The 115,343-nt window shown below is 43.2% G+C and carries 89 protein-coding genes and 3 pseudogenes (2 of these 92 cut by a window edge); 53 read left to right on the forward strand and 39 right to left on the reverse strand.

Going from position 1 to position 115,343, the window contains the following annotated elements:
• Positions 1-761 carry the 3' portion of a TolC family protein gene (locus DXD68_RS00510; RefSeq protein ID WP_122359815.1) on the forward strand. It extends 535 nt beyond the left edge of the window, so 761 of the gene's 1,296 nt are visible here — the last part of the coding sequence; its start codon lies off the left edge, out of view; it ends in the stop codon at positions 759-761.
• A 78-nt stretch (positions 762-839) separates the two neighbouring features.
• Here the strand turns inward: DXD68_RS00510 and DXD68_RS00515 are convergent, their stop codons facing one another.
• Both DXD68_RS00515 and DXD68_RS00520 read right to left on the reverse strand, forming a co-directional pair.
• Positions 840-1,952, reverse strand: a complete 1,113-nt coding sequence (locus DXD68_RS00515; protein ID WP_122359816.1) for a hybrid sensor histidine kinase/response regulator — start codon at positions 1,950-1,952, stop codon at positions 840-842.
• 107 nt (positions 1,953-2,059) lie between these two features.
• Positions 2,060-3,244: a glycosyltransferase family 2 protein gene (locus tag DXD68_RS00520; RefSeq protein ID WP_122359817.1), complete on the reverse strand. Its 1,185-nt coding sequence runs from the start codon at positions 3,242-3,244 to the stop codon at positions 2,060-2,062.
• A 206-nt stretch (positions 3,245-3,450) separates the two neighbouring features.
• Between DXD68_RS00520 and DXD68_RS00525 the strand changes: the two genes are divergently transcribed.
• From DXD68_RS00525 to DXD68_RS00535, 3 genes are read left to right on the forward strand one after another with little or no spacing between them, the layout of a single operon-like run.
• The gene (locus DXD68_RS00525) at positions 3,451-4,500 is read left to right on the forward strand and encodes a glycosyltransferase (RefSeq protein ID WP_122360477.1); all 1,050 of its coding nucleotides are present in this window, start codon (positions 3,451-3,453) and stop codon (positions 4,498-4,500) included.
• A gap of 4 nt (positions 4,501-4,504) precedes the next feature.
• Positions 4,505-5,401, forward strand: a complete 897-nt coding sequence (locus DXD68_RS00530; RefSeq protein ID WP_199715334.1) for a glycosyltransferase family A protein — start codon at positions 4,505-4,507, stop codon at positions 5,399-5,401.
• Positions 5,388-6,932, forward strand: coding sequence for a lipopolysaccharide biosynthesis protein (locus DXD68_RS00535; protein ID WP_122359818.1), 1,545 nt, complete (start codon positions 5,388-5,390; stop codon positions 6,930-6,932). Before DXD68_RS00530 ends, DXD68_RS00535 begins: the two co-directional genes overlap by 14 nt.
• A 115-nt stretch (positions 6,933-7,047) precedes the next feature.
• Here the strand turns inward: DXD68_RS00535 and DXD68_RS00540 are convergent, their stop codons facing one another.
• From DXD68_RS00540 to DXD68_RS00590, 11 genes are read right to left on the reverse strand one after another with little or no spacing between them, the layout of a single operon-like run.
• Positions 7,048-7,977: a glycosyltransferase family 2 protein gene (locus tag DXD68_RS00540; protein ID WP_122359819.1), complete on the reverse strand. Its 930-nt coding sequence runs from the start codon at positions 7,975-7,977 to the stop codon at positions 7,048-7,050.
• Positions 7,970-9,130, reverse strand: coding sequence for a glycosyltransferase (locus DXD68_RS00545; RefSeq protein ID WP_122359820.1), 1,161 nt, complete (start codon positions 9,128-9,130; stop codon positions 7,970-7,972). Before DXD68_RS00545 ends, DXD68_RS00540 begins: the two co-directional genes overlap by 8 nt.
• 7 nt (positions 9,131-9,137) lie before the next feature.
• Positions 9,138-10,274, reverse strand: a complete 1,137-nt coding sequence (locus tag DXD68_RS00550; RefSeq protein WP_122359821.1) for a glycosyltransferase family 1 protein — start codon at positions 10,272-10,274, stop codon at positions 9,138-9,140.
• A 3-nt stretch (positions 10,275-10,277) separates the two neighbouring features.
• Positions 10,278-11,261: a glycosyltransferase family 2 protein gene (locus tag DXD68_RS00555; protein WP_122359822.1), complete on the reverse strand. Its 984-nt coding sequence runs from the start codon at positions 11,259-11,261 to the stop codon at positions 10,278-10,280.
• A 38-nt stretch (positions 11,262-11,299) separates the two neighbouring features.
• Positions 11,300-12,415 carry a glycosyltransferase family 4 protein gene (locus tag DXD68_RS00560; protein WP_122359823.1) on the reverse strand — a complete coding sequence of 372 codons (1,116 nt, stop codon included), beginning with the start codon at positions 12,413-12,415 and terminating at the stop codon, positions 11,300-11,302.
• Positions 12,416-12,435: 20 nt separating this feature from the next.
• On the reverse strand, positions 12,436-13,620 hold the full coding sequence (locus DXD68_RS00565) for a glycosyltransferase (RefSeq protein ID WP_410510707.1): 1,185 nt from the start codon (positions 13,618-13,620) through the stop codon (positions 12,436-12,438).
• Positions 13,621-13,628: 8 nt separating this feature from the next.
• Positions 13,629-15,086 carry an O-antigen ligase family protein gene (locus DXD68_RS00570; RefSeq protein ID WP_122359825.1) on the reverse strand — a complete coding sequence of 486 codons (1,458 nt, stop codon included), beginning with the start codon at positions 15,084-15,086 and terminating at the stop codon, positions 13,629-13,631.
• 11 nt (positions 15,087-15,097) lie between these two features.
• Positions 15,098-17,251 (reverse strand): GumC family protein, encoded by a 2,154-nt coding sequence (locus DXD68_RS00575; protein WP_122359826.1) that lies wholly within the window; start codon positions 17,249-17,251, stop codon positions 15,098-15,100.
• Position 17,252: 1 nt separating this feature from the next.
• Positions 17,253-18,041, reverse strand: a complete 789-nt coding sequence (locus DXD68_RS00580) for a TolC family protein (protein ID WP_122359827.1) — start codon at positions 18,039-18,041, stop codon at positions 17,253-17,255.
• Between the two features lie 12 nt (positions 18,042-18,053).
• Positions 18,054-19,226, reverse strand: a complete 1,173-nt coding sequence (locus DXD68_RS00585; protein WP_122359828.1) for a sugar transferase — start codon at positions 19,224-19,226, stop codon at positions 18,054-18,056.
• 35 nt (positions 19,227-19,261) lie between these two features.
• Positions 19,262-19,627 carry a PleD family two-component system response regulator gene (locus tag DXD68_RS00590; protein ID WP_122352696.1) on the reverse strand — a complete coding sequence of 122 codons (366 nt, stop codon included), beginning with the start codon at positions 19,625-19,627 and terminating at the stop codon, positions 19,262-19,264.
• Between the two features lie 192 nt (positions 19,628-19,819).
• Between DXD68_RS00590 and DXD68_RS00595 the strand changes: the two genes are divergently transcribed.
• Positions 19,820-22,288: an alpha-L-arabinofuranosidase C-terminal domain-containing protein gene (locus DXD68_RS00595; RefSeq protein ID WP_122359829.1), complete on the forward strand. Its 2,469-nt coding sequence runs from the start codon at positions 19,820-19,822 to the stop codon at positions 22,286-22,288.
• A gap of 66 nt (positions 22,289-22,354) precedes the next feature.
• Here DXD68_RS00595 and DXD68_RS00600 read toward each other — a convergent pair whose 3' ends face one another.
• Both DXD68_RS00600 and glyA read right to left on the reverse strand, forming a co-directional pair.
• A complete protein-coding gene (locus DXD68_RS00600) occupies positions 22,355-24,703 on the reverse strand; it encodes a family 20 glycosylhydrolase (RefSeq protein WP_122359830.1) in 2,349 nt (782 codons plus the stop codon).
• Between the two features lie 71 nt (positions 24,704-24,774).
• The gene (glyA, locus tag DXD68_RS00605) at positions 24,775-26,055 is read right to left on the reverse strand and encodes a serine hydroxymethyltransferase (RefSeq protein ID WP_122359831.1); all 1,281 of its coding nucleotides are present in this window, start codon (positions 26,053-26,055) and stop codon (positions 24,775-24,777) included.
• A 241-nt stretch (positions 26,056-26,296) separates the two neighbouring features.
• Here glyA and DXD68_RS00610 point away from each other — a divergent pair, with 241 nt between their 5' ends.
• Positions 26,297-27,031 carry a class I SAM-dependent methyltransferase gene (locus DXD68_RS00610; RefSeq protein WP_122359832.1) on the forward strand — a complete coding sequence of 245 codons (735 nt, stop codon included), beginning with the start codon at positions 26,297-26,299 and terminating at the stop codon, positions 27,029-27,031.
• Positions 27,032-27,131: 100 nt separating this feature from the next.
• Here DXD68_RS00610 and DXD68_RS00615 read toward each other — a convergent pair whose 3' ends face one another.
• Together DXD68_RS00615 and DXD68_RS00620 are read right to left on the reverse strand one after the other, a co-directional pair.
• Positions 27,132-28,193, reverse strand: coding sequence for a Gfo/Idh/MocA family oxidoreductase (locus DXD68_RS00615; RefSeq protein ID WP_122360479.1), 1,062 nt, complete (start codon positions 28,191-28,193; stop codon positions 27,132-27,134).
• 35 nt (positions 28,194-28,228) lie between these two features.
• A complete protein-coding gene (locus tag DXD68_RS00620; RefSeq protein WP_122359833.1) occupies positions 28,229-29,425 on the reverse strand; it encodes a DUF4272 domain-containing protein in 1,197 nt (398 codons plus the stop codon).
• 586 nt (positions 29,426-30,011) lie between these two features.
• Between DXD68_RS00620 and DXD68_RS00625 the strand changes: the two are divergent.
• The 11 genes and pseudogenes from DXD68_RS00625 to dapA form a co-directional block, all read left to right on the forward strand.
• Positions 30,012-30,182, forward strand: a pseudogene (locus tag DXD68_RS00625) (ferredoxin); the annotation flags it as partial.
• A 106-nt stretch (positions 30,183-30,288) separates the two neighbouring features.
• The gene (gene cysQ, locus DXD68_RS00630; RefSeq protein WP_122359834.1) at positions 30,289-31,113 is read left to right on the forward strand and encodes a 3'(2'),5'-bisphosphate nucleotidase CysQ; all 825 of its coding nucleotides are present in this window, start codon (positions 30,289-30,291) and stop codon (positions 31,111-31,113) included.
• A gap of 105 nt (positions 31,114-31,218) precedes the next feature.
• Positions 31,219-32,772 carry an SLC13 family permease gene (locus DXD68_RS00635; RefSeq protein WP_122359835.1) on the forward strand — a complete coding sequence of 518 codons (1,554 nt, stop codon included), beginning with the start codon at positions 31,219-31,221 and terminating at the stop codon, positions 32,770-32,772.
• 50 nt (positions 32,773-32,822) lie between these two features.
• Complete coding sequence (cysC, locus tag DXD68_RS00640) at positions 32,823-33,428, forward strand: adenylyl-sulfate kinase (protein ID WP_122359836.1); 606 nt, start codon at positions 32,823-32,825, stop codon at positions 33,426-33,428.
• A 15-nt stretch (positions 33,429-33,443) separates the two neighbouring features.
• On the forward strand, positions 33,444-34,355 hold the full coding sequence (cysD, locus tag DXD68_RS00645; RefSeq protein WP_199715384.1) for a sulfate adenylyltransferase subunit CysD: 912 nt from the start codon (positions 33,444-33,446) through the stop codon (positions 34,353-34,355).
• Between the two features lie 9 nt (positions 34,356-34,364).
• Complete coding sequence (gene cysN / locus DXD68_RS00650; RefSeq protein WP_122359837.1) at positions 34,365-35,828, forward strand: sulfate adenylyltransferase subunit CysN; 1,464 nt, start codon at positions 34,365-34,367, stop codon at positions 35,826-35,828.
• A gap of 3 nt (positions 35,829-35,831) precedes the next feature.
• The gene (locus DXD68_RS00655) at positions 35,832-36,935 is read left to right on the forward strand and encodes a sulfotransferase family protein (RefSeq protein ID WP_122359838.1); all 1,104 of its coding nucleotides are present in this window, start codon (positions 35,832-35,834) and stop codon (positions 36,933-36,935) included.
• A gap of 47 nt (positions 36,936-36,982) precedes the next feature.
• The gene (locus DXD68_RS00660) at positions 36,983-37,942 is read left to right on the forward strand and encodes a PCMD domain-containing protein (RefSeq protein WP_122359839.1); all 960 of its coding nucleotides are present in this window, start codon (positions 36,983-36,985) and stop codon (positions 37,940-37,942) included.
• Positions 37,943-38,031: 89 nt separating this feature from the next.
• Positions 38,032-40,026, forward strand: coding sequence for an NAD-dependent DNA ligase LigA (ligA, locus tag DXD68_RS00665; protein ID WP_122359840.1), 1,995 nt, complete (start codon positions 38,032-38,034; stop codon positions 40,024-40,026).
• The gene (locus tag DXD68_RS00670) at positions 40,023-40,544 is read left to right on the forward strand and encodes a DUF6913 domain-containing protein (protein ID WP_122359841.1); all 522 of its coding nucleotides are present in this window, start codon (positions 40,023-40,025) and stop codon (positions 40,542-40,544) included. The genes ligA and DXD68_RS00670 overlap by 4 nt, the downstream gene beginning before the upstream one ends.
• A 53-nt stretch (positions 40,545-40,597) precedes the next feature.
• Entirely contained in the window at positions 40,598-41,491 is an 894-nt protein-coding gene (gene dapA, locus DXD68_RS00675) for a 4-hydroxy-tetrahydrodipicolinate synthase (RefSeq protein WP_122359842.1), read from the forward strand.
• Positions 41,492-41,570: 79 nt separating this feature from the next.
• On the opposite strand, the gene DXD68_RS00680 is transcribed toward dapA, so the two are convergent.
• Positions 41,571-43,235, reverse strand: a complete 1,665-nt coding sequence (locus DXD68_RS00680; RefSeq protein WP_122360480.1) for an AMP-binding protein — start codon at positions 43,233-43,235, stop codon at positions 41,571-41,573.
• Positions 43,236-43,500: 265 nt separating this feature from the next.
• On the opposite strand from DXD68_RS00680, the gene hypD reads away from it, so the two are divergent.
• Positions 43,501-45,939, forward strand: coding sequence for a trans-4-hydroxy-L-proline dehydratase (gene hypD, locus DXD68_RS00685; RefSeq protein ID WP_122359843.1), 2,439 nt, complete (start codon positions 43,501-43,503; stop codon positions 45,937-45,939).
• A gap of 84 nt (positions 45,940-46,023) precedes the next feature.
• Positions 46,024-46,932: a glycyl-radical enzyme activating protein gene (locus tag DXD68_RS00690; protein ID WP_122359844.1), complete on the forward strand. Its 909-nt coding sequence runs from the start codon at positions 46,024-46,026 to the stop codon at positions 46,930-46,932.
• A gap of 21 nt (positions 46,933-46,953) precedes the next feature.
• Here the strand turns inward: DXD68_RS00690 and DXD68_RS00695 are convergent, their stop codons facing one another.
• Positions 46,954-47,838, reverse strand: coding sequence for a helix-turn-helix domain-containing protein (locus DXD68_RS00695; RefSeq protein ID WP_122359845.1), 885 nt, complete (start codon positions 47,836-47,838; stop codon positions 46,954-46,956).
• Between the two features lie 158 nt (positions 47,839-47,996).
• On the opposite strand from DXD68_RS00695, the gene DXD68_RS00700 reads away from it, so the two are divergent.
• Together DXD68_RS00700 and DXD68_RS00705 are read left to right on the forward strand one after the other, a co-directional pair.
• Positions 47,997-48,353 carry an Hpt domain-containing protein gene (locus tag DXD68_RS00700; RefSeq protein WP_122359846.1) on the forward strand — a complete coding sequence of 119 codons (357 nt, stop codon included), beginning with the start codon at positions 47,997-47,999 and terminating at the stop codon, positions 48,351-48,353.
• A 22-nt stretch (positions 48,354-48,375) separates the two neighbouring features.
• Positions 48,376-50,757 (forward strand): PAS domain-containing hybrid sensor histidine kinase/response regulator, encoded by a 2,382-nt coding sequence (locus tag DXD68_RS00705; RefSeq protein ID WP_122359847.1) that lies wholly within the window; start codon positions 48,376-48,378, stop codon positions 50,755-50,757.
• 89 nt (positions 50,758-50,846) lie between these two features.
• Here the strand turns inward: DXD68_RS00705 and DXD68_RS00710 are convergent, their stop codons facing one another.
• Entirely contained in the window at positions 50,847-51,299 is a 453-nt protein-coding gene (locus tag DXD68_RS00710; protein ID WP_122359848.1) for a YhcH/YjgK/YiaL family protein, read from the reverse strand.
• Between the two features lie 208 nt (positions 51,300-51,507).
• Between DXD68_RS00710 and DXD68_RS00715 the strand changes: the two genes are divergently transcribed.
• The 9 genes from DXD68_RS00715 (at position 51,508) to DXD68_RS00755 (ending at position 60,633) form a co-directional block, all read left to right on the forward strand.
• Positions 51,508-53,718 carry a heavy metal translocating P-type ATPase gene (locus tag DXD68_RS00715; protein WP_122359849.1) on the forward strand — a complete coding sequence of 737 codons (2,211 nt, stop codon included), beginning with the start codon at positions 51,508-51,510 and terminating at the stop codon, positions 53,716-53,718.
• A 20-nt stretch (positions 53,719-53,738) separates the two neighbouring features.
• Complete coding sequence (locus tag DXD68_RS00720; protein WP_122359850.1) at positions 53,739-53,945, forward strand: heavy-metal-associated domain-containing protein; 207 nt, start codon at positions 53,739-53,741, stop codon at positions 53,943-53,945.
• 10 nt (positions 53,946-53,955) lie between these two features.
• The gene (trhA, locus tag DXD68_RS00725) at positions 53,956-54,615 is read left to right on the forward strand and encodes a PAQR family membrane homeostasis protein TrhA (protein ID WP_122359851.1); all 660 of its coding nucleotides are present in this window, start codon (positions 53,956-53,958) and stop codon (positions 54,613-54,615) included.
• Between the two features lie 145 nt (positions 54,616-54,760).
• Positions 54,761-55,837: an AAA family ATPase gene (locus tag DXD68_RS00730; protein ID WP_122359852.1), complete on the forward strand. Its 1,077-nt coding sequence runs from the start codon at positions 54,761-54,763 to the stop codon at positions 55,835-55,837.
• Positions 55,834-56,445, forward strand: a complete 612-nt coding sequence (locus tag DXD68_RS00735) for a DUF3226 domain-containing protein (RefSeq protein ID WP_122359853.1) — start codon at positions 55,834-55,836, stop codon at positions 56,443-56,445. The genes DXD68_RS00730 and DXD68_RS00735 overlap by 4 nt, the downstream gene beginning before the upstream one ends.
• 105 nt (positions 56,446-56,550) lie before the next feature.
• Positions 56,551-56,787, forward strand: a complete 237-nt coding sequence (locus DXD68_RS00740; RefSeq protein ID WP_147382967.1) for a hypothetical protein — start codon at positions 56,551-56,553, stop codon at positions 56,785-56,787.
• 541 nt (positions 56,788-57,328) lie between these two features.
• Complete coding sequence (locus DXD68_RS00745; protein ID WP_122359855.1) at positions 57,329-57,694, forward strand: BlaI/MecI/CopY family transcriptional regulator; 366 nt, start codon at positions 57,329-57,331, stop codon at positions 57,692-57,694.
• Positions 57,695-57,698: 4 nt separating this feature from the next.
• On the forward strand, positions 57,699-59,366 hold the full coding sequence (locus DXD68_RS00750) for a M56 family metallopeptidase (RefSeq protein WP_122359856.1): 1,668 nt from the start codon (positions 57,699-57,701) through the stop codon (positions 59,364-59,366).
• A 1-nt stretch (position 59,367) separates the two neighbouring features.
• Complete coding sequence (locus DXD68_RS00755; RefSeq protein ID WP_122359857.1) at positions 59,368-60,633, forward strand: DUF4934 domain-containing protein; 1,266 nt, start codon at positions 59,368-59,370, stop codon at positions 60,631-60,633.
• 54 nt (positions 60,634-60,687) lie between these two features.
• Here DXD68_RS00755 and DXD68_RS00760 read toward each other — a convergent pair whose 3' ends face one another.
• From DXD68_RS00760 to DXD68_RS00815, 13 genes and pseudogenes are all read right to left on the reverse strand, one after another.
• Positions 60,688-63,204, reverse strand: coding sequence for a beta-N-acetylglucosaminidase domain-containing protein (locus tag DXD68_RS00760; RefSeq protein WP_122359858.1), 2,517 nt, complete (start codon positions 63,202-63,204; stop codon positions 60,688-60,690).
• Between the two features lie 120 nt (positions 63,205-63,324).
• The gene (locus DXD68_RS00765; RefSeq protein ID WP_122359859.1) at positions 63,325-65,034 is read right to left on the reverse strand and encodes a DUF3857 domain-containing protein; all 1,710 of its coding nucleotides are present in this window, start codon (positions 65,032-65,034) and stop codon (positions 63,325-63,327) included.
• A gap of 6 nt (positions 65,035-65,040) precedes the next feature.
• Complete coding sequence (locus tag DXD68_RS00770) at positions 65,041-67,005, reverse strand: DUF3857 domain-containing protein (protein ID WP_122359860.1); 1,965 nt, start codon at positions 67,003-67,005, stop codon at positions 65,041-65,043.
• Positions 67,002-67,670 carry an HNH endonuclease gene (locus DXD68_RS00775; protein WP_122359861.1) on the reverse strand — a complete coding sequence of 223 codons (669 nt, stop codon included), beginning with the start codon at positions 67,668-67,670 and terminating at the stop codon, positions 67,002-67,004. Before DXD68_RS00775 ends, DXD68_RS00770 begins: the two co-directional genes overlap by 4 nt.
• Positions 67,671-67,679: 9 nt before the next feature.
• The gene (locus tag DXD68_RS00780; protein ID WP_122359862.1) at positions 67,680-68,906 is read right to left on the reverse strand and encodes an AAA family ATPase; all 1,227 of its coding nucleotides are present in this window, start codon (positions 68,904-68,906) and stop codon (positions 67,680-67,682) included.
• Positions 68,907-68,964: 58 nt separating this feature from the next.
• Positions 68,965-70,029, reverse strand: a complete 1,065-nt coding sequence (locus tag DXD68_RS24375) for an AMP-binding protein (RefSeq protein ID WP_233576995.1) — start codon at positions 70,027-70,029, stop codon at positions 68,965-68,967.
• 42 nt (positions 70,030-70,071) lie between these two features.
• Positions 70,072-71,085: pseudogene (locus tag DXD68_RS24380) on the reverse strand (o-succinylbenzoate synthase); the annotation flags it as partial.
• 86 nt (positions 71,086-71,171) lie between these two features.
• On the reverse strand, positions 71,172-71,996 hold the full coding sequence (gene menB, locus DXD68_RS00790; protein WP_122359864.1) for a 1,4-dihydroxy-2-naphthoyl-CoA synthase: 825 nt from the start codon (positions 71,994-71,996) through the stop codon (positions 71,172-71,174).
• A 1-nt stretch (position 71,997) separates the two neighbouring features.
• A complete protein-coding gene (menD, locus tag DXD68_RS00795; RefSeq protein ID WP_122359865.1) occupies positions 71,998-73,665 on the reverse strand; it encodes a 2-succinyl-5-enolpyruvyl-6-hydroxy-3-cyclohexene-1-carboxylic-acid synthase in 1,668 nt (555 codons plus the stop codon).
• A 42-nt stretch (positions 73,666-73,707) separates the two neighbouring features.
• The gene (locus DXD68_RS00800) at positions 73,708-74,802 is read right to left on the reverse strand and encodes an isochorismate synthase (RefSeq protein WP_199715336.1); all 1,095 of its coding nucleotides are present in this window, start codon (positions 74,800-74,802) and stop codon (positions 73,708-73,710) included.
• Positions 74,799-76,031, reverse strand: coding sequence for a Cof-type HAD-IIB family hydrolase (locus DXD68_RS00805; protein WP_122359866.1), 1,233 nt, complete (start codon positions 76,029-76,031; stop codon positions 74,799-74,801). The genes DXD68_RS00800 and DXD68_RS00805 overlap by 4 nt, the downstream gene beginning before the upstream one ends.
• A 47-nt stretch (positions 76,032-76,078) precedes the next feature.
• Positions 76,079-76,891 (reverse strand): Cof-type HAD-IIB family hydrolase, encoded by an 813-nt coding sequence (locus tag DXD68_RS00810; protein WP_075557583.1) that lies wholly within the window; start codon positions 76,889-76,891, stop codon positions 76,079-76,081.
• Positions 76,888-78,804, reverse strand: coding sequence for an AAA domain-containing protein (locus DXD68_RS00815; RefSeq protein WP_122359867.1), 1,917 nt, complete (start codon positions 78,802-78,804; stop codon positions 76,888-76,890). The genes DXD68_RS00810 and DXD68_RS00815 overlap by 4 nt, the downstream gene beginning before the upstream one ends.
• Positions 78,805-79,117: 313 nt before the next feature.
• Here DXD68_RS00815 and DXD68_RS00820 point away from each other — a divergent pair, with 313 nt between their 5' ends.
• The 7 genes from DXD68_RS00820 (at position 79,118) to DXD68_RS00850 (ending at position 88,070) form a co-directional block, all read left to right on the forward strand.
• The gene (locus tag DXD68_RS00820) at positions 79,118-79,774 is read left to right on the forward strand and encodes a glycine zipper family protein (protein ID WP_122359868.1); all 657 of its coding nucleotides are present in this window, start codon (positions 79,118-79,120) and stop codon (positions 79,772-79,774) included.
• Positions 79,775-79,863: 89 nt separating this feature from the next.
• Complete coding sequence (locus DXD68_RS00825) at positions 79,864-81,153, forward strand: serine dehydratase subunit alpha family protein (protein ID WP_122359869.1); 1,290 nt, start codon at positions 79,864-79,866, stop codon at positions 81,151-81,153.
• A gap of 294 nt (positions 81,154-81,447) precedes the next feature.
• Positions 81,448-82,992: an acyl-CoA carboxylase subunit beta gene (locus DXD68_RS00830; protein WP_122359870.1), complete on the forward strand. Its 1,545-nt coding sequence runs from the start codon at positions 81,448-81,450 to the stop codon at positions 82,990-82,992.
• A 13-nt stretch (positions 82,993-83,005) separates the two neighbouring features.
• Positions 83,006-84,517 (forward strand): acetyl-CoA carboxylase biotin carboxylase subunit, encoded by a 1,512-nt coding sequence (gene accC / locus DXD68_RS00835; protein ID WP_122359871.1) that lies wholly within the window; start codon positions 83,006-83,008, stop codon positions 84,515-84,517.
• Between the two features lie 15 nt (positions 84,518-84,532).
• The gene (locus tag DXD68_RS00840) at positions 84,533-85,057 is read left to right on the forward strand and encodes an acetyl-CoA carboxylase biotin carboxyl carrier protein subunit (protein ID WP_122359872.1); all 525 of its coding nucleotides are present in this window, start codon (positions 84,533-84,535) and stop codon (positions 85,055-85,057) included.
• Positions 85,058-85,253: 196 nt separating this feature from the next.
• Entirely contained in the window at positions 85,254-86,351 is a 1,098-nt protein-coding gene (locus tag DXD68_RS00845) for a DUF4925 domain-containing protein (RefSeq protein ID WP_122359873.1), read from the forward strand.
• Positions 86,352-86,600: 249 nt separating this feature from the next.
• On the forward strand, positions 86,601-88,070 hold the full coding sequence (locus tag DXD68_RS00850) for a PCMD domain-containing protein (protein WP_122359874.1): 1,470 nt from the start codon (positions 86,601-86,603) through the stop codon (positions 88,068-88,070).
• Positions 88,071-88,260: 190 nt separating this feature from the next.
• On the opposite strand, the gene DXD68_RS00855 is transcribed toward DXD68_RS00850, so the two are convergent.
• From DXD68_RS00855 to DXD68_RS00870, 4 genes are read right to left on the reverse strand one after another with little or no spacing between them, the layout of a single operon-like run.
• Entirely contained in the window at positions 88,261-89,346 is a 1,086-nt protein-coding gene (locus DXD68_RS00855) for an LptF/LptG family permease (protein ID WP_122359875.1), read from the reverse strand.
• Entirely contained in the window at positions 89,346-90,476 is a 1,131-nt protein-coding gene (gene tgt, locus DXD68_RS00860; RefSeq protein WP_122359876.1) for a tRNA guanosine(34) transglycosylase Tgt, read from the reverse strand. The genes DXD68_RS00855 and tgt overlap by 1 nt, the downstream gene beginning before the upstream one ends.
• Before the next feature lie 40 nt (positions 90,477-90,516).
• Positions 90,517-92,124 (reverse strand): 4Fe-4S binding protein, encoded by a 1,608-nt coding sequence (locus DXD68_RS00865; protein WP_122359877.1) that lies wholly within the window; start codon positions 92,122-92,124, stop codon positions 90,517-90,519.
• Complete coding sequence (locus tag DXD68_RS00870) at positions 92,125-93,075, reverse strand: DUF362 domain-containing protein (protein WP_255419264.1); 951 nt, start codon at positions 93,073-93,075, stop codon at positions 92,125-92,127.
• A gap of 79 nt (positions 93,076-93,154) precedes the next feature.
• Between DXD68_RS00870 and DXD68_RS00875 the strand changes: the two genes are divergently transcribed.
• The 15 genes and pseudogenes from DXD68_RS00875 to DXD68_RS00945 all read left to right on the forward strand — a co-directional run bounded on the left by DXD68_RS00875 (position 93,155) and on the right by DXD68_RS00945 (position 113,276).
• Positions 93,155-93,952: a hypothetical protein gene (locus DXD68_RS00875; protein ID WP_122359879.1), complete on the forward strand. Its 798-nt coding sequence runs from the start codon at positions 93,155-93,157 to the stop codon at positions 93,950-93,952.
• A 595-nt stretch (positions 93,953-94,547) separates the two neighbouring features.
• A complete protein-coding gene (locus tag DXD68_RS00880) occupies positions 94,548-95,531 on the forward strand; it encodes a tyrosine-type recombinase/integrase (protein ID WP_122359880.1) in 984 nt (327 codons plus the stop codon).
• Between the two features lie 448 nt (positions 95,532-95,979).
• The gene (locus DXD68_RS00885; RefSeq protein WP_122359881.1) at positions 95,980-96,273 is read left to right on the forward strand and encodes an HU family DNA-binding protein; all 294 of its coding nucleotides are present in this window, start codon (positions 95,980-95,982) and stop codon (positions 96,271-96,273) included.
• Positions 96,274-96,302: 29 nt separating this feature from the next.
• Positions 96,303-96,893, forward strand: coding sequence for a DUF3575 domain-containing protein (locus DXD68_RS00890; protein WP_122359882.1), 591 nt, complete (start codon positions 96,303-96,305; stop codon positions 96,891-96,893).
• Positions 96,894-96,906: 13 nt separating this feature from the next.
• On the forward strand, positions 96,907-98,340 hold the full coding sequence (locus DXD68_RS00895; protein ID WP_122359883.1) for a DUF3868 domain-containing protein: 1,434 nt from the start codon (positions 96,907-96,909) through the stop codon (positions 98,338-98,340).
• A 60-nt stretch (positions 98,341-98,400) separates the two neighbouring features.
• Positions 98,401-100,305, forward strand: coding sequence for an Mfa1 family fimbria major subunit (locus DXD68_RS00900; RefSeq protein WP_122359884.1), 1,905 nt, complete (start codon positions 98,401-98,403; stop codon positions 100,303-100,305).
• A gap of 32 nt (positions 100,306-100,337) precedes the next feature.
• On the forward strand, positions 100,338-101,357 hold the full coding sequence (locus DXD68_RS00905) for a FimB/Mfa2 family fimbrial subunit (protein ID WP_233576954.1): 1,020 nt from the start codon (positions 100,338-100,340) through the stop codon (positions 101,355-101,357).
• Between the two features lie 3 nt (positions 101,358-101,360).
• On the forward strand, positions 101,361-102,677 hold the full coding sequence (locus DXD68_RS00910; protein ID WP_122359885.1) for a hypothetical protein: 1,317 nt from the start codon (positions 101,361-101,363) through the stop codon (positions 102,675-102,677).
• A gap of 4 nt (positions 102,678-102,681) precedes the next feature.
• Complete coding sequence (locus tag DXD68_RS00915; protein ID WP_122359886.1) at positions 102,682-108,636, forward strand: T9SS type A sorting domain-containing protein; 5,955 nt, start codon at positions 102,682-102,684, stop codon at positions 108,634-108,636.
• A gap of 193 nt (positions 108,637-108,829) precedes the next feature.
• Positions 108,830-109,360, forward strand: a complete 531-nt coding sequence (locus DXD68_RS00920; protein WP_122359887.1) for a hypothetical protein — start codon at positions 108,830-108,832, stop codon at positions 109,358-109,360.
• A 111-nt stretch (positions 109,361-109,471) separates the two neighbouring features.
• Entirely contained in the window at positions 109,472-110,026 is a 555-nt protein-coding gene (locus DXD68_RS00925) for an HU family DNA-binding protein (RefSeq protein ID WP_233576955.1), read from the forward strand.
• A 45-nt stretch (positions 110,027-110,071) separates the two neighbouring features.
• A complete protein-coding gene (locus tag DXD68_RS00930) occupies positions 110,072-110,275 on the forward strand; it encodes a hypothetical protein (protein ID WP_122359889.1) in 204 nt (67 codons plus the stop codon).
• Positions 110,268-110,690, forward strand: a pseudogene (locus tag DXD68_RS24775) (D-Ala-D-Ala carboxypeptidase family metallohydrolase); the annotation flags it as partial. The gene DXD68_RS00930 and the pseudogene DXD68_RS24775, both read left to right, overlap by 8 nt.
• Positions 110,691-111,255: 565 nt before the next feature.
• A complete protein-coding gene (locus DXD68_RS00940) occupies positions 111,256-112,122 on the forward strand; it encodes a DUF3737 family protein (protein WP_122359891.1) in 867 nt (288 codons plus the stop codon).
• Positions 112,119-113,276: a MalY/PatB family protein gene (locus DXD68_RS00945; protein ID WP_122359892.1), complete on the forward strand. Its 1,158-nt coding sequence runs from the start codon at positions 112,119-112,121 to the stop codon at positions 113,274-113,276. Before DXD68_RS00940 ends, DXD68_RS00945 begins: the two co-directional genes overlap by 4 nt.
• On the opposite strand, the gene bla is transcribed toward DXD68_RS00945, so the two are convergent.
• Positions 113,273-114,175 (reverse strand): class A beta-lactamase, subclass A2, encoded by a 903-nt coding sequence (gene bla, locus DXD68_RS00950; RefSeq protein WP_122359893.1) that lies wholly within the window; start codon positions 114,173-114,175, stop codon positions 113,273-113,275. The two genes, DXD68_RS00945 and bla, sit on opposite strands and share 4 nt — an antisense overlap.
• A 20-nt stretch (positions 114,176-114,195) precedes the next feature.
• Positions 114,196-115,113, reverse strand: a complete 918-nt coding sequence (locus tag DXD68_RS00955; protein ID WP_122359894.1) for a helix-turn-helix domain-containing protein — start codon at positions 115,111-115,113, stop codon at positions 114,196-114,198.
• A 95-nt stretch (positions 115,114-115,208) separates the two neighbouring features.
• On the opposite strand from DXD68_RS00955, the gene DXD68_RS00960 reads away from it, so the two are divergent.
• A protein-coding gene (locus DXD68_RS00960) for an ATP-dependent helicase (protein ID WP_122359895.1) crosses the window boundary here: on the forward strand, positions 115,209-115,343 show its 5' portion. It continues 2,202 nt past the right edge of the window; 135 of the gene's 2,337 nt are visible here — the first part of the coding sequence; it begins with the start codon at positions 115,209-115,211; the stop codon falls past the right edge of the window.

Raw genomic sequence — 115,343 nt, forward strand, 5'->3', positions numbered from 1 at the left:
GACAAATCAGTAAAACGGACCTGTTACAGGTCCAGGCACGTTTGAAAGAAGCCGAACTGAATAAAAGTTCGGCTTATAAGGATTACCAGATCGCACTGCAGAACCTGAATGTCCTGATGGGTGTTCCCCCTATGGAGCCGATCACGATTGCCGATTCTATTACAATGGTTCTGCCGTTGCCCATACAGGTTGGTGAATCTGCAGCTTTGGAAAATCGTCCTGATTATCTGATCTCTAAACTGAATATCGAATATCAGAAAAGGCAGATCAATCTTTCAAAGGCTAAATATAATCCGACTTTGTCGGTCGGTTTTCAGGGATCATGGGGAACTTCCATGCTGAATGTGAAAGGTTCCGATAATTTGTGGACACCGGCTGTCTTTGCTTCTTTGAAAATTCCATTGTTCCGTTGGGGAGCACGTTTTAAGGAAGTAAATTCACAGAAGGCTATTCTCCGGAGCAAAGAGTATGCAATGGATAATACGCGCGACCAGATTACACAGGAGGTTGCCAACGCCTGGACGAGCCTGACGGAAAATACCAAACAGATCAACGTAGCCGAAGAGGCTTGTAAGATCGCTGAAGAGAATCTCGATTTGAATACTTTCAGTTATAACGAAGGTAAGCTTCCGATTGTCGACGTGCTTTCCGCCCAGCTTTCCTGGATACAATCTTATAGCAGTCTGATACAGACTTGGTATCAACAAAAAGCCTCCCTGGCACAATACAATAAAGCTATTGGCATTCGCCGCATGCAATGATGTAACTGCTATGTAAATAAAAACGGCTATCGGAATCAAAAAATCCGATAGCCGTTTTTATTTATTAGATATTTATTCTTAACTCAGGGCTTTCAGCGAAACGAAGAATGTGGACCCCTTACCTTCTTCCGATTCGAACCAAAGGTCTCCGTCATGCTGTTCGACAAAGTCTTTACAAAGCATCAATCCCAGTCCGGAACCTTTTTCATTATTTGTTCCGTAGGAGGTGAAGTGGGTATTTTGCTTTAACAGCTTATCCTGGTCTTCTTTCTTTATACCCTTACCTGAATCTTTCACGCTGATAACGACAAAATCACCTTCTATCTTGGAAGCGATCGAGATCGTTCCACCTTCAAAACTAAACTTGATAGCGTTTGAAATAAGATTTCTGATGACTGTTTTAATCATGTCTATATCGACAAAACCGGATAATTCTTTATCCATATTTTGTAACTGGATAGTCAACCCCTTTTGGGTTGCCATAGGGATATATATTTCAGCGGTACTTGAAACCAAACTGTTGATATCGGTTTCCTGTTTGTATACGTTCTGCTTCTTTAAACGGTTTTTTGCCCATTTAAGTAAGTTATCCAGCAACAGGAATATCTCTTCTGATGTTTTATTCATCATCTGAAGCATTTCAAAAACTTCGGGGCTAACCTGGTCTTTATCCACCATCATAAGAATGGCGTTGTTCATCATTTTTAAAGAGCCAAGAGGCGAGCGTAAATCATGGGCAATAACAGAATACAGGGTGTCTCTCGATTCGATTGTGTTTTCCAGTTCCTGCTTGATTTGTTTAATGCTGAATAATTCGAAACGGTGTGCTACACGTTTGACCAATTCCTCTCTTTGGAAAGGTTTCGTGACATATTCCGTCGCTCCCAGTTGGTAACCTTTTACTATACTCTGCATATCACTTAAAGCAGACATGATAATAACAGGTATATCGTTCGTGTCCGGATTACTTTTCAGATGTTGTAAAACTTCGTATCCATCCATCTCCGGCATCATTATATCTAATAGTATGAGATTAGGGTGCTTGTCATGTGCCAGGCGGAGAGCCTTGGTACCGCTGTCACAAGTGAGTAACCTGTAACCTTCTTTTTTTAATATAGCTTGTACTAACATGACGTTGGTTGGAACATCGTCAACGATCAATACTGTATATCCTGCTGCTAAATTATCCATATCAAATATAAACTTTTCTTGATATTCAATCACTATGCGTATACAAAAATATTAATAAAGTTTGAATATATCGGGGTTTTCATTGTTACATTTTCTAATTATTTTTTCTACTGGCTTCTTTTTGCTTTTGCCCAGGCCCCATTCCCTTTATTTCCAGCTAAATAGAAAAATCCTCTGATCACATTAATGTTCATGAAGGAAAAGTAATAGGGGATAAAAAACAACTTGTTTCGTACATTTTTCTGTTCTATTATATAACCGGCGTAGGCCATCATATAAAAGGCGACTTGTAAAAGTAGCAATAATATATATGTAAATTCTCCCTTACACGCTAAAAATATATTTAATGGTATTAATAAGAATAATATTATAGGTGTAATCGTCCATCGCAGAACACGGTGGCTCACGAACTGAAAGCTAAGTATTCCGTAGCGGAATATATTAAACAGACTACGCAGGCGCCAAACGGACTGTAAACCTCCGGCGGCAATGCGTATCTTGCGTTTTTCTTCTTCTTTCATATTAAGGGAGGCTGTTTCGGTTGCGTAAGCTTCTTTGCAGTAGGCTATCTTATATCCTTTCTGTGCGATACGGAGCGATAAGATGAAATCGTCGAGGAGGGTATCGGAAGGCATTTGTTCAAATAGTTCAGTCCGTACGGCAAATAATTCACCAGCTGCTCCTACAGCTGAATATAATCGGAAATCCAATGCTTTTAAAGCAGATTCGTATTTCCAGTAAATGCCTTCCCCGGCAGTTGCTCCTTGTGCTGTTTTTGTTTCTACTCTTTTTTCACCGGCCACACATCCTACTTTCGGGTTGGAGAATTGGCGGACAATTTCATGTATAGCTTCCTTATTAAGCATCGTATTCGCATCAGTGAAAATAACATAGGGTGTCGTTATATATTGTATGCCCCGGTTCAGAGCTGCCGTTTTTCCTTTGCGTTCCGGCTGGAAAAGTACGGTAACATCCGGATATTGCTCCAAAAGTTCATTAGTCCGGTCATTCGAACCGTCTGTAACCCAAACAATTTTCAGTTTGTCTTTGGGATACGCGAGGACATGACAATTATCCATCTTGGACGCAACAATATCTTCTTCATTATATGCTGCGATGAAGAGGGTTACATCAGGGAGCGGATCCGGTAATAGAGGATGGGCAGGTTTAGAAAATAATTCTTTTATTCGTACCATTATATATAATAGTATTCCATATCCAAGATATGTATAGAAAATGAGGAATAGGCCTATCCAGAATAAGTATTTTACCGTAATATATGTGTAGTCCATTTTTTATAAATGTAAAAAAATTTTATTAGACGCAAATGTAATAAAGTTTTATAACATTCTTGGAAAACTGGCAGTTCTTTTAAAACATTATGAAAAATAAGTGTTATTTGAATGGTGTCCTAATGTTTTTATTATTTTTGTATTCATATTTTGTCTAAAAATATGGTATTCCTACTGGGATGCTTTTTAATTTAATGGAATCGGTTATGAGAGAAAATCCGGAGATATCTGTTATCGTTCCTGTTTATAAGGCTGAGTTGTATTTGTCTAAATGCATCGATAGTATATTAGCACAGACCTTTACGAATTTTGAATTGTTATTGATTAACGATGGTAGTCCTGATCGTTCGGGTGATATTTGTGAGGAATACGCTTTACAAGATAAGCGGATACGGATATTTCATCAAAAAAATGCAGGAGTTAGTGTAGCACGAAATGTTGGTTTGGTTTCTATGAGAGGAAGATATATGGCCTTTGTTGATCCTGATGATTATATTTATCCTGATTATTTGAAATGCTTGTATGACGCTTTACGTCCTGAAGATGGAACCGGTCTTATTATTCAAGGACTTCTTTGTTTTGATGTTGATGGAAACCCATTGCCTGATAAGCGATTGCCCGATCGGTTTTATAAGGAACAAGACTTTGGACAAGCCATTTGCGAATGTCGTTTGTGCGAGTGGGGTTATTCTGCTTCTAAGCTTTATCAGACAGAGACTATCCGGAAAAATAATCTTTGGTTTGATACTCGTATCCGTAATTTGGAGGATTTATATTTTATGTATCAATATCTGCTTAATTGCGATTATTTAGTGTTGGGAAGTCCGCAGGAGTATGCCTATATCCGATATATTAATTCTATATCTACAACGATTCATCCGTTTGATGCTGTGTATGCCGGATTTCAACTGTATCAATCTTTATTGAAGCAGATGATGAATCGTTGGCGGTTCCCTATGGAGAACAGAGATGTGATTTATCGTTCTATGATGTTGGGTTTTGACTGGTCCCTTAAAACAGATTACCAATCAGATAGAAATGTCTCCCGAGCGGAAAGACTTCTTCATTTAAAATGTCTTATAAAGAATAATTATGCTGTTATGTGTGAGCATTATTACCCTGTATATAAATTAGATAAAATAGGGAAAATCTTTTTGAGATGGGGCTGTTTCGGTTTATACGATGCGTATATATCCATGTTTATACGATTTAATATACATTCTTTTCTTTATGCACCTGTCCGTAATTTAAAATAGTAAAATGAATTTGGAAGTACTTTATACTATCATCATACCACATAAGAATATTCCTTTCTTGTTGCAACGGTGTATCGATTCTATTCCTACGAGGAAAGATGTGCAAATTATTATAGTGGATGATAACAGTTCGCCAGAAATAGTAGATTTTTCCGATTTTCCAGGATACCGGCGTGAAGACGTGGAAGTTATTTATACAAAGGAAGGGAGAGGTGCGGGCTACGCTCGTAATGTAGGGTTGAAATACATGAAAGGAAAGTGGTTGCTGTTTGCTGATGCGGACGATTTCTTCTTACCCGGTTTTTGGGAAATATTGGATCGATATAGCCAAACAGATTATGACCTGATCACTTTCCGTGCGGAGAGTGCCGATTCGGATACGCTTGATCCGGTACCTTCCCGGCAAAAACATTATGCTGAGATTTATGAGGATATGGATCTGGAAATATTGAAGTATTCGAATGATGTGCCGTGGGGTAAAATGATTTCTTCCCGTCTGATTGGGGAGTTTCAGCTTCATTTTGACGAAACGCCGGCAGCCAATGATGCGATGTTTTCTGCTAAGGTGGATTATTGTGCTCGGCGAGTGGCAGCATGTTCTGCAGCTATTTATTGCGCTACAATAAGGAGCAGTTCTTTGTGCTATGGGGTAGTTCTTGAGAATTTATTGGCCCGGGTGTCGGTGAGTTGCCGGTATAACCATTTTTTACGTGGGATAGGGCGGAAAGATAAGACTATCTATAGTTATGGCAGAGTGAAAGAATGTCGGGAAAATTTTGGCAGACGAGGATATTATAAGGCATTATGGATTTATTTATCTACGGAATGTGCAGGTAACATATACATCACATACAGAGATTTATTAAAAAACAAATGTAGAAAGAGAAATGGAAGATTGTAAGAATATGTCCGAATCTCGTTTGAAAAAAAGTTATCTTAATGCCAAGGTGAATGTTTTCTTTTATTTGGTAACCTTGTTTATCTCCTTTTTCTCCCGTAAGATATTTCTGGAGAAATTGGGAGATGACTTTGTCGGTTTGACTGGCACGTTACAAAATTTATTGGGTTTTCTCAATTTAGCGGAATTGGGTATAGGAGCATCTATCGGTTATGTGCTTTATAAGCCTTTATTCAATAAGGATGAACAAAAGATTAATGAGATTATCTCTGTTTTCGGATATTTGTATCGGAATGTCGGGCTGGTTATTTTGTGCGGAGGCATTATACTATCTTGTTTTCTTCCGGTGATTTTTGAAAAAACGATTTTCGAATTAGGAATTATCTATTTTGCTTTTTATAGCTTCCTGGCTTCTTCTCTTATTGGATATTTTATTAACTATCGCCAGACTCTGCTTGGAGCAGATCAGAAAAATTATCTGGTGACTGCTTATTTTCAATCTGCAGGAATTGTTAAGATCTTAATTCAAATGCTGTTGGCTTATTATACCGGAAATTATTATCTATGGGTAATAATCGAATTGGTATTTGGGGTTATTTATTCGGTTATTTTGAATTGGAAGATCAATAAGGTATATCCCTGGTTGAAAAGCTCTGCCAAGGAAGGTAAAATACAATATCCGAATAATAAGATTATTATACAAAAGGCCAAACAAATGTTTGTGCATGTGTTGGCACAGGCAGGGCGATCACAGTTATTACCTTTTTTGGTTTATGCTTTTGCTTCTTTGAAAGTTGTGGCGTATTATGGAAACTATATGATTGTCATAACTAAGCTAAATTTGTTATTAAATAATTTTTTAGGTAGTACAAGTGCCGGGATTGGTAATCTGATTGCAGAAGGAGATAAATCAAAAATAGAAAGAGTTTTCTGGGAGTTAACATCTCTTCGTTTCTGGGTTGCAGGTGTATTGACATTCTCATTATATTATCTGATTGATCCTTTTATTGTTAACTGGTTGGGTGGAGAATATGTTTTAGGACAATCTGTATTGATTATAATTTTGTGTAATTTCTTCATTAGTCAGTTTCGCGGAACAAATGATCAGTTTATTCATGGCTATGGACTTTTTCATGATACATGGGCTCCTATAGCCACTTTAATTATAACAGTTGTTGTTGCATTAGTGGGTGGAAGTCTTTGGGGGTTGCCGGGTGTTTTATTAGGAGATATGGCAAGCTCAATAACCATTATCAGCATTTGGAAACCTTATCTTTTATATAAAGAAGGATTTCAGAGATCGGTTCGTATCTATTGGAAATATATTTTACGAGATATGTTATTGTTTATTCTGTCTTGGACAATCGTTTCATTATGGCTTAACCAAGTTCCGCTATTTAATCCTGCTACCAGCTATGTAAAATGGATTGCTTACGCAATTTATTCAACAACAATTTTTGTAGCTGTTTTTACACCGTTGATGTATTTCTTTTCTCCTGGGATAAAAGACTTACTAAAGCGGTTTCGCCGTTGAAAGAGGTACTTGATTTTATAAAAGTCCCTATTCATACTTGGTGGAGCCCTCGGAAAGCTCAAAAAACCATTTTTTTAGGGTATCAAAGGCCTCTTTTTCCGGAACGAAAGATTGGCTAATGAGATTTCCTATTTTTAGAGGAATAGACCGTATATACTTTATTTTGATATGAATCATTCATGTCAAAATAAGCGCTAATCAATGGTTTGAGTAAATTGAACTTCCTTTTCAGTAAGAATTCAACCAACCGTTTAGGTACTGCGATTAACTGTAAATAAAGAAGAGCTGCCAATCTCTCCCACGGTTTATCAATCGTCTCCCGTGCGAATATGTATCGATTGCGTGTATGATAATAAACTTGCAATGGACTCTGATACCCAACGCTTACGCTTTCTTTATGCCCCACCGTAGCCCGCGGTTCGTACCAAATACTGAATCCGGCTTTTTGCATTCGGACACACCAATCCAACTCTTCATAATATAAAAAGTAAAATTCACGCATCAGACCAAACTTTTCGATATCGGCAGTACGAATTACCATGGCGGCCCCATTTGCAAATGCTGTTATTTGTGGAAGATTGAATTTTTCACAATCCAATTCTTTATACCCGATAAATTTATTTCGCAATGTAATATGACTCATCGGAGTTGCCCCGGCATACTGAAGAATATTTGTATCCGGATAGAAAGTTGTTTTAGGAGATACGCATCCTATTTGAGGATTATTCTGTAAAGGAGCGATCAACGTTTTTAATATAGGTTGGTTGACTATTGTGTCATTATTAATAAAAAACAAATAGTTTCCGGTAGCCTCTTTTACACCCAGGTTATTGCCGCCTGCAAATCCTAAATTTATATCACTTCGTATGATTTTTGCGAATGGTAATTTTTCTTTTAAAAGAAGATCTTCCCGTTCAGTAGATGCATTGTCTATAATAATCAGTTCATAGGGGAAATCTTCATGTTTTTCTAAAGATTCTGCCATTTCGCATGTGTCTTTAAAACCATTGTAGTTAACGGTTATAATAGAAACTTTATTATTCATCCTTTTTAATTATTTCATGTGGGGTATTGTCAAATTGCGTAATCTTATTTTTCAATCTCTTTAAGGATGATACAAAACTTTGTAACATAATCCAAAAAATATTAGGCAGGTTTGCAAATAAATTTTTATTCAACATTTCTTGCGGAATAGCGATGAAATATGACCAAAATTTTATGCCAATCAATATATACCATTTAATAGCGAGTGGAAAGAAAAACAGACTGTTTATCACTGTGAATAATGTGATAATTGTAAACCTGATTGCTTTCGGAAGAGGTAACCACTGGAATATTTTGTCAATATAGTTCCAACTGATATTTTTGAAACTGAAATGTTTTATGATGAGGCTGAATGCCATAAATTGCGCATGTAACCAACGAGATCTTTGGCGAATCAATACATCTTCGCGGGTCGTTTTTTCGTCGTATACATAAATATCATCAGCATAATCGACCGGGATATTATTTTGGGCCAATAAGATTTCCAACTCTTTATCCTCTGCAAAAGTAGAGCAATGTCGGATGTTTTCTTTCAACCAATTAAAATCAAATACCATACCGGATCCTATAAGTGCAGCAGATAATCCTAATGCTACATGCCCACGGCGATAAATAGTGTTGTTTATTGCTTCTGAAATGCCATCCCAGACGGCAACTTTCGTATTTACATTTTTATAAGTTCTATGCGCTTGAAGAACAACGCCGTTTTGTGTTTGAATATTCACCTGACTTAAAAAATTAATCTCTACAAGATTATCGGCATCCATAATAATGACCCGATCGTATCCATTCAGATTATTTAGCGCATACTGAATGGATTTATATTTCATACTTTCTTTAAACTTCGGGAGGAATAGTTTTATAGGAAATGATGCTAATTTGTCGTTTGTTCCTTCCTTCATATTGTCGGATACGACTATTACATCATACTTCTCCTTTGGATAATCTTGTTTCAAAAAAATTTCAACAGAATGACAAATAACATTATCTTCTTTGTAAGCTGGAAATATTACAGCAAATTTTTGAATATCCTGTGGCTTGTTTTCCCTCTTTTTTTTACGAAGGAAAGCAGCAGTAATAAATATGCAGTTATATCCGATAAATATGGACATAATTGCAAATATAATATGGTCGATGAGTGTAAATAGTGCCATGTTTATTTTAGTATTGTGTTACTGTTGTTTTTATTGGCAGGCAATCTAAGACCTTTTGCATTTGAGTATCCCAGGACAGATTACAGATCGAGTTTCTGATTTCGATCGGTTCTAATTTCATTTTTTGATGGAAATTAATAATTTGATCGATATCGACAGGACTTTCATCGGCCGGAACTTTTAAGATATAGGGCTTTCCTTCAAAATCGCTGTCAATTTCAGAATAAACGAAAGAAAGTCCTCGTGCCGCATACTCTCTGTTTTTAAGAGTTTTGATATGAGTAATGCCGCTACGGTGGCGTCCAAGACTTCCTATTCCCATGTCTGCTTTCTCAAATAATTGATCTAACCGCTCTCCATGCTGCGCTCCGTATAGAATAACATATTTTTCTAAATTGTTATTTCGGATGAGAGGTAAGATCTCGTTTTTTTCCCTTTCGCTAAAGAAGTCTCCAACCAGGTGAAAATATACTTTTTGTGTCGGGGTACCTTTGTAATAATTCACTAATCCTCTGATTAACCGATCAAAACCATGCCAGAAATGAATTTCGGCAACTCCAATCAGGTGAATATCCGATACACTTCTTGATCGTGCAGATATTAGTTTAATATGACTGAAATCTATACCATTTGATATCCGGATAGTAGGTTTGTCAAAGATTATCGGGTAATCAGAGAATGTGACAATACGGTCTATATAGTTGGCAAATGATCTTCGGAAACATTTGTCCAGAAACAGTTCAATCTTTTCTCTAAAACTTTTGTATTCATGGTCGTATGGGTAGGTCGGAATTTCCATGATTATAGGAATACCGGCTTGATGCATCTTACGAACCATTTGTATTGTAAACGGATTAGCATTGTGTGCGGAACGCAAATAAATAAAGTCTATATTTTCTTTAATAGCGTAATTAGCTATTGAAGTAAATTCAATTCGTTTAAGAATTTTTCCTTTCATTCCATCTCCATAATCGCGGATAATCTGATCCTCAATCAGACGTTGTTTTCTGCCTGTTGTTTCATCCATATAACAGAGTTGTGTATGTACGCCACAGGTTCGTAATGCTTCAACTTGATAACGAATTTTCTTACTAATTCCATTCGCTTCATTAAATCCGTGAAATACAATAAATAATGCTTTCATGTTCTACTTTTTTAGATATGATTTAAAGATAAGCACAAATAAATTGCGGGTTGAAACATATTTCCTATATTGTCTCAGACATTTCCCGGTTATAAAAAGACGCTCTTTTAAAGGCAGTTTATAAGAAAGCCAGACAACGGCATCTAACATTTGAAAGAGATACTTGTCAACAGTTTTTTTTGCAGCTGCAGAATCGACTTTATAACAGGAAAGTTGATCTGCTATGATAAAATAGCTCTCAACATTTCTCATGGAGAAATTATTTGTCATGATAGAGTTTTCACGAAGCCTTCTTTTAAAAAACTTCTGATGGAGACACATAATCCGATTCGTTTCCATATAAAGAATTGCAGTAAATAACTGGTCCTCATGAATGATTTTTGGAAAGAAAGATAAATCGATTCTTTTCAAATAACTTCTATTGATAAAACTGAGACATGCTGAAGGGGTGTAGCATTTGTTATCCAGTAAAATATTTAATAGATCAATACCTTTATATATTTTATTTTCATCTGTATATTCTTTTCGGGTATATTGCAAGTGAACCTGATTAAAGTTTTCTTTATTAAGTATGTCTGCATCGAAACAAATTAAATCTAAAGATTTTTCTTCACATCTTTTGTAGCAATAATTTAATGCGTCAGATTCCAGAAAATCATCACTATCCATAAAGTAGACGTATTTACCTATAGCTAATGACAATCCACGATTACGTGTAATGGATAATCCTTCATTTTGTTGCTTATATATGGAGATTCGATTATCTTCTGTTGCTAACTTATCAAGGATTGTTTGGCTGTTATCCGTAGAACCATCATTGATAATGATAATTTCTATCTCCTGCAATGTTTGGTTCATTACGGATCTGACGGCATCTTCTACAAACTCTTCAGTATTGTATACAGGTATAATGACGCTAACCTTAAACAAGTCAGTTGTCTTTGTTATGTTGTCGGATATATGTATTGCCTCTTCTGTTTTTGTCATGTTCTTTATAAATATCAATGCTCATCATGTAAAACTTTTCAATGTATATTTTTATAGATTGAAAGCAAATCTTTAGCTGTTTTTTCCCAGGAAAATAGACGGGCGCGTTCTAATCCATAAGAAATCTGTTGTTTGTACAGATTGGAATTTTCTTCTAACAACAAAAGCTTTTGAGCTATATCGTTAGGTTGTGTCGGATCGGAAAGGAGAGCCTCTTTTCCTCCAACTTCAGGCATAGATGATGTGTTTGAGGTAACAACAGGTGTGCCACAGGCCATTGCCTCCAATAAAGGAATACCAAAACTTTCTCTTAATGAAGTATATAGAAAGGCAAAAGCTCCACTATACAAATATGGAAGATCTACATTTGGAATATATCCCGGACATGTAATATAGGAATATACGTGTTCTATCTTTTTCTCTTTCAGTATGGCTTTCAGAATATCCTTTTTAATATCAGCAATCAGCAGAGGCAGCGGATTTTTTGAATATTTCCGATAGATACTGTAGGCTTCCAGTGTGCCGGGTACATTTTTTTTAGGATCTGTATTTCCCAGAAAGAACAGAAAGTTTTTAGCTTGTATATATTTTTGAGTAATTGAAGATGTGTCTTTCCGGGGATAAAAATATTGATTATATCCGTTATAAACAGCCTCAATCTGATCTTGCGGTAATTGTAATGCTTCTTGTATCCTGTTTCTTTCAAAGTGGGATACAGTAATAATTTTTTTACACCGAGGCAGTATTTGTGGTACGACCAACCGACGGTAATACCAGCCCATATTCTGATATAATGATTTGTTGCTGTTTTGCCGTGCTTCTAAAAAGATTATATCATGTAATGTTAATACCAATGGTGCCGGACAATAAATCGGAGCAGTATTACTTGTGCAATGAAGTAAATCCGGTTTTATCTTTTTTATTGCGCGGGGTAAAGCTATTTGCTCCCATAACGGATAGCAGGGACAACGAAGTTCTATGATGTGTACATTGCCTGATTCTTCCAGACAATGATCTTCTCCAGGACTAACGAATACAAAATATTCATTTTCATGGTCTATTTTTTGTAATTCCCGTATGGTTTCTAAAGCGACGAAATCCATGCCATGTTTGTTCGTACGAAATATACGTTGTGCTTCGATTGCTATTTTCATCTCATTGTGAGTTATTTGTATTATTTCTTGCTTCCTTTTAACCTGGAAAAATTGAATAGCATCAATATAAAAAGAATGGGAAGAATCAGCAATGCTTTTCTGAATTTTTTATCGACCAAATAATCGGGAACAGCTATGCTGAAAGCTATACATAATAGAAGTAGTAATCCCCACCATTTAATGGATAGTATCCAGTTTGCATAAGTAAAAATACATGCAAAAAGAAAAATAAACCCAAACAGAATAATGCGGGGAGGCATCATCCATTGGAATAATTTATCACAGTAATCCCAATTCCCCTTTAAAATGGCAGGCAACAAGTGAGATATGCCTGAAAATAAATTGGAGAATTGACTCGCCAACCATCTTCTTCGTTGGTTATAAAAACCGATTTTTCCTTTCACTTTTTCATCATATACGTATACATATTCAAGATATTCGATATATATATTCTGTTTTAACAAAGATTTTTCGAATTGTTTGTCTAGGTCACTATATTTTGCTTGGCTTATTAAATCCTCAAACAGATCATATTCAATAGCCATACCCGATCCGGTCAATGCCGCGGAAAATCCTAACTGCGTATGTCCTTTGCGGAAAATAGAGTTGTTTATTTCTTCGCTGACAGCATCAAGCAGTTCAATACTCGTATCTTTGTTTTGAGCGATGCGGTGGGTCTGAACTACAGAACATCCGGAGTAGAAGGCATCATTGATTTTCTCAAGAAAGTCGATGTCTACCAGATTGTTCGCATCTAATACAACGACAATATCATACATTAATTCATTTTGCTTGATATAGTTGACTGCTGTTTGGAGTGCTTTCGTTTTAGAGCTGTTGGATTCATTTACTTTTATTACATAAGCCGACTTTTCGATAAGATTTGAATTTGTTTCTTCACTCATTTGATCAGAGGTGACAATTATGTCATATTTATCTCTTGGATAATTTTGCATAAGAAAAGAACAAACTGTATTAATTATAGTATCATCAGCCTTGTATGCCGATATTAATATAGCGAAACGATACTTTTTTTTAGCCGTAGGATAGGTGGCTTTTCGTTTTTTTAATGAAGATACAGCAAATATAGTAATATAGAGAACCCCAAGAAGAAAGATCAAGAAAAGAATAGCATCTCCTAACAAATAGATTTGCTCGCTATTATTAGCCCAATTGGTTCCAAAATAAATAAATTGATCCATAATTGTTATTATTAGATATTGTTTATTGGTGTTATTTGTTTGGATTCACTAATTTCCCTGTCAAAGTGTTCTGCCTTTAAGACTAATGTAAGGCCTGTAAATGCGATGATTACTGTGGGATATTGAGTCCAGAAAGCATTTCCATAGGCACTCAGAAGCATACCGAATATACCACAGAGAATGCCGGTGAGTCGCCCTCTTAACTCTGCATCCTTTATCTTAAACATTAGTATCCATGCACCTTTTCCGATCGTAAGGAATAATAAGCCTAAATACAGTACAGCTCCGACAATTCCTGTTTCAACCCATATTTTTACATAAGTTGAGTCATTCGGCGTGACAGTTGTCAGACGAACGGAGTACTTTCGGTTTTCTACGCCGGATAGCCCGATTCCTTCACCGAATGGCTTATTTTTAAGATGTTCTGCCAGTTTTTTTTGATTATTTTTTCTAACTAAATAGGACGCATCTTCTGATGGTTTGAAAGCTGTTCTCATTCTTTTGATTTGAGCGTTTCCTTCTCCGATAGACGTGAAAGCGAAAAAAATATATAGACCGATTAAAAGAATACCTCCGGTTAAGCAGGCCTTGATATTTTTGGAGATAATTGTATAGAGCAGTAAACCTCCTAATGGGACGATCATGGCTCCTCTTGTTCCTGATAAAAACATAGCATAAATACCTCCAATGGATATAATGGCATAATAAATTTTGGAAGGTATGCTCTTAACATATAATGCAGTTATACCGAAAAGTATTCCGGCACATCCCATGTTTGAACCAAAATTACCGGCGTCTGTAAAAAAAGAGAAATATCGTGTGCCACTTGATAGTAAATGAGTCTTATACGCTTCGGAACTTTGCAGCCAATATTGTTCAGCACTATCAAATCCTATATATTTTTGCATGAGAGCTTTTATTATGGCTGTTAATGTGAAAATGGATAATAAGAAAATCAGTCTTTTTACCATTTTGTATTTTTCACAGAGTAGGGCAGTTGCTAAAGAAACGATAAATCCATTGATCATTAGTCCTCTGGACATGAGCCAGGGTTCAAACATTCCAGAAGGATTGATAACTTCGGCCAGACAGTAAAGAAGCCAGACAAAAGATCCGACTGTCAGTAAATTATAGGCTGCCTTCCATCTGATATTATCGTGAAGAGCACTATGGATGAATATCAATACAAATAGTATTACCATTAATATATCCATAATTACACTTACACCTCCAATTATTACATATCGGTTCATCCCTAAAAGGTAATAATTAAGAGTATAAATAAGTAAAAAAAAGATGATAGGGTATCGTAAAGATTCTATTGTTACAACAAAAAGTAAGGGTAAAAGAATAATACAAACCATTAACAGCCAATTAATGGATATCAATGAAAAAGTAATACCTCCTAATCCCAATAATAGAATTAAAGGTAACAGCCTAACATGTATTATATCTCTTCCGTTTTCCATTCATCTATTCTTTATTTTACCGCTGAGTTATCGGCTGTAATACCTAAGTAAATAATTCGATCTGTGAAACTACGTATTGAAGATTTTGGAGGGAGTAACCCGGTGAAATCTTCAACAACTTCACGTTGGGCATTGTTCAGGACCATTATGACAGGAGTGGTTCCTAATATACTTTTCAGATATTTTAAAATCTCATTATCACTGTTTTTCCAAACTCTTTTTGCGTTGGTAACAAGTAAATTGACATCGGCCTTCTTCAATAATGTAGAAGATATATTATTCTTCTGAATAGATAAATGTTCTATCAGTAGTATATTAGGCCGTTCTTCTTTAAGTAAATAATCGAAATTATCGGCTAAAAGATAACTGGTATCAATAGGAAAATCCTTTTCAGCAATGACTCTTTTAACAGATATTCCTTGTTCTTCCCAATATTCCATAAGAAATTTAGCTATAAAGCTTTTACCTTCACCGTCCTCTATGCTTAATAGATTGATGCAGATGGGATGATCGTTATTCAAGATGCTATTCAGGCGATTACAGGTATATGCCGCAGCAATTCGATTACAGGCTTTTATGTATCCCCGATATTTTAACTGGTTATTACCAGCAAAGGCGCTTAATATGGGTATTCCTGTTAGCCGCTTAGCTCGTTCGGAATCGCGTAGAGTCCTGTCCAGAAGTTCCACGACGAGATTTAATCCCAGGATGAATATCATGCTACCTATACATGCTGCAACAATGAGTAGCATACGTTTGCTTTTGTCACTCATAAGCGGAAAAGTGGGCGCAGATATGGTATTAAGCGTTGCAGAAGTAAGAAGTATGTTCTTTTGTTTTAATTTGGCCATATTTAAGGCGTGTAATACCTGAAGATATGACTCTTCCACAATTTTTATTTCTCTGGTTTGCCTGTTGATTACTGTCCCTATAGGAGAGAAAATTTTATATTGTTCCTGAAAACTTTCTTTTCTTTTGTCTAATATATTTAGTTCGGCTTTCGCTTTTACATTAATAATGGTTTGTCGCAGCCATTCCTGCACTAATCCATCGATAGATATGCCTTCTTTGCTTTCTTTATAGTTGTTTATCTTATCAGTCAGCAACCCTATTCTCTTTTCTGCGTTTATCAGATCTTCTTTATATTTAAGTAGTTCTGTATCTTCAACTTGTTTCTCTTCACTGGTGAAGGTTTCTATTTCCGTTATTTTGCCGTTAATGGTGGTAATGTCTGCCAATGCTTTGATAAATTCATCATTTGTTGTTATCAGGTCGGTACGGGTTTTCATGTATTTATCTAATTCTTCGAGTAGCTTTAAAGATGTTTCATAACTTCTCATTGTCTCTTCATAGCGGTTTTCAAAGTTTGCGTATGAACCTGCAATAGACTTGGTTTGCTCTACATAATTAATAATGTTATTCTCAATATTATAATGCGTCAGATCATTCTCCATATTATTGAGTTGGGAACGCAGTTTTCCCAGCTCGTTCTCGTAATATGAAATGATATCATTGGTCGTTTTATAGCGTAAACTTTCATAAGAAAGCCTTAGCTCTTCACTGACTAGTTTGACTGTATTCAGTGTGATGCCTGGGTCAGCAGATTGATAGGATATATCAATAAGGTCGCTTTTCCCTAAACGTTTAATTTCAATTTTGGATAGGGCATCATGGCTATAATATGCAGCATACCCATTAAATAATTCATACAAGTAACCCCGGGGAAGATTCTCTTTATAAACAATAAGGTTATTGATTGTTTTATCTAATGAATCTCTGACTATAAGCTCCTTTATCTCATTCGGGATTTTGGCAAATAGCGCTTGATAGTTTTTGGCTGTTATATATGTATTGTCTTCTTGCGAATTACCAAATGCCAGATCCTGGGCAAATAATTTTAAAGAGACTTTTTCCAGTGTCCCTTTTGACTTGGTCAAATTTACGATATTGTCAAATGTGTTGTTTATAGACTGCCAGTCTTGTCTTTCGGAGTCTTCCAGACCACTGCTCGATGTGATGCCGGTGTAAATACTTGTGTTAACAGTGTACGTTTTGGTTATAAACTGGGTAAAATAGGCAACCAAAGCCGTAACAATGAATGTTCCTACTATTAATTGATAGCGAATGCGATAGAGAAAGCGTGATATGTATAATGTTATATCCATTTTATCTATTTATAATTTTGACATTCGTCAACATCTCTAACAGGGTAACAGCATTGTGTAATGTTGTTCGCCCTTCCTGATAAGATATGATAGCATTGGAACGTCTGCTCCTTTCCATCGATAGAGATATAATATCAATTTTCCCATTAATAAAATCCTGTTCAGATATTTTCATCTGTGCATTGTATAATGCGGCGGCGTCAGATTTAGCTTTTAGTGTTGCTAATGCTTGTAGTACTTTGTTGTAGGCTTCTAGAATTTTTAATTTTCGTTCTTCTATAGAAATATCGTATTGATAGTCTAATTGTCTGAAATGGGCTTTTTTTGCTCTCATTTTTTGTTTTTGGCTGAAGAGATTGCCAAAAGGAATGGATAGGGAGAGACCAATATTATACGAATTTTGATTATTCCCCATGTTGCTGGTTATGTATTGTGGATCATCACTGGTTGATGTAGTAGATAAAGCTGTAATCATACCGTATTGATACTGTCCGCTCACCCGGAAGTAATTTAACCACTCCATGCGGCTGATTTTTAATTCAGCTACAGCCTCTTCACGTTTTGCTTCAAAGATTTGAATGGAAGGATGATCATAAACAGATTGTAAAAAAACAGAAAGAGGAGGTAATTGAACGCGTTCATAATCATCCAGCATAGCTTGTATAGAGTCTGCATTGGCTTTAGACATTACTTCTACTGTCGTTGCCTTGTCGAAGTAATTACTTTTTTTCTTCTGGCAAAAACAATAAAATGTATTTATTAGAAATAGTATAATGAATATCTTTTTCATCGAACAGGATTTTTATACATTCTCTTTCTGAATGAAAGCGGTAAATGTTTTGAAAATGATCTTTATATCCATACGAAAAGAGAATTCTTTTGCGTACTTGATATCCAGTTGTTTTCGTTCTTCTGCTGACATTTTTCCGGCATCGCCGCGCTTTTCGACTTGCCATAATCCGGTTAATCCGGCAGGGGCCATGAAACGTTGGACATATTCATCACTTGTAAGTAATTCTGCTTCATAGAGTGGGAGAGGACGGTTGCCTACAACTGACATGTCACCTTTCAGAATGTTGAAAAGTTGCGGTAGTTCATCAATACTATATTTCCGTATGAAGTGGCCGACACGTGTAATGCGGGGATCGTTCTCCAGTTTGAAAAATGCATTGGAGCGTTCTGTACGTTTTGTTTTCAGATAGTCATTTTCAGATGTACTCAGGTTATCAGAAAACAGAAGAATATCCTGAGTACCGTTAGTTGCGATAATCGTTTTCTGAGGAACCTCAGAAACGGAAGAAGAGTTTACAGACTCTTCTTCCGTTGTTTCTTTCGTATATTGGTTTAGCTTCTTATATTCTGACAGTCGCTTATCAGCATCCGAATACATGGAACGAAACTTATAAAAATCGAAAATCCTGTAATTGCTGCCTACACGTTTCGATTTATATACAATTTTTCCATTACTCTCAGCCCGGATGGCTAAAGCTGTTATGAGCAATAAAGGAGATAAGCAAAGGATCGCTGTTCCTGAAGCTAGAATGTCAAATGTCCGTTTCCATAAAGGTAATTTGAATTCAGCCAAAGATGCTATTGGATTCTCTTTTTCTAATTTTTCCTTCTCTTTGTAATCAATGACAACAGTCAGTAATTTTTGCAAATCCTCTTTTGATGTCTTTTGAGAAATCATGCAGTCAACACCGGACCTTAGGTAAGGTATTTTTTCTTCTTTGCTTAATCTCTCGCTTATTAATATAATGTATAGGCCAGGGTACTGTTTGTGAAGCTGGGCTATTGTAGGTATATCGGTTTCTATATTGTTCCTTTCTAAGAATATGCAAAAATCAATATCCTTAATGTGAGATAGTTTGGATATTATCTGCTGAAAGGTGATACATTCGGAGACTTTACATTGCAAAGTCTCTCGTAGATGAGCTGCTAAAGGAATATTATTCCCCCAAAAGATATATTCCATACAAATTGTTGTTATTTACCCTAGCGTTTAATTACTTATCTCAAAAGTCTTTTAACCCTTACTCTCAGTTCTTCAGGATTAAAAGGTTTCAGAATAAAGTCTTCTGCTCCCTCTTCAAAAAGACGGATTCTGTTTGCACTGCTTTCAACGCTTGACAGGATCAGTACCGGAATGTGATTGAAAAGCTCGTTGGCCTTCAAATAACACAAAAATTCTTCTCCGCTCATCTCCGGCATATTCAGGTCGGAGATAACTCCGTCAGGGATATTGCCTTCATTAAGCCATGCAATAGCTTTTATCGGATTTTCTTTATATGTGACTTCATACAACGAAGACAAATATAGCATTATGATTTTCGCTATCTCCGGCTTATCATCAACCAATAGAATTGACTGTTTCATGTTTTTTATTATACTAGTGCTGTTTTGTATGCTTTAATGCACAAAATTAAAATAATTATTTAATAAAGAGTATAAAAATCAAAGGTTTTTAATGGAGAATAGTCTTTTTCTCAAAGAATGATATATATGGAAATTATTCTTTAAGTTTGCAAAGCGAAATTTAGTCGTTATATTGAATTGATAAACAAAGAAATGAATATACCATTTAAGATATTGAATATAAGTGCTATACTTGTTTTGTTGTTCTCCGGATGCCAACCGGAAATGCCTGTTACATCTTCAATTACCATTGATTTGGAAGGCTTTTCTGTCCCGGTTAATCAAAAGTTGTACGGAGTGACAATAGAAGAGATAAATCATGCTATCGATGGCGGACTCTATGCGGAAATGATACAAAACCGCAGTTTTGAGGAAGGAGTGCCTCCTTTAAACTGTCCGTACGACGCAAAACGGAATGTTTTAAGTACTCCAAACGGATGGACGATCCCCTTTATTCGTCCCGATTCAGTGCCCGGATGGCGAAAAATCTCATCAAACACAAGTATTTGGCCTGACGGGCAGGAGTTGATCAATGATAAAAACAAGCGTTCCTTACTGGTTTCTGTCTCGGCCTCTTCAGAGACAGGAAGAGGAGGTGTTGCTGCTACCGGTTATAACGGACTCTCCATACGCAAAGGAGAAAAATATGAACTGTCTTTATTTCTGAAAGGTGGTTCGATGATTCCTAAAACAGTAAGTATATTTATCGGAGATTCTGTGGCAGGAGAACCGTTGAGTGATATTTTTAAAGTATCTCCGATCTATGAATGGAGAAAATATAAATACACCTTCACTGCTTCGGAGAGTACGGATAATGCCGTTTTGGCAATTACTGCCGATACATCTATTGTCTTTTGGACGGATATGGTTTCTTTATTTCCTCTAAAAACATGGAAGGAAAGACCCAATGGTTTACGTTCGGATCTGATGGAGATGATTTCTGCACTGAATCCTCAGTTCGTTCGCTTTCCGGGAGGCAGTTTTGTTGAAGGATATACAGCAGGGACTTATCCGATTTGGCATGAGACTATAGGCGATAACTCCACACGCAAGAATTTTTGGAATGTTTGGGGATACGGTTCAACGAATGGTATGGGATATCATGAATACCTGCAGATGTGTGAGGATCTGAAAGCCGAACCGCTCTATGTGATAAACAGTGGGGTAACCAGTCAAAGCAGGCGACCGCGTTATGAGGATATTACTGCGATGAATAAATTGGTACAGGATGCATTGGAAGCCATAGCCTATGCAAACCAGCCTGCCGATTCGACATTCGGTGCCATGCGTGCAAAGAACGGGCATCCGGAACCATTCAATCTGAAATATATAGAGATCGGCAGTGAAAACTACGGGCAGGAATATTCCAAACGTTTTGACCTGTTTAAAAAAGCGATCAATGAAACTTATCCGGAAATCACGGTGATCAAAAGCTCTTTTATTGCAGGGAAGAACCGGACTGAATGGACCGATTATCATTTCTACTCCGGTGAAGATTTTCTGATCGCCAACCATGACAGGTATGAGACCGGGCAATATCTAAGAAGATTTCCGGCAGTTTTTATCGGTGAGTTCAGTATGGGAGATGCTTCTTTGCAGGGTACATTGCGGGCGGCTATAGGAGAGGCTTGTTTTCTCCTGGGAGTGGAAAACAGTCCGGAGGTCGTTAAGCATCTGGCTTATGCACCTGTGCTGGGAAATGTGAATTACGATTTCCAGCGATATCCCGCCATTTCCTTTAATAATAACAGTGCCATAGGATCGCCGTCTTATTATATGTTGAAGTTGCTGGCAGATAACCGGGGGGATGACTTGTTGAAAACAGAAATTGAGACGTACAGCAAACCTCAGGTGACGTTCGGATATGCCGGCATCGATTTGTTTGATAATAGTTATGACTTCGATGATGTACGAATCGACGGCCGGCCGGTGACGGAAGCGATGGTCAGGACCGGAGGTTGGAAAGTCAACAACGGGACTTTGACACCTGATGCCAATCGTTGGAATAATGTTCTGATGGGAGATTCTGCTGCACATGATTATACGTTTTCTGTGAAACTAAGGAGAAGCAAAGGAAGCGGGCCGGTTCAGCTGCGTGTTCGTGATAATGGAAAAGAGGGTGAAGCGAATGACCATATTGCCGTTTCCATAACTCCGGGAGCCTGTGAGTTCTATCGTTCTTCAGGCGCAGTTAAAGACACGCTGCGTTCTCCAAAAGCCTATTCCTTTGAGAGCAACCGCTGGTATGATGTGAAGATCGTTTGCAAGGATGAGACAGTGAGTTGTTTTGTGGATGATGTTCTGCTGCACGAAGTCGTTTTGCCTCCGTTGCCTTCGCTTGTATCCGTAGCGACATTGGATAAAGAAGCAGAAACGATCATACTGAAGGTTGTCAATACGACGCAGCATGAAGAGAAGACAGAATTGAATATAAAAGGTGGTAGTGTAAAGAATGATGCAGAGATTCTTCAGTTAAGCGGCGATCCTTCGGATCGTAATACATTTGAAGCTCCGAACCGAATTATCCCGGTCTCTAAAAATGTCTCTTTCTCATTGGGAGGACCGGTGGTCTATTCCTTTCCACCTAATTCAATCACGATAATGAAGTTGAAAATAGATTGATAAGCCACCTAATAAAAAGCCCCGGACCGCAATGGACCGGGGCTTTTTTATCATGTCATAAATGGTTTAATGAACCAGCATTTCCGGAGTGATGCGAGTGAATTTCTCAGCATCGGCTTTGCGTAATTTTACGCTGCCGTCGTTCCAGATAGAAGGCCATCCGCCGATGATGTGGCTGAGGAATACTACCTTGATTTCGTGCAAGCCGGCTGCCAGGGCTACAGAGGTGTCGTGACGTGAGAAACGTTTTACTTCACCGCCATTGTTGACCAACAGTTTACCGTCGATCCATACTTCTTCGTTGTCGGAAGAGAGATAATATACGCCGTCTTCCGGAATGTTTACATAACCGGTAGCAACAGCGGCATAGTGCTTAACACCTCTCATCGATTCGCTGCTTTCCACAACGCTTCTGATTTCGCGCAAGTCTTTGATGGTTGATTTCTTCCAATCCTTTACTTCTGCCAGTTTGGATGATTCGAGATACATACCGTCGGTTACCTGCATTTCCAGACCCGGAGTAGTCTTGGCGACTTCCTTAGCCGGAGCCAAAGCCTGCTTTTCTACAGTGATAGTACGTGTCTTGCTCATTTTGTTGGATGGCAATACGGAGCGGATTTTCAATACGCCTGATTCGGTAAATTCGATAGGGGCAGAGTAGACTGTTGATTCCGGAGTCGGTTCTGTTCCGTCGATGGTGTAAACCACCTTGACAGGGCGGCTGGTTGTAAATTCGAGAGAAGCCTTATCGGTGAATGCCACGAAGTTGACAGAACCTTTTGGCTGTTCCGGCTGCGGGATGTGATAGTTGATGTTGTGTTCGTCCAGGCGAACCAGTGCATTGTCCAGTCTGCGTTCGAAATCTTTATAGTCTTTGCGGTTGAGCGGGCTCCATCCGATTTCAGATAAAGCAAGCATACGAGGATACATGCGGTATTCCATCAAATCCGTATTATACATGTACTCAGACCAGTTGTTGCATTGAACGCCTTTGATATGCTGAGCTTTGCCTGTTTTTACCAATGTATCGGGAACCGGATTATAATTATATACTTTTTCGATTGTAGCATATCCGCCGATGGTTACCGGTTCGATCTTGGCATCGCCTTGGTATTGGTCGAGATACATACCTGCACTTCCCGGAGTCATGATCACATCATGTCCCATGTTAGCTGCAGCAATACCTCCGGCTTCACCACGCCATGACATGACAGTTGCCGAAGGGGCAAGGCCGCCTTCCAGGATTTCATCCCAGCCGATGATCTTTTTACCATGTTTTTCTGCCAGGTATTTTTCCATCCGTTGTACGAAGTAGCTCTGCAGACGTTCTTCTGCACTATGTTCTTTCGTTGCTTTCAGACCTTCCGCCTGGATACGTTTTTGACAAGTCGGGCAGGCTTTCCAGCTGATTTTCGGACATTCGTCGCCTCCGATATGGAAGTATTCGCTGGGGAACATCGGAGCCAGTTCGTCGATCACGTCTTCCAGGAACTTGAATGGTTCTTCTTTTCCGGCACACATCACGATGTCTTCAACACCCCAAATGATACGCGGAGTACCTTGTTCTCCTTTGCAGGACAATTCGGGATAAGCTGCGATAGCGGCCATTTCATGTCCCGGGAGTTCCAGTTCCGGAATAACGGTAATGAAACGGTCAGCCGCGTATTTCACAACATCCTTGATCTCATCCTGTGTATAGAAGCCGCTATATTCAGTACCTTCGCCTTCGATACGTTTTGCACCGATCTCAGTCAGCTTCGGATATTTTTTGATTTCGACACGCCAGCCCTGGTCGTCAGTCAGATGCCAGTGCATAGTGTTGACTTTGAACAAAGACAACACGTCGATCTGTTTCTTTACGTTTTCAACCGGTATGAAATGACGGCAAGGATCCAGCATGAAGCCGCGATAAGCAAAACGCGGTTCATCTTTTACCGTAACACACGGAGTGGTCCATGCGATACCGTTTACGACAGCCGGACTTTCGATCTCTGCAGGTAATAACTGCATGAAAGTCTGCATACCGTAGAATAACCCCTGTGGAGTTTTGGCTTTTACAGTTACGCCGTCAGTGGTGACATCCAGTGTATAGCCTTCGTTATTCACGTCTAACGCATCGTCGAGAACGAGCGAGATTCCGTTGGAAACAGCCTGGTCGCCAACAGTCGTCTTGTAGCCTGTTGCCTGGTTGATCTTCGATGCAAAATACTCGGCAATAACTTTAGCCTCCGGAGTGGAAGCCTGGAATGCCATATTTTTACCGACTTTAAAGACCCCTTCATTTTGGGTCAGACTTACAGGTGTCGGAATAACGTTGATACCTTGGTTGTAAGGCATCTGTTTGGTTGGCCCTTCACTGCATGACGCAAGTATACAAAGTGCTGCGCCGGCACACATTGAAATGAGCTTCTTCATGTTCAAGAATAAGTTTATATATAATATAATGTATAGGAGTGCGAGTGAACGCAACTCCTATACATTGTGTTTTACCATGCGAAGATAGGATATTCTTTCATGATGCTGTTTACTTTTTCGCGAACAGCAGTGATTGTTTTATCACACTCCGGTGCAGAAAGAACTGTGTCGATCAATTCTACAATTTCAGTCATTAACGGCTCCTTGGCACCACGAGTCGTGATAGCTGGAGTACCAACGCGGATACCTGAAGTCTGGAAAGCAGAACGGCTGTCAAACGGAACCATGTTCTTGTTTACAGTGATATCTGCAGCAACCAATGCTTTTTCTGCTACTTTACCTGTCAGTTCAGGGAACTTCTTGCGCAGGTCGATCAGCATGCTGTGGTTGTCGGTACCATCTGAAATAATCTTATATCCCTTGTCGATGAATGCCTTTGCCATTGCAGCAGCGTTGGCTTTTACCTGAGCCTGATAAGTTTTGTATTCCGGCTCCAGTGCTTCACCGAAAGCAACGGCTTTAGCAGCAATCACATGTTCCAGCGGACCTCCCTGGATACCCGGGAATACCGCGGAATCCAATAGTTGAGACATTTTCTTGATCTCGCCTTTGGGAGTTTTCTTTCCCCATGGGTTTTCGAAATCTTTACCCAGAAGAATGATACCGCCACGCGGACCACGCAATGTCTTATGTGTCGTAGAGGTTACGATGTGAGCATATTCCAACGGGTTGTTCAGCAAGCCGGCAGCGATCAAACCGGCCGGGTGAGCCATGTCGATCATCAGCAAAGCGCCTGCTTTATCAGCGATTTCGCGCATACGTTTGTAATCCCATTCACGTGAATAAGCAGAACCGCCACCGACGATCAGTTTCGGTTTTTCGCGAAGTGCCACTTCTTCCATCTGGTCGTAGTCGACACGCCCTGTTTCTTCTTTTACGTTATATTCTGTTGCTCTATATAAGATACCTGAACTATTTACTGGAGAACCATGGGAAAGGTGGCCGCCGTGAGCCAGATTTAAGCCGAGGAATGTGTCCCCAGGATTAAGAACTGCCAGGAATACAGCAGCATTAGCCTGTGCTCCTGAATGAGGTTGAACGTTTGCCCATTCGGCATTGAAGATTTGTTTCAACCGTTCGATAGCAATCGTCTCGCTTTGGTCTACTACCTCACAACCTCCATAATAGCGCTTGCCGGGATAACCTTCGGCGTATTTGTTGGTCAGACAGCTACCCATGGCTTGCATCACCTGGTCGCTCACAAAGTTTTCAGAAGCAATCAGCTCGATTCCTTTCAATTGGCGCTGATGTTCTTTCTCAATGATGTCGAAAATGATCTTGTCTTGTTTCATTACATGTAAAATTGGTTATTGCAATGAGCTCTCTACTTGCTATTTTAGAGAGAATCGTTGCAAATTTACGATAAATATCTGTATATATAGCTAAATTGTTATCAAAATATAATTATAATCTAGAAATAATGAGCAAGTTATATTTATGGGATTGAGGATCGTTTTCCAGATAATTTCTCTATTTTTGACCGTTCCCTTACAGGGGATTATTTGTTTTGTATATGATAATACATTTTAAGTTATGAAAGAGAATAAGTATGATAATGAGAAGTTCTTTAGTCAATACAGTCAGATGTCGCGCTCTGTAAGTGGGTTGAAGGGGGCAGGAGAGTGGCATGTGCTGAAGAAGATGCTGCCGGACTTTCAGGGTAAACGGGTGCTCGATCTGGGATGCGGATTCGGTTGGCATTGTCTTTATGCGGTGGAACATGGAGCTATTTCGGTTATAGGTATTGATATTTCGGAAAAGATGCTGGAAGAAGCACGGAAAAGGAATGCTTCTCCTTTAATCGAATATAAATGCATGGCAGTGGAAGATTTTGATTATGATCCTGATACGTTTGATGTGGTTATCAGTTCGTTGACATTTCATTATCTGGAATCATTTGATACGATTTGTCGCGATGTTCACAGGTGTTTATCACAAGGAGGTTCGTTTGTTTTTTCTGTCGAGCATCCTGTTTTTACAGCGTACGGCACACAGGATTGGCAGTATGATCAGGAGGGTAAAATCCTTCATTGGCCCGTAGATCGTTATTTTACAGAAGGAAAGCGGAATGCTGTCTTTTTGGGTGAAGATGTCGTGAAATACCATAAGACATTGACAACCTATGTAAATGGTTTAATAAAGGCCGGCTTTGAGATTACCGGATTAATTGAGCCGGAGCCGGATGCGGATCTGTTGAATACAATTCCAGGGATGCGTGACGAGTTGCGCAGACCGATGATGTTGTTGGTGTCGGCGGTAAAGAAGTAGCATAGAAAATATCATTCGGATGGTGTAACTATATATAACGGATAGTACTGTTGTGCCATCCGTTATGTAAAAAAACTGATAAGAGCAAGGCGCGTTTTTGTTACGGGTTCAAATTTAAAACATTCCCTGATCGGCTGCTTTCCCAGGCAGCCTCGATCAGGCGTATTACATTTATCACTCCACGGGCATCACTTAGTAGTGTCTCTTCCTTACGGATATGCTGGTAAATGTTCTCGTAAAAGGCGCCGTAATTACCCGGAATACTCGGATATCTCTCCTGTATATTCAGGCCGTTCTTTTCTGTATGCAACAATCCCCAGATTTCGGGATCTTCTTCTCCCCAATGCGGCGTATCAGGCATTAGACCGTTTGTCAGGTCGGCTTCCTGTCTGTCGAGGCCATATTTGACGAATGATCCGTCTGTCCCGTGCAGCGTGAACCGCGGCTCCCGTTCGCACATCAGGTAGCTGGCTTTTAAGGTAATTCTCACGTCCGGTGCTTTTGACGGCCTTAATAAATGAATAATGAAATAATCATCGACCAACCCGTTGTCACGTAAAACTGCAATATCGGCAAAGACGGCTTCCGGCATACCAAATAACTGTACCGCTTGATCTATCAGATGTGCTCCCAGATTGTAAGTTATTCCGCCTCCGGCTTCGCCTGTTTCCTTCCAGGTCCCTTGTTTGATGAAATTACGGAAACGGGGAAAGGTCGATTCGAACTCAACCAATCTACCCGTTAATTTTTTATCCAAGATATCCTTAACCGTTAGAAAATCGCTGTCCCAGCGTCTGTTTTGGTAGACGCTTAATGTCAGACCTTTTTCTGTAGCAAGGGTTACCAACTCGTTCGCCTCTTCTACAGTTTGTGTAAATGGCTTTTCAACGATCACATGCTTGCCGGCTTCGAGTGCGCGACGGGCATAGTCGTAATGGGAGCTGTCGGGAGTGTTGACAACGATCAGTTCCAGGTCGTTCATGTCGAGCAACTCATCAAAACTGCGGGCAATATGTGTTTCGGGATAACGCTCTTTTGCCAGGTTTTTGCTGCGTTCTGTGATAGCCGTTAAATCAAAGTGGGGGTTCGTGCTGATAAACGGCGCATGAAAAACTTGTCCTGACATTCCGTAGGCTGCTAATCCGGTTTTTATCTTATCCATAGTTGTTTCTTTATGCATTATTAGAATCTTGTTTCTTATGTATTCGGTTGAATATGATCCCAATCGGCTCCGTTATTAGCTCCGATGATCCAGTTGAAAGCATAATGACGTTCCATGACGACTCCTCCGTCGAGTGAGGCAGGCGCTTCTTTTCCATGAATACGTGCATCCACGCAAGCCCAATCATAACGTAATGTCATATCGGCGGCATCCAGGATTTCAGTTTCGGGGCGTGCAAATCCCTTGGAAAGTAGATCTTTGATACCTTTATGTTGCCAGAAGATGGCAGCAAGGACGGGGACGTCGATGATAGTGGAAGGATAAGACAGATCGTCTACCACACCAGCCGCCCAAAGCAGTACGCCACAACATTCATATCGCCATCCAAACTGTATACATTCTTGCTCTTCCGGTTCCGGGTTATTGATATATGCTGCTTCATGGGGTGTAATATATGATTTTACTCCGTATAATTCATCCATTTTATTAAAATAGGAGCGTGCTGCTTCCCGGTCGGAGTCTTCCGATAACATCACTTCCGAATAAACCGCAACGGCGAATAATGCCGCCGCCCGTTTCACCATTTCTTCGCGGCTTCTCAGTTTAACTTCGCTTTCCAGCGCCTCGCTGTGTAAATGTTCCATATAAGGAATATTTCTTGCTTCAAGGAGTGCTATAGAACGTAAACGTCTTTCCACATCAGCCGGAGCCTCTTCCGGGCGGTTTGCATCCAACAGGTCTGCGTTGCCGATCGGGATAAACTCCGTCAGTTGGCTTTCGCCCTGGATAGAGAACAGTAGTTTCCCCTCTTTCGTATATATCTGCATGCTAGGATAGAGCAGGAAGCCGTTCACATCGTTGGCGACGGCGAAAAGGCAATTGATGATATAGTTCGTCCGGTCTTCGTTATCATCGACTTCGAATATAATACCTGTTATACAGTTGAATACGCGGATTTGACGCATCACATTTTCTTTCAGTTCGACCAATGGTGTCTGGGCGGAAGCGAAATAGTTGGCCATGCCGGCTGTATGCGATGCGATAAAGTCCGGTTTATCCTTTTGATGGCTGATGTTGAAAGCGATGTTAGAGTCGTCTGCAAGTGTCAGGATGATAGCTCCGTTTTCTGATGTAAGCTCTTTTGTCATCTCTTTGAACCGATCCCGGATAGAGGTTACGATACGGTCCGGATTGCCGATTACTGTGTATAACGTGATGTTTGCTTTTTCCATTATTTTGTTGTTTATATCCGTTTGATAGCCGGATGATGATTCTCTTGTACAAAAATAATAAAATAAAGGTATTTTGTAGTGTTGCTATTGTGTCTTTATTTAAGTTTATCGGGTGGTAGAGATGGGGTGAATTTATTGTTTCATTATAATGAAACAGTTGTTTCTCCTAAGTGAAACACTTGTTTCTACCCAATGAAACAGTTGTTTCTCCTAAGTGAAACACTTGTTTCTACCCAATGAAACACTTTCAAGGTGTAGTTTAACGATTTTAGTTGACTACTTTCTGTCTAATCAATAAAAAGGGTTGACTCGGTTTATAGTTAGTAATAAAAAGGGTTGTCCCTTTTGTTGTTTATTTTTGAAAGAGGTTTACTCTTTAACTATTTGCCGGCAAAAATAATCAAGAGTATATCTATTATCTTGCGTTAGGATTCCTTATATGTTTAAAGTTAATAATTACTTTCTTGATGTATTAAACGCTGGTTTATAGATGTTTATTGTGTTATTCGAAGAATTAGAGTAAAACAGTGATTTGGGTAAAAATATATGTAATATAGGTACAAGTTAAAAGTAGGAATACAGATACCCGGTCGCATTGGATAAAGCCTGTGTGGATATGGTATATAACTCGCCGGACGAAGGACGCAAGCACTTGATCGAACGGATGGAGTCGCGACACGGTATCCATACCCTTGAGCATGCAGAGGCAATAGGTGTCGGTAGCCAGAAATACAATTTGGTCCTGCTGGATGCCTGAGAATACGTGAATAGTTTGTAGCGTTTGAAATAAAATAGCTTTCTTAAATGCTTTGTTCGAAAAAAACATTATATTTGTATTATTACAAACTTAATAGATATGAGTGATGATGAACTATTCGAACTATCTTTACATTGCTATCCGGGCAGCGATAGATGCCGGGAAAGCTATCATGGATATTTATACAGACCCTGCATCTGATTTTGAAATTGAACGTAAAGCTGATAATTCTCCGTTGACAAAAGCAGACAAAGCCGCTCATAAACTGATCGTGAATGTTCTTTCCGTAACCCCGTATCCGATATTGAGTGAGGAAGGAAAAGATATTCCTTATGCCGAACGTTCTTCTTGGGAGACATTCTGGCTGGTTGATCCGTTGGATGGTACCAAGGAATTTATAAAGAAAAACGGTGAGTTTACTGTGAATATTGCTTTGATCCAGAAGGGGGTACCCGTTTTGGGTGTTATTTACGTTCCGGTACGCAAAGAATTGTATTTCTCTGCTGATTCGTTGGGCGCATATAAACTGGTTGCGGATTGTGATCATCAGCCCTCTATGGATGAGATCATGCAAAAGGCCAATCGTCTGCCTGTTTCCATGGCACATCAGGGAGTTGTCGTTGTTGCCTCCCGTTCACATCAGAGCTCGGAGACGACGGATTTTATCGAAAATCTGCGGAAACAAGGACAGCCTGTTACGTTGATCAGTAGCGGCAGCAGTCTGAAAATATGTCTGGTAGCGGAAGGAAGTGCGGATATTTATCCCCGTTTCGCTCCGACGATGGAATGGGATACGGCAGCCGGTCATGCTATAGCCAGAGGCGCGGGATGTGATGTATTTCATATAGATGGCCGAACGCCTTTGAAATACAATAAGGAAGATTTGCACAACCCGTGGTTTATAGTTAAAGCCCTTTCTTCCATTTGCTGATTATTTTGGTCAAAAGGACTAAAATAGAACTTTTAGGTACGAATAACGTTAATTTTCTTATTACATTTGCACCTTATCTGAGAAATTTAGACAGATTAGGTACGTATGAACTACGAAATATTATTTGTATTGCTGGCCCTGGCCGGAATGGTGGCTGCGTTAATATGGGACAGGATGCGACCGGGAATGATACTACTTTCCGTTGTAGTATTATTCCTTGTTGCTGGTATATTGACTCCTAAAGAGATGCTGGAGGGGTTCAGTAATAAAGGAATGATAACGGTTGCCATGCTCTTTCTGGTGAGTGAAGGGGTTCGCCAGAGCGGGGCCTTGGGGCAGCTGATCAAAAAACTTCTTCCGGAAGGTAAAACAACTGTTCTGAAAGCGCAGGTCCGTATGCTTCCTCCTATAGCATTCGTGTCTGCGTTTCTTAATAATACGCCTGTTGTCGTTATTTTCGCCCCGATCATTAAGCGGTGGGCGGAGTCTGTAAAACTTCCGGCAACAAAATTCCTTATTCCTCTTTCTTATGTAACCATATTGGGAGGTATTTGTACGTTGATCGGAACATCTACCAACCTGGTTGTTCATGGCATGGTGATAGACGCCGGTTATGAGGGCTTTACCATGTTTGAACTGGGAAAAGTCGGAATTTTTATTGCTATAGCCGGTATATTATACCTGTTTGCTTTTTCCAATAAGTTATTACCCGATTCCCGCCAGGATAATCATGTGGATGAAGAAGAGGAAGGCAGCCCGGGTAACCTGCATCGTGTGGAAGCTGTGTTAGGTTCCCGCTTTCCGGGTATTAATAAAACATTGGGAGAATTTAACTTTACCCGCCATTACGGTGCAATTGTGAAAGAGGTAAAAAGTGGGGGAGAACGCTTTACCCACGATCTCGATAAAGTAACCTTGCACGAAGGAGATACATTGGTTTTATGGGCAGACGATACGTTTATACCTACCTGGGGAGAATCGAGTGTCTTCCTGATGCTGGCAAACGGTAGCGAGAATACGGAGCCGGTATCGAAAAAGAAACGCTGGCTGGCTTTAGGCTTGCTGATCTTTATGATCGTCGGCGCGACAATCGGTGAGTTGCCTGCAGTGAAGGAAGCTATTCCGAATATGAGGTTGGATATGTTCTTCTTTGTTTGTATCACCACGATCGTTATGGCCTGGACAAAGATATTCCCACCTAAAAAGTATACGAAATACATCTCGTGGGATATACTGATCACCATTGCCTGCGCTTTTGCCATCAGTAAAGCGATGGAGAATTCCGGCTTTGCATCGTTGGTTGCCAGCTATATTATCAGCATGGCGGATAACTTCGGACCTTATGCTTTACTTGCCATTATCTTTATCATTACGAATATATTCACAGAACTGATTACGAACAATGCGGCAGCTGCTTTGAGTTTTCCGATCGCACTGTCGGTCGCTACCCAGCTGGGAGTCAATCCGACCCCTTTCTTTGTAGTGATCTGTATGGCTGCATCGGCCAGTTTCAGTTCGCCGATCGGTTATCAGACCAATCTGATCGTGCAGGGTATCGGTAGTTATAAGTTCACCGACTTTGTCCGCATCGGATTGCCGTTGAACCTGATCACATTCCTGATATCTGTGTTCGTAATACCAATGATCTGGAAATTCTAATGAATTGACAATGGATAATTGACAATTGACAATTAAGATGGACAATTAACATGGAAGAAAAACAAAATAACATTTATCCGATTTTCGACCGAATGATGGGACGGGAAGATAAGGAAACTTTATTGAAACAACGGAGTGTGATGGTATGGTTTACCGGGCTTAGCGGTTCGGGTAAAAGTACGATTGCCATAGCGTTGGAGCGTGAGTTGCATCAGCGTGGCTTGTTATGCCGTATTTTGGACGGAGATAATATCCGCAGCGGTATCAATAATAATTTAGGATTCTCACCGGCAGACCGTGTCGAGAATATCCGCCGCATCGCAGAGGTAAGCAAACTATTTATCGATACCGGTGTTATAACCATAGCGGCTTTTATCAGTCCGAACAACGAGTTGAGGGAGATGGCTTCGTCTATTATCGGAAAAGAAAATTTCCTGGAAATCTATGTAAACACACCGATCGAAGAATGTGAACGACGCGATGTGAAAGGATTGTATGCAAAAGCTCGTAAGGGAGAGATCAAAGACTTTACAGGCGTTTCGGCCCCGTTTGAAGCTCCGGAGCATCCGGCATTATCGTTGGATACATCGGTGTTGAGCCTGGAAGAGTCCGTCAATAGGTTGTTGGGGTTGATATTACCCAAAGTAAAAATATAAATAATAACAAATATAATTATGTCAGATTACAAATTAAGCCATCTACAGGAGTTGGAAGCAGAATCCATCCATATCATACGGGAGGTTGCTGCTGAATTTGAGAATCCTGTGATGCTTTATTCTATCGGTAAAGATTCGTCGGTGATGGTCCGGTTGGCAGAGAAAGCCTTTGCTCCGGGAAAAGTGCCGTTTCCTTTGATGCATATCGACTCCAAATGGAAGTTCAAGGAGATGGTACAGTTCCGTGATGAATACGCGAAAAAGTTCGGCTGGAACCTGATCGTCGAGTCCAATATGGAGGCCTTTCACGCTGGTGTCGGGCCTTTTACGCATGGAAGTAAAGTGCATACCGACTTGATGAAGACACAGGCTTTATTACATGCCCTCGACAAATACAAGTTCGATGCCGCTTTCGGTGGTGCCCGTCGTGACGAAGAAAAGAGCCGTGCGAAAGAACGTATCTACTCTTTCCGTGACAAGTTCCACCAGTGGGACCCTAAGAACCAGCGTCCGGAGTTGTGGGATATCTACAACGCCCGCGTACATAAAGGGGAAAGTATCCGCGTATTCCCGCTTTCTAACTGGACCGAACTGGATATCTGGCAATATATCCGTCTCGAAAATATTCCGATCGTTCCGTTGTATTATGCCAAAGAACGTCCTATCGTCGAGCTTGACGGCAATCTGATTATGGCTGACGACGACCGTCTGCCGGAACAGTATCGCGATCAGATCAAGATGCGTATGGTACGTTTCCGTACATTGGGCTGCTGGCCGCTGACAGGTGCTGTGGATAGCGAAGCCGATACGATTGAGAAGATCGTGGAAGAGATGATGACAACCACTAAGAGCGAACGCACGACCCGTGTGATCGACTTCGACCAGGATGCCAGCATGGAACAAAAGAAAAGAGAAGGATATTTTTAATTTGAAATTATGGCAACATTAAATATAAAAGAATTCCTGGACAGGGACGAGCAGAAGGATTTGCTTCGTTTCCTGACGGCAGGTTCGGTAGACGACGGTAAATCGACTTTGATCGGACGTCTGCTGTTTGACAGTAAAAAGTTGTACGAAGATCAGCTGGATGCACTTGAACGTGACAGCAAACGTATGGGAAATGCCGGCGATCATATCGATTATGCTTTATTGCTGGATGGTCTGAAAGCGGAACGCGAACAGGGTATCACGATCGATGTGGCTTACCGTTATTTCAGTACAAACAACCGTAAGTTTATCATTGCCGATACTCCGGGACATGAACAATATACCCGCAACATGATCACCGGCGGTTCGACTGCCAACCTGGCTATTATCCTGGTGGATGCCCGTACCGGTGTGATCACACAGACACGTCGCCATACATACCTGGTGTCGCTGTTGGGTATCAAGCATGTCGTGCTGGCAGTAAACAAAATGGACCTGGTTGATTTCGACAAACAGATATTTGATAAGATCGTATCCGATTATAAAGAATTTGTCTCTTCACTGAATATTCCGGATATCACTTATATCCCGCTTTCCGCTCTGGACGGTGATAATGTCGTGGACAAGAGCGACCGTACCCCGTGGTACGATGGTCCTTCATTGCTGGATTTCCTGGAAACAGTGCCTATCGACCAGGATCGCAACTTTGAGGATTTCCGTTATCCGGTGCAGTACGTATTGCGCCCGAACTTGGACTTCCGTGGCTTCTGTGGTAAAGTATCCAGCGGCATCATCCGTAAAGGTGATACGGTAATGGCTTTGCCTTCACGCAAGACCTCCAAAGTAAAAAGCATTGTGACATATGACGGAGAACTGGATTATGCATTCCCGCCCCAGTGCGTGACCATTACCCTGGAAGACGAGATAGACGTGTCCCGCGGCGAGATGCTGGTACATCCGGACAATCTGCCGATGGAAGACCGTAACTTCGAAGCCATGCTCGTATGGATGGATGAAGAAGCGATGGATATGTCCAAACAGTTTTATATCAAACATACGACAAACCTGACGCGTGCGCGTGTAGACAGTATCCGTTATAAGGTAAATGTCAATACGATGGAGCAGTTATCAATTGATAATGGACAATTGACAATTGACAATTTGCCGATGAAACTGAATGAGATTGCCCGCGTTGTATTCACTACCGGAAAACCCTTGTTCTTCGACCCTTACCAAAAGAATAAACAGACAGGTGCATTCATCCTGATCGACCCGATCACCAATAACACGTCGGCTGTCGGAATGATCATCGACCGGGTGGATGCGAAAGATATGGTAACGGAAGATGCACTGGCAGTGCTGAACCTGCCTGAACTCGGAATAGGTGAAGAGCATTACGGTGCGATTCGTACGATATGTAAAGAATTGGAGCGCCAGGGTGTTCCTGTGAAATGTATAACTGAAAAGAAATAATGTATGGGGTTGCTGGAATTTGATAAATTGCCAATCAATACGCTGGTTGGTGCGGACTGGAAAACGTTCAAGGCTGTGACAGCCGATAAAACGATCGACAAAGGTTTTCGCAACAAGTATTATCTGACAAAATCGGTATGCCGTCTGCTTAGTTTACTGCAACCTTTTGAGGATGCCCGTTATCGTAAGATCGCGGACAAGCCGCTGGAAATGGACCCGGTATTCATCCTGGGCCATTGGCGTAGCGGTACGACATTTGTACACAACGTATTTTCGTGTGACAAGCATTTCGGCTACAATACCACCTATCAGACGGTATTTCCAAATCTGATGCTTTGGGGGCAACCTTTCTTCAAGAAGAATATGTCATTCTTGATGCCCGACAAACGCCCGACCGACAATATGGAGTTGAAGGTCGACCTTCCGCAGGAAGAGGAGTTTGCTCTGGCGAATATGATGCCGTATACGTATTATAATTTCTGGTTTTTCCCAAAGCATATGCTGGAGTATTGCGACCGCTACCTCTTGTTTGACAATGCTACGGAAGAAGAATTGAAAATATTCAAGGAAACATTCCTGAAACTTGTCAAGATCTCGCTCTGGAATACGCACGGTTCACAGTTCCTGAGTAAGAACCCGCCGCATACCGGACGTGTAAAGACGTTGCTGGAGATGTTTCCGAATGCCAAATTTATTTATTTGAAGCGCAATCCTTATACCGTATTTGAAAGTACACGCAGTTTCTTTACAAATACGATACAGCCGCTTCGTTTGCAGGATATCACTAATGAACAGATTGAAAGCAATCTTATCGAAGTATACCGCCGCTTGTTCTACAAATTTGAAGAACAGAAAGGGCTGATCCCTGAAGGTAACCTGGTAGAAGTCAAATTCGAGGATTTCGAACAGGATGCTTATGCCATGACCGAAGATATTTACCGTAAATTAAACCTGCCGGGTTTTGAAGCGTCTAAGGACGAAATCGGAAAATATCTGGGTAAGAAGAAGGGATATAAGAAGAACCAGTACAAATACGACGACCGTACGGTGAAGATCGTGGAAGAGAACTGGGGAATGGCTCTGAAAGAGTGGGGGTATTCATTATAATTGTCAATTGATAATTAACAATTGACAATTAAAAAGAAGGTAACGGTATGAGTCCTATAAAGAATATATTATTATTTTTGTTTGCGGGCAGTCAGCTATCCACGATGGCCGGACAAGAAAAGGTAGTCCCTTTTGCGTTTGGCGATATGGATCAATGGGTTGTCCGTGAGATCCAGGAATCCGGGATCATCGGAGGTAACAAAAAACACCTTTACGAACTGGGACCGACAGATACGATCGTCGGTAATATCGCTTATCATAACAAGGGAGGCTCACCTTGGGCAAACTCCAATGTGATGGCGAAAGTAGCCGGAGTAGTAAAGACGAACACTTCTGTTTTCCCTGAAAAGAGGGACGACGGCTGGTGTGCTCGTCTGGAGACACGTATGGAAAGTGTGAAAGTGCTCGGCCTGGTCGATATCGAAGTTGTTGCAGCCGGTTCTGTTTTTCTAGGTACGGTACATGAGCCGATCAAAGGGACAAAGAACCCGCAGAGCATGTTGAACAGTGGCGTTCCTTTTACGAAAAAGCCGAAAGCGATCCGTTTTGACTACAAGGTCAAGTCGGCACCGGAAAAGGATCGTATCCGTAGTACGGGATTCAGCCGTAAGTCGAAAGTGGCGGGGCAGGATTCTATTGCAGCCATTCTGTTTTTGCAGAAACGCTGGGAAGATAAGGAAGGAAATGTATATGCCAAACGTGTCGGAACCATGGTGCAGCGTTATATCTCGTCGACAGACGGCTGGGTGAACGATGCCACTTATCCGATCATGTATGGAAATATCTCTTCCCATCCTGATTTCGAACCGTACATGCGCATACAGGTTGAAGAACGTTATACGATGAACAGTCAGGGGAAAAGTGTCCCGATTCAGGAGATCGGCTGGGCGGAAGAAGATGAAGAACCTACTCATATGGTTCTGCAGTTCACTTCCAGCCACGGTGGTGCCTATATCGGTTCTCCGGGCAATACGTTTTGGATTGATAATGTAAAACTAATATATTAATCAGTTGACAGTTGACAAGTGACGGTTGACAGTTTTAAGAACTGGTCTTATCTGTCAACTGTCAACTGTCAACTGTCAACTTTTTAAATATGGAGGCAAAGATTAAAGCACTTCGTGATGAGCTGGAGCAACATAATTACAATTATTATGTACTCTCCGCACCGACTATATCAGACCGTGAGTTTGATGAGAAGATGAAAGAATTACAGGCATTGGAGGAAGCCCATCCTGAATTTGCCGATCCGCATTCACCTACGCAACGGGTAGGAAGCGACTTGTCGAAAGAATTCGAGCAGGTCATACACCAATATCCGATGCTTTCTTTGGGGAACACCTATTCTGAAGAAGAGATACGTGATTTCTATGAGCGGACAGAACGTGCTTTGAACGAGCCTTTTGAGATTGTTGCCGAACTGAAATATGATGGTACTTCCATCTCTCTGATCTATGAAGACGGACGCCTGGTTCGTGCCGTTACCCGTGGTGATGGAACCCGGGGGGATGATGTGACGGCAAATGTAAAGACGATCCGTTCGGTCCCTTTGAAGTTACGCGGGGATAATTATCCGGCTAACTTTGAACTTCGTGGAGAGATATTACTTCCGTGGGCGGAGTTCGACCGCCTGAATAAGGAGCGTGAAGAACAGGAAGAACCACTCTTCGCCAACCCGCGTAATGCCGCTTCCGGTACATTGAAACAGCAGAATCCGGCTATCGTGGCTTCACGTAAGCTGGATGCCTATTTCTATTATTTGCTGGGTGAGAACCTCCCTGCCGACGGGCATTATGAGAACTTGCAAATTGCCCGTACCTGGGGATTCAAAATACCGGATGTGATCCGTAAATGTAACAGCTTGCAGGATATCTTCGACTATATCGCTTATTGGGATGTGGAACGGAAGAACCTGCCGGTAGCAACGGACGGTATCGTACTGAAAGTAAACTCACTTCGCCAGCAGAAGAACCTGGGCTTCACAGCTAAGAGTCCGCGCTGGGCGATCGCTTATAAATTTCAGGCAGAGCGGGCGGTAACCCGTCTGAATTTTGTCTCTTTCCAGGTAGGACGAACAGGGGCGGTTACGCCGGTTGCCAACCTGGAGCCTGTATTGCTTGCCGGAACGACCGTGAAACGAGCTTCTTTGCATAATGCGGATATCATAGAAGGACTGGATTTGCATCTGGGCGATAATGTATACGTGGAAAAAGGAGGGGAGATCATCCCGAAGATCGTGGGGGTCGATGTCGATTCCCGTTCGATGTTACTGGGTGCGAAGGTCACTTTCATCAAGACTTGTCCGGAATGCGGTACGCTTTTGTATCGCCCCGAAGGGGAAGCGGCGCACTACTGTCCGAACGAATCCGGCTGTCCTCCGCAGATAAAAGGGCGTATCGAACATTTCGTTACTCGTCGGGCGATGAATATAAATATGGGCCCCGAGACAGTAGAGGACCTGTTTGAAGCAGGTCTGGTCAGGAATGTTGCAGACTTGTATACACTGAAGACGGAAGACCTGTTGAGCCTGGAACGTTGGGCGGAGAAGAGTGCCCGTAATTTGATGGCAAGCCTGGAAGAATCCAAACAGGTTCCTTTTGAACGTGTATTGTTTGGATTGGGCATTCGTTATGTCGGTGAGACGGTGGCTAAACGTCTGGCTTCAGCTTTTCATTCGATGGAGCAATTGAAGGATGCTTCGTTGGAGGCACTGACGGAGGTGGACGAGATCGGTGAACGTATCGCACGCAGTGTGGTCGATTATTTTGCCGATGAAGACAATCGTATATTGGTTGCCCGCCTACAAGTGGCCGGATTACAGATGGCTGTGGCGGAAGAAGTCCTGGCGAACCGTTCTGACAAATTGAAGGGACTGACGATCGTGATCAGTGGAACCTTCTCTCAGCATTCGCGCGACGAATATAAAGCTATGATCGAACAGCATGGCGGAAAGAACAGTGGTTCTGTTTCCGGTAAAACGGATTATATCCTTGCCGGGGATAATATGGGGCCGGCGAAACTGGAAAAGGCAGCTAAGCTGGGAGTAAAGATTATCAACGAGGATGAATTCTTAAATATGTTGGCAGAATGAGATTGACGAACCATTTTATCCGTAAAAAAGTAAAGGAACTGGCTGGACAGGCCGGGAAGCGTCAGAGTCATTTCTGTACGTTGAAGGATGCCCGCCATATTCTGGTTTTGTTCGATGCCGGGGATAGCAGCGTTGTCGAGCCTTGTCTTGAAACATTGCGTATGATGCATAAGAATATCAATGTTTGTACGTATGTATCCGGCGATACGGTTCCTGAAGTGAATCCGTCCTACATGGTTGTACACGCTAAGACGGATTTGGATATGTGGTATATACCCCAGGATGCGATACTGAAAAAGTTCTGTGCCTGTGACGCCGATATACTTATCGACCTTACACGTGGAGGTAATTATGTCATGCAATACTTATTGCTGAAGCATCCCGGTACTTTTAAAGTCGGGGCAAGGAGTAGTGAGCTCGATTTGTACGATCTTACTATTTCTGTGACAGAAAACGCTGATATAAAGCATATATTCGGACATATCTTATTTTATTTGCAAACAATCCGCTCCAAATGATATAATTTCGTTATTTTTGCAGTGCTAAATAACAAAAAAGGAATATTTTCCCCATGGCAGACATAAATTTGAAAGGAATGGGTGTGGCTTTGATCACTCCCTTTAAAGAAGACGAAAGTGTGGATTATGATGCGTTAGGCAAACTGGTTGATTACCAGTTGCAGAACGGAACAGATTATCTGGTAGTATTAGGAACTACCGCAGAAACTCCAACCCTCACTGAAGAAGAAAAAAAGAAAATTGTCAATCTTATTGTGACGAAGGTAAATGGACGTATCCCCATTGTTTTAGGCGTGGGCGGAAACTGTACCCGTACGATCGTTGAGAAATTAAAGAACGATAACTTCGATGGTATCGACGCGATTTTGTCTGTCGTGCCTTATTATAATAAACCTTCACAGGAAGGTATCTATCAGCATTATAAGGCGATAGCCGAAGCAACCAAACTTCCGATCGTATTATATAACGTACCGGGAAGAACGGGCGTCAATATGAGTGCTGCAACAACACTTCGTATTGCACGTGAATTCAAGAATGTAGTTGCGGTGAAAGAAGCTTCCGGAAATATCACGCAGATGGACGATATCATCAAGAATAAGCCTGCAAACTTTAATGTTATTTCAGGTGACGATGGCATCACCTTCCCGTTGATCACATTGGGGGCTATCGGTGTTATTTCTGTTATCGGTAATGCTTTCCCACGTGAATTCAGCCGTATGGTACGTTTGGCTTTGGCTGGCGATTACGACAATGCCCGTAAAATTCATCATGGTTTCACCGAATTGTTCGAGCTGTTGTTTGTGGATGGTAATCCGGCAGGAGCGAAGAGTATGTTGAATGCCATGGGATTCATTGAAAACAAATTGCGTTTGCCATTGGTGCCGACACGTATCACGACTTTCGAGAAGATCCGTGATGTGTTGCGCCAGTTGAGCATCAAATGCTGATCATTTAAATAACGAAAAGCGGTGACATCGATACTGAATCTGATGTCACCGCTTTTCGTTATACCATCTGGAGGTAATATTAATTTTCTTCTGCAGGCTGATACAGATATCGTTTGATACTGCGTTTGGGTGTCTTTTCAAATTCTTCCTGATACAGTTTAAAGCAGGAGACCTTGCTGTAGGAAGGCATTTCTGCATTCAGCTGGTCGACGTTTTGCTGCATCAGTTTTTCTATTTCAGAATGCTGGATACCTGCCTTGTCGACCTGCTCCCAGTCCGGATAGATCAGGGCTACCAGTTTACCTCCCTGGGAGATGATCAGTGACTCGGCAACATACAACATATTATTCAAGCGGTCTTCAATCTCTTCCGGGTAAATGTTCTGTCCGCTCGGACCGAGTATCATCGTCTTGCTACGTCCGCGAATATATAGGAAGCCATCGGAGTCAATCGTTCCGAGATCGCCTGTCCGCATCCATCCGTCGCGCATCATAACCGCTTTGGTCGCTTCCGGATTCTTATAATATCCCAACATGACATTCATGCCCCGGACAAGGATCTCGCCGACTTCTTTAGCAGGGTCGGCAGAATCGATACGTACTTCCATCCGGTCGACGATCCGTCCGACGGAACCTTTCTTGAAAGTATCCCATTGCTCGTAAGCAACCAACGGACCGCATTCCGTCATTCCATACCCTACGGTATAACGGAATTTGATCGAACGCAGGAACTCTTCCACCTCTTTATTCAACGCAGCTCCGCCGATAACCACTTCACCGAATTTACCCCCGAAGGAATCGTTCAGCTTCTTGGCAATCGTGTCGAGTACTTTCTGGTCGAGATACGGAACTTTCAGCAATAACTTGATCAGAGGCTTTTCCAGTTCCGGGAATATCTTGTTCTTGACGATTTTCTCAATGATAAGCGGTACGGCAAGTATCAATGCCGGTTTCACACGGGCGAAAGCCTCGGCAATGATCTTCGGGCTGGGCGTACGTGTCAGGAAGTGCACATGGCAACCTTTGTTTACGCAGTTCAGTATCTCGAAAGCCAGGCCGTACATATGCGCCATCGGCAGCATACAGACCACGCTGTCTCCCGGATGGATAAACGGCAGGTTGTCATACGCAAACTGTGTATTGCTCCACAAACTACGGAAAGGGATCATAACCCCTTTGGAGAAACTGGTGGTCCCGGAGGTATAATTCAATACAGCCAGTTCTTCCGGTTGTTCTGTATGATATTTCACATCAGCAGAAGTAAACGAACGGGGATATTTCTTTCCGAAATATTCATTGATCCTGTCGCGTACCACGCGTACATCCTTGTTCTTACTTTTGATGATGGAGAAATTATCCAGCATCATGAACAGTTTCACATCGGGCATCATCTGTTCGTTCATATTCTCCCAGTTATTTGCTCCTGCCAGGACGGCTTTGGCTCCCGAGTGATTGACGATATGATGGATGTTGTCCGGTTTGAATTCGTGCAGGATCGGGACGGCTACGGCTCCATACGCCAGGATGCCGAAGAAGCAGATCGCCCAGTTGGACGAGTTACGCCCCACCAAAGCCACTTTGTCTCCCTTCTTGATCCCTGCATGTTCGAGTATTATATGAAATTTTTCTATACGGCGGGCCACATCTTTATAATGGTACGTATGTCCATTATAATCAGAGAAAGCGGGAAGGTCCCAATGTTCCTTGATGCTGTTCTCGATAAGTCCTAAGAAACGATTTTCCATGAAAATATGTTTATTGAATAACCATGAAAACAAATTGATTGTTGCAAATATAGTAAAAATACACATGCAATAATTTTGTTTATTCTTTAAAAGTATTTATGTTTGCGAGACAGATGTAACACGATGTAAATAATATGGTTATAAAAGGTTACAGAAAACTTTTCAATTGTTTGATGTTCTATCTTTAAACAGTTCTTTCTCTCCCGGGTATTGCCGCCTGTGGTGCGGTCCATTCTTTTTGTGTTAAATAAATAAACCATCCGAAATGAGTATGATAACAGCTCAGCGTGCACCGAAGAGTGCATCAAACTTTGCTCCTGCAGTGGAAGCTAATGCCTATGGAATGAACGACCGTATCAAACGGTTACGCCGGCTTTCGTTTGAAGCCGAACCCTCTTTGTCTATCGAACGGGCATTGATCGAAACCCGTTTCTATAAAGAAAACTACGGCAAGTATCCTATTCCGGTCCTGAGAGCATTGAACTTTCTGGAAATATGCAAGCATAAGACCATCTATATAGGTAAGGACGAATTGATCGTGGGGGAACGCGGACCGGCACCGAAAGCAGTACCCACTTTTCCGGAACTCACCTGCCATAGTGTAGAAGACTTGCATGTATTGAATACCCGCGAATTGCAACGTTATACCATCAGCCAGGAAGATATCGATACGTATGAACGTGAGGTCATCCCTTATTGGAAAGGCCGTACACAGCGTGAACGTATCTTCAGCCATGTTCCAAAAGAGTGGAAAGATGCTTATGAGGCAGGCATGTTCACTGAGTTTATGGAGCAACGGGCTCCGGGGCATACGGCACTCGACGGCAAAGTTTATCGATATGGTTTGCTGGACCTGAAGGAGCGGATTGCCCGTGAACTGGCCGCTTTGGATTTCATGAACGATCCGGAAGCAACGGACAAACAGGAAGAACTGACCGCCATGTCTATCTCCTGCGATGCCGCTATCCTGTTTGCCGAGCGTCATGCCGACCTTGCCGACGAGATGTCGATAACGGAGGAAGACCCGGTACGGGCGGCTGAATTGCGTAAAATCGCAGAGCTCTGTCGCTGGGTTCCGGCGCATGCCCCGCGTACTTACTGGGAAGCTATACAGATGTATTGGTTTGTCCACCTTGGAACCATTACCGAACTGAACGGCTGGGATGCCATGAATCCGGGACATTTCGACCAGCATCTGGCTCCTTTCTATGAAAAGGAAATAGCTGCCGGAACGCTTACCCGTACGGAAGCGAAAGAGCTGATGTCCTGCTTCTTTATCAAAGTAAATAACCATACGGCTCCCCCGAAAGTCGGCATAACCGCGAAGGAAAGCGGAACATACAACGATTTTACCAACCTGAATATCGGAGGCGTGAAAGCCGACGGTAGCGACGGAGTGAGCGAAGTCTCTTATATCATGCTGGAGACGATTGAAGAACTGCACATCCTGCAACCGGGCAGTGCCATTCATATCAGTTCCCGTACGCCGGAACGTTTTCTGCGTGCCGGCTGCAAGGTGATCCGGCAGGGACATGGATATCCTTCCGTGTTCAATCCGGATGTGTATATCCAGGAACTGATGCGCCAGGGTAAATCGTTGCACGATGCCCGGGAGGGCGGTTGCAGTGGTTGCATCGAAGTCGGCGCTTTCGGTAAAGAGGCTTATGTGCTGACGGGATATCTGAATGTACCGAAGATACTGGAAGTGACGTTGAATAATGGTCTCGATCCGGTTTCGGGTCGTAAAGTCGGACTGGAAACCGGCGATCCGCGTGACTTTGCAAGTTATGATGAGCTGTATGCCGCCTTTTTGAAACAGCTCCGGTATTTTGTGGATATGAAGATGCGTGTCAGCAATTATATCGACCGGATGTTTGCCAAATACGCTCCGGCCACCTTCCTGTCCCTGTTTATTGACGATTGTATAGCCAAAGGACGCGACTATTACAACAGCGGCCCGCGTTATAATACGACTTACATACAGTGTACCGGTCTGGGTACGATCACCGACAGTCTTTCTTCCTTAAAGAAACATGTATTTGAGGACAAACGTTTTTCTATGGACGAGCTGCTGAAAGCGATGGCGAACAATTTTGCCGGTGCGGAAGTGATGCGTCAGACGATCCTGAACCGTACACCTTTCTTCGGTAACGATGACGAGTATGCCGACTCTATCGCTGTTAAAGTTTTCGACGACCTGTACGACACTATTGAAGGCAAGCCGAATACGAAGGGAGAATGTTTTCACTTGAATATGCTGTCGACCACCTGTCATGTCTATTTCGGCAAAGTGATGGGAGCGACCCCGAACGGACGTTTGGCGGAGAAAGCGATCTCCGACGGAACATCTCCATCGCATGGAGCCGATACACACGGTCCCTCTGCCGTTGTCAAATCCCTGGGTAAGCTGGACCAGGTAAAAAGCGGTGGAACCTTGTTGAACCAACGTTTCCTGCCGAGCCTCCTGAAGCGGGAAGAAGATATTTCGAAGCTGGCCTCCCTGATCCGTAGCTATTTCGCTTTGGGCGGACATCATATCCAGTTTAATATCGTGGATACGGAGACGTTGTACGCTGCCCAAAAATGTCCGGAAGATTATCGGGACCTGCTGGTACGTGTAGCCGGTTACAGCGATTACTTTAATGATATGAATGCAGACCTGCAGGCAGATGTGATTGCCCGTACGGAGCAGGATAACTTTTAATTAGTTGACAGTTGATAATTGACAGTTGACAGGTGAAATGCCCTAAAATTGTCAATTGTCAACTGTCAATTGTCAACTAAAAAAATGGCTCTGATATTCGATATAAAGCGCTATGCGATAAATGACGGGCCGGGCATCCGGACGACTCTTTTCATGAAAGGATGCCCGCTCTCCTGTGTGTGGTGCCATAATCCGGAGGGATTATCCAGCCGGAAACAGAAACTGTATACCCGAAAGAAATGTATAGGATGCCGGACCTGCGTGGAAGCCTGTCCGCAAAAGGCGTTGACATGGACAGCCGGCGGGATTGTGACCGATCCGTCCCTCTGTGATCTGTGCGGTATATGTGCAGAGGTCTGTCCGGCATGGGCGATGGAGATATCCGGAACGGAATACTCCATCGATTACCTGATGAAAGAGATTGAAAAAGAAACGGTTTTTATGGATCGGTCGGAGGGAGGCGTTACTTTCTGCGGCGGTGAACCGTTGCTGCATCCGGAGATGTTGCTGGAATTGCTCAGGCGTTGCGGGGAACTCGGGATTCACCGTGCCGTCGATACGACCTTGTTTGCCCGACCGGAAATCGTGCGGGAGGTCATGGAACATTCCGAACTGTTTCTGGTAGATCTCAAACAGATGGATACGATTAAACATAAACTTTACTGTGGAGTGCCTAACGAGTTGATTCTGTCAAACTTACGTATGATAGCAGAAGTCGGACATGAGTTCCGTATCCGTATTCCGCTGATCGAAGGCATCAATGCCGATGAAGAGAATATAGTACGATCTGCCGCCTTTCTTTCTTCTTTACCCTGGAAGCACCGCACAGTGAATATTCTGCTATATCATGATATAGGGAAAAATAAGCATGAGAAATTAGGTACGGTGTACAACCCGGACCGGTATCCGATGGCGACACCTTCTGAAGAAACCGTGCAGCGGTACACGGAGCTGTTTAACCGGTATGGAATAGAAGTGGTAACCGGAGGGTAAAAGAAGGTAACAGGAACGTATTTATTTATCGGGATCTTTCTGATAATAAGAATAGGTATATGTTTTCCCTCTGTATTCCTGAGGTGTCATTCCTACATGCTGCCGGAAGAAACGGTTGAAGAAAGACAGATTGTTGAAACCAAGCCCTATGGCTATTTTCTTAATCTCCTGATTAGTTCCTTTTATTTGAGCTTTGGCATCCATGATAATGATTTGGGTGATGACTTCGAGAGGGGTTTGTCCGATCGCCTTTTTGATCGATGTAGAGAAATAAGGAGGTGTCAGTCCCAGTTGGTCCGCATAGAATGTTACGTTATGTTTTGTCGTGTAATGTTGCAGGACCAGGTTCATGAAATCCTGGTATATTTCAGTATACCGGGTCGACTCGCGTTTTTCCAGCAGCTGATTGTTGTTGTATAATTCGACGATACCCTGGCTGCACATGGTAAAAATAGCCTTGATCATCTCTTTATTGTTCAGGATATTGGGGTATATGGCATACTGGAATAAGAGGTCGTAGAAAGTGGCGAAAAGACTGGACATCTCCTGAGAAATAGGAATGACCGGATTCCTGTAGATAACGGACAGGCAGTTCATCGTACTTCTCACAAAGTTAACGTATCCCATAAAATCAGAAGAAAAAGCCACAAAATAGATTAATATCTCTTCTGATATTTCATGTATCTGTAAATAAGAATTGGGGATTAGTGTTGTCACATGAAGCCGTGTTGCCGTATATTCGGATTGGTTTATGGTAGTGCGTATATGTCCCTCCATGCAGAGAATGAAAACCCCGGCTTTGATTTTATAAGGCGAATCCATATATTGCTTGAGCTCATCGGAAGATACGTATTTGCCGACTATGAAGTCGGTTGGCGAATCGATACTGATAATTTGTTTATCCATGTTCTGTCGATCAGTTTTTGCATCAAATATAGATATTATTTGAAAAACAAATGTTATGACAGAAAGAATAGAGCATATAAAGAAAAAAATGGATTTGCTCGTTGCCGCTAATAATCGTTCCTTTGTAGAAATTATCGATTTATCTTCACTATACTTGTATGACGAACAAATATAAACAGCAACTGCTGGACGCTGGTGTTAATTTAGAAAGCGCACTCGACCGCTTTATGGGAAGTGAAATGCTGTATGATAAATTCCTTTTGAAATTCATACAGGACAAAACATTCCTGCTATTGGATGAATGTCTGAAGAAGAACGATGTTCAAAATGCTTTTATTCAAGCTCATACTTTGAGAGGGATAGTAGCAAACCTGGATATCCGGTATCTTTTGGATGTGTTGACACCCATGACGGAACAACTCCGGCAAGGGAATATGGAACAGATACCGGAACAGCAGACACTGCTGAAATCCCGGTATGAAAAGATATGCCGCATAATAAGGGAAAATCATTGATAATTGATAAAGGGGATAATTCATGGAAGAACAGTTTTTACAGCCGGAAGTAGATGGTGATTATAACCTGTTGATGTGTACAATGGGGGTCAGTGTCAGCAAACATTTGATGGATGAGCATTTTACAGTCTTATGGGCTAATGACTTTTATTATGATTTGATAGGTTATCCGAAAGAAGAATATGAAGCTACTTTTCATAATCAGTGCGATTTATTTTTTGCCGATAGTCCGGATGCCTGGAATACGGTTGTCGATGCTGTGATGAAGGCTGTAGAAGAGGAAAGGAACGGATATGAGGTATATGTCCAAATGAAACGGAAAAACGGATCTATGATCTGGACGAAGATTACGGCAACTTTCACCAATGAGATACATAACGGCTATCCTATATCCTACACGGTTATAACCAATGTCGATGAAATGATGCAAAAACGTATCGAACAGTCGATTGCCTATGAGAATATCCCCGGCTTCATCGCTAAATACACGATCCGGAAAGACGGAACATTCGGGTTGATAGATGCCAATGACAAGTTTTTGAGTTTTTTTGAAATAAGAAAGGAGAATATGAGTTCGTTTTCTACTTTTACTCATCTGGCAGAGGAAAGCAGGCAGGTTTTGAACTCCCATGTTCCTCTGATGCAAAAAGGAGAACCTGTTCATTTTATTATATGCTCTAAAAAGAAGAACGGAAGTTATTCCTGGTTTCAGTTAAACGGCGAATGTATAGGTTGTGTCAATGGTGAACCGATCTATATTATTGTTTACATCGATATTACAGACATTACCGAGCAGCGGGAATTAAGAAAAAAACTAGAGGAACAATCTAAGTTATTGAAAGAAGCTTTCGATAATGCAGAAAAGGCAAATCAGGCAAAATCGGATTTCCTGGCACGTATGAGCCATGATATCCGCACGCCGATGAATGCTATTGTAGGAATGACGGCTATTGCCGCAAACCATATTAATGAAAGAGACCGGGTGCTTGACTGTCTGAAGAAAATTACCGGTGCCTCTAATCTGTTGTTGGGACTTATCAATGAAGTTTTGGATATGTCGAAGATAGAGAGCGGGCGCCTCAGGTTATCGGAAGATGAATTGAATATAGGTGAGCTTCTACAGGATTTAATTGTGATGATGCAGTCGGAGGTGAAAAGTAAAAAGCATAAGCTCGACATCCATCTTATGAATTTACACCATGAATATGTGATCGGGGATATACAGAGAATCAAGCAGGTCTTGATGAACATATTATCGAATGCAGTGAAATATACGCCTGACGGCGGAAGGATTTTGATCAGTCTCAGTGAGAAAACTTTATCCAATGGAAGAAGCAATTATGAATTTGTCTTTGAAGACAATGGCAGAGGGATGAAGCCGGAGTTTCTTAAATACATTTTCCAACCGTTCGAACGTGCAGATGATCAGGGTATCAGTTCTATACAGGGAACGGGATTAGGCATGTCCATCAGCCATAAGATCATCAGCATGATGGGAGGCGATATAAAAGTGGAAAGTGAATATGGTAAAGGTTCACGCTTTACAATAACTATGCCCCTGAAATATGGAGAAGAAGTTTCAGACGGAAAGATGGATGGCGGTCTTTCGATACTTGTCGTAGATGATGACAAGATAGCTTGCCAGACAACCTGTAATTGCCTGTCGGAGATCGGAGTCGACAGTGATTGGGTCTGTTCCGGTAGCGAAGCTGTTGCTGCAGCCCGGAAACGTCATCAGGTGAATGATGAATATTTTGCGGTTATCATGGATTTGAAAATGCCGGGAATGGATGGTATAGAGACGACCCGGCAGATCCGAAGCTCCATAGGTTCGGATATCCCGATCATTATCCTTTCTGCTTATGATATAGAAGAATACGAGACCGACGCAAAGAGAGCCGGTGCGAACGGTTTCATAGCTAAACCTCTTTTTAAATCTAAACTGCTTCAGGTATTAAGACAGTTCACTGCAAATAATAAAGTGGATCATGTAGCTGTACCGATTAGCTTTTCTGATGTCAATCATTCCGGCAAACGGCTTTTGCTGGTAGAAGATAATGAACTGAACCGTGAGATAGCCGAGGAGATTATCGGCAGTACAGGTGTACTGGTTGAAACGGCGGTCAACGGACAGGATGCTGTCGACAGAGTGTTGCAATCAGCAGAAGGTTACTATCAGATGATCCTGATGGATATTCAGATGCCGGTTATGGACGGTTACGAAGCCGCCCGCCAAATACGCCAGCTGCCGCGTACAGACACTAAGAATATGCCCATTATCGCCATGACGGCGAATGCCTTTTCGGAAGATGTGACGAATGCCCTTAATGCAGGTATGAACCATCATTTGGCAAAGCCAATCGATATTAAAGCGTTGATGGGTGTTTTATCTGCGTATCTGTAAGGATTTTTACAAAAGCAAGCCGACATCTTCCCAGTAAAGATGATTCAATCTTTAAGGAAGATACCGGCTCTGTTGTATCTGACAATGTTTTATTCTTCTACCTGTACTTTTACGATCACTTTGCGGATATTCCCTTCACCGATACCGGGGGCGTGGCCGTCTTCCGGAAAATAAACGGCGAATTGTCCCGGATAAATCTTTGTATAAGCCGTGGGGCGGTCTACATAGAAAGCAATATCCTTCGCTTCGTCGTAAGGAATCGATTCTTCCTGCAGTTCGCAACCGGGCTTCCAGCCGATCTTTTCCACACCTAGCAGAGGCAGCTGGATATCGATATATTTCTTGTGTGTTTCGATAGCGGCATCCTTTTTATCCTTACCGGTCAGGCTGGCCACATTGATGAACAGACGGGAACCGTCCAGTTCATATTTGCCGTCTTCCACTTTAGAAAAATCAGTTTCTTTTATGTAATCAAATGCTTTTTTGAAAAGAGGGTGTAAGCGCTCTACCTTTTCTGTGTTATTCAAGGAGTCAAGTATCATAACTGTATTTATTTATAAATTTATCCGTTAATTAGTCTGACAAAGATCGGGTATCCGATTGTTAAATAATAGAACAAAGATACCAAATAAAACTATTAAATTTGTACATATCTTAATGAGAAATAATGAAAATCCGCAACTTTGTTGCAACTGATTTATTCGTATCTTTGTTCTACAATATAGAATCGGTATAAATAGATACACAATAATGAAAGATATAGAAAGTAAGGTACTGCCCGTCCTGGAGATGAGTTGTGCGGTTTGTGCCAATAACGTGGAAAGCACTGTCAGTGTACTTCCCGGAGTAGAAGATGCGACTGTCAATTTCGCGGCTAATACTTTATCCGTCAGATTCCGTCCGTCCGTTATCAGTTTGCAAAAAATACAGGAAGCCGTACAGGCGGCGGGGTATGATCTGATCATAGAGTCGGAAGACCCGCTTGCCGAGCAGGAGGAGATGGCGCGTAAGCATTATAAGAAACTGAAACGGAATACGATCGGGGCATGGGTGCTGTCCGTACCGCTGGCGTTGCTGGGTATGGTGTTCATGCATATGCCGTATGCCAACTGGATCATGATGGTGCTTGCCCTGGCGATTATGCTGCTCTTCGGCAGGACATTCTATGTGAGCGGTGCACGCCATGCGATCCAGGGAAAGGCGAATATGGATACGCTGGTTGCCCTGAGTACATCCATTGCTTTTATTTTCAGTTTCTTTAATACCGTATATCCGCAGTTCTGGATCGAAAGGGGATTGGAGCCGCATGTGTATTATGAGGCATCGGGAGTAATTATTGCTTTCGTCTTGTTGGGTAAACTGATGGAGGAACGGGCAAAGAACAGCACCTCTTCCGCGATCAAAAGCCTGATGGGATTACAGCCGAAGACGGCACGCCTGGTGACGGACGGCAAAGAGGAAGAAGTCCCCATCTCTTCTTTGAAAACAGGGAATGTGGTGAGTGTCCGCCCCGGCGAGAAGATCCCGGTGGACGGTGTTTTGCTGCAAGGCTCCTCATCGGTCGATGAAAGCATGCTGAGCGGCGAGCCGATCCCGGTAGAGAAAACGGCGGGCGATCGGGTACTGGCAGGAACAATCAACCAGAAAGGAGCTTTTACTATGGAAGCTACCGGAGTGGGAAATGATACGATCCTGGCACAAATCGTTCAGATGGTACAGGCTGCCCAGGGAAGTAAAGCACCTGTGCAGCGTATAGTTGATAAAATAAGCGGTATATTTGTACCGGTGGTCGTGTTGCTTTCCGTGATCACATTCATCTGCTGGATGGTGATTGGCGGCGGCAGCTATTTCTCTTATGCACTCCTTTCGGCTGTTTCGGTATTGGTCATTGCCTGTCCGTGTGCCTTGGGGCTGGCAACTCCTACCGCTCTGATGGTCGGAATGGGGAAGGGGGCTGAACGGCATATCCTGATAAAAGATGCCTACGCATTGGAAACCCTTTGCAAAGTCGACACGATCGTATTAGATAAGACAGGAACGTTGACGGAAGGAGTTCCGGTAGTGGTCGATTCCTGTTGGCTGACCGAATCGAATGTCTGCTATCTGGATATTCTCTATACGGCAGAACTGAAGTCGGAACATCCGCTGGCCTCCGCCATTATCCGCTGGCTGGAAGATTCGGGTGCATCGAGTACTGAAGCAGAGAATTTCGAAAGTCTTACCGGGCGCGGAATCCGTATGGAAGCGGGAGGTACCGTGTATTGGGTCGGAAGCCAGGGGCTGCTGGAAATGTTCGGTGCCCGCATCCCCGACGAAACCATGGAGCAGATCGGCAAATGGCAGGATGAAGGTATAAGCGTCGTTTATTATGGCGAAGGCGATCGCCTGCTGGCTGTTTTGGCTATTTCAGACCGTATCAAACCGACATCGGCAGAGGCTGTCAGCAAATTGACGGAGATGGGAATAGAGGTTCATTTGCTGACGGGCGACGGAGTGAAGACGGCTGAAAGGGTGGCAAATACGTTAGGTATCGGTCATTTTAAAGCGGAAGTGATGCCGAACGATAAAGAGGAATATATTATCGCTCTCCAGAAGCTCGGAAAGAAAGTTGCCATGGTGGGCGACGGTATTAACGACTCGCAGGCACTCGCCCGTGCGGATGTCAGCATTGCAATGGGGAAAGGGACGGATATTGCCATGGATGTGGCGATGGTCACGCTGATAACCTCCGACTTGTTGTTATTGCCCGAAGCGATCAAATTGTCGAAACGTACCGTGCGGCTGATCCATCAGAACTTGTTTTGGGCGTTTATCTATAACCTGATAGGCATACCTTTGGCAGCGGGTGTTTTGTTCCCGGTAAACGGATTGCTGCTGAACCCGATGCTGGCGAGTGCGGCGATGGCATTCAGCTCCGTGTCTGTGGTGCTTAACAGTTTGAGACTGAAATTTATGAAGTAACATTATAAACAGAAAGAATTATGTCGACAATGAAATTTAAAACAAATGCAAAATGTGGCGGCTGTGTGGCTGCCATCGGTGCAAAACTGAATAACGTACTGAAAGACAATGAATGGTCTATCGATCTGAAATCACCGGATAAGGTGTTGGAAGTGACAGCCGATGTCCCGGCAGATACGATCGTTGCTGCTGTTACGGAAGCCGGTTTTAAAGCCGAACAACTGTAACCGGTAGGTAATGGTCAGAACCAAACAAAGACAAACGTATGGCGAAGAAGTAGCCAATGTACTGACCCATGGCTCAGGGATGGTTTTCGGAATGGTTGCCCTTATTCTGTTAGTAGCGGCTTCCATCCGCAGCGGAAATCCCTGGGCTGTGGGCAGTTCGATTGTGTATGCCCTTAGCATGACATCTTCTTACGTCACTTCGACTTTTTATCATGCTTCTGCGAACGCACGGCGTAAAAGGCTGCTTCGTCGCTTCGATCATAGCGCTATTTATCTGCATATTGCCGGGACGTATACTCCTTTCACATTGGTAGCCCTCCGTCAGGTCGGTTACTGGGGATGGTCGTTGTTTGCGATCGTCTGGATTGCTGCTGCAATAGGGATCTTCCTGAGTTTCCGGAAGATGAAGAAAACGGATCATCTGAAAACGGCCTGTTACCTGGCAATGGGCTGGGTAGTCATTATCGCTTTCAAACCTTTACTGGATGTTTGCCGACAGACTGCTTCGATGGATGTCCTGTACTGGCTGATCGGCGGAGGACTCTTCTATACAGTGGGATGTATTTTTTACTTCTTCGATAAATATAAGTACATGCACCCTCTCTGGCATTTATTTGTATTAGGCGGCAGTGTCTGCCATTTCATCTCTGTCTATTTGTTGGTAAGATAAAAAAAGATGTTCAAGGAACTCTCTTCCATTCCAGGGATTCTGTGGAGGAAGCCGGATACATTGATAAAATAATCTTTAATAAGCAAGCTGTATATTGTGGTAAATCGTTACTTTTGTATCCTATGTAGTCCAATAATAGTCCAATATGGTTTTTAACGAAGTTGAGATAAATAATTTTAGAGGCATAAAACATTTGCTTCTCCCTGACTTGAAGCAGGTCAATTTGCTTGTCGGAAAAAATAATTGTGGCAAGTCTACTGTGCTTGATGCCATATTTTTATTATCAGGCTTTTCCAATCCTATTCTCAATATGAGAATAAATCAATTCAGAGATTATAACAGTTTTACTGAAGATGATATTGCTTTGAATTTTTATAATATGCAAACAAGCAATCATATTTACATACGTGGCAATATTAATGATAAGATTATCAGAGAACTAAAAATAAGTCCGGTTGTTTCACAATCTAAAATTGTACTTTCTAAAAATGATATATCCAGTCTTACCCTTTCTAATAAGGAAGCGGATATCAGTACAGGGTTGACTATGAATTTTGGATACATAGATTCGCATGGTGAAAAGAAAAGCGATAGTGCAACGATAAGATTAAATAAGAAGAACGAAGAAAAATTAGAAATCAAGTTTCCTAAGGAATATAAAGAAACCCTGTCAACAGCGTATATCAGTTCCAAATATGCGTTTAATATTGCTGTTGAACAATTGACGCGTATTATAGAGGAGAAACAGGAAAAAGTGATCGTGGAAATATTACAGCATATAGAACCCAGGATAAAATCTATAACTGTTTTGAAATCTCAGATAAATGTAGATATAGGGTTGGACAGATTGATTCCTATAAATATGTTAGGTGATGGTATTAGGAAATTGTTGGCAATAGTTACAGCTCTTTATGCCTGTAAGGATGGTGCGGTTTTTATTGATGAGATTGATAATGGATTGCATTTTTCTTCTTTATCCTCTTTATGGAAGGCTATAATTAAAACTGCAGACTTGTTGAATGTACAGGTTTTTGCTACTACGCATAACATTGAATCGTTGCAATCTTTGAATAAAGTTTTATCTGAAGACGGATATGCTGATTCACAAAATGATATAATGTGCTATTCTCTACGACATATGCCGACTGATGAACTCAAAGCATATAAATATCCTTATGAGAAATTTCAATATGTTATCAACCAGGAAATCGAAATAAGATGATTCGAATTTTTGTAGAAGGAAGGGATAAGCAATTTTTGGAAAAATACCTCCGGTTTTTATCAGAAAAAGATGAGGGAGTTTGGGAGATTATTTCTGCGGGAGGATACACTAAATTACATTTACTGGATCAGCAATTTAAGGAAAACAGTGAACGTGGTGGTAAAAACCTGGTTGTTTTCGATGCTGATAGTGATGAGAATGGAGGTGGCTATGCTGTAAGAATGAAATATTTGCTTGATAAACTGGAGGAATTATCATTATCAGCCGACTTATTCCTATTCCCTAACAATAAGGATGATGGTGATTTTGAGTTACTATTGGAACATATAGTTAATGAGGAACATGCTTGTTTGCTTGAATGTTTTGAAGGATATGAAATGTGTGTTTCGGGTCATAAAGAAGAGAATGGAGATTCCAAATATATAACACCTAACAGAAAATCTAAAATTTATGCTTATTTGGAATCCATAAAGAAAACTAGAAAAGAAGCTGAAGCTTTTAAAAATAAACAAGATTTTTTCTTTGATAAACCTAAATATTGGAATTTAGAGGCTGATTATTTGAAGCCTTTGAAAGAGTTTCTTTTATTAGCTTTAAAGGAGAAATAAGGAACAGAGGGATCAATACATGACAAATTGCTATTTCTCCCTTTTTTTCTTTCATCACGGACTTATTTCAAATTGCATCAGACTTTGTGATATTATTTAAAGCTTATGGCATCAATAAAGATTCGAATAAACATGCCCAGAGCGAATAAGGAAAAGCAGTATCCGCTGATGCTGCAGGCTATACATCATTGTCGCAAACGAGAGATCTATACACCCGAAGGGACAAATCTTTTCCCTTCCGGGAAGCATTTGTATTTCACCAAACGGCTTCATGAGAACTTTGCCCATACCTTTCACCTGTCACATGTATGTATTGATCTGATAAACAGCTGGATGTGGTGACGGGTGACGTTTCACCGACAACAAATTGCCTTCACCTGTGAACCCGTAAGTTTTTTTCAAATAGCTGTCGGAGTTAATATCTGTGGCTGCCGGAGCTATTTTTAATAGCTGCCGGAGTGAATATTTGTGGCTGCCGGAGCCAATGTGAATGGGTGCCTACCCATTGAAGAAAAGACGTAAGTATTTCCCAAAAAAAGATAGCTCTTTTGAAAATAAAAGTCCCTACTTTTGATTTCAAAAGTCTTGTCTTAACATTTCAAAAGTCCCTACTTTTGATTTATGATTTTAGCCTTCACCAATACGTGTCACCGGAAAGTGCAGATATACAGGTAGATGCATGCGGTGACAGGTGAAAGGTAATCATATCCTTATGATTTTAGCAAATAAATTCCGCCAACGGGTAAGCAATCTTTTCCTGTATGGATATGTGTGGCTGTCCTTGTGGTTATCGCAGGAATAACGATCTCTTTTAGTTTATTAACTAAGTAATTTAGTTTTTGAACTAAAACTTTTAGTTACTTTGCCGTAAACATTCAAAGATATGAAACGACTTACTGCAAAAGAAGAAGAGATCATGGGCTATTTTTGGAAAAAAGGTCCTCTGTTCGTAAAGCAATTGCTGGAATATTATGAAGATCCGAAGCCTCATTTCAATACGTTGTCGACCATTGTCCGCGGATTGGAGGAGAAGGGTTTTCTTTCACATAATACATTCGGGAACACGTACCAATATTATAGTGCCGTCAGTGAGGCGGAGTATAGTAAAGGTACGCTGAAGAATGTCATTGCCAAGTATTTTAATAACTCTTACCTCGGGGTTGTATCTTCCCTGATCAAGGAGGAAGATATTTCTGTAGATGAACTCCGGCAGTTGCTGGATGAAGTAGAACAAGCTAATAAAAACTGATCGTATGGGAGACTTCTTTGTTTATATCCTTAAATCGTCTGTATGCCTGGCTGTTTTCTATCTTTTCTACAGACTGTTGTTGAGCCGTGAGACTTTCCACCGTTTCAACCGTATTGCCCTGCTGAGTGTCATTGTCTTATCCGTCGCTATTCCTTTTATCCGTATTATTACGGATGAGCCTGTCGCGATACAACGTCCGTTACTGAATTTGGAATCTCTTTTTCAGATGGCGGAGATGCAGACGGATATAGAGGTACAGACACCTCAGTCTTTTTGGCTTCCGTTGTTGTTTGTCGTCTATTTGGCAGGCTGTGTTTTCTTCTTTCTCCGTTTTCTCTATTCGATGATCCGTATCTGGCGGATGATCGGGAAAGGGGAGAGGACAGTGCTTTCCCAGGGATGCAAACTGGTGGTGACGAATGAGGCTGTCAGTCCGTTCAGCTGGATGGGGTACATTGTCATCTCCCGGAAAGATATGGACGAAAGCGGCGAAGAGATATTGACACACGAACTGGCACATATCGGAGCTTGCCATTCCCTGGATATGCTGGTCTGTAGCTTTTGCGTGATACTTCAGTGGTTCAATCCGGCTGTCTGGCTGCTCAAACAGGAGTTACAGAATATTCATGAATACGAAGCCGATGAGAGTGTGATCAATCACGGTGTCGATGCAAAGAGATATCAATTATTATTAATAAAAAAAGCTGTTGGTTCACAGCGCTTCACTTCTATGGCCAACAGCTTTAATCACAGTAAACTAAAAAAACGAATTACTATGATGTTAAAACGAAAATCGAATCCCTGGGCACGGCTGAAGTATCTGTATGTACTTCCGCTGACTGCGGTTGCAGTAGTTGCTTTTGCCCGTCCTGAAATCTCTCGCGAACTGGAAAAGATTTCAAGTGCCAAAATTAGCGAAATTGTTCCGGTAAAGGAAGTTATTGAGCCTAAAAAAGCAGAATCCGTTGTGGAGGCTGCTCCGGTACCGGAAGAAAAGCCGGTAGTCAAACCGGTTGTAAAAGTGACATCGAAGGTGGATACTTCGGTTCCTCAGGATACGAAGATTATCAAGATCGAAGTGTCTCCGGTGGAAAAGAAAGAGACTGAGGATCCGCTGGAATCCATGCAGAAACAGCTGGACGACTTTTCTAAAGGGGCTGAAGACCGTATGAAGAAGATTAAGACGAAAGTTGAAATGTCCCGCAACCTGATTCTGATAGATTATGAAGTTGCGACCTACGAGCAGTTGGATGCTGTCTCTCCGGATGATATCTTCAGTTTTTCGGTGAGTCCGAAGGACCGGAGCAAAGAACTTTTAGCGAAATATAATGCTACGGATAAGCAGGGCGTTATTTCGGTGGTAACAAAGAAAGGTCTCGATTCCGGAAAAGTGAAAGAGAATGAAGTAAAGGTAGTGGGTCATGGGGCCATGGAAGGAAATTTGCCTGGAAATGTAAATCTTCGTATCAGAAATAGCCAAGGATCAGGAAATCCGCTTGTTTTCGTCGATGGTGTGGAACAGACAGATGAAGATGCAATTCAAAAAATAAATCCTAATATTATTGAATCGATCTCTGTAATGAAAGATGAGTCCGCCAAAAAAATGCATGGGGAAAAAGCCCGAAACGGAGTTATTTATATAACAACAAAGAATGCATTAAAAGGGAAGTAAGATGGTAAAGACATATTTATATCAGTTGACCGTGGCTTCCTGCCTTTTTCTGGCAGCATGCAATGAGAGTAAGACGACGGACGGAAGGTTGCGTGTGATTCCGCTGGGGACAGCGATCGATGCCCGGACGGAGTTGAATGCGTCCGATTGTTTCAAGCAGGTACAGTATGTTCCGTTGGAAACAACCGACAGCAGCCTGATCGGGAAGGGACCTTATGTGCAGGTTATTAAAGACAGGATATTGGTTTCAACCAGTCAGGACCAATGCCTGATGTTTGACAAGGAAACCGGTAAATTTATCAAACAGGTCGGGCATATAGGAAACGATTCGGAAGGCTATAGAAGTGTTTTCTGCTGGGGAGATAATGAAACCGGAATGATTTATTTCAACGGTTGGAATAAAGACCTGGTTTGTTACGATCAGAATGGGACATTCAAGGAGAAGATCAAGATTCCTTTTGAAGTGCAGGGAGCTTCATCAGCTTCTTTTGGTTGTCAGAATGACGGAACGTTTGTTCTGTATAAATCCGTTTTGTTTGGGAAAGGGGAGAACAGTCTGCTTTTCTTTAAGGATAATATGGCGATAGATTCATGTGCTACAAGAATGGCAGTCGAAAGCCAGTCGCTTGATCCGTCTAATATAGCGTCTATAGCTGTTTTAAAGGGTGAGACTGGTGCCCAATTCTATGGACCTACGACCTATGAAGGAGTGCTTGTTCTTGATTATAAGGAACCGGAAACCGGTAACATTATTATCAATGCCAATACCCGTTTATGGCGGCAGGATAAAGAACTTTATTTTGTGGAAGCGTATAACGATACGATCTATCAGGTGAAGGACAGGGCGTTGGTGCCGGCAAGTGTTCTTGACTTGGGGAAATATCACTGGAATTTCTCCGAACGTTTTATGAAAAATAAAGACAATGCCGTTCTGATCACGCAGATACTCGACAGTGAGGACCGGATGGTGATCCGTTTCATTAAGGGATTGTTCCATGAACCGGTGCTGTATACAGCCGTAGTAACGAAGTCTACCGGGGAGGTTAAGGTCGGTTTGTATGCCGATGGTCTGAATGACGATCTGACGAATTACCTGCCCCTGCAACCTATGTCGGTTTCACAGTCCGGAGAATATGCCGGTTTGATTCCGGCGGGTGACGTGGCTGCCTGGTTTGAAGAGAACGGAGATAAAGATATTCCGCAGCAAGTAAAAGCGTTGAAGCGGATAGGAGAGGAAGATAATCCGGTAGTTGTCCTGATGAAATAAAAAAGAGCCGTAAATCATCGAATTTACGGCTCTTTTTGTTTTCTGTTCAATGGGTCATTCTCTTACGATCTGGTGGATTAGGATCGGACTTTTACCAGCCGGAGTGATCGTGAGTGTCTGTATATCGTCAAATGATATCTTGTTCAGCCTTACGTAGCCTGCATATCCACAGTACAGCATATTGTTTTCGCCTTCCTTGTCTTCACCGGAAATGGAAACCATACTATCGTTGTCGCCTGACAGATAGAACTCGATATATTGGTCTACGCCCTCACATTTCACGTTTACTTGCTCGCCCGGTTTCAATGTTTTGTATGAATTCAGGTTGAGATCGTACATCATCAGTTCTTCGTTGATCTCGGGTATTTCCTTTGTCTTTACCGAGAAAGAAGCTACTTTCAATTCCATCTGTTTGCCGGAATTGTTGCGCATCCGGATAAAATGGGCTTTCGGATCGACGTTGCCGGCAGTGAATTTGGTCCGGTCTGCCGGAATATCGGAAAGGGGATTCCAGGTTTTACCGTCTGCCGACCATTCGAATATACGTCCTTCCACATTACTCTGCGGCAGGTTGAAAGTGAAAGATTCAGCTTCTTTCTGAATTTCCCAACCCAGGCCGATATACTGGTCAGGTTCTACTTTGACAACTTCGAGCATAGGAACGTATGCGATCAGATTGTCATCTTCCGACCACGGTTGGTTTTTCAGTTGGCCGACATTCGTAATGGTAGAAGCCGTACTTACCCTGATCTCGTCGGAAGGGGTTTCTGCTGTTGAGAGCAGGTTACGGCTGGTCTGCCGGTATATGTTTTCGATAAGCGGCATAAGTACCCGGGTACTGACTTTAACGCCCTTCTGATATGGATTTTGGTTGAATGAACGGTTGATTAATTTCATACTGTCCATAACGGCCGAAACGGCAAGGAAGCGTTGCCAGGTGTTCTGACGATCTTTCTCATACCAGGCGTGCGCCATACGCAATGCATTGGTACCACATCTGCCGAGCAGTTCGAATTGCATCAGCCAGGGATTGATCTCTTTGATCAGTTCTTTGTTGTCTCCCTGGTTATAGATCAGTTCCGGGGCTGCCTGTATCTGGGCAAACAAGGCTCCGAGCTGGTTGGCATCCCTTTCGCCGAAGTGTCCGTTACGATAACCGGCGAGGAAACGGTCGGACAATGCCTGATAGCGGGTCGATTCTTCCCTGCGGTATAAATGACCGTTAGGACCCGGATCGCTGTTGTTTTCGCAGAACGTTTTGAACGCGATGGCGGCTTTCGGCATCAAATATTCGCAAGCTTTTTCCCACGCCAGTTGCGGGTCGTAGTTATGGATATTCCAGCTATACATGGCGACACCGAACAAAGCTACTTTAGATGCTTCCGCATGTTCCATCGGGTTGGCAACGAAGCCGGACAGGACGTTCGAAGCCTGTGTATCCAGTCCGTAAGCCGGACCCATCAATAAATGGTCGCGGCAGTAGTCGCTTACCGGGAAGTTCCACCAGATATAGGCAGGACGCCGGATACGTTTGTTTACCCATTCGAGACCTTCGAGTGTGATATCGTCTACCACACGGTTTCCGGTCCACATGACCTGAATTGTCGGAAGAAGTTGTTCGCCGAGGATATCCAGGTAATCGGTACGCGCCCACGAACGGTTATATTCGGTCGGGCACATGATCAGCGGCTGGACATCGTTTTTCTTTTCTACAAATTCCTTTTGAATGTAATTCATCAGGCCGGCTTGTTTGGCTGCATTGGTTCCTTCACCGGAAATGTCATCGAAGAAAACGGCAAAGGCACGTACGCCTAAATTGTACATCTGTTCGAATTTGGCAATGACATTGCTGCTGTCGGTTGCATTCCACCGGATATCCTGTCCCGGATGGATCGCCCATACGAAATCGACTTTATTACGGGCTGCCTCGGCTGTCAGTTCCCTGATCTGATTAGCCTGTTCGGCAGGATAGGGTTCGCGCCAGCTGGCACTGTGGAAAGGATCGTCTTTCGGACCGTAAATATAGGTGTTCATCTTGAACTCTCCGTAGAAACGAAGCTGGCTGATACGGTCGGCATGGCTCCAGGGGGTTCCGTAAAAGCCTTCGACGCTTCCCCGGTGAAGCACATCGGGATAGTCTGTAATGGTACACAGGGGAAGCATGCGTTTCCCTGCTTCATTATAGCTGACCAGCTGCTTCAATGTTTGGGCGGCATAGAACAGGGAACGGTCGTCTACGATCTCGATTGTGATCTTTTTCTTGGAGATCTCCAGAATGTAAGCACCGGAACGCTCCATTTCGGGAGTCTTTGCTTTTAGCTTTTTGATTTCCAGCGGCTGTGATTTACCGGATTGGGCGAAAGGCAATGCTTTCTTCAATATCTTCACCGCATCGGCATCCGGATTGCTGATACCTTGCAATGTATATCCGTGGGATGGTATATATTGCTGGTTGGAAATGACAATATGTTGCGGTTGGGGATATAACTCCAAAGAGAGACTTTGGGCATAATTTATTCCCGGAATACAACATACAAGAAGTGTCAGGAGTAGATTTGATAGTATTTGCATAGATCAACGGTTTAAGTGATTAATATTTGACTGTAAAGTTATCATTATTCAATAAAAAAACAAGGATGGAACGACCTATTTCCGTTGTTCCATCCTTGAATAAATATCGTTTGTATTTATTTAGTCGACTGACAGTAATAGTATTTTATTCGACTGATTTCCCCATTCTGTCAGCAGGTTGCGCAAGTTGCTAAATTCTGCAGGCGAATATAATTGCTTGTTCAGTTGCAGGCTGCGTTCAACTTCTGTCTTATCACCGTTTTGCCGGATGGAGATAACTACTTTTCCGGCTCCGTTCTCGATTGTTTTGACAGATTCCGGAGTGGCTAGTTTCATTCCTGCCGGTATTGTCACCGTATAGGCGTAATGTTCGTTCGCTTTACAGGGCAATAGCAGGTTTTCCTTGCGTGCCGTGTTCATATGGCAATAACTGCTGTGTGCCAGGCTGACCGGAGCATCCGGTAATGTGACCATTACATAGCCGTTGTTCGCTTTCAATGTTTGTGAAGATGTTTCCTTTCCTGCATAAGCGGCGATGTTGTCGCCATAATAAGGCAGATAGGCATCACCGATCGTGGCTTTCACCTGCGATTCAGCTTTTTCCGGTGAAACGGAAACGGATACTTCATAATTTATACGGGCATCCGGCGTAGGGATCGTAACCGGAGTTCCTGCGTTGGTCAGACTGATAACCGGTGTTTGGTTGTTCCAGCCGGCTGCTGCCATTTTGCCGGATGTCGGAGACATGATGTATTGTTTGCCGTCTGCATGGGCTATAACGACCAATTCTTTTATTGCATTTAGTCCGAGACTGGCGGGATCGGCGTTCACACGGTAAGAAGCCGCTGTTTCTGCCTGGATGCCGACAGCATTCAGCAAGCCGTTCAGCAGGTTTGTTTTCTCTGCTTCCGTTCCGTAAGCGGAATAGAACAGGTCGTTGATCGAACGGATCTTGAATCCGGCATCGCGCAGAGGAACCTGGCTGTAACCTACGTTTTCAACTACGTGCTGAAGGATTGCCTGTAACTTTTCCGTATCGTTCTTTTTACCGGCTGTCAGATTTTCGGCGATGGCATTCAGCTGTACGTCGGTAGCTGGGGTGAACTGGGCGAATAGTCCGTTCAGGGCTTCTTTGTTGGATGCGTAAGTAGAGGCTGTCAGGAAAGGGATATCTCCATTGGCAGCGGATACAAACATATCACGGGAAGAAGCCGGCAGGTTATTCAGTTTCCAGGTTACCGTTTTCATTCCGCCTTCTGTTGCTACAGTCGGTTTGGAATTGATATTCTGTAATGTGTAAGCCAGCGGTTTGTTTTCCGGTACAGACAGGCTGACCGTATATTCTTTTACCGGCGAAGTCTGTAAAAGTTCGTCGTAGATATCCAGTTCCGGCAGATAGCCCGGTTTGGAAGTCAGGGTATAATCCAGATAGATCGTTGCACCCAGCTCCAGGCCGGTATGGACGACAACCATTTCTTTCAGATGATTGTAGGCCGGAGCGTCGGCTGCCGTGCGGGGTAATACTTCAACAAAGGCATTATCCGGTGTTTTCACGATGTTGCCGTCTTTCTGTTTGGTGTAGGATGCATTGATCTTCAATTCCTGATATTGGGGATTGTATACAATGAAACTTTCTCCGTATGTACCGTTCATGGCGGTGTGAGTGAAAAGGGTAAGTTCCATGTTGTAACGGAACTCCTGGCTTCCGTCCGCATTCAAAATATATGCTTTCGATAACTTTCTGTATTCGGCTTCCGGTGCAGCAAACAGAGACGCTGTAAGGGCAAGCAGACAGAGAAGCAGTGCAAATTTATTTACTATCTTAGTCATCGTCTTTTACTTTTTAATAATTAAATAATCTCCGAACCCTTTATGTGCATTGACGGCTGAACGGAAACCATCCCAGTCGCTTGCTTCGTATACACGTTTCTTTAAAGCGAGTTTTTGATGAAGTGTCACTTTGTCGCCTTGCTGGCTTAATGAGCCTTCGAAGTCGGCAGCGTCGCTTTGCTTGTTTTCGTTTTTAACTTCATTCAGCAGTGTATATCCTTTCGGAAGCTGGATCGTTTCGTCCAGTTCAACCAGGCGTGAACAAGCGTCTTTAAAGCCATACTGACGTTCGGCGAGGTCGGTGTTGATACGCAGGTAGCTTTTTACCTGGTTATAGAGGTTGTTCATGACCAGCGGTTTGAATGCCAGCTCTTCTTTTCCTGCAATCGCATATTCCGGAATTTCGTAGCGGAACGTGATTTTGATAGGGGCAGCCTGATAGTCTTTCGGATCTTTACCATAATCGACGCTGATCAGGCGGGCTTTAGGAGAAACATTCAGCAGCTGGCTTTCCAGCATGTTTTTCCATTGTGACTGCCAGCCACGGGTAAACATTCCGCGGATATTACTGTCCGACTGGCCTTCGGCTGTGATGGTGAACTGCCCGGTCAATGTGCCTTTTGCATCCAGTTTGTTGTTTGCATGAATGCGTACGTAATGGTTTTCCGGAGCGGAAACCGGAGTCAGGCAAAGGTCTGAACCTTCGGGAACACCCGGCAGATAGTTTTGCTGTTGTTCGGCGCTGCTCCACAATTCGCGACAGAAAGGAACCCAGGTCGGATCGAGCGGCATATAGGTACCGTTGGATAACTTAACGACAGCGACGCAATGGTTGAAATGGTCTGCCGGGATACTTTCCACGCGGCTGCCTGCCATTGTCATGGCCGGGTAAGCTTCGAAGCCTGCCATACGCAGGAAGGAGATCAGTGTTCCGGCAATGTCTTTACAAACACCGCAACGGTCGGTATAATTCATTTTGGTATTATGGAGCGTATAGCCTTCGCCTTTCCCCATAGAGATACCGGAATAACGGATATTATCGGCGACCCAGTGGGTGAGGACAGCTATCTTTTCCATTTCGGTTTTCTTGCCTTTGATCAACTCGTCTACTTTTTTCTGGGCTTCAGGTAGTGGAGCAAAGCTTCCGTAATCTTCGTTAACCTTATTGAACCATAGTGATTTATCCTGCCATTTCGGAGTGGATGACATCATCAATTTCGGAGCGGCATCGAACAGGTTTACCATATTGGGTTCCTGCTTGGTCGGCATGATGTCGTTTGTAGAGAATGTGTATGCCTTGCGTCCGTCTTCGTAACGCATGGAAGAAGCACAGTCACCCTGATAGAACTGGAACTGCATTTCTTTCTCCATCGGGATGGATACTTTGTATACTTTGCGCACAGTCGGTTCCGTTACCCAGAAAGGAACGATGTCATAGAATTGTCCGCGCATAGGAGGGATGAAACGGGATTCGTCATCGCCGCCGTCTGCCAATAATGCGTAGGTGAAACCTTTCTTGTCGATTTCATAGTCCAGGATGTCGCCCGGATTCAACTGGCCTACTTCAAGCATGATCTGACGGGCTCCCCAATAGATGGCGCGTGCCGGTGCTGCATAGTCGCAGGCTTGCGTAACATCCAGGTTGATCACGTCGCCGTTGGCACGGTAAACGGTTGCTCTCTTGAACTGTGCAAAAGCCGTCAGCGGATCGTAATCATATTTGATGATGCGATTGGCGACTGCTCCGCGGGGAGTCTGGATCTTGATGGTTTTGCAGACAGAAAAAGAGCCTGAACCGGTCGGTTGTACGGTTACGGATGTACTGTCCAGCAAATTGACGCAATCAAATCCGGCATAAACTTCCGGCTTCTGAAGCGTCGGGTCCGGTGCGAACCGGCAACTTTCTCCACTCTGTCCGTAGGCAGAGGTAAAAGTGAGAAGTGATAATAATATAACATTCAAATGTTTCATAGATTGTTATTTTGTTTATTAGTATTATTCCATTTAATATACTCCCCAAATTCACGGTTTAATATAGGGTTTGTTTTTATAATTCTATATTTAAATCCCAGGAATTCTCTGTTTATTTGGAGACGTTCGATGATGGCTGTCCGATAATCATCTGAAGGATTTGAAAGGAATTTATCTATCAGCTTTTTAAATGAATTGAGCCGTGATAAATAGTATTCGTAGAAATTCTCTTCCATTCTTTTGCGGCTAATGCCTGCCCCATTGAATATGAGTGATAATAGTTTTATTGTCTTATTAGTTTCTATATCATTACGGTTAGACAGGAATAGGACTTTTTTATGAGGGAAATCGTTGGTATGTATAATAAACTCCTCTATTGGGTTCTCCAAAGGATTGAGTAGATCATCATATTTATTAGATTTTTTATTATTGCAGTAGTTGCAGCTTAATAACAAATTTGTCCATTCGGCTTTTAGATGTGGATAGTTTCCTTGTGATTTAAAGTGTTCTATTTGAAAATCAGTAACTAATCTGCGTTCACATATATAACACTTATCATGCTGATCTTCTAAAAGTTGTTTTTTTACATCTTCTTGGTTATATCGCATACAACCATCTTTCTGTAAGGAATTGGGGACAATATTGCTTTTCCTGATTCTTATCATCTGAAATTGCTATTTAGATAAATTACGTTTTATATCATAGTACTCGCTTTTGATGGCGGGTGCAACTACATCTGAGATTTGTTCAAATTCGTTTACCAGTTCTTCCAGTTCTATTTTATCAGAAATAGTAAGTTCTGTCTTTTGCACTAATGATTTCAGAGTATCCAGTTTGATTTGCAGGTAACTGGAGTCTGAGCGGACACCAAAATATCCTTCTGCCAATGCTTCATATGAATAATCTGTCAGATCACCGATTGATTCCTTTCGCTCCAGATCGAATGCAACGGCATTAGGTAAAGAGTTTAGAATAAATGGAGAATGAGTGGTTACGATAAATTGAATATTAGGGAATATATGTGTCAGTAATGGCAATATAATCCGTTGTAACCCTAAATGAAGGTGTGTTTCTATCTCATCAATTAATACAATGCCCTGCTTTTCATATGTACGTGTTAATATGTCAGGCGTTTGCATTTTTAGGATTAAATCAGTTACTATATCGATAACAGCAGAATAACCGGCAGATAGTTCCGTGAATTTAAACTCTTTCCCTACTGTTTGAATTTTAAAACTGTAATCTTTATAATTGAATATAAGCTTTAATGATTTATCTTCAAATATACTTTGTAATAGTTTCTCGAACTCAATAAACCATTGATTTATCTTATCTGCATCTTCTATTTGTTGTTCGTTGCGGGCTAAAGCTTCCTGGATTTTGTAATCAACAAGAAATTTGAGGAATTCACTTACCTTTTTTTCTTTAATGTTATTTATTGGGCGTAAATCTGGTTTAACTGGACTTAGTGGCTCTATCATTTCACTTATACGTTCAGCTTCGTAGAATGTTATAACTAACTCGTGATTATCATAAGCTGATTTTATATTATAAATGTTATTGAATGTCAGTTCTGCTTTTGTATACTTATCAAGAACTCTGTTAGTTGTGTTTAAAGCAGATTTGAGCATCGAAGTATTTCGATTTTCTGGTTTATTGATTGTATCTGATATTTGATGCTCAAGGCTTATTTTTTCTTTTTTCCACGCGTCAATATGTAAAATATCGTTAGAATTCAGAGCTTCTAAATAATCTAATATAGCATTTAATAGAATCGTTTTTCCACTACCATTTTTCCCGGTAATAATAAGATGTTTTTTTTCTTTCTCATCAATAGGGATATTGAAGTTTTCTAAATGAAAGACTTTATTGACTTTGATGTTTGTCAGGAAATAATCCATGATACGTGTAATTTTATGTGTTCAGATTACAAAGTTATTATTTTATTTCATCGAAACTCTATCTATTGTCAATAGATTTCATTGCCAGTATCCGACAGGCTTTCCGGTCTGTTTTACCACTTCCGGTAAGTGGGATGGCATCTACCTGCCTGATGTATTTAGGCTGTTGGTATTTGGGCAGAAGGGGGACGATCCTGTCAGGAAGGCTGTCCGCGTCTGTTGTTTTTTCTACCAATAGCACAATTGCTTCTCCTAATCCCGGATGTGGAATAGCCGTTATTGCAAAGGTAACGGAAATTATTGAACGAAGAGTTTCTTCTATCGATTCTATTTGTACTTTTATTCCTCCGGTGTTGATGGTGTTGTCTTTTCTTCCCAGGATGGTAAAAGTTCCGTCCGGATGTATCTCTGCCAGGTCGTTTGTTGCCAAGGTGTCATCACAAACCAGCGGTGCTTGGATAACCAGTGTTTTTTCGGGCGATAAACATAGTTTTACAGATGAAAAAGGTGTATATGCCGATGAAGCATCCAGACCGTTTAGTTTGCGGAGGGCGATGTGCGACAAGGTTTCTGTCATTCCGTAGGTGGAATAGATCTTATTCGGTAGTTGGCGTATTTCGTCTTCCAGCTCTTTATTGATAGCTCCGCCTCCGACGATTACTATTTCTGTCCGGCAAAGGCGTTCTCTTTCTTCCGGAACTTGGAGCGTGTTGAATACCTGCAACGGGATCATGGCTGTGAAGCGGAGCGGAACATCGACATCTGCCAGCGGATGGCCGGACGGTGTGCGCAGAATGAGATTCAATCCGGCAACAAGTGCACGTACGACGACCATCTTTCCGGCTATATATTGTAAAGGCATACACAACAAGGCGGTATCGCCTTTCTTTAGCTGGAGAAAAGAGCAGGTGAGGATGGCACTTTGCATCATTTGCTCTTTGCGGACGGTAAACTCTTTAGGTGTACCGGTGGAGCCGGATGTATGTACGGTTATGTATGGAGATTCGCTAAACCAGTCTGATAGGAAGTCATAGAGGTCGCGCTGTATTTGTGGTGCGTTGTCCGGAAGCCCGGACCGTAATTGCTGTATATTATCCGCATGGCAAATAATTTCGTTTTCCAAATGTAACTTCTGTTTACTACGGTCTGTTAGGAACTTATCGTTGTACCATAAACAATCTTTCCGAATGGATAAAGGCATCTCTACATTATCTGTAAACAAAGCCCCTGTTCCTAGTCCTTGCGGCAGTGGATTGTCGAATGTGGCACACCATTGTGCTATTGCATTCAGTCCGATATTGGATTCCAGCGCTGAAGTGATCCACCAACCGATATGTTGTTTTTCTGCTTCTTCAATCCATTCCTGACCTCCGCTTATACCGCCGTGCAGAGAGGGTTTCAGTATAATATATTGCGGTCGGATAGCTGATAAAAGTTCTTTTTTCCCCTGTACGGTGTTGCAGCCGATCAGTTCCTCATCCAATGCGATAGGAAGCGGTGTCTGTGCAGCAAGGCGTGCCATCTCTTCCCATTGTCCGGCACGGATGGGTTGTTCGATGGAATGCAGGTCGAGTTCAGACAGTCGCTGCAATTTCTCCAGTGCATCGGTCGGTGAGAATGCACCGTTCGCATCTACCCGTAATTCTATCTCTTTGGCAGAGAAATGGGCACGGATGTGTTTCAGTAAAGCTAATTCTTCCTCAAAGTTGATAGCTCCGATTTTCAGTTTGATGCAACGGAAGCCGGTCTGCATCTTCATCTCTATCTGCTCCAGCATCTTTTTATAGTCGCCCATCCAAATCAGGCCGTTGATGGGGATACCTGTTTCGCCACGTGAAAAAGGAGTATCCCAAAGAGAAAAGTTGCCTGTCCGGAAATGACGGAAAGCTGTCTCCAGTCCGAAAAGGATAGATGGATAGGGACGGAGCGCCTCCGTATCGGGCATTCCGGTCTGTTCCGTTTGTCGGCAGATGTCTGTCAATATTAGTTCATAGTCCGGCAGGTCGTCGCAACTTAATTTTGGCAGTGGAGCACATTCCCCTATACCGACTCGCCCGGGAGCCTCATCAGAGGTAAGGTACAGATACCAGCTTTTGCGCGTGGTGTAAGTTCCTCTCGATGTTCCGGCTGGTTGTTTGAAATGTAGTACTTTCGGTATAATTTGTATATGATAAGACATAGTAGTTGACAGTTGATAGTTGACAGTTGACAGGTGCAGTTTCCGGTTATTTAACTGTCAACTGTCACTTGCCAACTGTCAACTGATTACGGGAACTTTGGATAATCCTCAAACCGGGGACGGCGCTTTTCCAGGAATGCCTTGCCGCCTTCCTGGGCTTCTTCGGTCATGTAGTAGAGCATGGTGGCATCGCCCGCCAGTTCCTGGATACCGGCTTGTCCGTCCAGTTCGGCGTTCAGGCCTGCTTTGATCATACGGAGGGCGAGCGGGCTGTGCATCATCATGGTTTCAGACCATTCGACGTATTCGTCTTCCAGTTTATCCAAAGGAACAACTTTATTGACGAGGCCCATATCGAGTGCTTCCTGGGCGTTATACTTACGGCAGAGGAACCAGATTTCGCGGGCTTTCTTCTGTCCGACAATGCGTGCCAGGTAAGAAGAGCCGAAGCCTGCATCGAAACTGCCTACACGGGGACCCGTCTGTCCGAAGATAGCATTCTCGGATGCAATTGTCAAGTCGCACACCACATGCAATACATGACCGCCACCGATGGCAAAACCATTCACCGCAGCAATAACCGGCTTCGGCATTGAACGGATTTGTTTTTGTACATCGAGAACATTCAGACGTGCCACACCGTCTTTACCGATATAACCGCCATGACCTTTTACATTCATATCCCCTCCGGCACAGAATGCGGTATCGCCGGCTCCTGTCAGGACGATTACATTTATATCTTGGCGTTCGCGGCAGATATAAAGCGCGTCGCTCATTTCGGTTGTTGTAGTGGGAGTGAAGGCATTACGATAGCGTTCGCGGTTGATGGTGATGCGGGCAATGCCTTTATAGAAGTCGAAAAGAATATCTTCGTATTCTTTTATAGTTGTCCATTCTCTTTTTGTTGACATATTATTTTTGCTTTAGTTGATGATAATACTCTTTCAGCAGGCGAACATCTTCGTCTTTATCGGTGAAAACCTCCATCAGGATCGGCTGATTCACCGGATTAGGGTCGGTAAAGACTTTCATCGCTTCTTCCAGCTCTTCCATATTCCGTACGCCCTGGTAAAGGAATCCCCGTTCGGTTGCCCAGCCTTGTGCCGATGTCTTATGCGTTGCTGTGACAAAACGGTGGGTCTTGTCAGACATAGACAGTCCGGGAAGAGCCTGGAATATCTCACCTCCGCCATTGTTCAGCAGCAGGATACGCAGATTGCAACCGAAGTTACTGTTCCAAAGCGCATTCATGTCATAAAAGAAACTCAGGTCGCCGATTACGACAAAGTTCAGCTTGTCGGATGCAACCGCATAACCGATAGCGGTAGACAAGGAACCTTCTATGCCGCTTGTTCCCCGGTTACAGCAGACTTCCACCTCTTCGGGCAAATTGTATAACTGTGCGTAACGCACCGTCGAACTGTTACCCAAATGTAAAGCGGACGGGGTAGGCAATGATTTGATCAACTCACCGATCGCTGCCATTTCTGAGTAAGCAAATTCCGGTTGCGGAAGCTCTTTCGTATTGTTTTCCCAAACCCGGGGAAACTCAGTCGGTTTATTTTCCAGGAGATAAGCGATTTTTTCCAAAAATTCGAACGGGTCCATCTCTATCACGGTTGTCATGGAACCATACAAGTCGGCTACTTCGCCATCCGCAGATACATGCCAGTGTTCTTTTGGAGGATTTTCCCGAAGGAATTTCTTCAAACGCTTGGAAACGATATGACCTCCATAGGTAATAACCAGCTCGGGAACCATCTTATCCAGTGTCTCTTCAGGCAAAGCATAGAGTGCTGCATCGAAATTCTTAACCGGAATGCCGGGAATTGTTTTATTGCTGGTATGTTCAGTCAGCCAGGTAAAATGTTTGTAGAGCAGTTTGGATATCTTCTTTTCAAAAAGATAGATCAGACTCATCTGACCGACAATGATCATTCGTTTGTTGTATTTGTTCAGGCGTTCGATCAGCGTATTGTATTCCCGGTCGTATACGTTCAATCCCTGATAACGGGTAATGACACGTACTTCCGGCAGTTCGGCAGTCGTAAACCGGAACAGTGGTTCTGAGATGGGTATATTAATATGTACCGGGCCTTTACCATGATGATTCAGTTCCAGTAATGCCTCGTTGACAAGCCGGTTGCAATACCATTCATCTTCGTCAGTATGTATTTCCGGCAGGTTGACGGACTTCTTGACCAGTGAGCCGAACACACCCGGTTGCGGTAATGTCTGCCCATCCATTTGTCCGATCCATGCACCCGGACGGTCTGCCGATATCACGACAAGGGGAACATGCTGATAGTAAGCTTCCGCTACTGCCGGATGGATATTCAACAGGGCTGTACCGGAAGTGCAACAGACGGCAGCAGGTTTTCCGCCATGCAATGCGAGCCCCATCGCAAAGAATCCCGCACTTCGTTCGTCTGTTACAGGATAGCAGGTGAAGAACGGATGGTTTGCCAATGTGTGTACTATCGGAGAGTTACGGCTACCCGGACATAATACGATTTTATTTATATTATGCTCTTTGAGCAGAGCCACCAACTGAAGAATATTTTTCTTATCGGTATACATATCTTATTAATCTATTCTGTTTACTCACAAAAGTACATAATTCTACAACAATGCCCGCATGGTTTGCAATTTGTCTTCGGTCTCCTGCCATTCATCGTTAAGCATGGAAGAAGACAATAATCCCCCTCCGGCATAAAGCGTGAATGTATCTTCTTTGATATTCATGCAACGAAGGTTGACATATAAATTGGTTCTGCCTTCCGGATTCAGCCAGCCGATGAAACCGGAATAGTAACGCCGGTCGTATCCTTCGTGCTCCAGGATAAAGCGGTAAGCATCTTCTTTAGGAAGTCCGCAAACTGCAGGAGTAGGGTGTAACAGACTGAGCAGACTGCCTAATTTGCTATTACTGTCGAGCTTGAATCTGAAATCACTTTTCAGATGGCATAATGCGCCGGCACGTGCCGAATAAGGACCTTCCATGGTTGAGTCGATACCCAGCGAAGTCAGCTGGTCGTGAATGTAAGTAGACACCAACTGTTGTTCACGTATGTTTTTTTCATCCCAATAGGTCGGCATCTCTCCGTTTTGCAAAGGCTGTGTTCCGGCAAGGGCAACTGTATGCCATTCGCCTTGCTCTCCGGAGAGAATAATTTCGGGTGTTCCTCCCAACCATGTTCCTGTTTGAGGAGTATGACAGAGATAGACATACGAGCGGATGTACTGTTCGCAAGCTTTGTAAAACGCTTTGGCAGGAGAGAAGCCGGCTTTCCTGTCGAGTGTCAGACTGCGTGAAAGGACTAGTTTATCGAGCGTTTTTTCCTGCAAAGGTTTGATAAAGGAACCGAAACAATCGGTATAGTTGTCTTTTGTCTTTCTTTCGGATGAAATTTCAGTTTCATTCGGATGAAACTCTAAATCCATTCGAATGGAGTCATTCGGACAGCTCTCCGGTAACTCGGAATAATCGCGCCGGATCAGTACGATCGGACAGTCCCGGCTTACCCGAAAGGGAGCTATGACGAAACCCTGCTGTTCGTTCAGGTCTTCGATATCATATAAAAGGCAGGCAGAACCGGAAGCTTGCATGACGAACTTGGGAGAATCTTCTCCCGGAATCCGATAAATTGCAAAACTCCGCCCCTGCCTGATCAGTGTATCAATAATTTGGTACTTATTTGTTTCCTCTGAAATCATTTCTTTTTTAATATACTATTCACTACACGTATGGAAGATACCAGTTTGTCGGTAGAGGTAAACACATCCACGTTCCATACATGTGAAGAACGGCCTTTGTGGATAATAGTCCCTACGGCACGAACGGTATCTCCTTCATGGGCCGACGACATGTGGTTGCCGCTGACCTGCATGCCGACAACGATCTCGTCCGGTTTTGCCAGGATCATGGAACCCAATCCGGCAACGGTTTCAGCCAGAGCCAACGTGGCACCACCATGCAAGATACCGAAAGGCTGGCGTGTACGTTCGTCGACTGGCATCGTTGCTTCCACACGATCCTCGGAGGCATAGGTATATTGAATACCCAGGTTACCCATCAATGCATGTTTGGCACGCATATTCAGCTGGTCCAAAGGAACCTCTGTCGGTTTGATGGCTGCCAGGATCGCAGTCTCCACAGCTACTGCCACACCGTCCATGTCGTTAGCCAAGGTGGTAAAATCCGTACAGCTCTTCACTGAATCGCGGGCGTTACCCATCGCAACACTGGTGCCTGCAAGCTGCAACATCGGAACGTCGGCAATACCGTCGCCGATGGCAACAACCTGTTCGGTCGTTATTTTCAGCTTTTCCATCAATACGCCCAAGGTGTTTCCTTTGTTGATGAACTGGGGAACCACTTCCAGGTAATAATCTTCCGACCGGAATACGTCCAGTACGCCATCCAACCGTTTCTTCCAATGATTTTCCAAACCAACCAATTCCTCTTCGTTGTCACTGGCGAGGACACATTTGCAGGGACTGAAGTCGACAGCCTCCGGGAAATTATCGACACCGATCACACGCATATTGTTCAGGGCTGCTTCTTCCTTCACATGCTTGTTGTCGGGTTTGTCGGTCAGGATATAATCTTTATGGTAAGTGAAAATGGCAAAATCGTTTTTCTTTGCTTTCTTGTCCAGATAGGGCAGCATTTCCGGATTGATACGTTTTTCAAAAAGCAATTCACCTGTTTGTACATTGATGATCTGTCCACCGTTATATGAAAGAATGAAACCACCGTAGTGATCCAGTTCCAGAGCCTTAGCCAGCGGCATGACTCCGTTGGTCGGTCTGCCGGATGCCAATACAATATGTATTCCCATCTGCTGTACTTTCAGTAAAGCAGCCTGGGTACGGGCAGTTATCTCTTTATTACTATTGAGCAATGTCCCGTCTACGTCTAAAACTAATAATTTGTACTTCATGGCTTGCTGTTTTTTTTGTTTAGATGACAAATATACGAAAATACCGATTACGCTTTCATTAAATCGTCAATGAAATGTGCAACCCCGTCTTCATCATTCGTATATCGAGTAACCTGGTCAGCGTTTGCTTTTACGGGTGGCTGGGCGTTTGCCATTGCGACTCCGAGACCTGCAAATTGGATCATTGTAAGGTCATTATATCCGTCTCCGATGGCGATGACTTCTTCCTTTTTTATACGGACACGTTCCAAAAGGCGAGCCAGGGAGGCTGCTTTGTCTATTCCTTTGGGTACGACTTCCAGATAAAAGGCTTCCGAGCGGTACACATTGATACGTGCCCCGACTTCCTGGCGTAATCCTTCTTCCAGCGGAACCAGGTCTTCGGGCTCGCCAACGATCAGACATTTATCGGCAGGCAACTGCAGGTCGCGTAGGAAATTATCCGTCTCTTTTACTTTCATTTTAGTAAGGAAAGATTCGTATTTGACATATTTGTCTTCCTTGTTTTCCGTCAGGATATATTTTCCGTTGTAGGAAAGGATGGTCAATCCGGCTTCGTGCGAACGTTGGTACAGCAACGGCATCATGTCCGGCGGCAATGCCTGTTCGTAGAAAACCTTGCCGGTTTTTACTTCGATCACTTTGCCTCCGTTGAAAGAAAGAATGAAGCCGCCGAACCGTTCCATCTCCAGTGTCTGGGTCAGCGGAACGATTCCGTAGGTCGGACGTCCCGAAGCCAAAACGAGGTGGAGACCTTGTTCCTGCGCTTTTATCAGTGTATCCCGGGTATAGGGAGTTATTTCCTTTTTACTGTTTGTCAATGTTCCGTCCAGATCGAGGACTAATAACTTGTATTTCATTTTATATTTTGTTTTATCACAAGACCGTTTGCTATGATATATTTGTATAATTCTCTATAAAAGGCATGCTTTGTCAGGGTAGAGGCATCTCCCAGGATAATCAGTTTCATGCGAGCTCTTGTAATCGCGACGTTCATACGCCGGAGGTCGTTCAGGAAACCGATGTTTCCCTGCTCGTTGGCACGTACCAGGCTGATCATGATCACATCCCGTTCCTGTCCCTGAAAACCGTCTACCGTATGGACTGTAATCAGTTTGCGGAACGGTTTGAAAAAAGCATTCCGTTTGATCAGGCCGCGGATATACTGTACCTGTGATTTATAAGGGGAGATCAGTCCGAAGTCGATACTTTCATCCAGTACGCGTTCTTTGCTGATCTTTTCGATATAGTTTTGCAGCTGTTCTACCAGTAATACCGCTTCCTGTTTATTGATGCGGCTCAGGCTTTCGGATAACTGGTCTTCTTCAAAATCGCAGTCAGCCGTGTCGTACCATACAACCGGTGTGTCGTAGGCCAGTATTCCCCGATTCTTTACTTCCGGAGCAGCCTGTAATTCATCCTGATAAAACCAGTGGGAAGGGAAACGCATGATATCGTCGTGCATGCGGTATTGTATTTTCAGCAGAGAGACCGTATCCGGTTTGTTGCCGGCTACTTTCTGCATCAGGGTACGATCCAGTCCTCCGCGTGAAGCCTCTATACATTTAATTGTAGGAGGTAACTGATGATGGTCGCCGGCAAGGATGACCCGGTCGGCTTTACCGATAGCGATCCAGCAAGCAGCTTCGAGTGCCTGTGCAGCTTCGTCGATGAACAGTGAGGTGAAATTGCGGTTGGTCAGTACCCGGTTGGCGGAACCGACCAGCGTACAGGCTACGACACGGGCTTCGCCGAACAGTTCCGAGTCGATTTTAACCTCCAGCTCTGTCGCTCTGAAGCGAAGTCGGGAAAGCCGGTTGCGGGCTGTTTCCTTTTCGCTATGATTCTTTTTACGTAGTGACGATTGTATTTCGCGGATGGCTTTGCGTATGCCCCACAGTTCGGTATAGTCGGGATGTGATTCGAAACGGCGTTCGTAGGTAAACGAGAGCATCTTGTCGTTTACCCGGGTAGGATTACCTATTCGGAGCACATTGATACCTCGGTCGACCAGCTTTTCCGAGATCCAGTCGACTGCCGTATTGCTTTGTGCACAAACCAATACCTGGTTCTCACGATGCAATGTTTCATAAATAGCCTCCACGAGTGTGGTCGTTTTTCCTGTTCCGGGAGGACCGTGTACGATCGAAACGTCTTTGGCTGCCAATACGTGGTTGACTGCTTCTTCCTGGGTGGTGTTCAGCCAGGGAAAGCGGATTGGAAACAGGCTGCGGCGTCCGGCTGGTGCCTTGCCGATCAGTATATCCCGTAAATCAGCCAGGCGGTTGTTTTTGGCTTTCATTACATTGGATAATGCCTGGAACATCGTTTTATAGCTTGTCTCATCAAAATAAAGCTGGACACCTAATGAACTGTCTGCCGCCTGCAAATCGAATAATGCAGAAGGTGTCGGCAAGATAACGACCATCCGGTCTTCCTGTACATAGCTGATAATACCTGAGAAATTGAAATAACGTGGATTCCCTGTCCCGTTCGTCGTGAAAAAGCATACCGGACGACCATACTCGAAATTATGTTCTATCTCTTTATCATCCCTGCGTTCTACCTCTATAACCAACTGATTCAGCGAATTGTAATAGCTTTTACCGGAAATGACAGGATACCAGCAAAGTCCCTGTTGTATTTTTCGGTGTATACCGATCCGTTCAGATTGTTGCCGGTAAGTTTCCTTTTCATATTCGTATTCCATTTGGAGAAGATCCAATTGGCGTTGCAGATCCGCGATCGGAGAGATTATAGGGGTTGTCGTCATATCACTTTCATTCAGGCGGCAAAGATATTACTTATCCGAATAACATCCTGTAACTTTTCGGTTAAAACTTACTTAGTAAGTAGCCTTCAACTTACTTGATAAGTAGGGTATAGGGTTACTTACTAAGTAGACGGAAGATTACTCGATAAGTAGATTGGGGCTTACTTGGTAAGTAGGTTTTTGCTTTCTTGATGAAAAGAATAAACAATTATAAAAAAGTGAAACGGGTGGGGGTTTTTCTTATTTAGACTGTCATAAAAATAAGTCGGGAGAGCTTATTCTCCGGTAAACTGTAACGAAATAGTTGATATATATGAAAAAAGGATTTCTCATCGGGATGATTTTTTTGTTGGTACTGCCTGGTTGCGGGTCTATGAGGAATATGAGTTCGGAAGACAGGGCTGGTTTCGGTGCACAGGTCGGTTCTTTTATCGGCTGGATGTTTGGCGGGTTGATCGGAGAGGCAATCGATGATGATCGGGGAGGTGAAATCGGTTCGTTCATCGGTACGGCAGTCGGGGGGATTGCCGGAGCATCTATTGCTGCCAATACGGGTGAAACATATGTAGAGCGGAGTAGACCGGCAAAATATACACCTTCTTCCCATATGCTTCTTCCCGACCTCCGGATTGAAGATATTTTGCTGGAAGAGGATAGTCTTACCTATAATCAAAAGATCGATGCCGGGGAAACTTGCCGTATCTCTTTCGTGATCATAAATAATAGTTTTCAGGAAGCAGTAAATGTACTTCCTATAGTGAAAATCAGAGAGGGGCAACATTTGGAAATATCCGATCCAGTCCGGATAGCCAGGGTTTCAAAAGATAAGCCTGTAACATATGAAGTGACAGTACATGCTTCGCAAGAGTTACAAACGGGTGAAGCTGTTTTCAGTGTACGGCTGGAAGAGGGGCGAGGCAATGGGACGGAAGAAGAAACCTTTACGGTCGAAACGGTTGGTGTAGATTAATTATTAAGTGATAATTTTGACTATATAAAAGTCCGTGAATTAATAAAATCATTACCTTTGCCGCAATCTAACGCATAAACATAATTATCATGGATAATACGACAAAATCACAGATAATATCCCTTATACATCAGGAGGTAATTCCTGCTATCGGTTGTACGGAGCCTGTTGCTGTAGCGTTGGCTGCTGCTAAAGCTACCGAAGTTTTAGGACACTGTCCCGAAAAGATCGAAGTGTTACTGAGTGCAAACATTCTGAAAAATGCTATGGGAGTGGGAATTCCCGGAACCGGAATGGTTGGATTGCCTATTGCTGTCGCTTTGGGTACGCTGATCGGAAAGTCGGCTTATGAGCTGGAAGTCCTGCGGGATATAACCCCGGAGGCGTTGGAAGCCGGGAAAGCTATGATTGACAATAAGATTATCCATATCGCTCTAAAAGAAAATGTAGATAAATTATATATAGAAGTAATTTGTACTGCCGGGGAGGAAGCATCCAAGGTCATCATTTGCCACGAGCATACACATATAATATATGTAGAGAAAAACGGAGTGGTGCTGACGGATCTGCGAAAAGATATATCCTGCGATGCTGTATGCCATGAAGAAGAACTGAAATTATCCTTCTCTACCGTTTACGAGTTTGCAATGGAAATGCCGCTCGACGAAATACGTTTTATCCTTGAAACAGCCGACCTGAATAAGAAAGCAGCACAGGCTTCTATAAAAGGTCATTACGGTCATACCGTCAGTAAAACTGTATCCGGAGAATACGGACGGAAATATATGGGTGATTCAGCCTATACACATATGTTGACAATGACGGCTGCTGCCTGCGATGCCCGTATGGACGGAGCGATGATTCCGGTTATGAGTAACTCCGGTAGTGGAAACCAGGGTATTGCGGCTACATTACCGGTTTTATCTTTTGCTGAAGATATCAATTGTTCGGAAGAGCAGTTGATACGTGCCCTGACACTTAGCCATCTGATGGTTATTTATATTAAGCAGAGTCTTGGACGGTTGTCTGCCCTTTGCGGTTGTGTGGTTGCGGCTACCGGTTCCAGTTGTGGTATTACTTACCTGATGGGCGGTAGTAAGACACAGATCTCGTATGCTATCAAGAATATGATCGGAAATATTACGGGGATGATTTGTGACGGGGCTAAGCCCAGTTGTGCATTGAAAGTATCGAGTGGTGTTTCTACGGCTATGATCTCTGCATTGATGGCAATGGAAAATAAGGTTGTAACCCCTGTTGAAGGTATTATCGACGAAGATGTGGATAAATCTATCTCGAACCTGACAGCAATAGGCTCCCGTGGAATGGAAGAAACAGATAAATTGGTATTAGATATTATGACAGGCAAGTCTTGCTAAAAGATTGTTTTTGTTCATTACTTTGACCTCTCAACCTCAATTTATTGAGATTGAGAGGTTTTTTTGTACCTTATAAGTTCTACTATATAAATTTTGTCAATAAATACATCGATAAATTCGATCGGTTTCTGTAACTCTTTCGTGCGTTCAAATGTTTATCTTGTAAAGGCGTTAAGATCATGGAATATATGCTGTGTAATATATGATACAGTTTAAGAGGAATGTAGCTCTTACTTTTGTATATGTCACCGTAGTTAAAATTTAAGTTCATCAAACAATAAACCGACAATCGCCATGAAAGAAAAAATTGAACAATTGGCAGCTTTGAACCATCAGGCAGAGCTGGGAGGCGGCGAAGACCGTATCGCAAAACAACACGCAGCGGGTAAACTGACTGCCCGTGAAAGAATCGAATTACTTCTTGAAAAAGGAAGTTTTGTCGAAGTCGACAAATTTGTAACCCATCGTTGTACAGAGTTCGGATTGGAGAAACAGCGTCCGCTGGGCGATGGGGTAGTGACGGGTTACGGCTTGATAGGTAAACGTACGGTATTTGTCTTTGCCCAGGATTTTACGGTATTCGGCGGTGCTCTTTCCGAGACATACGCACGGAAGATCTGTAAGATCATGGATATGGCGATGCAACTGGGTGCACCGGTGATCGGTCTGAACGATTCAGGCGGAGCACGTATTCAGGAGGGTGTACGCTCGCTGGCAGGTTATGCAGAAATCTTTTTACGTAACTCGCTGGCTTCGGGGGTTATTCCACAGATCAGTGCGATCATGGGACCGTGTGCCGGAGGTGCAGTCTATTCGCCGGCTCTGACCGATTTCATCTTTATGGTGAAAGATTCCAGCTATATGTTTATTACGGGGCCGGAAGTGGTAAAGAGTGTGACACAGGAAGAAGTCACGATGCAGGAATTGGGAGGCTCGGAAGTGCACAGCAGCCGTTCCGGAGTAGCACATTTCACAGGAGACAACGATATGGATTGTATCCTGAAGATACGCGAACTCATGTCATTCCTTCCAAGTAATAATATGGAGGAACCTCCGTTCATCCCGACGACCGACAGTGCGAACCGGATCGATGAACAGTTGAATAATCTGATTCCGACCAATCCGAATCAGCCTTATGATATGAAAGAATTGATCGAATCGGTTGCCGACGATCATAATTTCTTTGAAGTACAGGAAGAATATGCCAAGAATATCGTTATCGGATATATCCGGTTGAATGGAAAAACGATCGGTGTTGTAGCCAATCAACCGGCTGCCCTGGCAGGAACGCTGGATATAAATGCTTCCGTGAAGGCGGCCCGTTTCGTGCGCTTCTGCGACGCTTTCAATATCCCGTTGTTGACATTGGTGGATGTGCCGGGATTCCTTCCGGGTGTTCACCAGGAATATGAAGGTATTATTCGCCACGGGGCAAAATTGCTTTATGCTTATTGTGAAGCGACGGTTCCGAAGGTAACGGTCATTACCCGTAAGGCATACGGCGGGGCCTATGATGTGATGAGCTCCAAGCATATCCGCGGTGATATCAATTTCGCTTATCCGACTGCCGAGATCGCTGTCATGGGACCGGACGGTGCCGTGAATATCCTTTTCCGTAAAGAGCTGAAAAAAGCAGAAGACGTAGAGAAGAAACGCAAGGAATTGCAGGATGATTACCGTGAGAAATTCGCTAATCCCTACCGCGCAGCCGAACTGGGCTATGTGGACGAGATCATCGAACCGTCGGGAACACGTGCACGCCTGATCCGCAGCTTCGAACTGCTGGCTAATAAGCGGCAATCCAATCCGCCGAAGAAACATTCCAACTTACCACTTTAATACGCGAACGATTATGATTAAGAAAGTATTAGTAGCCAATCGCGGCGAAATTGCGATGCGAATCTTTCGTACCTGCCGCGTAATGAATATACCGACCGTTGCGATCTATACACATGTAGACCGGGGTGCCTTGCATGTACGATATGCCGAAGAAGCCTACTGTATCTCGGAAGATGAAACAGACACTTCTTATCTGAAGCCCGATCTGATCCTGGCAATCGCCAAGAAAACGGGTGCAGCTATCCATCCGGGATATGGTTTTCTTTCGGAAAATGCAGATTTTGCCCGCAGATGTGAAGAAGAAGGCGTCATATTTATCGGACCGAGTGCCGATGTTATTGCCAAAATGGGGATTAAGACCGAGGCCCGCAAGATCATGAAAGCAGCCGGTGTGCCTGTCGTTCCCGGAACAGAAGAGCCGGTTAACAATATAGCCGAAGTGCGCAAGGTGGCTAAAGAGGTCGGTTATCCGATCATGCTGAAAGCATTGGCCGGAGGAGGCGGTAAAGGCATGCGTCTGGTACGTGATGATGAAGGGCTGGAAGAAGCTTTCCGCCTGTCGCGTTCCGAAGCCGGAAATTCATTCGGGAATGATGCTATTTACATTGAAAAATATATTGAGAATCCGCATCATATCGAAGTACAGGTTTTGGGAGATAAATATGGGAATGTGATCCATCTCTATGAGCGTGAATGCTCTATCCAGCGCCGTAACCAGAAAGTGATCGAGGAATCTCCGTCACCATTTGTGAAGGAAGAGACACGTAAGAAGATGTTGGCTGTGGCGGTGGAAGCCTGTAAGAAGATCGGTTATTATAGTGCCGGGACGTTGGAATTTATGATGGATAAAGACCAGAACTTCTATTTTCTGGAAATGAATACCCGTCTGCAGGTGGAACATCCGGTGACGGAAGAGGTTACGGGTGTCGATCTGGTACGCGATATGATCCTGGTGGCTGCCGGTAATCCGTTGCCATACAAACAGGAAGATGTGGAGTTCAGAGGGGCGGCTATCGAATGCCGTATCTATGCGGAAGACCCGGAGAATAACTTTATGCCTTCGCCGGGTATCATCAAGGTTCGTGAAGCGCCCGAAGGACGTAATGTGCGTCTGGACAGTGCCGCGTATGCCGGATTTGAAGTCTCTTTGCATTACGACCCGATGATAGCCAAGTTGTGTACCTGGGGACGTAACCGTGAATCTGCTATCTCCAATATGGCACGTGCCTTGCGGGAATATAAGATTCTGGGGATTAAAACGACGATCCCGTTCCATCAGCGTGTCTTGCGTAACGAGACGTTCCTGAAAGGGAATTACGATACGACTTTTATCGATACCAAATTCGATAAGGAAGATCTGAAACGTCGTCAGAACAACGATCCGCTGGTTGCCGTGATTGCCGCGGCCATCAAGCATTTCGAACAGGAGAAGGAGGCCTCTGCCCGTATGACAACAGTCCCGTTGGTAGGCGAGTCTTTATGGAAATATTACGGTAAACTGCAGATGACTGCCAATAACTATTAAAAGGAGGATCTGATTATGTCAAAAGCATTAGCAACCTATTTTGCAACAGTAAACGATATGCCCGACACCGAATTCAAGGTGGAAATACTGGAAGACGGCCCGGTAAAGAAAGTCTCCGTAAACGGCAAGATATATAATGTAGATTATAATGTGGGAGGGGATAGCATCTATTCGATCATCCTCAATCATAAATCGCACGGTGTTCAGATATCCAATATATCCGACGATGTGTACGAAGTTAAGAATAAAGGCGATTATTTCCAGGTTCAGGTAATCGACGAACTGAAGAAGATGCGCCTGTCGCGTATCCAGTCGGTGGCTGTCGGCCGTCAGGTGATCACTGCACAGATGCCGGGCGTGATCCTGAAAGTGAATGTGAAACCCGGCGATGAAGTGACTGCCGGAACTCCGCTTTGTGTATTGGTTGCCATGAAGATGGAAAACGAGATACGCAGCCCGATAGACGGGGTCGTGAAGGAGGTTTATATTACCGGTGGCGACAAAGTCGCTGTCAACGACAAAATGTTGGTGGTCGAATAAGTGCTGTTATAAAATCCGTATTTCTCAGAGGGGTACGGATTTTTATTTGTCATAATTGTAAAAAGATTAGGTTCATGTAATGTTAAGCCTTTAATATTTTGGCTTGCATAATAAAATAATGCCTATATTCGCGGCGACTAAATAAAAATATTTTATTCTTAGTTAAAGACGTTTGTTTATTAAAAAAAGAGAGTTTATGAAGAAAAGTTTTTTGTATTTGTTTACCGTGCTATGTACGTTAAGCTTCTTCACCGCTTGTAGCGATGACGATGATCCAAAGGATCCGAATGTGTTGGATGTTAATGCTTCTTATTCCGGCGATAAATTAAGCCTGAAGTATAGTGACGAAATGTTATTAGGTAAAGAAATTTCATTTGATACAAAAGATGGAAAGACGGCAACTATCACAATGAAAGGGACTTTCGATATGAGTTCGATCACTGATCTGATCGGTGGAGGTTCGAAAGCGAATTTTATTCCAAGTCTTGCTCCGGGTGTTATTCCTGGTGAAACGGTTACTACTTTGAATAACGTAGCCTTGACTCTGTCTGGTGAAACTTATACATTTGAAGGTACTGATGAGTCTAATGGACGTACAGTAAAATACACGGGTGAAGTAAAGAAAGACATGCTGACCATGGCTGTGAATGTAACCATGCCGACAAATCCGTTAACGGAAGGTAAATTGTGGAAAATGACAGGTTCTGTCTTTGCTTGGAAATCTAGTGAAAAGTTGCCGATCGGAGATGGTGGATGGGAAACAGAAAATGCAGCTGCACTATTGAATCAAATGTTTATCTCTCCGGAATTGATGAAGGTGCTGGCTGATGTTACTTTTTTACCCGATGGAAATGTCGTTGCTACATATGGGAAAGATGGCTTGAAATCGCCTATCAATCTAGCAAACTATTATATCAAAAGTAGTAAACTGTATGTTACACTGAACATCGACATGATTATTATGACAGCTACGAAAGCTAACAATGCCGATTTGATGGAACTGGTAACAGCATTGCTTCAAACTCCTTTGATGGGCGCACTGAGCGAAGGTTTCCCGTTGAACTATACAGTTGAAAACGGTGTTGCCACTATATCTCTCGACCAAGAATTCATCCTGCCGATCTTGAAAGTTCTTTTAAGCAGTAAATATGTAACAGATATGATTGGCGAACTGATTGCAAGTAATCCGGATATGGCTGCAATGGCCCCGATGATACAGGCTATTCTAGGGGAACTACCAGCTGTTTTGGAAGGAACTACAGAATTAACATTCGGTTTGACTTTGCAAAAATAAACCAGGTATTTCGATTTTATAGTAAAGAGGAGGATGTGTAAACCCACAATCCTCCTCTTTTTGTTTATATGAATCTATTTTAACAGAATCCGGATTCTGTTGTTTTTGATACGATGGCGAGAGTTGATAGATAACTGGAGAAATTCTTGCTTGTCGTATTCGGGAAGATATCCCGAAAAACTTCCTATCTTCGTGCATCTAATGAATGATTTATTACTAATTAAAAGGTATTAGTTTACTTACAAATTTATGAAAACAAAATTACTTTATTTTTTTAGCATGCTTTGCATGTTCGGCCTGTTTTCGGCTTGTAGTGATGACGATAAGGTGGAACCTATCGGAACTGAATTTGATGGTGTTTACAAAGGAACACTCGACGTAGACCTCGACGGAACGAAAGTAGGAGAAAATCTTCCACAAAAAATGTATGTAACCAAAGTTGGCGACAACCAAATCAAGATGGAACTGAAGAACTTCAGTTTTGGGGCGATGGCACTTGGAAACATTTCCGTAGACAAATGTAATGTAGAAAAACAAGGCGATAATGCCTGTAAATTCGACGGCGAAGATACGCTGGATTTACCTATTGTTGGCGAATGTAATGTGGTGATGACCGGTACTATTGCCGGTGAAAAACTGGATATGGTTATCAACGTGAAAGCAACCCAGTCGGGTGCAGCTATCACAGTGAAGGTTGATTTCAAAGGAACGAAACTGGCAGCAGACCAGAGTTCGGAAGCGAAGATCACAGAGCTTACTTTCGATAGTAAAGAAGTTGTTTCGCTGCCGGCAATTGACGGAACAAACATAACCTTTATGGTTTCAGATACCATCAAGGCGGAAGAATTAGCCGCATTGGTTCCTACCATCAAGATTTCCGATAAAGCAACGATCACTCCGGCAAGCGGTGTGGCGCAGGATTTCTCTAAACCTGTCACTTATACGGTTATTTCGGAAGATGGAATCACGACGACAACTTATACCGTTTCTGTAGCAGGTAAAATGCAGAAATATTCGTTAGACGAATGGGTGAATAAGGGTACCGGTAAAGCGGCTTATCAGACTCCGTATCCGGATGATAAATTGGCGACAAGCAGTGCTGGTGCCAGCTATTTGGCATTATTTGGCTATACAGACGAATTTCCGGTTGTTCCAACAGAAGACGCTGTTAAAGGTATGGCAGCGAAACTGACGACAAAGAATACATCGGATATTTCTTTAGCACCTGCTATTACTTCCGGTTCTCTGTATACCGGACGTTTTGCAATCGATCCTTTTAATCAGTTAAACAGCACGAAATTCGGTATTATGTGTGATAAGAAACCGTTACTTTTTAACGGATACTATAAATATACTCCGGGCGAATTGTTCCTCGATGGTTCTGATAAAAAGAATATTGTAGAACATCCGGAATTAACGGACGAATGCAGTATAAAGGGTGTTTTGTATGAAGTAGCTGACGAAAGCGAAACGTTGACTGGTCTGAACATCGGCAATTCCGAAAAGATTGTAGCTGTAGCATCACTGGCTGACGGAACAGCAAAAGCGGAATATACTCCTTTCAGTCTCGAATTTAAATTCCTGACAGGCAAGACCTATGATTCGACTAAATTGTATAAGCTGGCACTGATCTTTTCTTCCAGCAGCAAAGGTGATGCTTTCCAGGGGGCTCCCGGAAGTACATTGTATATAGATGAATTAGAGGTTGTTTTTGAATAAGATACTATTCACGAAATGATGTTGCGTCAAAACAAATAAACCGGACGCAGACTACATAGAAGAGCACAGATTATCGCAGATTTATTTTATAATTAAATATCTGCGTAACTCTGTGCTCGTCTGCGTTATCTGCGTCCGGTAAATCCCGTTTTTGACATACTTTCCCGTTTTGCTATGAAAGCCTTTTTGATTATCTCGGTGCTTTCCGATACAGATAAATAGCAATGAATGTATAAAGAATATTCGGAATCCAGGAGGCCACCATCGCACTTACGTATCCGTTGATTGCGAAAGTAGATGTAACCGTGGTAAACAGAATATAAGAGAAACTTAAAGCCAGTCCGATACCGATATTCAATCCCATGCCCCCTTTGATTTTGCGGGAAGAAAGTGAGGCTCCGATAGAGGTCAGAATAAACGCAGCCATAATAGAGGCGAAACGTTTGTGATATTCGATTTGGAAAGTCTGTATATTGCCGATGCCACGTGTTTTCTGTCGGTCGATATATTCTGCTAATTGAGGCGAAGTCATTGTTTCGCAATCGTTTACCGAGATCAGGAAATCGGACGGTATGATTGTCAGAGTCGTGTCTTTACGTGAACCATGCGTGATATGTTCGCGCATCCCGTCAAAGTCGCGGATCATATAATCGATGACGGTCCATTGGTATAGCGAATCATATTTGATCGAGTTGGCTGTCAGTTTTGAGATCAACTTCTTCCCTTCGAAATGTTCCAAAGAGAAACGGTAACCCATATTCGGACGTGCATCGTAACGGTCGAAATAAGCAATCACACCCGGTTCCACTTCAATCTGTATGTTCCGGGCATATTCCACTTTTTTGTTCCTGATATACTTGTTCTGGAAGTCGATACGTGTACTGTTGGCGGGAGGAATGATGAAAGCACTCAGTATGAAACTGGCTGTCGCGATAATTGCTGCCGAAATGGCGTAGGGCAACATCAATCGCCGGAAACTCATTCCACTTGCCAGCATAGCGATGATCTCGGAATTGTCCGCCAGCTTCGAAGTAAAGAAGATAACTGCGATGAATGTGAACAGCGGACTGAACAGGTTGGCAAAATACGGAATGAAGTTCATGTAATAATCCAGGATGATTGCCTGCAAAGGTACATCCGGCTTCAGGAACTTGTCGATCTTTTCGTTTATATCGAATACGACGGAGATAGAGATAATCAGAATAATCGCGAAAACATACGTTCCGAGAAATTGCTTGATGATGTACCAGTCTATCCGTTTTAATTTAAAATTCATTATAATCTATTGTTTAGTTGCTGTACCATGCCGCTTTTCCAGGTACCGAAGTCGCCGGCAATGATGTGGCGGCGTGCCTCTTTTACCAGCCACAGGTAAAAAGCCAGGTTATGGATAGAAGCGATCTGCAGACCCAGCATTTCGTTTGCCTTGATCAGGTGATGCAGATATGCTTTGCTGTAGAGCGTGTCGACTAGCGAATGACCGTCCGGATCGACAGGGGAGAAGTCGTCTTCCCATTTCTTGTTGCGCAGGTTGATCGTGCCATATTGCGTGAAGATCTGTCCGTTGCGTCCGTTACGGGTCGGCATGATACAGTCGAACATATCTATACCACGTTCGATTCCCTCCAGCAGGTTGATCGGCGTACCGACTCCCATCAGGTAACGGGGTTTGTCTTTGGGTAATATTTCATTGACTACCTCGATCATTTCGTACATCTTCTCCGTCGGTTCGCCGACAGCCAGGCCACCGATGGCGTTTCCGTCAGCGCCTTTCTTTGCCACATTTTCTGCCGCTTGACGGCGCAGGTCAGGATACACGCAACCTTGTACGATGGGGAAGAGGCATTGCCCGTAGCCATATTTCGGTTCGGTAGAGTTGAAGCGTTCGAAACAACGGTCCAGCCAACGTTCGGTCAGTCCCAAAGATTTTTTTGCATAATCGTAATCCGCGTCTCCCGGGCAGCATTCATCGAAAGCCATAATGATATCGGCACCGATGATGCGTTGGATATCCATTACTTTTTCCGGGGTGAAGAGGTGTTTCGAACCGTCGATATGCGAACGGAATTCGGCTCCTTCCTCATGCAATTTGCGATTGTCGGAAAGCGAGAACACCTGGAAACCTCCGCTATCGGTCAGGATAGGCCGGTCCCATGTATTGAATTTGTGCAATCCGCCAGCTTTTTCCAGGATTTCAAGACCCGGACGCAGGTAAAGATGATAGGTGTTACCGAGGATGATCTGGGCATTGATATCCTCTTTCAACTCGGTCATGTGGACGCCTTTCACTGTGCCTTGTGTTCCGACAGGCATAAAAATGGGCGTCTCGATTACCCCGTGATCGGTAGTAATCAAGCCCGCCCTTGCATTTGTTTTAGTATCGTTGTGTTGTAATTCGAATTTCATTACTTATCTTCGCTTTGGGCGCAAAGATAGTATTTTTCTATCAGAATCCGAAGTCATCGACTTCTACGTTTTTGACTTCTTCCTCTTCCGGTAAAACAATGGTCTGATGCACTACATTCGACTTCACGATAATAGCCCGCATCGGACGCACCGGACAGATCGATTCGCATCCGCCACAACCTACACATAAGTCAGGATTTACCTGCGGAATGGTCAGTGTCCCTTCATAAGGCACCATGTGTACAGCCTGGGTCGGACAGTGTTCGGAGCAGGCTCCGCAGTCGGTTCCTTCCGTCTTCACAATACACCGGTTGATAAAGAAAGTTGCAATACCCACCTGCAACGATTTCTTTTCTTCCACCGTGATAGGCTGAATAGCCCCAGCCGGACAAACTTCCGAGCATATCGTACACTCATAATTACAATAACTGCTGATGTAAGCCATACGTGGCTTCAACAGATAATCGAAACCATATTCCAGTCCGGCAGGACGTAATACTTGGCTCGGACATTTCACGACGCAGATATGGCATCCCGTACATTTGTCTTTGAAACGTTCCAGGCTCAATGATCCGGGAGGGGTGATGGGCGGCCATTTTTTACGTCCTTTTCTCTTTCCATGACCATTTCCATTTCCGTGTCCTTCGCATTGTTCGACACCTTCCGCGATAGCCGATACGATTGGCAGCGTGGCTGCAACAGTTGCTCCGGTTGCCAGGAAAGTACGACGGCTGTTTACTGCCGGTTGCTGTTCCATTTTCATAGCAACTTCAGTAATCGCTTTCTCTTCTTTCCGGAAAGGAGGGTTGAAACGATATTGCAGACCACCTTTGGAACAAGAAGAAACGCAGTTGAAACAATCCACGCAACGAGAAGTATCGACAGTCAGATTCTTGGCGTCGATCGCTTCTGCTTTGCAGGTATGTTCACAGTTTCCGCAATGGGTACAAGCCCCTTTATCGAATGATATACGGAAGAATGAATAACGTGACACCAGACTAAGCAATGCACCTACCGGGCATAATGAGTTACAAAACAAACGTCCGCGGAAAATAACCAAAACGGCAAAAACAACCAGAGCCACAATACCGGATACCAGGCCGGCAATACTTACCGTGCTGATCGTTACGTGGAACAATGAATAGTTATCCATTTTCATCAGCCAGTCGGCCAATACATTGTTCCCCCACATAACAGAAGGGCGGAACAGGTTTGCCGCAATGCGTCCGAAGTTACTATACGGATCGAGCAACAGGCATAAACCGGAGAATCCCAGTAGGGCAGTTATCGCAGTGGCCGCCAGCAACACATATCGTACCCAGTTCAATGGCTTATGATATTTAAATCGCCGTACTCCTTTTTTCTTCTTTTTCCCTATGCAGAACAGGCGGTTGATGATATCCTGGAAAACTCCCGCAGGACATAATACTGAACAGTAAATACGTCCGAATACCAATGTCAGGAGAAGCAATACGGCTACAATCCCGAACATACCCGCAAGGATAGCCGGCAATAACTGTGCATGCAGTAATCTGTGTACGCCGACCGGCATCTTATTCGTGAAGTCCAGAAAGAAAAGAAGTATAGGTATAAAAAACAGGGCTGCGAGGAGTACCCGCAGTCCTTTTAAGTAATTAGGTCGCTTCATTTATATTTTAATACGTTTGATATTGATTTTCTTCAAATCCGTTGATCCCAGTTTAAGCTCTTCGCCTTTACCGATATGGCTTACTGCTTCCATGTCCAGTTTCTTTACCTGGTTGAATAAAGCGAGGGCTGCCGTGTCGATTGCAACGATGTTAGGAGATACGATTATTGATTTCAATGTCGCTACATCGGCTGCACTTTTACCCTGCGGCCCGTTCTGATGCATCATCCGGTAAGCATCCACGATATTCAGAACCGGTTTCTTTTGCCAGGTACAGATGTCGGCGATACATTGCTGCAAGTCGTTCTGATGGAAGAAACGACGGTCCCATACGATCCCCATGTAATTCTTCATGGCACAGGAAAGTTTTGCCCCGCCATGATTCTTCAGGATAGGCACATTGATCCAGGCGTCCGCTTCGATCAGTGCTTCGTGTATCTTGGCAGACTTTACTTTTACTCCGTTGGGGATGGATACTTCTTTGAAATATTTCTCATCGTTGCCAGGCATGATGATACCTCCGGCTTCTTTTACGGCAGCAGCTATACCACTGCTCTCATAACATTTCTGCCAATTATCGCAGGTATGGTCGAAAACAGTTACTTTCTCTGCTCCGGCTGCCAGGCATTTTTTCACCAATGCTTTGATAAGCTGCGGGTTGGTATTTCCTGCCAGTTCCGGTGTACGGTCCCATCCGATATTCGGTTTGATAACCACTTTTTGCCCTTTCTTGATGTAATTACCGATTCCCCCCAGGGTTTCCAATGCTTTATCGAGCATCGCCTCAGGTTCGCCACCCATCACAGCTACCATTTCGGGAGCCTGCTCTACTGCCATGGTGTTGGTCGACAATGCTGCTTGCAGCCCTTTAAAGTCTATGGATAATGCGGCACCAGCTACTACACTGGTCTTTAAGAAATCACGACGTTTCATTTTGTTGTAATTGGTTATTAGAATTGTTTATAGATGTAACAAAGGTAGTAATTCTCTGAATTATAGTGTATCTTTGCCCGTAAAAAATATTAATTTAATGGAATTATATGCTTATATATCACTGCATTCCTTTGTCGAAGGATGCGTGGTAACTACCGGGGAACCGGCACTTACTTTACAGGCTGATAATTTATTATATACCGTTCCTCAGGAAGAATATCAATATGGATTGTCGCTGCTCCGGAAGGCGATAGGAGAGTATGAAATACAAAAAGGAATTCCGGCAGAAGAGAGTAAACAGGCTATTCCTTTTTTTCGTGAGAAGCGTCGTATGCTGATCGGGCCGGAAATGGATATTTATAAATTGTCTTTCTATGAAAATGAAACCGAACTCCCGGAAAAGGTAAAGTCCGCTAAACAACCCTACCTGCGTTTGTCTTTCGATTATGAGCAACAGGCGGAACATTGCCTTTTCGAAAACATGTTCCTGGTTCGTTGTAAATACGATGAAAGACAGGTACTCGATAACTTTATTACGCAAATGGAGCGTGAATACGATAAGTTCTTTTTCGATGATGAACACAGCGGCTTTACATCCGATTCCCGTTTCTTCTCGCTTTTATGTAATGCTTGTCTGGAAGTAAAGGAACCGTCGTGTGCACCGGAAAAAGAATGGCGTTTGGCGGTCCTTCGTAGTCCGGTCGATGCCGGTTACCGGTATGAGAACGGGCAACTGAGACCTTTCGTTCCCATTTCTTTGCCGCTGAATGTTATCCGTAAAGTCACTTTACTCGACAGTGAAAAAGAAGAATTGAACTTTAGTGCCCTTGCCGGTTTTATGCAACGCATCGGTTTGTCGCCGGAACGTTACCTGGAAGGATTGCTGGAAGAATAAATAATTCATATTTACATTTTGCTATTTTATCTCCTTAGCCAGTCTTCTGCATGAAGGCTTGGTTAAGGAGATCTTTTTTATGCGTTTCTCCCGACGTTCAGTAAATACAGAAAGATAACCTGAAAGCTGAACTGATAAATTTTTGTTCTTATCAGCTGATGACCTGCCAGGTAATTAAAGAACCTGTTAGCCTTTACCACTGAAAGACAAACATATTGTCATTATATATTGAGTCCTGTTTTTTCTCATTGTAGAGATAAAAAGGGAAGATTTCGATCCGTTTTCTTACCCGAAGAGACCATTTCCTGCTTTTACCTGCCGGTGTATTCCCGTCACCCGGCAGGTAATTTTATTTATCTGCCGGGTAAATCACTGTCAGCTGCCGGGAAAAATAAATTATGAGCCGGGTGAAGAGAACTATGACCGTGCAAAAAAGGTTTATAGGGGAAGAAATGGGAGCGGAACAGGGTGAAATTACCCTGAAAGCGTTCTCCATGGAAAAAGTGATGTTACAAATAATGGAATAAAATGATATATTTGATTTTAATTCCTGTAAAAGTATAACATTTTGATTTACTAATATAAACAATCATGTATGGAAATAACAAAAGAAAACAATCAGAAGAAAAAAGGGCTTTTTCTGCATGAATATGTCGGTCGACGGGCAGAAAGCAAGCGACTGATGGGAAAAGACAGTACGGCTGATCTTTATCAGGCGGCCGGTCATCATTTCTTTGTCTTCTTGGGAAACAGAGATATTCGGGTCTGTGACGTAACGGCGACTCAGGTGAACGATTTTCAGGCTTACTTGCAGGCAAAAGGATTAAAGATCAATACGATCAACAGCTACCTGAGCAGTCTCCGGGCGATATACAATGCTGCTTTCGACGACAAACCGTTTAAAAGAAAACTGCATCCGTTCCACAAACTGAGACTGAAACGCGATATGACAGTCAAAAAGCCATTGTCGGACCAGCAGGTGAAAAAGATGGCGACAGCCGATTTTCGTGACCGTCCCGATCTGACCCTGGCAACGGATCTGGCACTCTTCAGCTTTATGGCGTATGGCATGCCTTTCGTAGACATGGTGCACTTGACGCGGAAGAATATCCATGGACAGGCTATCGTGTACAACCGGCATAAGACCGGTATAGAGATACGTGTCGAGATCACTTCCGGCATGTGGCAGATGATCCGTAAATATGAATCATCGGGCAGCGATTACCTTTTCCCTGTGATGTTTGCTTCGGCTACTCACCGTCAGTACAAGTCCATGCTGTCTGCTCATAACGAAACGTTGAAACAGGTGGGTCAGCTATTAGGTATTCATAATAACCTTACCTCGTATGTGATGCGTTATACCTGGGCCTCCGAAGCCCGTCGGCTGCATGTGGATATCGCCGTGATCAGCCAGGCATTAGGGCATACGAACGAAAAAACGACGCGTGGCTACTTCAACCGACTCGACCAGCCTGAACTCGATCAGGCGAATCAAAAGATAACGAGCCCGATTTGTAAAATACTGTCGGATAAGCAGAAACGCATAAATTGGCGGGGAATTGAAGGAACTTATTTATGAAATAAGGGGTAGCTTATTTATGAAATAAGAACAATTACGAAATGAACATTGATTCTTATTCGCTTTTGTCTTAATACCTAATACTAGATGTCCACAAAGGTAAGAAGATTAGAAAAAATAAAGAAAAAATCATCGTACTTTTTATGTGTATAGGTAATAAAGAAAATCTGGTATTAGCGTTTTGTCTGTAATTTACAATTTTTTAGCCGGTAATAGCTTGTTTATATTGAATTTGATAAAATGAGAATATAATCGGTCATCCCTTCTTGTGTTTTAACAGCTGTTATGTGAAAGTAACAGTGGATTTATACTCTTTTAAACACAATTGAAAGATAAAATAAAAGAAAAACTATCCTATTGTCTTTCAGTCTTTCTTTCTCGGTGTGGCTTTTTCGGGCTGATAAAACTTATTTCATAAATAAGTTCAAACAAAACAACACACATTAGTATGAATAAAAGAACCCTTGAATCCAAAGTGTCCGCGAAATTGGGGATCCCTCAATACAAAGTGAACCTGTTCATCAATACGTTACTGGACTCCATAACGGAATCCCTGGAACAGAACGAAGAAGTCTCTATCCGTGGCTTTGGAACATTCCTGCCTAAAAGGCAAAAAACACGTCCCGTCCGCAATCCCCAAAATGGAGAACCCTGCATGCTGGAGCCTTCCGTCACCGTCAAATTCAGCGTAGGCAGCGACCTGAAAAAACGGCTGAATGAAGACAGCCATATCCAAAAGTAAACAAGAATAATAACCAATAAAACAGCCATATGAAAAAGAATTTCCTTTTGCTGATTTTCAGCCTCCTGACCATTGGTCTTTCTGCACAAAACGAACTGTCGGAAAGCAAGGGTTCGGTTGCCGGTATCAAAACCAACCTTCCCTATTGGGGTACGGCTACATTTAACCTGGGTGCCGAAGTTCGCCTTGCCCGTCACTGGAGCCTGGAAGCGGAAGTCGGCCTGAATCCGTTCGACGGAAAGGAGAACGACGGCAGCTACGGCAAGTCCCTGAAACATCTGCGCGTTCATCCCGAACTGCGTTACTGGTTCTGCGAAACCTTCTACAAACATTTTATCGGACTGCATGTACCATACCTGTTGTACAACGTATCGGACATCAAGCTCCTGGGAACGGAGAACGAACGTCACCAGGGTTGGGGAGCCGGTGTGGGTATCAGCTACGGGTATTCCTGGATCCTTTCCAAGCACTGGAATATGGAAGCGACCGTCGGTGTGGGTTATCTCTACCTCGAATCGGATAAGTATCCCTGCACCAACTGCGGCAGCAAGATCGAGACCGTCAAGAAACATTATTTCGGTCCCACCCAAGCGGCTGTCAGTCTGATTTATCAATTCTAAAATCTGAAAACGTATGAAAAAGAAAGAGATAACCATTATAACCGCCGGTCTGTTGCTCTCTGCTCTGACTGCCGGTGCACAGGAGATTAAGATCAAAGACAAGATAGTAGAAAAGGCCGACACTTCACTGGTGATCGGCATGACGTTCGACCTCGACAGCCTTGAAGTGCGGGGCGACCGCAGTATCGTCTGTACGCCGGTGATCGTCCGCGACGACAGCATACGACCACTCACTCCGGTGATCATCAATGGCCGCAGCCGTCATATATTATATGAACGTACCGGCCGTAATCTTATAGAAAACAAGGAAATCGAGTTGCGCCGCCGCAACGGTGAGGAGCAGAAGGTGGACTATCAGACCCGCACTCCGTTTGCCAAATGGATGGAAAAGTCGGAAGTCGCCCTTATCACCGATGAATGCGGTTGCGGGTGGGACTCCTTGCAAAGCACCCGTTCCCCGTTGTTCGCCATCAACCTGGCTGAACCCATTGTCCTGAAACCCTTCCTTTGCTATCAAACGCCAAAAGTCGAAGCAGTAAAAGCCAGGGCGAAAGAGGGAAGCGCTTTTCTCGATTTCCCGGTGAATAAGACAACCATTTATCCGGATTATCGCAATAACCCTCAGGAGTTGAGAGCGATACGGGAGACTGTCGAGTCGGTACGTAACGATAAGTATGCCACTATCACCGAAGTATATATCAAAGGCTATGCCTCTCCCGAAGGTAGTTATTCCAACAATGCCTACCTGGCAGAAAACCGTGCCAAGGCATTGCGCGATTACGTAAAAGGCCTGTATCATTTCGACCGGGCGGCATTTACGGTCGACTTCGAACCGGAAGACTGGGCAGGGCTGGAGAAACGGCTGGAAACGATGTCGTTGCCGGACAAGGCAGAACTGCTTGCCATCATCCGCGCCGACGAACCTTCTGATTTGGATAAAAAGGAATGGAAGCTCAAGACACTGAATGGCGGAACTTCTTATAAAACATTGCTTAGTGAGGTTTATCCTGCTCTTCGTCATTCTGACTATGCGGTGAAATATACGATCCGCAACTTCACGGTCGAAGAGGCGAAAGAACTGCTCTATACTGATCCGAAGCAACTGAGTTTAAGTGAAATGTTCCAGGTAGCGCAAACCTACGAACCGGGCAGCCGGCAGTATAGCGAGGTGTTCGAAATCGCCGTTCGCATGTATCCGGACGACTCTGTTTCCAATCTGAACGCCGCTAACACGGCCATCAGTAACAAGCAATTGGCCCAGGCGAAGCGCTATCTGAATAAGACAACCGATTCTTCGGAGAAACAGTTGGCCCTTGCCTCCATCGCCATGCTGGAAGGCAATTTGGATCAGGCAGAACAGTTGCTTAATTCATTGAAAGGTAAATCCGACGTATCGGAAGCTGTCGATAAGAATCTGGAACAGATTCGTCTTAAACGGGAAGAATAATTAACTGTAAATGTGACAAAACGGAGTTTTGACACACCGCTACGACATAAACGATAAATTATGGATCATAAATATAAACTATCATCCTTGCTGGCCGCCTGCCTGTTGCTCACTTCCTGCTCCGACGAAATCCGGATAGGGCAGGGAGATGACGAGAATGGGAGAGGGGACTACGAAACCTATCTTCAACTGACTGTCCGTTGCCCCGAAGCAACAGGAGGCAGTCTGCCAACCCGTTCGAACCCCACCGGCGGCGAGAACGGCGACGGCCATGAACCCGGCCAGGCCTACGAGACGCATATCGACGACCTGCTGCTGCTTTTCTACCAGGGCGACAACAAAGCCAATTCTCCGGCCTCGACGCCGATCGACAAGATCATGTACTTCAGCCGCGATAACTTTAACGAAGAGGACAACCGGTTGAACCCCGTCAAAGTCGGTCTCCCCGGCGGGGAATACGACCTGTTGGTCATTACTAACACCGGCGACCTTCGCCCTCAATTACAGGGCAAGACGTTGGGCAGTATCCGCGACTACCTGCAAAAACGTGCCTGGACGGAGAAGGAGGGCAAATACTCCCGCTTTGTCATGTCGTCCAATGGCCATACCAACGACCGTGTTACGCTTTGCGGCGATAATACGGCCACGAACCCCGCCTGTGCCACTGTCGAAGTGGAACGCCATGCCGCCCGCATCGACTACCGTACGGCCTACGACATCTATGACGTGACCGACGAGAAGTTCGGCAAAGCGCAGGTCTCCATCACCGGCGCCATGTTGATCAACAACCTCAGTGCCGGCAGCTATATGCTGAAACGCGTACAGGCAGCCGATGCCGCCACCGGCGAATACGGCAATGCCTCGACTACGGAATACCTGGGTTTGGAACTGCCTGAGTTCGGCGACCATCAGATCAACTATGTAATCGATCCGTGGAGCTATCTAAAGACAACAGCCAACGTGAACAGGAAAGTGTTCAACCCGGATGCACCGGGTGCGGGAAGCCGGCCGCTTCGCAACCTGTACGAAAACTACCTGACTGCCTACGGCACTTCGACGGCCAACTGGAAATTCCCGGCCGGCTTGGGCGAGCGCGTCGGAGACTGGTATCGTATCGGCTATACACTGGAGAACACCGTTTCGAAAGCCAATCAGAGCCGTTTTATCAATATGGGTGTTGTATTTAAGGCGCATTATACGCCTGGCAAATGGTGGGTATATGATCCGGCAACCAAAAAGATAGTCGAAACCGCTTCATCCGACGGTAAGCCGTTTACCTTCTTCTCCTTTGGCGGTAAATTGTACGGAACGCCTGAAGCCGCCATGTTGGCGTACGCTCCAAGCGGAACCGACCTGTTTAGTTATTCTTTTTCCGGCAAAACCTGGGCGGACGTTCAGACATTGGCGGGAAAGATCAAGGAAGGCGATCCGGTCGGCTACAGGAAGCATCTGCTCCGCTCATTGGGAGGCAAGACGCTGACAGCCACGTTGACAACCTCGGAAGCTGCTTCTCTCAGCTGGTCTTCCTATATGAAGACAACTTACGGTTACAGCTTGGAGAACGGCAAACCGGTCATTAATCAGAACGGCAAGGATACCCGCCGGCTATTGGCTTTCTACGGTCTGCATACGTATGCGGACGGTGTCTGCTATTATCCTTGGTGGATCCGCCACTCGAACAACAACGCTTCGACAAAGGGAATTATGGAATACGCTATCGTGCGCAACAACATTTATAAGTTGCGTATCAGCGACATCTACGGCCTGGGGTATGACATTCCGTATGAACCACCGTTCGATCCGGAAGAGCCGATTAAGCCTCCGGTGGATACGGAAGACCCGGAAGATCCCGATAAACCTGGCCCTGGTCCTGGTCCAGATCCCGACCCTACCCCTAAACTATTAAATATAAAGGTGACCGTAGTCAATTGGATCAAACTGGATCCGGAATATGTCTATCTGTAAACAAACTGAAAACGAATCAAATAAAGCATAGAATGAAAACATATATAAAGAACCAACCAGCCGGAATAGGCGTATGGATGATAGCCAGCCTGTTCTTTTTACTCGGTTTCGCTTCGTGCGATTATATCCACGACGACCTGCCGCTGTGTAAGCATACGCTTAGTTTTGTCTACACCCATAATATGAAGTTTGCCGACGCTTTCGCCCACGAGATGGAATGCCAGGAGCGAGCCAAACAGGTCGAACTTTATATCTACGACAAAGAGGGCACCTTCCTCTCGTCGTGCACCATCGCCGGTGAGGAGCTGAAGGCCAACCGCATCGAACTCGACCTACAGCCGGGCACCTACCGCCTGCTTGCCTGGGCGGGACTGAACGAGCAGGATTATACCTGGAACGCCCCGAAGGCCGACAGCCAACTGTCCGATTTCCGCCTGACCGTCAAACAGGAGCAACAGACCGTCGACCGTGAACTGCTCGGCCTCTTCCAGGGTCAGCTGACGCTCGAAATCCCCGAAGGCGGCGAAACGCATACCGACTTCCCGTTGGTCAAGAACACCAACAAACTGCGCTTCATCCTGATCGACGCCAACCCGGGAACGTCTCTCAACGCCGACGACTTCCAGATCCGGGCGACCACTACCAACGGCGACCTCGACGCCGCCAACCAGCCGGTAGCCGACACCCGTCTCACCTGGCTTCCTTATTATAAAGGCATCAAGCAAATCGCTTCTGCCACCGGTACGACCACCTATCCGGCCGTTTGTGCCGAACTGAACACACTCCGTCTGATCAAAGGCGGCAAAGGAACCCTGCATCTGCGCTACAGCCAAGAGACAACCGACTTCCTGGCGGTAGACCTTGCCGACTTCCTCTGCCTGACGCAGATGGAATCGCATCAGCTGGACGCACAAGAATATCTCGACCGCCAGGACGAATACGTAGTCACCATCTACATCGACACCACCGGCGGCAAGGCCCATTGCCTGGAAGTGATCGTGAACGACTGGGTGATCCGCCTGGATGACACCAACTTAAAGGAGGAGATTTAAACCATGAGACGAAACAAACTGAATACCCGACTGGCCGGCTGCCTCTTGTTGTTGCTGGCCTTCCTTTCCGCCTGCTCCCACGAAGAAGGCCCGACCCCTTCGCCCGATTCCGGCTTGGTCACCCTCTCGCTGCAAGTGAAAACAAGTGAACTTCCGGCAACGAAAGGCGAGGGAGAGGATACGGAAGCATTAAAGAATGAATACATCCATTCGTTAATCGTTTTATTGGCTAAGGATGAAACTATTGTAGAAAGGTGGGATGTAAAAGAGGGAAAGGGGGCTTCAAGAGAGACCTGGGCTTCTGACCAAATCTCCTTGGAAACAGGCAGCTATGTTGCGTATGCCTTTGCCAATATGGAAAGCCTGCCGGATGAAGGGGGGAGTTTTCTTAACACATTGACGGAGACTCAGTCTATCAGCGATTTGGAAACGAAAGTAGTAACGATGTTCAATGGTACTAACTCTTATAATCCGGAAACAGGAACTTACCTTCCCATGAGCCGCCGTTATCCTTTTAACTTAACAGAGAATACGACAGTAACCATCCCCTTGGTAAGAATGCTCAGTCGGGTAGAAGTATCCGTAGAAAGGGATGGAGAAAGACAAGAACCCATTTCAAATTTCTCCTTCTCCGGCTTTGTGGATAAGATGAACTTGTTTGTTGATCCGTATGAGTTAAACGATGTAATGGAGTATAATGAAGATGGAAAGTTAAAGACTCCGGTAGATGCTAGTATGGTTACAGATGGATATAAAAAAAATGGGACGTGGAATGGAGATCCTTTCTATTTCTACGTCAGCGAAACAATAGGTGACTTCAAAATTAATTTAAACTTGGATGACACTCCAATCGGCGAGCGTACACTCACTCGAACCGTCCTAGTCCGCAACCGTATCTGGCCGATTCATCTGATTATAAAAGATACGCAATGCAAATTCAAATTTGAAGCTTATAACCAGCCCATCGGAGGAGCACCGGAGTACATCAAACCTATTACGGACGAACAGAACAACTACAACCTTCCTGTCAAAGGTGGAGGAAACTTTACGTTGACATTGGAAGGGGTTTATCCGACTGGGGCATCTAGTAATGAACTAACCATTACTGGGTGGGAAATTGAAGACTGGGAGTCTGTTAAAAACAGTATTTATTCAAAAAGTGAGGGGAAAAGTGAGGGCTCTCCACTTAAAATAGCAGGTCGCATACCATCTAAAGCGAAAGATATACCAATGACAGTCGTTGCAACAGAGGAGAATGGAAAAAAACATACATTCACCTTCAACCTAAGTGCAACAGATCTCTTTGAATTAAACCAATAACAAGATGAAACATACAAGAATACATATAAATAAAAAAGCCCGCAGCCTGTTCCTGCTTTTAGGAATGCTGGCTGTGACGGTGTGGGGATATGGGAAGGACTCGGGAACTCTGAGTACTGACCATGTTACGCCTTTTGATTTAGCGTTTAATAATTTAAGAAATGAAGGTGACCCTTCTTCTAAAAATAAGTACCAAGGCTTTGTCCACGAAAAAGAAGAAATCATCTATTTGGCTCCCGGAGATAGGGTAATGGTTGAGTTATGTGGCACAGGAGGTGCACAGATAGACGATTATGTAAGATGGTACGTAGACCCTAATGCAACATATTTAAAAGATATAAAAGAGTATATGGATGTATATAGTCCTGTGAATAAAATCTTGGGAAATAAAGGTGAAGATGCAATGTTATCACCTAAGAAGGATAGTAAAAGTGGATATGACACTCAGTCTAGGTATCTTTATTATAAAGAAGAAGACAAGGACGAATTTGTTACAGGATATTTGCATCATACAGGGAGTTCTAATCCACAACTTCGTTATGTATATTTAAAAGCACCGAAAAAGTTTGAATCTGATGAATATGTTATCTACTGTGATCTTGGTAAAACTCTAAAATGGAATGAACATCTACATGATGAACTAACCGCCGGAACATACATAGCTAACCGAATCAATTTACGGCGCAAATATATTATTAGACCTGCTAAAAAGATGGCAGATGCTATACAAAAATATAATAAAGGTGAAGATTTAGGAGAAGAAGCCTCCTTTTTCGGCAAATACGAGATTCATGCACCAATAGAAGCCAATTATATAACTTTGCGATTGCCTCACGCATTGAGTAATTATTATACAGGTTCTGGAACGGCTTTGAAAAAACCTGAATACTTGTATTGGAGCTTTTACAAAAATGGCGAAGAGACTCCAGTTTATCAAGTTAAAACGGAGTATGAGAATGGGTATACTGATGGAGGAGGAGTAACATCTGAATGGAAGCAATGGGATGGACTAATTAAATTAGGTAGTCACAATGTCCATCTCCGTGCCCATGTCCTTGACGTGGCAATGAATATGCTGAAAATAGAAGATAAGACAACCCGACAGACATATACTGTTGTAGCTGCATTGGGAGATGAAAATAAGGCAGATACTGAAAAAGAGATAGTCACCATCACTCTGAATTTAGAGCCGAATTATAAGGCACTGACTGAAAAAGACTTTACGACAGCAAACAACCTTTATCAATTCCGTTCGGAAGAAATCTTGGAAAAATATTACAAATCCTTGGGGAATATTTCTTTTAATAATAATGAACAAGGAAAAGGAGAAGGATATAATGGGGAAAAAATAGTTGATAACCAAAGAAACTGTATACTCGAAAAATCAACACCATTAACGAATAAGAATAATATGGGTGTCGTACCTTTGCAACAAAACTATTCTAATTATGGGTTTGGAGCTCTTGCGAATAACAATACTAATAACAATGATATTAACCTAAGCGTATCAGGGTCTTACCAGCCCGGTCGTGGAGAATATGCCTTTATGCGGTCTATAGGGGTAGATGGTATTAATGGTAATGGGCAGTCTCTGAAAGACGAGGTAATGGTGGATAACAATGGCCCTTGGTATCATTTTACACCAAGCGAGGATGATACTTGGGGGCGTTCTCCCTTCTATGTTTACGACCGACGTTATCAAGTTCTTAAAGAGCACGGCTTCTTCATGTATGTCGATGCCGATGAATCCCCAGACTTGATTACCTTATTGCCGATAGACAACGCGGATATTACGTTGTGTAATGAAACACAAATTGTAGTGACTGCTTGGGTGTGTAATTTGAATAGATCCTCAAGTACGAAAAAAAGATTGATATCTGTGTCTGAGATTAAAGAAACACCTCATCAAGTCGATGGAAAGATTGAGGACGGAGAGGGTTCTATCCAATATCCCAAAGTAGCCGGAACAGACCTTGGCTTTACTTTCAAAGCTTTAAACCAGGATACTAACCAGGAAGAAATCATCTACAAATATTATAGTGGAGAGATTGAAAATAATGTGCGAACGGCTGATCCAAATGATGCACAATATAATAATAATAAAGGAGCCATACCAGCCGAATGGCAACAAATCTACATGTCATTCACTATCCCCAGTAAGAATTACACGAATTACAAACTCGAAGTAGCCAGCAACTGTCTGCATACCGATGGGGGCGACTTTGCCATCGACGATATCCGGGTGTATATGTCGCAGCCCCAAGTGAACTCCGTTCAGGAAAACCTGTGTGATGAAACATCTAGTCTTCTTATCAAGGCCAACTACGATCTGTTGCTGAATAATATTGGTTTGAATGAACAAAAGATGAATTTATCTGAGAGTGAGAAGATTCCTACTTGGTCACAACAGTCTTGGGAGTTAACAGCAGATGGAGACCACGGTGGCGATCCCCGCCATTATCACATGTATTATACGGTTGCTCAAAAGTATACACCTACTGAGCAAGATAACAAAACAGATAACGGATTCATCTCTGCCGATCAGAAAGGCTGGGTCGTGAAATATGGTGAGGACTATTGGAGATATTTGTTTTTAAATTATAATAACGAAGATAATTATGCTCCAAATGGTGCTGAAGATGCCTTTGGAACGGCTATCATTTCTGTGAATAAGTGGGATATACCAACATTTGAAGAGGTAGAAAAGGTTAAAAAAGAGATGGAGGATCGGAAGCTACAATTAGAAGATACAGAGATAGCTAAAAAGCTACGAACCCACGAACTCGCTTGGCTCGATACCGAAAATGATCAATACGTTGTTTTAGGTAAGTTAGCTATCGACTATGGTATTTTAACAGCAGGACACGAGTATTATATCCAACTCTTTCCGCATTTTATGACAGGAGTTGAGCGCCCCATGCCATCCGACAAATGTGCCATCTCCAATAAATTTAAAGTGGAAAAGTCGCATACGATTTATGTAAAGGCAGATGTGACAGGGGATGGTAAAGAATTAGATGGAACTACGATAGTCCCTGACGATGCATTCCTTTCCAGCGATCTGAAGATTTTGGATCTTAGCGAAAGGACAACAGACGGCGATGATGGCATTCCAACTGTCGGGAAATGGATAACCATAAAGGATATGTATTTCGATTGGTATTTGGGGGAGAAGGATGAGACAATCATGGATGCGTTGAGTATGTTCCGTAAGTACTATCAAAGTGAGATAGAAATAGACCAGATTAACGGAACGGAAGATTTTACAAATGTTATGGCACAGTCTATTAAGGATGCTATTACTGCTGGCAAATTATATCTTTTTCAAAATCAATTATCTCTTAAGGATATTGATGAGAACGTCGACTATTCAACCATTACACTGTTTCCGATTGATTTGGCTACAGCTATAAATACAGTCGGTGTTACAACTGACCCAGCAGGTTGGAGACCGGAAGAAGGTAAAGTTTATCAATACTGCGACGGCCCGTTCCAATTCTCCGTTCGCACTGGCGATCTTATCCCAGCAAGCGTCAACAGCATAATCCGTATTGGCTCTTGGCAGTTGGAAGAGTTGAAAAATGATAACCAAAAGTATTTGCGTATTCCTGTGTTTAATGCGGTTGGTAAATTAGAGGCAGCTATTAACACGGATGTTGTCTTAGCTGCAATTGATGAGAAGATAGTAAAGTCTACTTCAAACCCTGTTGTTGCTAAATTAAAGACGTTGGTTGTAAATGCTGAAAATAAAGTAGATGATGCAGATAATATTACTGACGACAAAATCAGCAAACTAGACCCTACAAGTAATTATCTCGATTTGGTATTTACAGGTGATGGGGTTAATCAAAAAGTTTTCGAAGAAGGCCATACCTACACCGTTAAATTCCACTACCAAAAAGTAGGGGCTTCGGGCACTAAGGCTAATGATAAAACAGCCGAACTACACATCAAAGTCGTCCCCAAATACCTGACTTGGAATGGCTCTGTAAGCTCCGACTGGAATGACGATGCGAACTGGGAACGTTCTAATCGAACAGATGATCTTTACTTTGACAATGGAGGTCCGCAACCTGATTTCAAGAAAGCCTTTGCTCCCATGAAAGGTTCCTATGTAACCATGAAGAAAATGGACGAAGGAACTGCGACAGTATTAGGACCTTTAGGCGATAAAAATGGATTAGGATTAGGTCAAGAGTTTGTTCTCAATCTAGAGGATAATGACATCCAATACGAAGTAGTGGCAGAAGATCCGTATGTCAATGATGAGTCAACAAACAGAAGTACAGATATTTGGCATGCTTCAGATCCAAACGACGGCAACCGCTACTACGCCATCTACTACTACGGCAACTGGTGTAAAGAGATCTACTTCAAGCCCGAAGCCATGTTGCAATACCAGCAACATCTGACATACGACAAAGCCTGGGTAGACTTCGAACTGACACCGGAACGTTGGTATCTGCTCTCTTCCCCATTGCAAGATGTGGTTTCGGGAGATATGTATTTGCCGGCAACGTCAGGTAAATTATTTGGCAGACAGGAGACGGAGGCGTTTAAAGATATCGAATATGATTATCAAAATAAAGGCAACGACCGCTTCAACCCGGCCGTCTACCAAAGAACGTGGAATGGTGCGGCTACTAATTATGGTTTCGATATGAATAAGTCTGATCTTATCATTCAAGGTGACTGGAGTAACCTGCATAACGATGTATATAAATCATATATACCGGGAACAGGATTCTCTGTCGGTGTACAGTTAAGGAGTGGAGAGATTCAGGAACCGAATACAAAAACGTTGTTCCGCCTGCCGAAAGCAGATGAGAAATATCAACTGCAAAGTAGTGAAAATACTGGTAGTTATACAGAAGTTACTCTACCTGATGATATAAAGGAGTTGCAACGTTCAAACAAGTTAGTAGAAATTAAGGGCGATAAGGTAGAAATAACAATACCGACAAGTATAACCCGACAAACAACGAATGAAGACTACCACCTAATCGGTAATCCGTTTATGGCAGCATTGGATATGTCTGAGTTCTTAAAAGAGAATACAGACAAGATAGAAAATGTAATTCGTTTGTTTACTGAAGAAGGGGAAAAGGTATATACCGTTACTGAAGATGGAACTACACTTTCCAACACTCCGGAGCAGATTTTCACTATCGCCCCTTTGCAAGGTTTCATGGTGAAAAAGACTGGAACTGATGAGGCTACAATCACTTTCAACACCAGCATGACAACCGTCGAGGAGGGTTCCGCCACACTCCGCTCTTTGCTGGCGGATGCCGAGCCGAAAGCCGCTTTCCCGCAACTGTTCATAACGGCTGAACGTGACGGGCAACAGAGTTCAGCGATGGTTGCCTGTCGCGAAGAGGTTTCGGTGGGCTATCGGGATGGTGAAGACATCGTTATGATTACGGATCCCGATCGCATGGAAGTGCCGACCGTCTATACATTGGCGGGCAATCGGGCGGTCATAATCCATTCAACACCGGATATGCACAATATACCATTGGGTATTTACAGTGACAGCAAGGATCCGGTGGTTGTTCGTTTCAGCGGTGTGGAAGCGTTTAGCGTTCCGGTCTATCTGTATGATGCCGAAACCCAAACGTCGACACTGATCGCATCGAGCAATCAGGAGCTGCCCCTTTCCGGCAACACCCACGGCCGCTACTTCCTGCGCTCCGACTACGTGCCGACCGACAACGATGTAGTGAAGGCAAAGGGAGCCATATCGATCTACTCGATGATGCCGGGGCAGGTGATTGTTTCGTCCATCGACCCGCTGACCCGTATTTGGGTCTACAACCTCTCCGGACAGTTGGTTACCAGCCGAAACAACTTGAATACACCGACTGCTTATATAGATGGACTGCTCCCCGGTCAAATCTATATCGTAAAGGCTGAGACTGCCAGCCAGGTACAGACGGAGAAAGTGGAAGTCCGATAACCCCTCTACATCTCTGAATATTAGAAAAAGCTGTGTTCTACTCTAATGGACACGGCTTCTTTTGTTTTTTACTACAAACACGCTTATTTTTCCATTGTAGAAAGCCACATCGATCGTATGAAGGTTCCGACAATCCGTACCTGTCAGCCAGGGCAGGCAAGGGAATTTATCCTTGCCAGTAAATAATAAAGATATGTACGAAGAATTAAAAGCCCTTTTCGGCAAAGAGACTCCATCCGTGAGAAAGTTTCAAAAAATCCTGAACGAGTTGCCACCCGCCCGTCGTCTGTATTATCTTCAATTGGCTTATAAGGCTGCCTTTTGCGAATGGAACGTGATGAATGTGCGCTACCGTTTGTTTTTGACTCACCTGTTTACCCGTGACTGGCAGCGTACGCTAAACTTTCTGCTGGAAAGTACTGTGCTCGGCACGTTGCAGTTCGACTTGCAGGAGCCGGAGATCATCCAGCGGTTTATCGGGCAACTGGAGAATCCGGAGTACAGCCCGAATCCTTCTTTTCTCCATCTTGCCTTTTCGCTGGCGCTGGTTTTTCCTTATCCCTGGTCGATTGGGTATCTGGGTGATAAGTTGCGGACACAAATCCTGACCTCGGAGGATCTTCTCCGATTGAATAAAGATACGCTTTTGGGTAGTGATCCGGGAGATAAATTCTATCGTGACTATAAAGAAGCAATGAAAAACAGAGACAGGAAACTTCGCTGAAGTATTGGTTGGAAGGAACGGGAACATTGTATAAAATGAATGCAAAAAAACCGGAGATGATGATGCCACGATAATAACAGCAAAGAGTGGATAAGAGGGGCTATTGTCTGTATGTACAACTATAGCGTGCAGAGTTGTCGTTATTATGGCAGAATCTGTTTTTCTTACTCTTATATATTGTCAGTGTGTCCCGATTACGGGCATATAACTACAAATATAGGTATTATGGCAATGAAGTTTAAATTGGTTACCAGAAAAAACATGGGGCCGGATCAGAAAGACATTCCTGAGAAGAAGTATGCGCAGATGGTGTGTGGCGATTATGTTCCTTTTGAAGATTTTTTGGAGGAAGTAGGCGATAGCACCGGGGTGGGTAGCGCTGGCTCGAAAGCAGTGATTGACCGTATGGTGGTGGTTTTGGTTCGTCATCTGCGGCATGGGCGTAGAGTCCAGGTGGGGGAATTGGGGCATTTCCGGTATAACTTCGGTTCGTCGGGAGTCGAGAAAGAGGATGATTTTGTCACCAGTATGATCCGCGAACCTCGTGTTCGTTTCTATCCGGGGAAAGCATTGCGTGTAGCGAAGAGTCGTACGAGCTTCGAGAAGATTTCCCTTACTGAAAAAGCTGAAGAAGGGGATGATGACGACAGACCGGTGATCGAGTGAGTTGACAGTTGACAAGTGACAGTTGACAGTTAAAAGACGGAGATTATGAAACGGTTGACGGTTCAGTTGATTATTGCAATCCTGCTCACATTGAGCGGGATTGTTCTTCTCTTCAGCGGATTCTGGATCGATCCTCAGGGATTGATCGATAGTAGCGTATTGGTGGCTTTCGGGGAGATCAGTACGTTTGCGGGTGCCCTTTTCGGGGTGGATTATTCCTATAAATTTAAAATCAAAAACAATGAATAACACAAATCACAAAACCATGTTGAGCGAACATTTCTCGCTCGAAGAATTTACTTATAGCCGCATCGCTGTGGAGAATGCACTGGATAATACGCCGCCTGCCGAAGCAAAGTCGGCTTTGCAGCATCTGGTCACCTGTCTGCTGGAGCCTTTACGCCAATTATATAAAGCTCCGATTGCTATCCTGAGTGGATATCGCAGTGAAACGGTAAACCGTCTGGCGGGTGGTGTTCCTGCGAGCCAGCACCGGAAAGGGGAAGCCGCGGATTGTTATGTTGTCGGAGGTCCGGAGAAGCTGCTCTCTCTTTTGAAAAGTTCGGGATTGGTTTTCGATCAGGCTATTTTGTATAAGCGGCGTCGTTTCCTGCATCTTTCATTGAAAAAGGAGGGGAGAAACCGGATGCAGGTGCTGGTTTATATGGTTTGTGTGATTTGTTTGTTTTCGGGGTGCGGCATAAGGAGGAATGTAAAACAATCGGAAAATTACAGTCATGAAGATTCGGCTTATTGGGTTTGTAATGACAGCTTATTATTACAAAAACATTCCATTCTGCGTGATTCCTTATCCTGGGAAGTAAAACGAATAGAATATCTTCCGCCGGATAGTTCCGGCAGGCAGTATCTGCAAAGTGTCGCTATCGCCCGGCTTCTTCATTCTGGTAGCAGAACGGATAGTCTTACTGCTCGATCCTCTTCGCAACAATCTTATTCCACACGTATGGTTGAGCAAGTTTATACACAGAAAGATCGCTCTGTAATAAGTCGTAGAGCGATCTTTTGGTTTACTGTTAGTGTTTGTCTTCTTATTATGGGGATTATTTATGTCAGAAGAAAGCGATTTCTTTATAATATGTATTGTAACCTTTTCCGGAGAACTTGAGAGAACACAATCTGTAATTTGGGTTATATTACCCGTAATTCGTCTACAAATAATCTCTTTGTGACCAGCTACTTTTGTAACATGAAAAATAATTAATTGAATTATGGAAATTATTAAGAACAAAGAGTATGAAGGCGAACGTCCTTTATTTGCTACACACGATTTACAACTGGAAAATGTAACGATTCATACTGGCGAATCTGCTTTAAAAGAATGCAGTAATATCATTGCGGTAAACTGCCGCTTCGAGGGTAAATATCCCTTTTGGCATAACGATGGTTTTATCGTGAAGAATTGCCTTTTTACCGATGGTGCACGCGCTGCCCTGTGGTATTCACGGAACCTGCAAATGAGTGACACTATTGTAGAAGCTCCGAAGATGTTCCGTGATATGGATGGGATCAAGTTAGAGAATGTGCGACTATCCAATGCGTTGGAAACGCTCTGGCATTGCCGTAACGTAGAACTGAAGAATGTACAGATCGACAAAGCAGATTACCTGTTTATGCACGGAGAGAATATCCGTATTGAGAATTACAGTCAGAATGGAAACTATTCATTCCAGTATTGTAAGAATGTAGAAATCCGTAATGCCGTTATCAATTCGAAAGATGCTTTCTGGAACACTGAAAATGTGACCGTGTATGATTCCGAACTGACCGGTGAATATCTGGGATGGCACTCACATAACCTGCGTCTGGTAAATTGCAAGATATCCGGGACACAAGCCCTTTGCTATGCGCATGACCTGGTAATGGAGAACTGTACAATGGCGGATGATGCTGATCTCTGTTTTGAATATAGCAGTGTGCAGGCAACTATTAATAGCCCTGTACATAGCGTGAAGAATCCGCGTACCGGACGTATCACGGCTGAATATTACAATGAAATCATCATCGATGAAAACATCCTGAAGCCGGCAAACTGTGAACTGAGACTGTGGGATAACGTAACTTGCTTCAATCAATGAAATACAATTTTGACGAACTGATTCCCCGTCGCAGAAGTAACTCCTATAAATGGGATACGGCGAAAGAAGAGGATGTCCTGCCCATGTGGGTAGCCGATATGGATTTCCGTACGGCTCCCTGTGTGGTTGATGCATTGCGCAGGCGGGTGGAACATGGCATTTTCGGTTATACCAAAGTGCCGGCCGCTTATTATGAAGCTGTAACGAACTGGTTCACGAGACGGCATGGTTGGCTGATAGAGGAAGACTGGATTATTTATACTTCAGGGGTAGTTCCGGCCTTGTCTGCTGTAATCAAAGCACTCACCCTGCCGGGCGATCGTGTATTGGTACAGACACCGGTCTATAATTGCTTTTTCTCCTCTATTCGAAATAACGGTTGCGAAGTGGCCGTCAATCCTCTTCTTTATACCGATGGAACTTACCGGATTGATTTCGAAGGTTTGGAAAGAGAAGCCTCCGACCCAAAAGTCAAATTATTACTTTTATGTAACCCACATAATCCGGCAGGCAGGGTTTGGACCCGGGAGGAACTGACGCGTATCGGCGAGATTTGTTTTCGGAATGATGTATTGGTTATCGCCGATGAAATTCATTGTGAATTGGTTTTCCCGGGACATACTTATACGCCTTTCGCCTCCATTTCGAAAGACTTCCTGATGAATTCCGTTACCTGCATTTCACCGAGTAAGGCATTCAACCTGGCGGGATTACAGATAGCAAACATTATTTCTGCTAATGAATATGTACGTATGAAAATAGACAAGGCCATCAATGCCAACGAGGTCTGCGATGTGAATCCTTTTGGTGTTGAAGCCTTGATTGCCGCTTACAATGAGGGTGCAGAATGGCTGGAAGAACTTAAACAATACCTGCTGGATAATTACAATTATCTGAAAAGTTATTTTGAAAAATATCTTCCCCATTTGAAAGTATTACCATTGGAAGGCACTTATCTGGTTTGGGTAGATTGTTCTGCCCTGAAACAATCTTCAGAAGAAATAGTAAAAACTTTGCTGGATAAGGAAAAGCTGTTGGTAAACGACGGGAATATGTATGGTGAAGCTGGTAAAGATTTCATTCGCATCAATATTGCTTGTCCGAGAGCACTTCTGATCGATGGTTTGGGCAGGCTTAAGCGTGTACTGAATTAGTTATAAGACTCAGTGAAATATTTATAAATCACCTCAGATATAGAGGATATGATCTTTGCATTTGTTTCCATGCTCTCATTCGAATCTTTGATAAATACAGCAACAGTGTATCTGCTTCCATTCGGGAGCAGAACAAAACCGATATCGTTTGTTCCAATGAATTGTCCCTTTGCATTCAGATCGCTGGTACCGGTTTTGTGTCCTATCACTGCGTCAGTTTTTAATAATGGCTGGGGGAGACGGTCTTTTCCGGTTTCACATTCGATCATGATGTTTTTGAGGAATTCCTGATATTCATCTTTGAATAATGACCGGGTAAGTAGAATTTCTAATAAACGGGCAGCTTCCAACGGTGTACTCCAGTTCAGGTAGCAAGCAGATAAATCCTGATGCATATCATCTTCGGTGATTACAATGGAAAATTGCTGTATACCTAATGAACGGATATATTTGTCCGCAACTGAAGGACCACCTATATATTTGAATAAGACGTCGCAGGCAATATTGTCACTTAGCTGAATAATGTATTTCAACAGTTCGTTGATCGGAAGGGAAATATTACCCTGGGGATATTTATCGCGTAACGGACTGTAAGTGTTTTCAATTATATCCTCTTTCTCAATCCGTATTGGGGTATCGAGAGGCAGATTATTTTGCTGCAGATAATTGAGTACCGCCAATGCCTGATGAAACTTGAATACACTCATCATCGGATACCGGTCTTCATTATTAATGGTAACAGTATCTTTACCATTTAATATGATACCTACACCTATCCGGGCTTTTTTATCTTTGATAATTTCCTGAATATTGGCTTTTAATTGCTCTGATTGTGCTTGTAAACCAGTTATGTAACAGAGGCTGCAAAGGGCGAGAAGAATAATACGTAAGTGTTTCATGAATATAAAATAAATAGCTTTTATACCGCAAGGCTTTCTTTTATTTCCAACTGATAAGCTCTTCCTCTGTCGGTCGTTATTTTCAGATTGCTGTTATCCTCCACCAACGGACGCAGGCGGCGGATCAAAGTGTTCAGTGTTTCGTCGGCATTGTCTTTACCCGGCCATAGCGTATCACAGATATCTGCTCTGGGCAGGATATGAGAGGAGGAAAGGAAAAACATTTCCATAACCTTATATTGTTGCGGGGTAAGTTTCAATTTCTCCCGGTCTTCTTTATAGAAGCAGGCATGGCGACAAGAGAATGTAAGATTACCGAAAACCAGTGTTTTCTCTTCTTGTGGCAGACTTGTGCTTCTGCGACGGAATAAAAAGATAGAAAGGGCACCGGACAGGATAGCTGCTATCAGCAGTACTAAAGGAGTCCGTTTATCTGTAAGTGCCAGAATATCCTTAGTCGAATAATTGATATATCCTTGAAAAGATATTCCTAATTCTTCCTGTGATGCTTCGGGGAGATTTAAATTAGCGCTCAGCCAGATAACGGTATCGCTTGCCAGGTAATTCTGTGCCTGATCTTTTTCAGGAGTTACGTATGCGATAGATTTATCCGTCGCTTTCTTATTTTTTACGTGAACGATAATACCGCTTTTCTCTTTCAGCTGTTCAAACTTCAATGCTTCGGCAAAATCTTTATTATAACTCTCGATAGAAACCGGATTTCCGAAAACGGCAGACAAGCGCGAATAAGTCTTGAGTGTATCCTGGTTCATCCATTGTTCGGAGTTTTGCATAATGGTCTGCTGCAATGCCTGGTTCAGATCCGAAACGATTGCTTTCTGTGTTTCCGAATAATTGTGAAAGCCGAAACTGAATGATAGTACAAGCATGCAGGCTGTAAAAATAACCGATAGATTTGCTGCTAACCGTGTGTTCATCGTTTTTCTTTTATTAACGCCCGAAGATAAGAATTTATTGTAAGATTCGGATAAATAAAAATTAGTACCTTTGTATTCCTAAAAAGAGAAGGTACGTGGAAGAATATCTGGATCAACTGAATGAGAGTCAGCGCGAAGCTGTTATATATAACGAGGGACCGTCGCTGGTGATTGCCGGCGCCGGTTCCGGTAAGACAAGAGTACTTACTTATAAGATTGCTTATCTGGTA

It is taken from the genome of Parabacteroides sp. TM07-1AC (genome assembly GCF_003480915.1).
GTDB classification, from domain to species: Bacteria; Bacteroidota; Bacteroidia; order Bacteroidales; family Tannerellaceae; genus Parabacteroides; species Parabacteroides chongii.

What these genes read in the sequence shown, in the direction of transcription:
- DXD68_RS00570 (WP_122359825.1), bottom strand. Translation starts at nt 15,086, where the DNA reads ATGGAAAACGGAAGAGATATAATACATGTTAGGCTGTTACCTTTAATT.
- DXD68_RS00740 (WP_147382967.1), top strand. Translation starts at nt 56,551, where the DNA reads ATGGCATCAATAAAGATTCGAATAAACATGCCCAGAGCGAATAAGGAA.
- DXD68_RS00780 (WP_122359862.1), bottom strand. Translation starts at nt 68,906, where the DNA reads ATGGATTATTTCCTGACAAACATCAAAGTCAATAAAGTCTTTCATTTA.
- menB (WP_122359864.1), bottom strand. Translation starts at nt 71,996, where the DNA reads ATGTCAACAAAAAGAGAATGGACAACTATAAAAGAATACGAAGATATT.
- DXD68_RS00940 (WP_122359891.1), top strand. Translation starts at nt 111,256, where the DNA reads ATGGAAATTATTAAGAACAAAGAGTATGAAGGCGAACGTCCTTTATTT.
- DXD68_RS00575 (WP_122359826.1), bottom strand. Translation starts at nt 17,251, where the DNA reads ATGGATATAACATTATACATATCACGCTTTCTCTATCGCATTCGCTAT.
- DXD68_RS00875 (WP_122359879.1), top strand. Translation starts at nt 93,155, where the DNA reads ATGGAATTATATGCTTATATATCACTGCATTCCTTTGTCGAAGGATGC.
- DXD68_RS00770 (WP_122359860.1), bottom strand. Translation starts at nt 67,005, where the DNA reads ATGAAACATTTGAATGTTATATTATTATCACTTCTCACTTTTACCTCT.
- DXD68_RS00655 (WP_122359838.1), top strand. Translation starts at nt 35,832, where the DNA reads ATGGGGTTGCTGGAATTTGATAAATTGCCAATCAATACGCTGGTTGGT.
- DXD68_RS00850 (WP_122359874.1), top strand. Translation starts at nt 86,601, where the DNA reads ATGAAAACAAAATTACTTTATTTTTTTAGCATGCTTTGCATGTTCGGC.
- DXD68_RS00690 (WP_122359844.1), top strand. Translation starts at nt 46,024, where the DNA reads ATGGCTCTGATATTCGATATAAAGCGCTATGCGATAAATGACGGGCCG.
- DXD68_RS00855 (WP_122359875.1), bottom strand. Translation starts at nt 89,346, where the DNA reads ATGAATTTTAAATTAAAACGGATAGACTGGTACATCATCAAGCAATTT.
- DXD68_RS00820 (WP_122359868.1), top strand. Translation starts at nt 79,118, where the DNA reads ATGAAAAAAGGATTTCTCATCGGGATGATTTTTTTGTTGGTACTGCCT.
- DXD68_RS00865 (WP_122359877.1), bottom strand. Translation starts at nt 92,124, where the DNA reads ATGAAGCGACCTAATTACTTAAAAGGACTGCGGGTACTCCTCGCAGCC.
- DXD68_RS00755 (WP_122359857.1), top strand. Translation starts at nt 59,368, where the DNA reads ATGGTAAAGACATATTTATATCAGTTGACCGTGGCTTCCTGCCTTTTT.
- cysN (WP_122359837.1), top strand. Translation starts at nt 34,365, where the DNA reads ATGGCAACATTAAATATAAAAGAATTCCTGGACAGGGACGAGCAGAAG.
- DXD68_RS00695 (WP_122359845.1), bottom strand. Translation starts at nt 47,838, where the DNA reads ATGGATAAACAAATTATCAGTATCGATTCGCCAACCGACTTCATAGTC.
- cysC (WP_122359836.1), top strand. Translation starts at nt 32,823, where the DNA reads ATGGAAGAAAAACAAAATAACATTTATCCGATTTTCGACCGAATGATG.
- DXD68_RS00825 (WP_122359869.1), top strand. Translation starts at nt 79,864, where the DNA reads ATGGATAATACGACAAAATCACAGATAATATCCCTTATACATCAGGAG.
- DXD68_RS00840 (WP_122359872.1), top strand. Translation starts at nt 84,533, where the DNA reads ATGTCAAAAGCATTAGCAACCTATTTTGCAACAGTAAACGATATGCCC.
- DXD68_RS00930 (WP_122359889.1), top strand. Translation starts at nt 110,072, where the DNA reads ATGAAACGGTTGACGGTTCAGTTGATTATTGCAATCCTGCTCACATTG.
- cysQ (WP_122359834.1), top strand. Translation starts at nt 30,289, where the DNA reads ATGATGAACTATTCGAACTATCTTTACATTGCTATCCGGGCAGCGATA.
- DXD68_RS00880 (WP_122359880.1), top strand. Translation starts at nt 94,548, where the DNA reads ATGGAAATAACAAAAGAAAACAATCAGAAGAAAAAAGGGCTTTTTCTG.
- DXD68_RS00765 (WP_122359859.1), bottom strand. Translation starts at nt 65,034, where the DNA reads ATGACTAAGATAGTAAATAAATTTGCACTGCTTCTCTGTCTGCTTGCC.
- DXD68_RS00745 (WP_122359855.1), top strand. Translation starts at nt 57,329, where the DNA reads ATGAAACGACTTACTGCAAAAGAAGAAGAGATCATGGGCTATTTTTGG.
- DXD68_RS00845 (WP_122359873.1), top strand. Translation starts at nt 85,254, where the DNA reads ATGAAGAAAAGTTTTTTGTATTTGTTTACCGTGCTATGTACGTTAAGC.
- DXD68_RS00610 (WP_122359832.1), top strand. Translation starts at nt 26,297, where the DNA reads ATGAAAGAGAATAAGTATGATAATGAGAAGTTCTTTAGTCAATACAGT.
- DXD68_RS00540 (WP_122359819.1), bottom strand. Translation starts at nt 7,977, where the DNA reads ATGAATAATAAAGTTTCTATTATAACCGTTAACTACAATGGTTTTAAA.
- DXD68_RS00750 (WP_122359856.1), top strand. Translation starts at nt 57,699, where the DNA reads ATGGGAGACTTCTTTGTTTATATCCTTAAATCGTCTGTATGCCTGGCT.
- DXD68_RS00710 (WP_122359848.1), bottom strand. Translation starts at nt 51,299, where the DNA reads ATGATACTTGACTCCTTGAATAACACAGAAAAGGTAGAGCGCTTACAC.
- DXD68_RS00530 (WP_199715334.1), top strand. Translation starts at nt 4,505, where the DNA reads ATGAATTTGGAAGTACTTTATACTATCATCATACCACATAAGAATATT.
- DXD68_RS00890 (WP_122359882.1), top strand. Translation starts at nt 96,303, where the DNA reads ATGAAAAAGAATTTCCTTTTGCTGATTTTCAGCCTCCTGACCATTGGT.
- DXD68_RS00525 (WP_122360477.1), top strand. Translation starts at nt 3,451, where the DNA reads ATGAGAGAAAATCCGGAGATATCTGTTATCGTTCCTGTTTATAAGGCT.
- DXD68_RS00895 (WP_122359883.1), top strand. Translation starts at nt 96,907, where the DNA reads ATGAAAAAGAAAGAGATAACCATTATAACCGCCGGTCTGTTGCTCTCT.
- DXD68_RS00705 (WP_122359847.1), top strand. Translation starts at nt 48,376, where the DNA reads ATGGAAGAACAGTTTTTACAGCCGGAAGTAGATGGTGATTATAACCTG.
- DXD68_RS00715 (WP_122359849.1), top strand. Translation starts at nt 51,508, where the DNA reads ATGAAAGATATAGAAAGTAAGGTACTGCCCGTCCTGGAGATGAGTTGT.
- DXD68_RS00585 (WP_122359828.1), bottom strand. Translation starts at nt 19,226, where the DNA reads ATGGAATATATCTTTTGGGGGAATAATATTCCTTTAGCAGCTCATCTA.
- DXD68_RS00660 (WP_122359839.1), top strand. Translation starts at nt 36,983, where the DNA reads ATGAGTCCTATAAAGAATATATTATTATTTTTGTTTGCGGGCAGTCAG.
- DXD68_RS00535 (WP_122359818.1), top strand. Translation starts at nt 5,388, where the DNA reads ATGGAAGATTGTAAGAATATGTCCGAATCTCGTTTGAAAAAAAGTTAT.
- hypD (WP_122359843.1), top strand. Translation starts at nt 43,501, where the DNA reads ATGAGTATGATAACAGCTCAGCGTGCACCGAAGAGTGCATCAAACTTT.
- DXD68_RS00515 (WP_122359816.1), bottom strand. Translation starts at nt 1,952, where the DNA reads ATGGATAATTTAGCAGCAGGATATACAGTATTGATCGTTGACGATGTT.
- DXD68_RS00830 (WP_122359870.1), top strand. Translation starts at nt 81,448, where the DNA reads ATGAAAGAAAAAATTGAACAATTGGCAGCTTTGAACCATCAGGCAGAG.
- DXD68_RS00580 (WP_122359827.1), bottom strand. Translation starts at nt 18,041, where the DNA reads ATGAAAAAGATATTCATTATACTATTTCTAATAAATACATTTTATTGT.
- DXD68_RS00815 (WP_122359867.1), bottom strand. Translation starts at nt 78,804, where the DNA reads ATGACGACAACCCCTATAATCTCTCCGATCGCGGATCTGCAACGCCAA.
- accC (WP_122359871.1), top strand. Translation starts at nt 83,006, where the DNA reads ATGATTAAGAAAGTATTAGTAGCCAATCGCGGCGAAATTGCGATGCGA.
- DXD68_RS00800 (WP_199715336.1), bottom strand. Translation starts at nt 74,802, where the DNA reads ATGATTTCAGAGGAAACAAATAAGTACCAAATTATTGATACACTGATC.
- DXD68_RS00910 (WP_122359885.1), top strand. Translation starts at nt 101,361, where the DNA reads ATGAGACGAAACAAACTGAATACCCGACTGGCCGGCTGCCTCTTGTTG.
- DXD68_RS00590 (WP_122352696.1), bottom strand. Translation starts at nt 19,627, where the DNA reads ATGAAACAGTCAATTCTATTGGTTGATGATAAGCCGGAGATAGCGAAA.
- DXD68_RS00735 (WP_122359853.1), top strand. Translation starts at nt 55,834, where the DNA reads ATGATTCGAATTTTTGTAGAAGGAAGGGATAAGCAATTTTTGGAAAAA.
- DXD68_RS00900 (WP_122359884.1), top strand. Translation starts at nt 98,401, where the DNA reads ATGGATCATAAATATAAACTATCATCCTTGCTGGCCGCCTGCCTGTTG.
- DXD68_RS00680 (WP_122360480.1), bottom strand. Translation starts at nt 43,235, where the DNA reads ATGGAAAATCGTTTCTTAGGACTTATCGAGAACAGCATCAAGGAACAT.
- DXD68_RS00595 (WP_122359829.1), top strand. Translation starts at nt 19,820, where the DNA reads ATGAATATACCATTTAAGATATTGAATATAAGTGCTATACTTGTTTTG.
- DXD68_RS00520 (WP_122359817.1), bottom strand. Translation starts at nt 3,244, where the DNA reads ATGGACTACACATATATTACGGTAAAATACTTATTCTGGATAGGCCTA.
- DXD68_RS00600 (WP_122359830.1), bottom strand. Translation starts at nt 24,703, where the DNA reads ATGAAGAAGCTCATTTCAATGTGTGCCGGCGCAGCACTTTGTATACTT.
- DXD68_RS00810 (WP_075557583.1), bottom strand. Translation starts at nt 76,891, where the DNA reads ATGAAATACAAGTTATTAGTCCTCGATCTGGACGGAACATTGACAAAC.
- DXD68_RS00905 (WP_233576954.1), top strand. Translation starts at nt 100,338, where the DNA reads ATGAAAACATATATAAAGAACCAACCAGCCGGAATAGGCGTATGGATG.
- ligA (WP_122359840.1), top strand. Translation starts at nt 38,032, where the DNA reads ATGGAGGCAAAGATTAAAGCACTTCGTGATGAGCTGGAGCAACATAAT.
- DXD68_RS00730 (WP_122359852.1), top strand. Translation starts at nt 54,761, where the DNA reads ATGGTTTTTAACGAAGTTGAGATAAATAATTTTAGAGGCATAAAACAT.
- DXD68_RS00670 (WP_122359841.1), top strand. Translation starts at nt 40,023, where the DNA reads ATGAGATTGACGAACCATTTTATCCGTAAAAAAGTAAAGGAACTGGCT.
- dapA (WP_122359842.1), top strand. Translation starts at nt 40,598, where the DNA reads ATGGCAGACATAAATTTGAAAGGAATGGGTGTGGCTTTGATCACTCCC.
- DXD68_RS00635 (WP_122359835.1), top strand. Translation starts at nt 31,219, where the DNA reads ATGAACTACGAAATATTATTTGTATTGCTGGCCCTGGCCGGAATGGTG.
- DXD68_RS00885 (WP_122359881.1), top strand. Translation starts at nt 95,980, where the DNA reads ATGAATAAAAGAACCCTTGAATCCAAAGTGTCCGCGAAATTGGGGATC.
- DXD68_RS00720 (WP_122359850.1), top strand. Translation starts at nt 53,739, where the DNA reads ATGTCGACAATGAAATTTAAAACAAATGCAAAATGTGGCGGCTGTGTG.
- DXD68_RS00775 (WP_122359861.1), bottom strand. Translation starts at nt 67,670, where the DNA reads ATGATAAGAATCAGGAAAAGCAATATTGTCCCCAATTCCTTACAGAAA.
- DXD68_RS00545 (WP_122359820.1), bottom strand. Translation starts at nt 9,130, where the DNA reads ATGGCACTATTTACACTCATCGACCATATTATATTTGCAATTATGTCC.
- DXD68_RS00805 (WP_122359866.1), bottom strand. Translation starts at nt 76,031, where the DNA reads ATGAAGTACAAATTATTAGTTTTAGACGTAGACGGGACATTGCTCAAT.
- bla (WP_122359893.1), bottom strand. Translation starts at nt 114,175, where the DNA reads ATGAAACACTTACGTATTATTCTTCTCGCCCTTTGCAGCCTCTGTTAC.
- DXD68_RS00955 (WP_122359894.1), bottom strand. Translation starts at nt 115,113, where the DNA reads ATGAACACACGGTTAGCAGCAAATCTATCGGTTATTTTTACAGCCTGC.
- menD (WP_122359865.1), bottom strand. Translation starts at nt 73,665, where the DNA reads ATGTATACCGATAAGAAAAATATTCTTCAGTTGGTGGCTCTGCTCAAA.
- DXD68_RS00945 (WP_122359892.1), top strand. Translation starts at nt 112,119, where the DNA reads ATGAAATACAATTTTGACGAACTGATTCCCCGTCGCAGAAGTAACTCC.
- DXD68_RS00555 (WP_122359822.1), bottom strand. Translation starts at nt 11,261, where the DNA reads ATGACAAAAACAGAAGAGGCAATACATATATCCGACAACATAACAAAG.
- DXD68_RS00620 (WP_122359833.1), bottom strand. Translation starts at nt 29,425, where the DNA reads ATGGAAAAAGCAAACATCACGTTATACACAGTAATCGGCAATCCGGAC.
- trhA (WP_122359851.1), top strand. Translation starts at nt 53,956, where the DNA reads ATGGTCAGAACCAAACAAAGACAAACGTATGGCGAAGAAGTAGCCAAT.
- DXD68_RS00915 (WP_122359886.1), top strand. Translation starts at nt 102,682, where the DNA reads ATGAAACATACAAGAATACATATAAATAAAAAAGCCCGCAGCCTGTTC.
- DXD68_RS00700 (WP_122359846.1), top strand. Translation starts at nt 47,997, where the DNA reads ATGACGAACAAATATAAACAGCAACTGCTGGACGCTGGTGTTAATTTA.
- DXD68_RS00920 (WP_122359887.1), top strand. Translation starts at nt 108,830, where the DNA reads ATGTACGAAGAATTAAAAGCCCTTTTCGGCAAAGAGACTCCATCCGTG.
- DXD68_RS00560 (WP_122359823.1), bottom strand. Translation starts at nt 12,415, where the DNA reads ATGAAAATAGCAATCGAAGCACAACGTATATTTCGTACGAACAAACAT.
- DXD68_RS00925 (WP_233576955.1), top strand. Translation starts at nt 109,472, where the DNA reads ATGTACAACTATAGCGTGCAGAGTTGTCGTTATTATGGCAGAATCTGT.
- DXD68_RS00615 (WP_122360479.1), bottom strand. Translation starts at nt 28,193, where the DNA reads ATGGATAAGATAAAAACCGGATTAGCAGCCTACGGAATGTCAGGACAA.
- DXD68_RS00760 (WP_122359858.1), bottom strand. Translation starts at nt 63,204, where the DNA reads ATGCAAATACTATCAAATCTACTCCTGACACTTCTTGTATGTTGTATT.
- DXD68_RS00550 (WP_122359821.1), bottom strand. Translation starts at nt 10,274, where the DNA reads ATGAAAGCATTATTTATTGTATTTCACGGATTTAATGAAGCGAATGGA.
- glyA (WP_122359831.1), bottom strand. Translation starts at nt 26,055, where the DNA reads ATGAAACAAGACAAGATCATTTTCGACATCATTGAGAAAGAACATCAG.
- tgt (WP_122359876.1), bottom strand. Translation starts at nt 90,476, where the DNA reads ATGAAATTCGAATTACAACACAACGATACTAAAACAAATGCAAGGGCG.